We start from the raw sequence: 115,343 nt of genomic DNA, 5'->3' as shown, positions 1-115,343 counted from the left end.
GTTTAATATTTTCGAATGAAGCTTTCAGTATTGCAATATTTATTTAAATATATAAAACACTATAATTGCAAATAGTCTAATTATTGAGGTTCAATCATGAGTTTAAAAGCGCAAATAGATGCCTATAACGTACAAAAAGATGCCAAATTGCCAGCTGACGTTTTGGCACTAATGAACACTACAAACGAAGAGCTAATTGCACAGCATATTAAAGACAATGCATTGCAAATTGGTCAAAAAGTAGAAAACTTTAGCTTAACCAACCATAACGGCGAAAACATTGAGCTTGCAGATTTACTAAAAAAAGGTCCGGTAATTATTAGCTTTTATCGTGGTGGCTGGTGTCCATATTGTAATTTAGAGCTAAAAGCACTTAACAACTACTTACCACAATTTAAAACTCAAAGTGCTCAGTTAGTCGCAATATCACCACAACTTCCTGATGAAACTCTCTCAACTGCACAAAAAAACGGCCTTGAATTTGATGTGCTTTCAGATGTTAGTAATAAAGTAGCTGAGCAATTTGGTCTATTGTTTACACTTGATGAACGTATTCAAGCGTTATACACACAATTTGGTATTGATTTTGAACACTACTACGGCGATAAAAGCTTTAAATTACCGCTACCGGCCACCTATGTGATAAACCAAGAAGGTGTTATTACATACGCATTTTTAAGCGAAGATTACACCCTACGCGCAGAACCTATTGATGTTATGACAGCACTTGAATCGGAGAATAATTAATGTCTATTTTAAAATCGTTAAAAACACTTACTCTTTCACTATTTATGGGCACAAGCCTTGTATCTGGTTATGCAGTCGCTGATGAACCAAAAGAACAAGCAAAACCTAAAGTGCTTATTTTTGATGTAAACGAAACCCTACTTGATTTAACGTCAATGCGTACCTCTATTGGTAAAGCGCTAGGCGGACGTGAAGATTTATTACCACTGTGGTTTTCAACCATGCTGCATCATTCATTAGTAGATACAGTAAGCGGTAGTTATCACGACTTTGGGCAAATCGGTGTGGCGTCACTTCTTATGGTTGCTCAAAACAACAACATTGATATTACAAGTGAACAAGCTAAAACAGCTATTGTTACGCCTCTTTTAACGCTTCCTCCACACAGCGATGTTAAAGAAGGACTGGCAAAACTCAAAGCACAGGGCTATAAGTTAGTAAGCCTTACAAACTCTTCAAACAAAGGTGTAAAGGCACAGTTTGAAAGCGCTGGTTTAATGTCTTACTTTGATGCGCGTTACAGCATTGAAGATATTAAAATTTACAAACCAGACTTACGTGCGTATGAGTGGGTACTTAAAAAGCTAAACGTAGCACCAAATGAAGCTATGATGGTTGCAGCCCATGGTTGGGATGTTGCTGGTGCAAAAGAAGCTGGCTTACAAACCACTTTTATAGCACGCCCAGGTAAAGCACTTTACCCATTAGCTAAAAAACCAGATCACGTTGTGAAAGATTTACATGAATTAGCCGCTCTACTTAAATAAGTACACGCTGATGAATCAATACCCAAGCGGCCAATGTTAGGATGACATTGGCCGCTTTTTTATAACTAACCCTAAATATGTCTTAGTGTATTTATTTTCATAATTAGTATGTTAAAAATTGAATGTAAACAAAGCATTTAGCCCGCTATGCGTTATTTTATCTGCTAGCAATTTAGTACTCACAACGCTACTATTAAATAAATACGTGGTGGAGAACATAATGAATAGTGAAAGATTAGGTGAGTTTGAGCAGTACTTTCAAATTAATGAAAGTATAAGAGTAAATTTATTCCCCGTATCAACCGGACAAGTTCCTAAATCGCAGCTTGAGCTTGAAGACGACATTCCCCCACTATTTAGATTAGCAAATGAAGTAAGTGAGCTTGAGCAAAGCTCGTTACGCCCACTGCGTAACTTAGGCGATATAGCACAAGAGCTAGCTACATTTTTACAAGCGCAGTCACGTAAAATAGATTTAATAATGAGCCATATTTTGGCCTCAGAACAAGCCCAAGATAACGCAATACAATGTGATAGCTACGGCGGTGGCGGTATTCGTTTTACATCACCTGAAGTACACTCAATTGGCCAAGCATTTAGAACCAAACTGTTTTTGCACCACGAGGCCTCTGCGGTTTATTGTTACACCGAAGTTGTAGCAGTAGAAAAACAAGATAGCGAACACTACCAATACACTATGCTCTTTACCGCAATTAGAACTACTGACCAAGAACTTATTGTTAGAGCGAGTTTACATGCTCAAACCCGCCAACTTAAAAAACGTCAAGAACTTGATCAAAACCGAGGCGACCTAAACAGTGATAATTAGCTGACATCTTTATGTAAAATGCTAAACTAGCGCCATCTTAATTAGTATATAAAATTCATGAACTTTAGACTTTTACCAGAATGGGCCGAGCAAGACGCTGTTATGCTTACATGGCCTCACAAAGACACCGATTGGGCCGACAACTTAGCGCGTGTAGAACCTGTATATATTGAACTTGCTAAACACATAACAACGCAGCAACAGCTTGTTATTGTGGCGCATAACAGTGCCTTAAAAGTGCATATTACAGCATTACTAAATAGTGCTAACGTCTCTCTTAATCGTGTTCATTTTGTAGTAACCCCTACTAACGATACATGGGCGCGCGATCATGGTCCGCTTACTTGCGCCGCTATTGATTCAACAGAACAATTAAAAGTATATGATTTTACTTTTAATGGTTGGGGCAATAAGTTTGAAAGCGCATTAGACAATCAAATTAATCGCACTTTGGTAAAAGAGCTAAGTAGTACAAACAACCAATATCAAGCGCTCGATATGGTACTTGAAGGTGGCGGTATTGAAATAAACGAGCACGGTGTGTTGCTAACAACCAGCGAATGTTTGCTTAATAAAAACCGTAACCCTGATTTAAACCCAAATGATATTGAAGCACTTTTAAAAGAGCACTTAGGCGCGACGAGTTTTTTATGGGTTGAACATGGCTATTTAGCGGGCGATGACACCGACAGCCACATTGATACTTTAGTGCGTTTTGCTCCAAATAATACCCTTGTATATGTGCAGTGTGACGATAAAACTGATGAGCACTTTAGCGCACTTGATGCGATGGAAAAACAACTAAAAACCTTTAAAACTGCCGATAACACCCCATATAACTTAATTGAGTTACCGTGGCCAAAAGCCGCTTATGACGATGAGCAAACACGCTTACCGGCTACCTACGCTAACTACTTAATTATTAATAATGCTGTGCTTGTGCCAACGTATAATGATGCCAATGATAAACGTGCTCTTGCACAAGTTCAAAAAGCATACCCACAACACACTATTATTGGCGTAAATTGCCAACCAATTATTGAACAATTTGGCAGCCTGCACTGTATTACAATGCAATTACCTCGTGGATTTTTAGCTGGAGCAGCACAATGACAAGCCCTGTAAAATTAACCGTTGCGTTAGTGCAACAAAGCAATACCGATAACGCAAAGGACAATATGGCAAAATCAATAAGTGCCATTCGTGAAGCCGCTCAAAAAGGTGCAAAACTGGTTGTACTCCAAGAGCTACACCGAAGCCTCTATTTTTGCCAAACCGAAAATGTTGACGTATTTGATTTAGCCGAAACCATTCCAGGCCCTAGCAGTAATGCCTTAGGTGAGCTTGCTAAAGAGCTAAGCATTGTTATTGTCGCGTCTTTATTTGAAAAACGCGCTACGGGCCTTTATCACAATACTGCAGTTGTATTAGAGCAAGACGGCAGTATTGCAGGTAAATACCGCAAAATGCATATTCCTGATGATCCAGGTTTTTACGAAAAATTTTACTTTACCCCAGGTGATATCGGTTTTGAGCCTATTCAAACCTCGGTGGGTAAATTAGGCGTGCTAGTATGTTGGGATCAATGGTTTCCTGAAGCTGCACGTTTGATGGCAATGGCTGGCGCTGAGGTATTAATTTACCCAACCGCTATCGGTTGGGATCCTAACGACGACATTGCTGAGCAAACTCGTCAAAAAGATGCGTGGGTTATTAGCCAGCGTGCCCATGCTGTTGCCAATGGCGTGCCGGTAATTAGCTGTAACCGCGTTGGCCATGAAAGTGACCCTAGTGCGCAAAGCGATGGTATTTCGTTTTGGGGCAATTCGTTTATTGCAGGCCCACAAGGTGAACTATTAGCAGAGGCTAATAATACTGATGAGCAAATTTTAGTAGTAGAAATTGATCAAAGACGCTCAGAAAACGTAAGACGTATTTGGCCTTTCTTACGTGATAGACGAATTGATCACTATAAAGACCTAACAAAAATATACCGAGACTAAGTAACCTTAACTCAAGATGGCTCTTACTTGCTAAGAGCCAACTATAAATGGAGTAATAAATGGCGTTTGAGCAATGGGCAGCCTTGCCTTGGGTAAAATCTCATAAAGATAAAATTCAATGGGGCCAGCTAAGCGGAAGTGGTTTAAGTATTGCTATTGCTGAAGGCGTTAAACAACAAGATAACTTAGTCTTAATTGTTACGCCTGATACACCAAGTGCACTGCGCCTTGAAACAGAATTAGAATATTTATTACCCGATAACCCAGTCATGGTATTTCCTGATTGGGAAACTCTGCCATACGATCATTTTTCTCCCCATCAAGATATTATTTCAGCCCGTTTGGCCACTTTAAACACCTTAAAAAAAGAACAACAAAGTGTGTTAATTGTGCCTGTATCTACTTTAATGTTGCGCACAGCCCCGGCCTCATTTATTTACGGTTCAACAATAAACTTTAAAGTAGGCGACAAACTAGACACTCATAACTTTCGTGACAATTTAGAGCAAGCCGGTTATTTAAATGTTCAACAAGTAATGGAGCACGGCGAATACGCTATACGCGGCTCTATCGTTGACTTATACCCAATGGGTAGCCCACACCCATTTAGACTCGACTTTTTTGATGACGAACTCGATACCATTCGCTTATTTGATGTAGAAACACAGCGCTCTGATGAAAAAGTAGATAAAATTGAGCTACTTCCAGCGCATGAATTTCCTACTAACGACGCTGATATAGAACGCTTTAGAATAAGCTACCGTGAAAAATTTGGCGCAAGCTCGCAGCAAGATTCAGTATACATGCAAGTAAGCAAAGGTAACTGGCCTGCAGGTATTGAATACTACATGCCATTGTTTTTTGAAAAGCTCGCGACTATTTTTGACTACCTGCCAGATACAACAACCGTTATGCAGCTAGGTGATTTAGAGCACGCGGCAGATAACTTTTGGCACGATGTAAATGTACGCTATGAAAACCGCAGAGTTGACCCACTTCGTCCATTACTTGAACCCAATGCGCTTTATCAGCCTATTGAAGAGCTGTTTTCTAATTTAGGCAATTTTGCACGTATTAGATTATCCCTTGCAAAGCTTGGCACTAAAGCGGGTAATAAAAACTTAAGCGTTAGCGAGCTGCCAGCCATTCGAATTGATCATAAACAGCATGAACCTTATGGCGCGTTTATAAATTATGTAGCAGAGCAAAAAAAGAAAAAAGGCCGCATATTACTCAGTGTTGAATCGGACGGTCGTCGCGAATCATTGCTGAGCATTTTAAAACCAAGCGGTTTAAAATTTAAAGAATTTGAAACACTCGAACAATTTATAAAAAGTGCAAGTGACGTAGGCTTAATAGTAAGCCCGCTCGAGCAAAGTGTAGTACTTGGCACTAAACCAAGCCTTTCTATTATTACCGAGCAAGAACTGCTTGGCATAAAAGTATCTCAGCGCAGACGCCGCAAGCACAAGTACGAAGCCAGCCAAGATGCGCTAATTCGTAATTTAGCCGAGCTTAAAGAAGGTCAACCTGTTGTGCATCTTGATCACGGTGTTGGCCGTTATCAGGGGTTGCAAACAATTGATGCTGCAGGTGTAGTTACTGAGTTTGTTACGATTACTTACGCAAGTGAAGCTAAATTGTACGTGCCAGTATCTGCATTGCATATGCTGAGTCGTTACTCTGGCGGTGAAGAAGCCAGCGCCCCACTGCATAAGCTTGGCTCAGATGCATGGGAAAAAGCAAAAAAACGTGCTGCTGAAAAAGTTCGCGATGTAGCCGCAGAATTACTCGACATTTATGCTCAGCGCCAAGCAAAACCTGGTAATAAATTTACTCTAGATGCCCCCGCATATCGACAATTTAGCGATAGCTTTCCGTTTGAAGAAACTGACGATCAGCGCAACGCCATAGAAGCCGTATTAGGTGATATGCAATCAAAACAAGCGATGGATCGTTTAGTGTGTGGTGACGTAGGCTTTGGTAAAACAGAAGTGGCCATGCGCGCTGCTTTTGTAGCAGTTAACGATGATAAGCAGGTAGCCATTTTAGTGCCCACCACCTTGCTGGCTCAGCAGCACTTTGAAAACTTTAAAGACCGTTTTGCTGATTTTCCTATTGAAGTAGGTGTACTTTCGCGCTTTAACTCCACTAAAGAGCAAAAAGACACACTTGAAAAAATGGCCAATGGTAAGCTCGATATAGTTATTGGCACGCATAAACTTATTCAACAAGACATTAAATTTAACGATTTAGGCTTGTTAATTGTTGATGAAGAGCATCGCTTTGGTGTTCGCCAAAAAGAGAAAATTAAAGCACTGCGCGCCGATGTAGACATACTCACACTGACTGCAACGCCAATACCTCGTACACTCAACATGGCCATGAGCGGCATGCGCGATTTATCGATAATCGCAACGCCACCGGCTAAACGTTTAGCGGTAAAAACCTTTGTACGCCAACGCGATGTAGAACTAATACGCGAAGCGGTACTGCGAGAAATTAAACGCGGTGGCCAAGTTTACTTTTTACATAACAACGTAGAAACTATCGAGCGTGTTGCACAAGAAATTAGTGAATGGGTACCTGAAGCCAGTGTGACTACAGCCCATGGCCAAATGCGCGAGCAAGAGCTTGAGCAAATAATGACTGACTTTTACCATCAAAAATACAACGTGCTGGTATGTACCACGATTATCGAAACCGGTATTGATGTGCCTACGGCTAATACCATTATCATGGACAGAGCAGATAAACTCGGCCTTGCCCAGTTACACCAATTACGTGGACGAGTTGGTCGAAGCCACCATCAAGCGTATGCCTACCTACTAACAGGTGACCCTAAAGCCCTTTCTAAAGATGCGAGTAAACGCTTACAAGCAATTGAATCATTAGAGGACTTAGGTGCAGGTTTTGCCCTCGCTACACATGACTTAGAAATTCGTGGTGCGGGTGAGCTACTTGGCGATGATCAATCAGGCCAAATGCAAACCATCGGCTTTAGTTTGTATATGGAAATGCTCGAACAAGCCGTAAATGCGCTGCGCGAAGGTAAAGAGCCAACGCTTGAAAACCTACTTCAAAAACAAACCGAAGTAGATTTAAAGCTGGCTGCATTATTACCTGATGACTACATACACGATGTTAATGCACGCTTGGGTATGTATAAGCGCATTGCAAGTTGTGCTAACCTTGATGATATGGATGAACTTCAGGTAGAACTAATAGACCGCTTTGGTTTACTACCTGATGCTGCTAAAAACCTATTTAGCCTACAATTATTAAAAATGAAAGCTAGTAGTTTAGGTATAACTAAAATTGAGGCAAACCCAAAAGGTGGTTACTTTGAGTTTAGCCAAGATACCAAGGTTAACCCTAGCTTCATCATTGGCTTGATACAAAGTGCACCTAAGGTGTACAAAATGGATGGCGCAAATAAACTGCGCTTTGCAATTAGTGAGGCAAATGCCCGCGAACGCTTAAAAATGGTCACTGCAATGATTGCAGATTTCGAAAAAAAGGTTAGCCATTAATGTTGCTAAAAAAATCGCTTATTGTTTTATGCTGCTTATTTAGCAGCACTGCATTTGCAGAACGCTGGTTTGAGGTTGAGGTGCTTGTATTTAAACAGCGCCCTGCCCCGTATTTACAAGAAGACTTTAGCCTTAAGCACAAAGCTATTGAAGATAAAAATACGCTAGACTTACTGACCCCTCTTTACACTGAACAAGCAATGCAGGCCTGCATAGATGGCGATGAGCGTTTTCAAAAACGCACTTTTACTGATTCATTAGTTAATTCAAACCCGCAATCGGGTGTATGTGACAACAGTATTGACTACCTACAAAGCTACGATGAGCTACCTGTAACGCCTTTAGCACCCGCTAAAGATGATATGCAGCAAACCTATTTATTAGCGCCGCAACAGCTGCAATTTAAAGCGCAATATAGGCAACTGGACCGCAAAGGCTTAACACCTATTCTACATACTGGCTGGCGCTTTGAAGGCGCAAGCAAGTCACGCGCCCCAAGCATGCATTTAATAGCGGGTAAGCATCTTAAAAATGAACCCAATGTAACACCTAGCTATTCAAACCCTGATTTTGTAAGTTTATTAAATTCACAACCGGCGCTATTTAACGACCCAGATCAATCAAAAGCAGAATGGGAACTAGACGGTTTATTTAAAATACATTTACGACATTATTTATACATAACAGCTAATTTTGATATTAGTCAAAAGCTAGAAAACGGCGATATAGAGTCAGCCCGTTTTTCTCAGTTTAGACGTGTAATTAGTGGTGAAGTACATTACTTTGACCATCCACGAATGGGCATGATTGTCCAGATCAGAAAATTCAAACATTAATATTAAGTAGGATATAACAATGAAAAAACTCCTTATCATCGCAGCTACATTAAGCCTTGCGGCTTGTTCTAAGGTAAGTCTTGAAAATTATGAAAAAATTAAAGTAGGCATGGATAAGACTGAAGTTGAAACTATTTTAGGCAGTGCTGATAACTGTGTTGAAAAAACACTACATACTAACTGTGTATGGGGCGATGAAGCAAAAAATATCGAGATCACGCTAGTATCAGACAAAGTAACTTTATATAGCAAACATGGCTTAGCTAATAAATAAACTGACCAAATATTAGGGGCTGATTGTATCAGCCCCTTTTTAAATTAATAAAACTCATTTTTTGGAGTAGATAAGCTCAATATTAACGATTTTACTGCGATTTAACGTTATTTTATAGCGTTGATAGAGTGTTTTATCTTCCTCAGTTAGCACAAGTACCATGTTTAATTGATAACGCCTTTCTACAGCCTGCTTAGAAATTTTATTACTGTCTAAATGATATAGCTTCCCTTCACCACGTTTTAAATAACGTGCAAATGGTGCAAGATTAAATTGTAGCGTGTGCTGTAGTGTATCGTAGCCGGGCAAAAATTCTTTCGCACTAACACGTGTCTCACTTGCAAAGTGTAACCACTGCGCAGCTTGTTTATTTTGTTGACGACGTTTTGAAAAAATAGATTTCACTTCTTTAGGTATTTTTTTAAAGCGCATGTATTCAAGCCAAATTAGCTGACTCGCTACTTTGTCTTTAGTAATACTATTTTTAAAACTAAATCGCCACTTAGGTCGCCCTTGTACAATGGCTCGCCAAATCATACGTGTAATATCTTCTTTAAATATTTCACGCAGCCCGTAAATAACTCCTAAAATTAAAATAAGCGTCGCGGTGACTTCCGTAAACGTTGAGCGGGCATTAAGTATCACAACCATCACAAATGCCATGATAACAGCTGTAACAGTGCCTTTAACTAATCGCTTAAGGTAGCTGTTAAGAAACCGCGTTTGACGCTGTAATATTACGCCGTGCTCAATTAAGCGTTGTAACAAGCGCATTTTATTTGTTATTCGATTTGCGTCTTGCATGGTTGTTTCAGAGTTGTAGCTTTTCTCTGCTCGATACGTATTTTCGCTTTTACAAAACTGCAGTAAATCGTTACGCTCTTTTGCATAATCGCTACTACGTGGGCCTTCATCTAAAAGCTTTAAAAAAGATTGCTCAACATGCCAACTTAAATAGTTATCAGCATTGGTAAAAAATGGCAGTAGTTTTTCGTCATCTGGTGTGTAGCGACGCAGCTTTTTTAAAAGTCCTTCGCTTTGCTCATATACCTCGTTAGCACGTTTATAAAAATCTTCTGCCTCATCAATTTTTAACGCGTCTTTTATATCGGCATCAAGGGCTAAACGTACTTGGTAACAAAATAAATTAAGATTTTGCCGGTAATCTTGTTGCTCACCTTTGTTTTTACTAACAAAACGGCTTCGCACTAAAGGCAAGTGTATATTGTTAGCGTTATACGCTAAGTGCGATTTAAAGTGGTTATTAAAGTAAGATTCTTCGGTAAGTGTTTGCGGATTAATCCCCATTTCATTAGGGATAGAAAAATACAGATCTATGCGCTGTTCAGAACGAGGAGTTAGTTCTGGTTCAATGACAAAAGATAAGTTTTCATCTTGTTTTAACAATCAGTTCTCCTTCTAAAATATCGTTTTAGTGTACTTGTCTCCTTTATTTTGTTCAATAAAAAAGGCTCAGTAAATACTGAGCCTTAATAAGATTAATGTGCTAGTTAAAATTTAACGTTTACACCAGCAAATACACGACGGCCAAGTACATCATATGTGTACGGGTCAGTATTAGAATCGTTGTTACCTGAGTAGTATGGTGGTTGCTTATCGAATAAGTTATTTACACCTGCAGTTAACGAAACCATGTCACTGATAAAGTAAGAACCGCTCACATCATGGTAAACAACAGATGGTGTTGTTGGAGCATAACATGTAGATTCTTTACCTAAACAGCTGTAGCTATCCATTCCTGCAATGTAACGTGCTTTGTAGTTAGCAGACCAAGCATCACCTTTAACATCTAGCTCAAAGTTTGCTTTTACGTCAGCATAACCACCTATACCAGAAGTAATTAAACCAGCGTAATCAATGCTTGATTCAATAACATCAACAGTGTACTCGTCAAGGTAAGTAACATCTAATGACGTATTCCAAGCAAGGCCAGCTAAATCAAATTTGTAATTTAAGTTTAAGTCATAACCTTTTGTTTGCTCATAACCTACGTTTTGTAGTTGGTTATTAAACGCGATACGACCTGTGCTTTGGTTAAAATCGATATTTGCTGAACTACAAAGTGCTGTTGATTGATTCGCTAAAGAGCCATCTGTTGCAAGACATGAATCCACAATGTATTGGTTGTTTACTGTAGCAATAGCGTTTTCGATTTCAATGTCGTAGTAATCTAACGTCATTGAGAAACCTTCAAACCATTCTGGTTCGTAAACTACACCAACGGTAACTGTATCAGCTAATTCAGGTGTTAATTGGTCATTACCACCAACGGTTACTTCAGCCTGATCTTGTGCACCGGTGAAGCTAACTTGCTCATAAGATGGAGAATCACCTGAGTATAGCTCAGCAACTGTAGGAGCACGGAAAGCTGTAGAACGAACACCACGAAGCATTAATTCGTCGTTTACACGCCAAGTTAAACCAAGTTTCCACGTTTCATCAGAACCAAATGTGCTGTAATCAAAAGCACGGATCGCAGCGCTTAATTCTACATTTTGTGCAAGATAAGCATCTGCAACTAAAGGAATAGCCAGCTCAAGGTATGCTTCGTTTACATCAAAACGACCGCTTGTTGCATCAACGCGTGGATCATTTGCAAGACCTTGTGAAGTGATCGAATCTGGTGTGTACCACGCTTTTTCTTCACGGCGTTCAAGACCTGCAGCAAAACCTACAAAGCCCGCAGGTACTTCCATTAACTCACCAGAAAGCGCAGCTGTAATCATAAATAATTGACTGCCGCCTGAGTTTTGCTCAGTGTAAACATAATCACTAAAGCTACTGCTTGACCATGAAGCTTGTGAAAGTGGGTTAAAGTTACCAGCTTCAATTTCGCTTTGAATTGAACCCATATTGTGAAGGTTGCTTAAGCGATCTACTGAGTCATTACGACCAAAAATTACTGATGTATCCCACTCTAAACCGTTATCTAAATAACCTGCAGCACCGATAACAGAACGAACTGTATCAACTACTTGAGATGAATCACGTGTACCAGTGTCAACCATACGACGGCCGTAAGAAACTTCATCACCGTAATTAATATTTTGGTCGATTAAAGAATCACCCATCCACTCAGCGTAGTCAAAGTCGAACCATACTGGTTGAGGTGCTAGTTGCTGCTCTGACCAACGTTTTGAGTATGTAAACTCAGAGTATAAACGCGTGTCATCAGTTAAATCAAAACTACCAATACCTGTAAGGTTTAAACGACGCATTGGCGTGTATAAGTAGCTAGATTGCGAATAGTTGTAAGCATCACTAGTACCAAAGTCGTGCCAACCATTATCAGCTTGACCTTGTAAAGATTCATCACCTGACCAAACATGACCATTAGGAGTATAAGAAGAACCAGAACAGTACGGAGCACTGCCATCGCCATCTTCAGTTAATGGACAATCAGAAAAGCTACGATCAGCCTGAGAAGCATCGCCACGGTCTGTGTACTGCAAACCGATTACAACGTTACCACGACCGAAGTTACCACCCATTGTAATATCAAAAGACGTTTCATCTGCATCACCTTCAGTAGTGATTGCTGATTTAACATTAAGGTCTAAGCCTTCAAAGTTATCTTTTAAGATAATATTTACAACACCCGCAACAGCATCAGTACCATAAACAGCAGATGCGCCATCTTTAAGCACTTCAATATGCTTGATCATAGATACTGGGATAGTATTTAAATCAACTGTAGAAGCTGCGCCTGTACCTGAGTTGATCATACGGCGGCCGTTTACAAGTACTAAAGTACGTTGTGAACCTAAACCACGTAAATCAATTGATGCATTACCACCAGAACCATTATTGATACCTGGGTTTGTCATTGCGCCGCCTGTAGCGGTCATTTTTTGTAGTACAGAATCTACTGATACTGCGCCTGAAGCAGCAATATCGTCAGCACCGATAATAGTAACTGGGCTAGCGGTTTCCATATCTGCGCGCTTAATGCGAGAACCCGTTACTTGAATTTTTTCGATTGCTTGTGCTGAGTCTTCAGCAGCAAGAACTTGCACACTTGAGAACATTGGAAATGCTGCGATTACAGCTAAACCAAGAGTTGATTTTTTCATGAAAGAACCCTACTTGTTGGAAATTTACCTTTATTGGTAATGCTCACTTTTTATTAGAATAGTGAGTCAGGTGGGCAACTTAGGCGCTTTTAACTGAACGAAAACTTAATGGCAGCTCAATTTATATCAAGAAATAAAATGGAATAACCATAGTAGGTACATAGGTTACATTATGTTTCAGTGTTAATTAATAAATACACTTTAAAAACAATACCTTGAAAAGACAAGGAAACATTAGAAACACACCTGAAACCAAAGTGATTCACTTTGTAATCAAATGTAATTAACTGAGCTACGTACCAAAAACAGACAAATTAACAACTTAATCACAGCACATTATTAAAACCGCAAAACTAAATGTTAATTAATAACCATATTTATGCATACTTGATGCTTAAATAGTCTTATTTAGCCTCTTTGGAAGGTTTTTTGATTAGATTTTTTTATTCAGTCGTAATTAAAGTTGAACTTTTTGAGAGCACTTATTCACTATTGAAGTTTTGTCAGTATTAAAACCTAAAAAGGCAATTTTATTGATCTTGTCACTCAAATAATCGTATGTATAAGAAAACGAACTCACATCAAAAATGTAAGCTGTATACAAGAGTTTGTAGTCGCAACTTTAATACGTTACGTAAAAAGAGTAATTGAGTGTTTGTATTACAGAGGTGGCATTATCTTTAACGGTTAGTTCTAAATTCCAAAGCATATTTTGCTCTGAACAAATACCAACCATAGTATTACTTTGCCAAAGATCATTATGTTTTTTAAATTTTTGGGGAATGTAACCCATGTACATAGTGATGCCTTTAAGCTTGGCATCTTCAATTGTAACGTTTGCAGGTAAGTCACTAAAGATAGTAAATGGGGTTTCGGGGGAAAGGGTTTTCTCGCTTAACCATACTTTAACATCATTTGAAAAAGTACAAGGCAAATTGGCTTCGCACTGGGCATTTTTAAGAAATTTTTCATCTGTATTTTTAGAAAAATCACACGCTGTTAATAAAAAAAACACCACAGTGAATAAACTTAACCTATATATAAGCATAACAATTTCGCACTAAAGAAAAGCAAATACTAATAATCGTGACTGTAAATAACAAGTGCGAGTGTTACTATTAGGCCAAATTAGGCACAAACTGTATCAAAAAATAAACAACAAGCTCACAAAGTTTGATTGATGTCATAATTTTATGTAATTGACCTATCTTTTTTAGGCCAAAAAATTTATCATTTCACCCGCAAAAAATAAGGGTTTCTCAAGTTTTTTTTCTGAAGTTTTCATGTATTGAAAGTTTTAGGTAACACGCTTGAGAAAAATAGTAGGCCCCACTTTTAATAGTGGGTAATTCATTTCTAAACGCATTTATTGCAGCGGAAGCCAGAAAATGAGCCAAACAGTAGCATCACAAACTGAGTATAACTATAAGGTTGTACGCCAATTCGCTATTATGACAGTGATTTGGGGCATCGTTGGCATGAGTATTGGGGTTCTGATTGCTGCCCAATTAGCTTGGCCAGCACTTAACTTTGATACACCATGGTTAACTTACTCTCGACTACGTCCGTTACACACGAACGCAGTAATTTTCGCATTTGGTACTAGTGCACTGTTTGCGACGTCTTATTACGTCGTACAACGTACTTGCCAAACGCGTCTTTTCTCAGACAAACTCGCCGCCTTTTCATTTTGGGGCTGGCAGCTAGTTATTGTATTAGCAGTAATTACATTACCACTTGGTATTACTAGCTCAAAAGAATACGCAGAACTTGAATGGCCAATCGATATTTTAATCGCTGTGGTTTGGATTGTTTACGCTATTGTATTCTTTGGTACTTTAATCAAGCGTAAAGTGTCGCACATTTATGTTGCTAACTGGTTCTATGCTGGCTTTATTATTACTGTTGCAGTACTACACATTGTAAACAGCATGGCAGTGCCTGTGTCGTTAACTAAATCATACTCAATCTACGCAGGTGCGGTAGATGCTATGGTTCAGTGGTGGTACGGTCATAACGCTGTAGGTTTCCTATTAACTGCTGGTTTCTTGGGTATGATGTATTACTTTGTACCAAAACAAGCAGGTCGCCCAGTTTACTCATACCGTTTATCGGTAGTTCACTTTTGGGCATTAATTTCATTATACATCTGGGCAGGTCCTCACCACCTTCACTACACTGCGCTTCCTGATTGGACGCAAAGTTTAGGTATGGTTATGTCTATTATCCTATTCGTACCGTCTTGGGGTGGTATGATTAACGGTATTATGACCCTATCAGGCGCATGGCATAAACTGCGTACTGATCCAGTACTACGCTTCCTAGTTGTTTCATTGTCTTTCTACGGTATGTCTACGTTCGAAGGCCCTATGATGGCAATTAAATCTGTAAATGCGTTATCTCACTACACAGATTGGACGATCGGCCACGTACACTCAGGTGCACTAGGTTGGGTTGCTATGATTTCAATTGGTGCTATTTACCACTTAATTCCTGCGTTATTTGCGCAAGGTCGTATGTATAGCGTTAAATTAGTTAACACCCACTTCTGGTTACATACTGTAGGTGTTGTTTTATACATTGTTGCAATGTGGATCTCTGGTGTAATGCAAGGTCTAATGTGGCGTGCGGTAAATGCCGACGGTACATTAATGTACAGCTTTGTGCAGTCTTTAGAAGCGTCGCATCCTTTCTACATTATGCGTTTTGTAGGCGGTGTATTCATCGTAACAGGCATGTTAGTTATGGCTTATAACGTTTTCCGTACAATTTCAGCTGAGAAAGAATCTCTGAAGTTAGACGCGCAAGCACAATTAGCATAACGGAGTGAGATGATGAGCAATAAAAATTCACAAAACAAACATGAAATAGTAGAAAAGAACGTTGGCCTTATGGCTATTCTGACTGTTTTTGCTATCAGCTTTGGTGCATTAGTTGAAATTACTCCGCTAATGTTCCAAGACGACACAACTAAACCAGTAGAAGGCCTACGCCCTCTTAATGCTTTAGAAATGGAAGGCCGTGACATATATGTACGTGAAGGTTGTTATAACTGTCACTCACAAATGATCCGCCCTTTTCGTGATGAAGTTGAGCGTTACGGTCACTACTCTGTAGCAGGCGAGTCAGTATGGGATCACCCTTTCCAATGGGGTTCTAAACGTACTGGCCCTGACCTTGCTCGCGTTGGTAAACGTTACTCGGACGACTGGCATTATGCTCACTTAGTTGACCCACGTGCTGTGGTTCCTGAGTCGAATATGCCGGGCTTTCCTTGGTTAGCAGAGGATAAGGTAGACACAAGCCTGACTCTGAAAAAACTACAAATTTTCCGTGATACTTTTGCTATTAACCCAGAAAACCCTAAACACCCGGGCCTAGGTTATGGCAGCGACGAAGAACTTAAAGCTGATGTTGAAAAAGTTAACGCTATGAATAACGGCGAAGGCGCAACAGAAATCCAAGCTCTAATCGCGTATTTACAGCAACTTGGTACCCACTTGAAGTAAATTATTATGGATTACGGAACATACAGAGGCATTTTGACTCTGGTAATTTTAGTATTGTTTATTGTGATTGTTGTATGGGCATACAGCAAGCGTAGCAAAAATCGTTTTGACAGCGCTGCTAATGCCATTTTTGAAGATGAAAAAAAACATAACAACACACTCTCTAACGAGGAAAAGGAGTCTGAAAAATGACTAGCTTTTGGAGTATTTGGGTTATTGTATTAACCCTTGCATGCTTATGCATCATCTTTGGCCTATTAGTTTGGAACTTAAAAAACTATGCTGGCGTAAAAGAAGGTGAAAGCTGTGGACATGAATTTGACGGCATTGAAGAGCTAAATAATCCACTACCAAAATGGTGGACTTACATGTTTTTCGCAACTTTTATTTGGTCAGTATATTACCTTGCAGCTTTCCCAGGTTTAGGTAACTGGGAAGGTTTAGGTAAATGGACTAGCTCTAATCAAGGTATTACGTCTTTAGCTGAATCTAAAAGAGCAGTTGCAGAGGCCAAAGCAGAAGGTCGTTTTGTTAAACTTGATAAAGAGTATGAAGCTGCAGAAGAACGCTTTGGTCCTATTTTTAATCGACTTGCACAAGTGCCGGTTTTAGATTTAGTTAATTCTAAGTTTGAAGGTGACGCAGCGCAGCAAGTTGCTCTTGAAAATGGTGACAAACATGAACAAACAGATGGTCAATTAGCCATCGAAATTGGTCAGCGTTTATTCTCACAAAACTGTGCGCAATGTCACGGCTCTGATGCACGTGGTGGAACAGGCTTCCCTAACCTAACTGATAAAGATTGGTTATATGGCGGTACACCAGACAAAATTAGAGAAACACTGCTTAATGGTCGTATAGCTGCAATGCCAGCTTGGGGCGATGCTCTTGGTGAGCAAGGCGTTAAAGAAATGACTGCACATGTGCTGAGCCTTTCTGGTCGTACTGTTAACCAAAAAGATGCTGCCGCAGGTAAAGCTAAGTTTGCAATGTGTGCAGCATGTCACGGTGCTGACGGTAAAGGGTCGGTTGCACATAACCTACCATTTGGCGCGCCTAACCTGACTGATAACATTTGGTTATACGGTGGTTCTCAACGTGCTGTTGAAGAAACACTTAACCACGGCCGTGCTGGTGTAATGCCTGCTTGGAAAGACATTTTAGGTGAAGATAAGATTCACTTATTAACAGCCTACGTTTACAGTTTATCGCAAGATAAATAAGCACGTGGTTAATAAAATGTTTATAAATTAATTTATTTAATTCAATAGATTAATCCAGATCAAAAAAGCCTCCAGTCGGAGGCTTTTTTTTAGTCTTTTACGTATAATTCCTATAAAATAACGCTTCCTAAACTAATTTTAGAGACACTATGCAACCTACTCCGTGGTATAAAAATTTTTGGCCTTGGTTTTTAATCTTTTTTCCGTTAGTTGCCATTATTGGCTGTATTAGCTTATTTATTACGGCAATAGGTAACGGCCCAGATATGGTTGTTGACGACTACTACAAAAAAGGTAAAGCAATAAACTTAGAACTGACTAAGTTTGAAAAAGCAAAAGCACTTTACTTACATGGCGAATTAAATGTTACCAACGAGCGTGTAAGCTTTAAGTTTACAAAAGGTGACAGTAGCAACGTACATGTTTTAAAACTTTCGTTTTACCACCGTACTATTAAAGCGCATGACTTTGAGGCCACACTTACACCTAATGCCAATCAAGAATTTACTGCATTACTTGATAAGTATACGCCAGGTGCATATTCTGTATTTATTGAGCCAATTGATGGCAGCTGGAAACTAAAAGAAAACATTGTTCTACCGACGGCTGAAACCGTTTTAGTTACTCCTAACTATAAGTAATCATCACTATGTCTCACTCTTGCTTTCATTGCCTTGAAAGTGTGCCAAACGGATTTAGCGCAAACGTTATAATTGACGATATAGCCCAGCCAATGTGTTGCATTGGCTGCCAAGCAGTTGCGCAAAATATTGTTGATCAAGGTATGACTGATTATTATAAATACCGAACTGTTCGCGCAGGCAAGGTTGAGCAACTGGTACCTGAGCAACTCGCATTTATAAAAAGTTATGACAACGAAGATATTCAAGACGAATTTATAGCTACTAACGACAATATCTCAGAGGTATTGTTGAGTGTTGAAGGTATAACCTGCGCAGCGTGTGCATGGCTTATCGAAAAACAACTCTTAAACTTAAATACTGTAAAACGGGTTGATGTAAATACATCCACCAACCGCGCGATGATCCAATGGGATAAAACCAGCACCCCCTTGAGTGAAATTATTACTTCCTTAGCCAAAATTGGTTATAAAGCCTACCCATTTCAATCAGATATTGAAGCTCAACAAAAGCAACAAACTGCCAAAGCCTATATTCGCCGCTTAGGTGTTGCAGGCTTAATGACCATGCAAGTTATGATGTTTGCGTTTGCCATGTACTTTGGCATGTTTTCAGGGATGGACAGCAATTTTGAGCAGTATTTTAGATGGATCAGCTTAGTACTTGCCTCTCCGGTTATTTTATATAGCGCACTGCCCTTTTTAACCAACGCCATAAATGGCTTAAAAGCAAAACAGCTCAATATGGATTTACCCGTATCGCTGGCTATTTTTGGTGCGTTTGGCGCAAGTTGTTACGCCACATTTATGCAAGTCGGCGAAGTATATTTTGAATCTGTGTGCATGTTTACCTTTTTACTTTTATTAGGTAAGTACCTTGAATTTAGAGCGCGTTTAAAAGCGAGCGAATTTACTGCCAACTTACAAAAATTATTGCCATTAACAGCCCGTACCATTAACGACAGTGGTGAAGAACTTATAATTGCAGCCAAAAAACTAAAACTTAATGACGTAGTACTCATTAAAGCGGGTGAAACAATTCCTGCCGACGGCGAGCTTATAAAGGGTAAAACTACGGTTGATGAATCAATGATGACGGGCGAACACCAACCCGTTACAAAATTTATCGGCCACAATGTTTACGCCGGTTGCGTTAACCATGACGGCGTTATTGAAATAAAAATTAATAAAATTGGCCAAAATACGCTTTTAAATCAAATTATCCGCTTGCAACACAACGCATTAACTAAACGCCCTAAACTGGTTGAAATTACAGATAAAGTTGCGCAATGGTTTATAGCGTGCCTACTTATATTTGCTTCACTTACAGCTATTGGCTGGTACCAAATTGACCCTGAACACGCATTTTGGATCACCATTTCGGTTTTAGTTGCTACCTGCCCATGTGCCCTGAGTTTAGCCATACCAACCGCACTTACATGCGCGGTTGCAACCTTGACCCGTAAAGGCGTATTAATAAAACAAGCGCATGTGCTCGAAACACTCTCACAAATTACGTTATTTGCCTTTGATAAAACAGGCACACTTACTCAAGGTAAATTTAGCCTAGATGAAGTAGATATACTCGATAAGCAATACACAAAAGCGCAAGTGCTAGATATGGCAGCTATGTTAGAGCGTTATTCTGAACACCCTATAGCCAGCGCATTTGATGAAATTACTCCTGCTCACCACAATCTTAATAACGTTGAAGTGCATCCAGGTTTGGGAATTAGCGCACAAGATGCAAACAATCATTATGCAATTGGTAAAAGTGGTTGGTTTGATAGCAAAAAATCAAATGCACAAGCAAGCTTGTATATAAATAAGCAGGTTGTTGCACGTTTTTACTTTATTGATAAAGTAAAAAACGATGCTCAAAAGCTTATAAACTCACTTCAATCGCAAAATTTAACGTGTCATATGTTAACCGGTGACGCATCAGATGCTGGGCAAAAAGTAGCTAAACAACTTAACCTTGAAAGTGTGCAATCTGGGTGTTCGCCACAGGATAAACAAACAGCCGTTGAAAAATGGGCGTCACAAAACGAAGTTGTAGCAATGGTCGGCGATGGCGTAAACGACAGCCCTGTATTTGCCAGTGCGCATTTATCCATTGCAATGGAAACCGGTGCTGACATATCAAAAAATAGCGCCGATGTAGTGCTCCTTAATAGCGATTTAGCTTCGATTGATCATTTACTCAATGTGGCAAAACAAACCAGACGAATTATTAAGCAAAACCTTGCACTGTCTTTATTGTATAATGCATCCATATTACCATTGGCAGCGCTGGGTTTAGTCGCTCCATGGATGGCTGTTATTGGCATGTCTGCCAGCTCAATTATTGTGATTAGTAATTCACTAAGGCTATTAAAGTTATGAGCATAATTTACATTTTGATCCCCATTGCCATTTTGTTTGTCATTATTGCTATAGGCGTTTTCTTTTGGGCCGTAAAGAGTGAGCAGTTTTCTGATTTAAATAAGCAAGGTCATAGTATTTTGTTTGAAGACGACAAAGAGCAACATAACAAAAGTAATGATTGACCCTCTTTACACCAGCGCATTTTTAATGGGGCTAATAGGTAGCGGTCATTGCATTGCCATGTGCGGCGGTATTGCAAGCTCATTACAACTGGCAAGTGATAAACGCAAAGCATTTACCTATTCATTTGCCTATAATACCGGGCGTGCACTGAGCTACATGGCAGCAGGTGCTCTTGTTGCTGGTATTAGCAGCCAATTTGCTAGGCAAAACACATCTTTTTCTTTAGCACTTTCATTAATTGCAGCTATTTTTATGCTCCTAGTCGGCGTGTATATAATGCGCTTAGGCCCTACGTTGCAATGGTTAGAAAAAATTGGTAAAACCTTAGTGTGGCAACACATTGTTAAGCTAAATAAATACTTAATGCCTATTAACTCACCATTTAAAGCCCTAGGTTACGGTGCTTTGTGGGGATGGCTTCCATGTGGACTTGTTTACTCAGCACTTACATGGGCGATGACTAGCCCAAGTGCCCTAGACGGTGCTTTAGTGATGCTTTGTTTTGCTTTGGGTACTTTCCCCGCAATGATCACGTTAGGCGTTACCGCACAAAAACTAAATAGTATTATTAACCACCCTTGGACCCGAATTGTATTGGGCAGTGTTATAATCTGGTATGGTATCTACTTATTGATAATTGCAACTGACAAGCTGATACAATAACCTATTCGCAGTATTAACCTTTTATGGTTATTTTGCAGTCGTGTGTATAAAAATTTAAACGGATTAAATTATGGATTTCTCTCAAAGTCGCGCTAAAGGTAATTGTGCTATTAGCTGTAATAACTGCAGTATTAGTCAATTGTGCTTGCCATTTTCACTCAATGGCCAAGAAATGGATAAGCTAGACGAAATTATTGAGCGAAAAAAACCACTCCATAAAGGCGATTATCTATTTGAATCAGGCGCACCTTTACAGGCGATTTATGCTGTACGCTCTGGCTCATTTAAATCGTACACATTATCAGAGCAAGGTGATGAGCAAATAACCGGGTTTCATTTAGCGGGTGACTTAGTAGGCTTTGACGCGATAAGCAAAATGGCGCACCAGAGTTTTTCACAAGCACTTGAAACGTCAATGGTGTGCGAAATACCATTCGATACCCTTGACGAACTTGCTGGTAAATTACCAAAACTTCGTCAACAAATAATGCGCTTGATGAGCAGCGAAATTACATACGATCAAGAAATGCTGTTATTACTCAATAAAAAATCAGCAGAAGAACGCTTAGCTAGTTTTATTTATAACCTGTCAGAGCGTTTTGGTGAACGTGGTTTTTCACGCAAAGAATTTAGATTTACCATGACTCGCGGTGAAATAGGTAACTACTTAGGCCTTACCGTAGAGACCATTAGCCGTTTATTAAGCCGTTTTCAAAAAGCCGACTTAATTAAAGTAGAAGGTAAATTTATTACAATTTTAGATAATGATGCCTTAGCTAAAACGGCAGCAATCGTTAAGCCTCGCTAAATTAAATAGTTTGATTTAGAACAACAATTTATATGCTACCCCTTTAACTGTTTTATATTTGCGTTACACTAATTGTACACCCGTTAGGCAAATGGAGTAGCATATGAACACTATTAAACGCATTATTGCGGTTATTGACCCTACCAAAGACGATCAACACGGTTTATCACGTTCAATAGACTTAGCCAAAAAATCTGGCGCAAGTATTACCGCCTTTATGACGGTTTACGACTTCTCTTATGAAATGACAACGATGCTATCTGGCGATGAACGCGAAGCAATGCGTGATGCCGTACTAAAAGATCGACAGCTATGGCTTAAAGATTTGGTTTCACCTTACAAAGATATAGATATTGACACCCAAGTGGTTTGGCATAACCGTCCTTATGAAGCCATAATCGATACTGTAATTGATCAAAAGTACGATTTAGTAATTAAAGGCACACATCAACATGGTGCACTTAAATCCGTTATTTTCACCCCTACCGACTGGCATTTAGTACGAAAATGCCCTGCCCCGGTGTTGTTTGTTAAAGAAATGGCATGGCCAGAAAACGGTAATATTTTAGCTGCTGTGAATGCGGTTAGTGAAAACGAAGAACATGTAGCACTTAATAAACGGGTAATTAAAGACGCACAATTTTTATGTGAACTTGCCAACGCAAAACTTAATTTAGTTAATGCTTATCCTGCAACGCCCATAAATATAGCAATCGAAATTCCTGAGTTTAACCCTGGACTTTATAACGAATCAGTTAAAAAACACCACATTGAATCAACCAATGCACTTGCTGCTGAGTTTAATTTAAGCCAAGAGCAATGTTTTATTGAAGAAGGCCTACCAGAGGATGTAATCCCTGATGTAGCTAAGCGGTTAAATAGTGAATTAGTAGTTATAGGTACCGTTGGTCGTACAGGCTTAAGTGCCGCTTTAGTAGGTAATACAGCAGAGCATGTAATTGATAGCCTTGACTGCGATGTACTAGCACTCAAGCCCGATGGTTACGTAAGCCCGATGGCAAAGAAACTAGATTAATTAAAAATTTAGCAAGTAACATCCAGTTTGTTACTTGCTAAAAATACCGTGTTTAATTACATCCTAAACTCGCATATTCAGGTGGTTTGGGTATAATACGCCCCTTTATTTTTAGCAAATAACTTTGCTGTATTGTTTTACTAGGGGGCGTAATTGTCACACTCAGATCAAGCTAAAGCTCAATTTAACTTAAATAAGCTACAAAAGCGTTTACGTCGCCAAACTGGTCAAGCCGTTATGGACTTCAATATGATTGAAGAAGGTGACCGTATAATGGTGTGTTTATCAGGTGGCAAAGACAGCTACACAATGCTTGAAATGCTTCAACATTTAAAACGTGTAGCACCTATAAAGTTTGATCTCGTTGTTGTAAACCTAGATCAAAAACAACCAGGGTTTCCTGAGCACGTTTTACCCCAGTATCTTGATAAATTAAATGTAGAATACAAAATTGTAGAAGAAGATACCTACAGCATTGTTACTGACATTATTCCTGAAGGTAAAACAACCTGTTCACTTTGCTCACGACTGCGTCGTGGTATTTTATACCGCACAGCAAATGAGTTAGGCGCAACTAAAATAGCCCTTGGCCACCATCGTGACGACATGATTGAAACGTTGTTTTTAAATATGTTTTACGGTGGAAAACTAAAAAGTATGCCGGCTAAATTAATGAGTGATAACGGCGAGCATATGGTTATTCGCCCACTTGCATACTGCAAAGAAAGCGATATAAGCCAATACGCATTTGCACAAGGTTATCCAATTATTCCGTGTAACCTATGTGGTTCGCAAGAAAACCTACAGCGTAAACATACAAAAGCAATGCTCGCTAAATGGGATGCTGAGCACCCAGGCCGTATTGAGAGTATTTTTACAGCAATGCAAAACGTCGTGCCTTCACACTTAGCTGATGCTGATTTGTTTGATTTTAAAAACTTACAAACCGGTGAAGTCATTGATGGTGGCGATATAGCTCTTGATAAGCCAGACATTCCTAAAGTGCCTGTTACTAATGAGCTTGATGAACAAGAAGCGCCAAGTGTAGTTACTATAAATCTAAGCTAACATATCTAGGCTAACAAATTTAAGGGGGTTGTATTTATGTACAACCCCCTTAAATTTACCAATTCAGCCTTACGTTGTCTTTTTAACTCTCAGCTAGGCCTTGTAAAAACTCTAAACTTAACTTTTCTTGTGCATTAGTCTGATACGGCAACTGCTGTAAACTGTCGTACGAAAAATCGTTTATCTCAAAATGGCTTATTTCACTATTCCCAAAGCTGTTACGCTCACCTGGGCTTGGCGACATTCTTTCTATTACAAAGTCACTTAAGCGCATATCGGTAACGCCCTTAGGTAATACTGACCAATGAGCTTTTAAGTCTACGGTTTGGCTCCCTTGTGTTAAGCGTTCCTTAGATACCAAATGAGCAAGTGGTGTATCACCACTATATAAATTCGCCCTAACACGATACAAACCACTTTTTATCACCGTTAAATTAGCTGGCATAATCATGTTTTCATTTTGAGCATAAGCAATTTCAAAACCTGTCAAAGTAGCACTTGGCGACATATATTGAATTTGCGCAACTACGGGTACTTTTTTGCCGTCAACATCGCCCTGCACATACACTTGCAAACTACGAGGGTAATCTTCATCTTCTTTAAATGTAATAATTGCCTCACCTTCACGCGCATTGCCCGTATGGGTATTTAATACTTCCTTTGTATCAGTATTTGCAAGTTCAACGACCACTTTACCAAGCCCTTGAGCGCTTACCTTTATTGTTATTTCTTCTGGATATACAAAACGATATTGTTTGAGGCTTACCGTTAAAGCATCGCCGCTTTCACCTATGGGGCTCGACACAGGATAAAACTGATTTGGCTTTAATCGATCTTCATCTAAAGGACTCAAAGGTTGGGAATAAGGAGGAAACTTAAGTGCACTTTCGTATTGCATCACCACTTGCTGCGCTGCTTTTGTTAGGTCTTCATTAAACGCAATTTGCTTTTTTGATTGTGGTTTTTTAGCTTTAGGCACATCTATAGGGATCACTTTTACAGGCGATAAGTCAGGTGCGTTCGCGCTGTGTTTAATCTGTGGTTTTATTGGCTCAGCAACTTTATGAGCATCATTTTTACCAGTAAACCATAGCGAGAATAAAATAGTGCTAATAATTAAAGCAACGACATAAAATTTTTTCATTTTTATATTTCAATCTTTTATAAGGCGTATAGTTTTTAATACCAATCTGCTTATATATGGGTCTATTTAACGTTAAGAAAATTACGCTAGAACTAGGCAAAAATTTTTGTATCTAGTTGTTCTCGGCAATTGCTCCCTGCATTGCTCTACCTCCTGCATCCATGCAGTCGTAAATAAAAAATTTTTAACGACGTTATAGTAGAATTTAATTCGTTAAATTGATCAAAGATTTATGCAGATTGGTATCACTACACGCCTTCTATGTTATGGAATCACATTATAAATAAGTGCTGATGCACTTAAATTATTTGAATCCCTAATATAACGATATTGTTTTTTCCAAAACCAACTACCTGTAGTTTTATCAAACGTATTAAACCCTACGTTATTACCTTCAACATTTACGTTATTCATGGCTATTGTGACATTACCTTTACGCTGCGCGTTATGTATTTCGTTATGGCTATAACTGTCACTCATCATCATTGGATAATGATTTGGCATAAAGCTACTAACAGCATCACCTTGCGATTTTAAATGGCCATCTGTATCAATACTGCTGCTACAACTTCCAAACGAGCCAGCCGAACTTGCACCACATGAAGAGTGCGATGCTACAACCGAATCATCATTACCTTTTAAAAATCCACCTGTTAAACCTAAATACGAATTACCATCTGCCACAAAGCGTAATCTAGGTGTACGTGCATCAGGAAATGGCGATATTTTACGGGCATTATTCACTTTTAAATCGTGTAATACACCAACAGCTTCGGTTACATCGCTCCCTAGCCACCATTTGAGTGCTGCATCGACCGCAAAGTTCCATGATGCGCCAGTTAAAGCACTAACGGCTACATCTGCAAGCTCACTTCCACCACCCGCGCCTGCTAAATCAAACGTCGCAACAATATTAAGCGGCTGTAAGCCTGCGTTTTCTAACCAGTTTTCTTGGTTATCAATAATATGGCGTGCAACTAAGTCGCCTGTTGAATGTGTTACAAATACACAGCCATCACTGCATAAATTAGAGCGTGAAATTTGCTTTAACTTTGGCCACACCCAATCGGTAGCAATTTTACCTTCAATTCGCTCATAAGCAGGCCAATCAATTCGCTCATCTGCACGATTATTCCAGTACGATTGCCAATATGTTTCACCGTCATTAATTACATCACTACCCGACTTATTGGTTATTTGCGAAGTTTGTAACCCGTGAATTAATATAATTTTGTAGTCTTTACTCGCAGCAGAAAAGCTCATTAGCATAGCAAGCCCAGCACCAATTAGGTGACTTGGTTTAATTAATGTGTGTGTGCGCTTAGTGTTGTTCATACAATTCCTTAATGTTGTGTACGTAATATTTTATTATCATTTAAGGTATTCATACTAGGGCTTGTCAGCCTTGGCGTTCATCAGTATTAGGAACAAAGAACAAAAATGCAACAATTTATTATCATTTATAGGGATGAAGAAACTTATTACTTGTTATTTAATGGGTTAATAAAGAATAGTTGTTAAATTTAAAATTATCAGGGATGTTTCGAGAGTAATATTGAGGGGGGTTAGGTTGAGCGGGTACCGGTAAAGGTGCCCGCTTTAGAATAAGGACGTAACTAATCTAGCCGTTAGCTTTGAGTTCACTGGTAAATTGCCCAATCGCATTTACAACTTCTTGTGCGCCTTGCTGAATTTCCTGCATCACATCACCCGACTCTTTAGATAGTGCTAAACCTTGCTCTGCTTTTTCTTTACCTTTTTCTATTACAGCCACCGTATTTTGGGTTTGTGATTGGTTACGCTGTACTACTTCTACAATTTCTTCTGTTGCTTTTGATGTACGCGATGCAAGCAATCGAACCTCGTCTGCAACCACAGCAAAACCTCGACCTTGCTCTCCAGCCCTAGCCGCTTCAATTGCGGCATTTAATGCTAACAAATTGGTTTGCTCTGCAATACTACTAATACTTTGTACAATACTCGATATTTGTTGCGACTGCTGATCAAGCGCTGAAATTTCACTTGCCGCTTGCTCCATGTTAATAGCCAGCTCGGTCATTACTGCAACCGTATCTTGTATAACGCTCGCGCCTTGCTCTGCTTTTTTATCCGTTTGGGTTGAGGTGCTATAAGCAATTTCGGCAGCCTGAGATATCGCAATTTCTTGATTTACTTGCTCTGTAATAACTGTTGCAAACTTCATTACTTTATAAAGCTCATTCGCGTCATTTGAGATTGGGTTATATGACGCTTCTAACCATACAACATTGCCATATTTATCAACACGCTTAAAGCGCTCCGCTATAAACTGTCCTTCTCTTAATTTAGCCCAAAACTGTTGATACTCTTGGGAATTATACTCTGAAGCTTCACAAAATGTGCGATGGTGTTTTCCTATTAATTCACTTTCTTGATAACCCATTGCTGATAAAAACTGCTCATTTGCTTTTAAAACATGGCCTTCTAAATCAAATTCAATTACTGCCATAGAGCGATATATCGCTTTGATAGTGTCGCTTTGCTCGCGGGAAGCCGTAATTGTTTTTGTAAGCACACTCCCGAATATAGAAAAATAGAGCAACTGATCTTGCTCCCCTTTTACAGGATGTACTATTAAACGTAACCATTCAGCTTTACCATCACCGCGCGCAATTTGTAATGCACCGCCCCAATGTCCTTCTTTTTTTATAGCTTGCTGTAGGCTTTTAAATTCTGAAGATTGACGAGATGACTCAGTAATAAAATCATCAAAAGAGTTATTAGTAAGATCGTCTTCGTTGTAGCCTAAGTTTTCTAAAAACCTATCATTGGCGTGCGAAATTCTGCCATCATAGAGAATGTTCAGTACTAACATCTCTCGGTAAAGCCCTTCCCACACTTGTTGTAACGGATAGAGTTCTGCTTTTAAAGAGGCTATTTCATTTTGCTTATTTTTAGAAAAAAACATTAATATCCTTACTAGGGCGTGTTGACCTTTGTGGATTGAAATTTGTTCAATCTAGGGGCGATTAAATCACGGCGCGAGGTTTGTAACCTAGTGGGCTCGATAACTGCTCCTGCGTTATTCTAATGGCTTACATCCATGTAAGAATAAGTAAAAACCGAGCAAAGCTTCCGCGTCCTGCTCACGCCCTTACCTACATCCATGTAGGCAACAAAGAGTTAATCGTCCCTAGAAAGAACCCAAAGGGCAGCGTATGTTTGGTATCTATACTACGTTATCGCCTATTTATGGGGAATACCACACTACATAGGCTCTGCCTTGCCTAAAAACCAAACACACTACTGCAAATTCACCCACCAAAGATCAACACGCCCGAATACATTCAATATAAAATTAACTTTAGTATAGAAGACATTTATAATAACGCGATAAATAACAAGCAGTTTGAAGCTAAATTATTAATAAAAAATTCAAATTAAGCTTAAAATTGTAACCTTTCATATAAACCAGATGCTCTTGATACGCTTTTATTCATTGCTAGTTGCAGTACTTTTTTGTCAGCCACCAGCTCAAACTTATTTTTAGCGCGGGTTATTCCCGTATACACTAATTGCCTGTTAATACCCATGCGCGCTTGTTTTAGCGGTGGCAGTACCATAGCGGTGTAACTAAACTCTGAACCTTGTGATTTATGAATAGTCATTACGTATGCTTTATCGTGTGCAGGGAGTCGTGCTGGCGAAAATGCTCGTTGATTACCTTGCTCGTCAATAAATATGGCTTTGAGCTGATTACTTTCATCGGGCATTAAAATACCAATATCGCCGTTAAATAACTTAAGCTGGTAATCGTTTTGGCTCACCATAATGGGCATGCCTGTATAATGATGAGTATTAGGGCTAACTGTTATTAAACCTTGCTGTTGCAATACGCGCTCTATTCGCTGATTTAAGCTATGCACGCCGTAATCGCCCTCTCGTACCGCAGCTAAAAGCTGATAACTAGCAAAAGCAGCATGCACCTGTGCAACATCTGCACCTTGGGCAATTAAATTAAGGTATTTTGCATAATGACTTGCTGCACTTTTAACAAGCTTTTCAATTGGTTTCGCTACAAAGTCGTAATCTAAAATTACATCGTTAAAACGCCCTTCGGTACTTTCTTGCTCAACGTAATTTAAAATACCGGTGTTATTTGTGTTTACCGCAAGTGCGAGTTGACCAATGCCGCTTTGTGCATCAAATCGATAACTGTGCTGTAAAAAGGCAACGCAATCTGCGAGTTTAAATTCACTCACGCTTTGCGCTACGAGCTTAGGCTCATTATTAAAACATAAGCTATTTAGCTCATCACAACGTGCTTGCGAGTAGCGTGGCGTTTGCCCAAGTGTTAAACCTTGGCATAAATCGCTCATTACGCTGCCAGTATCTACCGAGGCCAGCTGGTCTTTGTCACCTAGGAGTATTAATCTCGCATGCGCAGGCAGTGCTTCTATTAATTTAGCCATCAGCGATAAATCGACCATACTGGCTTCGTCAATAATCAGCACATCTAAATGCAGTGGATTGCTTTTGTTATGTCTGAATTTATTCGTAAACGGTTTTACGCCTAATAAGCGATGAATAGTTTGAGCGTTTTGCGGTATCAGCGTTTTTATATCATCAGGAATCGTTGTGAGCTTATTTTTAGCGCCTAAAATAGACTCACTTAAACGTGCAGCGGCTTTACCTGTCGGTGCCACCAGCTTAATGCTAAGCGGCGCGGTTTTATAAAGTGACTGCAAAATAGCCAACAACTTAGTCACTGTGGTAGTTTTACCGGTACCTGGACCACCCGTGATCACGCTAAAGCCTTTGGTGGCAGCAATCGCACACGCCACTTTTTGCCAATCAGTTTCAATTGCAGAATCAGCAGGAAAATAGGTATTTAAAAGTTCTGCCAATATTTCATTATTAATATTGAGCTTTCGCTCGCTCATGCTTAATAGTCTATCTGCGAGTGTTTGCTCATAACCGGCAAGGCGCGCAAAATAAAGTCGCTCTTTAAACAGTTGCAGTGGTTTACTCTCGCCCACGCTTTCATGGTTTTGTAAATAACTGAGCGCTGTATGTACATTAAAGTCATCAGTAAACGGGCTTAGTGTACTGGGTACATTGCCATCTAGTTTATTAAAGTCACTGTTGCGCAAGTTAAAAGGATTGCTCCAGTCAACCTCATTTAAGGTTAGGCAGCTATGCTGGCTTTGCTGCGATAAGCACAGCAATAAAATAATATAAAACAGTTCATTATGAGGTTGCTCAATGTCATTAGCACACAGTAATTCTGCGAGTTTAACATCAACTACACGTAGTCTATTTTGCGCTAATAAATACTCAAGTAACGGGACTTCGATAATCGTATTATTTAACACAATGTCCTCTAATGAGGCATCTTGTGCTACATTTTTTGAAGTAAGAGGCTCTGCTGCATCATTATCAAGTGTCTCGTCTATATCGTCAAACAAGCTAGGTTGCTCATTTAAATCGCTCATAGCATGGCTCCTTGGCTAAATAAGCCATCTAAAATAATCACTTGTTCTTCAGTTAGCTTTTTAAAGTACACACCTTGCCCTGCCGGCATTCCTCGTAAAAATGTGTAATACACGCCGCCTAAATGAGTTTCTATTGAGTAATCAGCTATACGTTGTTTTAATAAACGATGCAGTGCTACGGTGTAAATTAAATACTGTAAATGATACTGATGACTGCTCATCGCTTGCTCAAGCATGTCGCTCTCGTAATCAGCTGGCGTGCTACCTAAATAATTAGACTTATAATCTAAAATATAATATTTGCCTTGGTAGCAAAATATTAAATCGACAAAGCCTTTTAACAAGCCCTTTACGTGCGAAAATTCAAGCTTACTTTGTGTAAAACCAAAATGTTTAACCAGCATTTCGTTTAGCTTTGGTGCACTTAAGCTCTCAAGAGGTAAATTAAATTCCATTTCGACTAGGCAATCTTTGGGTGTAAGCACACCCAATGAAAGAAGGCTTTTTTCTAAAGAACTGTTATCTAGGGGGCACGCAAGAACATCAAGTACCCACTTTTCAGCCACTTCTCGCCATTGATCACCTATGTGGTACTTTTCAAGGCTGCGCTTAACTACTTCAGATAAGTTTTGCTCGGTATTAGTTGGGTGAACTATTGGGCTAGTAAAATCTATTTGTTCAAATATTTCGTGTAAACAGCTACCAGGCTTTGCCCCTTTAGGAAAACTATAAGGTGATGGTAGTTCGTCCTCTTGCACTGCAAACTCGTCTTTTTCGTGATCTTCATCACTTCGCCCTGGGGCTAATTGGTCGCTGTGCTTTTTAAAGCTCAACGCACTAAAGCTGGTTGCTCGCCAGTTACGTTCAATATTTGCTGTTACTTTATTAACACTTAACGTTTGCTGCGCACTTTCACTGTTATTAAAACAAAGTGTTCCCTGCTCTAATAATGTTTGTGAGGTAAATTGCTGATAGCTCATCGCGCTGTTAGCGTCGCAAAACTCACTTAAATGCGTGCGCCATGTTTGGCTACTGGCAAGTTCAAGCCCTGCAAATAAAACATGCCCAAGTGCACTACTTTGCATAGCCAAGCGGCTACTTTGTCCTTGCCCTATGTTATAAACACCAAGCGCACAAAAATGTACGGCGCGAGTAAGTGCTACATAAAGCAGGCGTAAATCTTCAGCTAGGCGTTCTTGTTCTGCTTTTTGAAGGGCATCTTCGTCTTTACTTAAATCGTAAACTAGCTTGCCATTATTATGATAAAGCGCTTCTTTTGTTTCGCGATAGCCACTGGCAAACGGCATAAATACCAAAGGGTATTCAAGCCCTTTTGAGGCATGCATAGTGACAATTTTAACTAAGTTGGCGTCACTTTCTAGGCGTACCTGTACTGTTTCACCGTCTTGTTGGCTTACCTTTTGTGCAAACCATCGCAGTAAACGCAGCGTGCCTTCAAGCTCTATTTGTTTTTGCTGAAGTATTTCGCCCAAGTGCCTAAAGTCCGTCAGCCAACGCTCAACGTTATATCCTAACCCTTGCCATTTAGCGCTAAGTTGGTTATGGCTCATTAAGCGCTCAAGCATTGCCATAGCGCCTTGCTTGTTCCAAATGTGGCTAAGTTGTGCAAAAAAGTTTAAGTAGTCTTGCCATTTATTTTCATCATCGGCGAGTGCATGTATTTGGTTATAACTTAAACAAAATAGTGGACCAGCTAAAACACCGCGCAGCAATGACTCGTCATATTGACCATGCAGCGCCGTTAAAAAGTTAAGTAGGTGATGGCTAAGCTCTTGGCTAAAAACGCTCTCGCGCGATAAATACACGCTGGAAATTTTGGCATCACCTAGCGCTTTTTTCATTAATTGTGCTTCAACACGGTCGCGCACTAATATACAAATATCGGCAGCGCTTACAGGGGTACTGCCAATACACGCATCCCCTTGTTTTGCTTTTTCTAGCAGGGTGACTATTTTATTAGCAAAGTGAGTGGCTAAATGCGCTTGCCCTATACCTTTATTGGTTGGTTTGTTTTTTTCGTCTGCGGCTTCATCCACAAATACATTAAATTCGAATGCGGTCGTGGGTTTGCCATCAATTAAAAAAGAGTCTTCCGCTTTTTTACCTTTAGCAGCTACTGCGTTAAAGGGGATGGCGTCGTTATAAATAAAGCTGTTAGCGTGTTTGCCAAATAAACTATTAACGCTATTGACTATATCGGTGCTTGAGCGAAAGTTAGTCCCCAGCGTAAATTGCTGATCAGTCTGTACAGCTCCTTTTGCGCCAATATAGGTAAAAATATCTGCGCCCCTAAAGCCATAAATAGCTTGTTTAGGGTCGCCTATCATGGCAAGCGTGGTATTTTGTTGCCCATAAATTTTACTAAAAATACCGTACTGAATCGGATCGGTATCTTGGAATTCATCAATCATGGCAACCGGGAACAACTGCGCAATTTTTTGCGCTAGTACGTCGCCTTGCTCGTTATTAAGCGCACTATGTAAATTGGTCAATAAGTCATCTGGGGTGATAACGCTTTGCTCTTGTTTACGCTTAACTATTGCGGCTTTTACCCAGCGTGCTGCATGTTGTACAACCGCTATTTTTAGCCCTTGGTTTATGGTGTTGTTAAGGCCGGCAAGCTCGTCAAACTGACTCAGTAATGGATGCACAAATAATGGCTGATTTTTTTTATAATTGCTCACATCGCTTAAGTTTTCTGTACTCCACACTTCAAACGAATACTTGCTAGTGCCAAATTCAAAAAACAAATCGCCGCCTAAACAAAATGCTTCAAGCGCACCAAGGCTGCCTTTTCGTGCTGGCGTTTTAGACCCGCTTAAACCCGAGCTTTTAATAGCACCGATAAACTCTTGCTCTAACACCGCTTTTTTAAATGCAGGCACACGGGTTATGTACTCGTCACGGGCTTTCCACACATCGTCTAAATTTATTTGTGGCGTAATGTGCGCATTAGCTTTGTTTAAAATACTCGCCACTTGAGCGAATAAAGACTCTGGTGCGGCAAATACATCTAAAATAGCATCGGTGCGTTCTTTATTAAGTGGGTATACAAACGCACGCCAAAAATCTTTAATAGTTTCAAGTAATATGTCGCGCTCATCTAAAATAAATTCGAGATTAAACGCCACACCCGACTCAAACGCATGTTGTTTTAGCATCCGCTGACAAAAGCCATGAATAGTAAAAATAGCGGCTTCGTCCATTGATTTAGCAGCCGCATCGAGTAAATCAAACGCGCGGTGCTTATCATCAATTTTGGCAATTACGCCTTCAATGAGTTCGTCGTTTGGGTCTTGCCCAAGCAATGCGTCGCGCGCAGCAATAATTCGGCTGCGTACGCGGTCTTTAATTTCTTGGGTGGCGGCGTCGGTAAAGGTTACAACCAAAATTTGCTCAACACTGAGCGGCGTACTTAACTCACCTTCTATTTGCATACCTAGTAAGTAACGTAAATACAGCCCCGTAATTGTATAGGTTTTGCCGGTACCCGCACTGGCTTCTATTAAACTTTGACCAATGAGCGGCATAGTAAGAGGATTAAGTGCTTGCATGATCACTCTCCTTTGCGTGTTCAAATAAAGGCGTGAGCAATTTATCACTCCATTTTATAAATTCTTCTTGGCAGTCATTTAGCGATTGCACCGTTAAGCGAATATACGGATTTTCGCCCTCGCCTCGCCCTATGTATTGCGGGCTAAATTTGCTCATTGCTTTTGTTATATCGCCGCCGCTTTTAACGTATTCATAACCACTTACCGGAAAGAACGGCACAGGCTCCGCGCGCAGCGCTTTGTATAACTCAAACCAATCGGCTAATAGTGCATCAGCATCAGCTTTATTAATTGGCGCAAAGGTAATTTGCTTATCAAGCCCAAGTAACAATGTTTCTACTTGTTGATCCATACTTTGCGCTGCGAGGTGATAAATAAAGCCTTTAATTAAATCTTTCGCTTTAATACTCGCACTGCGGTAAAACACTTGTTTTTGCAAATACACATGATTGAGCCAGCCCTCTATTTTGGTGCCTTCAATGGTAAGCAAAACTTCTATCGGCTCACTTTTTCCGCCTTTAATGTGCTCTTTAACTTGCCCTGCAAGCGCATCAACTCGGTGCTCCATACTCTCAAATATGAGGCTGCCTACATTGGCTTGAGGTAACTCACCCCGCTGCAGTATTTGCTCGGTACTCAGTGGTTGCTCGTTTATATTGGCTTTAAGTATTTCATCAAGGTAAAAATAACGGCGCAGCGCATCTAGGCTAAAGGGTTCTTCGTCTTTTGCTACTTCATTAAATTGTGGCAGGCGTAAGCCCAATGTTTGTTGATAAAAGCTCTCTTGCGCGCTGCACACACTTCTAATAAACACATCGAGATCTAGCTGATCTGGCACAGTCACATCAAGCGCAATAACTGGCTCTGGTTTAATTGACTCACTTGGCAGCCAAATTGGATTGTAACTGTGGTTGCTCAGCACAGTATTTGCTTGCTCATCGGCTAAATAGTAATGGCTATTAAAGGGCTGTAAATGCTGCTGGTTAATTAGACATGCGGGCAGCGTTTTTTCACTCTTTTCGCTTAATACAAAACTACGCCCAATATATTCTAACAGCTCGCTTACAAGCGTTGATGGCATGCGCGGTTGGTTATCAAAACACGAGCGACCAATGTAACTCATGTATAAGTTGTCGCGGGCACTCAGTAGTGCTTCTAAAAATAAGTAGCGGTCATCTAATTTACGTGATCGGTCACCTTTTTGCTTTTTAGAATAAGGCACCAAGTCAAAACCAATGGGTTGTACGTTACGCGGGTAGTCGGCATCGTTTAAGCCCAGCATGCATACCACTTTAAATGGTACGGCGCGCATGGGCATAAGCGTACAAAAGTTTACTTGCCCAACCAAAAACCGCTGCCCTACGCCTTTTTCTTGAATGCCTTGTTTAACTAAGTAACTAACAATACGCTGCGAAACCGCTTTACTGTAATCGCCGTTGTCGTGGTGTTTTTGTAACTCTTCGAGCACGTTTTGAAGTACTAATAAATCCCAGCTGTCGTCGCTTTCACTTTCGTATATAGCGTTTAATAGCTCGCTTAAAATATGCGCTTTATTAGTGAGCGTGTCATCAGGCGTTAGCTGCTCTTTAAAGCTTTGCAGTACATCAATAAAGTGCACGAGCTTGTTGAGTGTATCAAGCGCCATGCCTTCTACTTCATCAGCGCTGTAAATACCGTTAAACGGGCATTGTTCGTCGCGCACGGCTATACCAAGCAGTAAACGGTTGAGCCCATGTTGCCAGGTATTTAAATCGATAGCGGGTAAATCAAAGCTGCTTTTATGCGCTGCGTTTATACCCCATTTTACCCCTACACGTTCAAGCCAATATTGAATTTGCTCGTATTCGTGCGCTTCAAGCCCAAACTTTTCGGCTATTTGCGTTACTTGTAATAAATCGAGAATATCCGACACACCAAAGCGCGAAAACGGTAAGTTAGCTAAACTCGCAAATGAGCTAAGCACGGGCTTTTCTTGCTCTATGGCTAAATCGGCTAATGCGTACGGAATAAAACGGCTGCCTTGTGCCCCGCCAAATACAGCTTCAATATAAGGGCTGTAAGTGCCTACATCGGGCATCATGACAATTATGTCTTTGGGAGTAAGCGTTGGGTTTTGATTAAATAAGTTAAGTAAGTAGTCGTGCAAGCGCTCAACTTCTCTGAGCGGTGTATGGCAATCGCTGAGCGTAATACTGGTGTCGGTTGCGCTGATTGGTAACTTACCTTCGTCGTTTATAAACCACTCTTTGTTATCGGTCAGCGATTCGCCTTTAAACGCAAGCTGATAAATCTCGCTTTGTACTTGCCCTAGTAAGGTGTCGTCAAACACATCAATAAAACCATCAATCCAACGGGCATCTAACTGTACAAGTTGTTCAAAATAGTCGCGGCCTAATTTACCCCACGACGATAACAACGGATTACCAATAAAGTAGTATTCTTCATCTGGATTGGTTTGTTTTTTTTGTTGCGCTTCCACCAGCGGCATTTTGGCGTATTTAGCGCTTATTTTAGCTGCTGTTTTTTCATCTATGATATCGCCCCAGTAGTGCTCACTTGGGTTAAAAAAGAATAATATAACCTCTGTTTTTTTACTCAGTGCTTCAAACACCTCAAGCTGGGAGCTGGCAATCGCCGATATACCAAATAAACTAATGCGTTGTGGCAGTATGCTATTATCCATAGTCTCAAGTGCTGCAAGTAATTGCCATTGCATGTTAGCGCGATGAAATTGGCTTTGCCCAAGTTCTTGGCCTAGCTTTACAATGCGTCGCCATAAATCAGGTTGCCATGGGGCAATGGCTACATCTACGTCATCAAGCTCATCTTTGCCGCTATCCCATGTGGCTATCCAGTGCGGTCGGTACATTAAATATTGGTCGTACACATCGGCTATTTTTTCGCATAGCGCAAAGGTTTTTTGCCCGTCAATATCGCCCTCTAAATAGGTTTTTAGCGGCAAATAAAGCGGTTCATCAATGCAGGTTGGTAAAATTGCAAACAGTTTCCAAGCAAGGTTGGGCTTATTAAATGCCGACTCTTTAGGGACATTTGGCAGTAATTGCTGATACAACTGCCAAATAAAGCTCGACGGCAGCGGAAAATCTACCTGCGCTGCAACCCCTAAGTTTTCGCTCAAACCTATTTTTAACCACTGCGACATACCCGGCGATTGCACTAGCACCACTTCTTTGTCGAACGGGCTTTGCAATGGGTTTATTTTTAACAGCTGGTGGAACTGCGCTTGCAGGGCTTCCATCCGGTTTGATTGAATAATATTTAGCATATAACACTGACCTTGCTTGAGATAAAACCAGTGTAAGATATTTTCAATATTAGGGGTAGCGCAAACAGGTAATTGATATTAATAAATCAGAGAGTTAGCAAGTAATTTAAACGCACAGCATTAATTTTGATCACTGTGCGTTTTTGTTTATAGAGTAATGTTATTTATAAGGGCTAATACTTGATAAACTAAAGTCACTTTGCATTATTACTTGGCCATCAATGCCTTTTAATTTAAGTGAAATAGTGGGATCAGTTTGCTGCCAGTCTATGCTTAAATCACCATAATTTACGCTATGAGTAAAATTCCCTACTCGGTGTTTGTTAGGGCTTACGTCTTTCCATTTTTCAGTTAAGCCAGAGCTGGTCATCTCAATCAATGGGTAATCAAGGTTTTGCTGATACTTTGATATTTCACCCCAGTGAGTATCGCCACTGATGATCACGACCCCATTTACTTTATGCTTTTTAATCAATGCAAATAAACGGTTTCTATCTTCAGGAAAGTTTGCCCATGACTCCCAACCTGTAAAATCGGGTAAAAGCTGTAAGCTTGAGGCAATCAATTTAATTGCAGCAGGCTTTTTAAGCTCTTGTTCAAACCATTGCCACTGGGCTTCACCTAGCATTGATGCGCCCTTCACTTCACTAGGACTATACGGGCCTTGGTTATTTAACTTACGTTTAGTGTAGTATTCAAGCTCACCTACATGGTTTAACGCATCACGGTTCCAACGTAAATCAGGCATTATTACTTGTATGGTTTGCTCATTTTCACCATACATGTACGAGGTATAAATTCCATCAGAGCGAGTGCGACGCGCTGAGTTTGCAGGCTCACCCCAAAAATTAAGCATAATTTGGCGTGATTGCTCTTTATGCGGATACTCTTTACCTGCATCGTTTTGGCCATAATCGTGGTCATCCCACATAGCAATAATAGGCGTTTGCGCTTTTAACGTTTTAAAACCAGGCTTTGCCCCTAAACGTTGGTACTTATCGGCAAGTACATCCATATCGTTGGTATCGCCGTAGATATTGTCACCCAAAAATATAAACAAATCGCCTTTCTCTTTGTTAATTGCATTAAATATGGGTATCTTTTTATCTTGATGCCCACACGAACCAAATAGAATTTTAGATGGCGCGGCAGTAACACCTGTACTAATAACCAAACTCAACACCAAGGCAAATAGGGTTAATGGTTTTAATAGGTTCTTCATTTTAAAATCTCGCTAATAGCAGGCGCCATATTTGAATTTATTTCATTTGGGTTCTGCCCAAGCGCCTTTAAAACGGTCGCCGCTATTTGCGCTTGTTTAAGCTCATTTTTAGTTTTAATTAAGCCACTACCTTTTATTGCGGGGCCAAAGGCCGCAAGCCAAATATGTTCAGAGCCGACAATTCCTTCTGGGTAGGTATTTTCACCTAACTCTAGCTCAGCAAGTGCACGTTTAGAGCTGTGATGTTGCCAATCGTTGGCATTATTGCCACGGCCGTGATCAGTAGTAATAATTAGTGTGGTGTTATTTTTATAACCCGCTGTAGTTTGAATGGTTGCCCATAAGTCTTTTATAAACGCGTCACTTTGCCTTGCCGATTTAAGGTATTGATCGTAATGACCATCATGCGCAAAGTCATCTGTTTCGCCTAAACTTATCACTAACAACTTAGGCTTTTTAGCCAACATATACGCTTTAGCAAAGCGATATGTAAAACTGTCTAGTCGTACGTTATACCAAGGACTGGGGATTTCGTTTTGTAGCGCATTTAACAGTGGCGCATCTGTGAATAAATTCTCTTCAATTGACATAAAACCTGCATTTACATACACGTTACTGCGCTTAGTATTTACAATGTATGGGAATACATCCCAACTACCAAATAAGGCTGTGCTATCTTTAAACTCAGGTAACTTATCTAAACGCTCTAAAATAGTTTTATTTGGGTTGAGCACTTTGTTATTACTATTTATATTTTCGTCAACTTCACCGGTGAGTATTTCGTTATAACCAGGGTATGAAAAATACCACGGGTTACTTACCGACATAGTAGAGCCGTTAGCTCTATCGCCAATTATAATCCCTTTTTTAGCCACTACTTGAGTTAAAAAAGGCATTAGTAATTGCTGGCGCTCATTTGCTGTTTTTGCCCAAAACTGGGTCTTTAATTGCTCTGGCTTTTTAACAAAATCAGTATTATTAATTAAGCTATTATCAGCCCCATAAAATACTTCTTGCCAGCGTACTCCATCAAGCGTTACCAGCACTACATTTTGCGCTGCTGTTGCAAAGTTACTCGCTAATACACTTAAGCTAAATAGTGTTACTTTTATAATTGTTTTCATCGCGTTTTGCGCCCTTTCATATAATAAAGCCCATCAATGATGGGCTTTATTTTAATTCAATTACTAAAACTTAATTAAAAGTCAGCGGTAAATGTAACTGCTGCGGTGCGTGGCGCGCCAATGTAATAAGTAGCGCCGTTACCAGTACCACCTGCTAAGTAGCTTTTGTCAGTAACGTTATAAACAACAAACGATACGTCAATGGCTTTAAACGGACCTGCATCTACGTCAGTTGAATAACCTGCATTAAAATCAAGTACAGTGTAGCCGTCTACTTTATTACGCGTGCGAGTGTCTTCGTCTTGCCATGCACCTAAGCGCTCACCGGTGTATTTAGCCGATAAACCAACACGAAAGCCATCGCTAAAGTAATCGGTAGATACCACAAATAAATCTTCTGATGAATCTATTATGCTGTCGCCTTTTCTAAAGCTCGGTGCTACCTCATTACCACTTTCATCTCTTAATATTACACCCTGTGAATCGTATGCATTTGGATCATCGGATGAATACTCAGAACTGCTATTTGTATACGACGAGTACACGCTCCAGCTTGGTGTTAACATATAGCTTGCTGCAAGCTCGAGCCCATTTGAGTCAATACCCCCTACATTTACGTACGAGCCATTTGTACCAATGGTGTAATCAATGCCGTCTGTGCCACTACCAGGGGCAATAAAGGTAATGCGGTTATCAAACTTAACACTGTAAGCCGTTGCTGTAAGGGTTAATCTGTCGGCTTGGTAACGTACACCAAAGTCTATGTTGTCGGCAGTTTCTGGCTCTATGTTTGTAAGTGTTGAGCTATCTCGCTCAAGCACACCGTCTTTTATTGCTGAAAAATTCTCGCTGTAACTAGCAAATAATTCTGTGCTGTTATTTAGCTGATACAATACACCACCACTAAATAACACGTCTGAGTCGCTATCTACTTTATCTGATCTTTCGTTAGCAAAGTGGTCATACTTTTGTAATTCAACTAAATACTGTTTTGCACCAATATTTAATGTTAAGTCACCAAAATTAATCGAGTCTTGTAAGTACCATTTGAATGTATCGGTATCAAAAGTGTTTTTGTATTGTGTCCAGTAAGGCGTGCTATCAAAGTGATGATAAATACGCGCGTCAATTACTTTGTGCCAATCACGCGACTCGTCACGCTCGCTTTGCTCATACCAAAAGCCCGCTTCGATATCGTGATCACCAAATGTAGCTTGGTAATTTGCCGTTACACCTAAACGATCTTTGTTGTAATGCGTATGGCGGTAAGACATAACCGGCGTTGCTGTTGCATCGTAACACGCAGGATTTAAACCAGGACCCGACTCCCATGGCCAGCTCAAACTTTGCGTACAATCGGCATCTGGTGCAAGCGGGTTGCCTTCACTATCAGCAAAACCATAAGAGCCTGCATTAGTGCCACCCTCGGTTGTTGGGTCACCATTTTCATCAACAGGTGTTGTTAAATAAGGTGGGATCCAATCGCCGCGACCTGAATTTTTATGATAATAAGGGCTAACAGTTAATAATGAAGTTGGTGAAATAGCGTATTCAAATTTTAAATAGCCTAAGGTATTTTCACGAAGCGTTCCCCAACCTTCTGCAAACATTTGGTCAAAATGCGGAACTCCTGTCCAATTCCATGTTAGCTGATCCCAATCGGGTGTTTGTTCAAACTGCTCAAGGCTTACGCTGTTATAGTTTGTCTCGCTTACATCATCGTAAGATAAACGACCAGTGAGTGTTAAATCATCAAAATTAGATACAAACTTAAGCTCTGCGTGTTGGTTGTCTTTGCCCCCATTACTGCCTGAACCAATCCAGCGGCTTGTATCGGTTTGCGAGTAACTTACGTACGCTTGGGTGTTATTAAAAACAGTGCCTGTTTCGTGTTTAATATAATAACGCGTGGCATCGTGACTGCCTGATGTATAAGCAAAGGTAGTGCCTTTTTCAAGGCTTGGGTCTTTACTTACAAAGTTAAATGTCCCGCCTAGTGCTTCAAGTGAAGCCGACTTAATATCAGACGTACCTTGACCTACTTCTACTGTTGCTAAATTTTCGCTCTCCAAGTAACGGTTAGCTTTAGCACCACCGCCGTAATTAGAGCCACCATTGGGAATGCCATCAACGGTCATTCCTAATTGTTGTTGGTTCCCATCAATACTAAAACCACGCATAGTGATTGTAGTAGACCAATCGTCGCCACCAAATGCATCACCTTCGTTTATGCTAATACCTGGTAAGTTATCAATAACCGATAATATGCTCGATACCGAACTTTGCTGCTCAAGCATTGCAGGCTCAATAACATTGTTAGCGTAGCTCGTTGGTTTAGCAACCACGGTTACTTCTTCTATGGTGTTGTCGTTAGCATAAGTAGATGTTGATACAGCCATGGCAATAGCCATGCTCAATAGCGATTTGTTTTTTAAAGCGTACATTGTTGTCCCGTTTAGTTTTAATTATGAAATATGAAAACGCGGACAGTATGAATTTTAAATATGACAACGAGGATGAACTTTATTTACATAAAGGTTAAACAAATATGGAAGATTTATGGCGAGAATATGTACAAAAAAAGACACCCAAAGGTTTAGCTTTGGGTGCCTTAATTATTTTCTAGAACTTATTACAAATAGTAATTTATTTTAATTCAGCTAGCATTTCATCGCTGTAAGGTACTAACTCTTCACCGTTTGCAATTTTGCTAATGTAATCTGGGTTTGCGATAAGTGGGCGACCAATAGCGATTAAATCAAACTTAGCATCGTTAATTGCCTCTTTTGCTGACTCAAAACTATAGCTGCCTACGCCTACTAATGTACCTTTGTAGCCTGCACGTAAAAATTCAGACGTTGTTTTACCTTCAAGCGATTCAAACGTTGTACTGTCGTCAAAAATACCGCCGTGTAAGTATGCTAAATCTCTCTTCTCAAGCTCTGGTAGTAAGTAATCGAATACCGCTTTATCACGGCTATCTTCGCTCATATTAAAATAAGCACCCGGTGTAACACGTAAAGCAGTACGCTCATTACCTACAGCGGCGATAACTGCATCGGTTACTTCTAGTGCAAAACGCGACATATTTTCGGGCGTTTGACCGTATTCGTCGCTGCGTGTATTTGCAGCGTAATGTAAAAACTGGTCAATCAAATACCCGTTAGCACCGTGAATTTCTACCCCGTCAAAACCCGCTTCAATCGCATTTTCTGCCGCCTTTGCGTAATCAGCTACTAGGCCCTTAATGTCATCTATAGTCGCTGCTTTTGGTGTGATGTATGTAAGCTCACGCATACGAGGGACAGAGCCTTCTACGCCAATTGCTGATGGTGCCAGTACATCGCCATCAAAAAAGTGAGGATGTGCAACACGGCCAACATGCCAAAGCTGTGCAAACATTTTGCCGCCATTAGCGTGCACTGCGTCTGTTACTTTTTTCCAACCTTGAATTTGCTCACTGGTAAATAAACCTGGTGTATTTGGGTAACCTTGCGCGTCTGGACGAATAATAGTTGCTTCGCTAATAATTAAACCGGTTTCGGCACGGCGAGCATAATATTCAACCATATCTTGTGTTGGCACTAAGTTATCGTCAGCCATACAACGCGTTAATGGCGCCATAAGTACGCGGTTTTTAAGCTCAATCGTATTATTTAGTTTAAACGGAGCAAGTAAATCAGTAGTCATTTTTCAATCCTTCATTAAGTATATACTTACTACAATGTGGCCTTTTTACAAACATTCAAGCTTATTTTGAATGATCGCTCAAATTAGTTGTGATTTATACTGCTCAATATACAAATTAGATCTGCATTGCTGAAATTAAATAGCAACTTTTCAACACTCTGTCATATAACTCGATATACTTGTGTGCATATAATTGAGATATAGTAATTAAGAGTGAGCTAATTATGACAACGCCAAATTTAAGCGAAGAACAAGCAGTAATTTTAGGGCTTGGGGCAAAAAAACGCCTAGCCTATATGTTCGAAACCGTACAACAATTTAAACAAGTATGGATTTTAAACGACGATGATGGCTGCGTTATGCTTGCCAACGAAGATGACGACTGCGTACCAGTTTGGCCAACTCGCGAATTTGCAGAGGCATGGGCAACTGGCGAATGGGCTGGCTGCAGCGCTAAAGCAATTCCACTTGCTGATTGGTTTAGTCGCTGGACACCAGGCCTTGAAGAGGATGATTTACTTATTGCTGCCTTTCCTACTGAGGAAGACGACGGCACGATATTGTTTTCAGACGAGTTTGAAAAACAATTAAGAGCACCGAAGAAAAAATATTAAGGTTCAAAGCCTAAATACTCAGAGTTATTAATTTATAAACGCGGCACTTAATTTAGTGCCGCGTTTTTATTGGCAATTTCTAAAATCCAAATAAGCCTGCGTAATAGCATCTGGATTTTCTACTTGCGGATAATGCCCAAGCTCTACAAACTCTTGTACGCGCGCATTGGGAATAAGCTTTTTATAATGTTCAATCATGTGCTTACCAGAGATAGGATCTTCTGCGCCTGCTATAAACGTAAGTGGTATATTGCTATTTATGATGGCACCCACCCAGCGTTCTCGGTTTTGCTGCCTCTGCTTTATATAGCTAATGAGTTTAGGCATAACGGCTAAACCATCTTTATAAATTAGCAACTCCCAAAGTGTGTCTACCACTTGTTTTGAGGGCGGTGTACTTTTACTAAAAATAGTCACTAAATTATTGGCAAATTTTTGTTTATTCATTAATTTTGGCACTATCCAACCTAGCTTTGAAAGTAAAAGCTTTTGTATAAATAATGGTTTATGCACCTCAGGAAATAACCCACCATTTAAAAAACACACGCTGTTTATTTTAAAGTCACTTTGGCTAACCACTTGCCTTGCTAATAACTCTTGAGCCACAGTATCGCCATAGTCATGAGCTAAAATATGTACATCATTAATATTTAACGTTTTTAAAAATTGGGTATATAAGTCGGCTTGTTCGGTAATTTTATAAGTAGCGTTTATTGGTTTATCTGACAAACCAAAACCTAGCATATCGAGCGTAATTACAAAATAATGTTCACTAAGCGTTTGCCACATACCTTCCCAATCCCAGCTAGCACTTGGAAAGCCATGTATTAAAAGCAGCGCAGGCTTAGTTATATCACCAGCTATTTTTGTAAATATTTGATGGCCAGAAATATGAGTGAATTGGCCCTGCGATTGCCACTGTTGAAGAGAAAACATATATTAGCTTTATTTTTATTATCTATTTGTTAGTTTTATCATAGTGGTAATTAATAAAGGAAATAAAACCAATGTATAAATTTGCATTGGCTTATTAAACGTTATTTTAAAATTTAATAGTGTAATCTACATAAACTCGGTGGTCGGCTCTGTCGCCTTTTACACCATCAACGCTGCCTGATTTTTCGGTTGTATAATCTACAAATAACCAGCGCAAACTTAAGCCTTTTATTTTCTCAACTTTATAGCGCGTATCTACAGCCCAATATTTTTCATCAGCTGTGCCAGCTAACTTACCCAGCGCAGAGTTTTCCGCATCGCTACCGCTTGTGTAGTAAAACTTTGTTGTTAAACCTGGCGATACTGCTTTTAAATCAATGCCAAAACGTGCCTGCCACGTTGCCTCGTTTTGATTTGTTAAATCGGCACCAATCAATGAGCGAGTTGGAAATGGGTTTGTACCATGATCGCCACTAAAGTTATCTTCAATCCAAGCATCACTTACTTTAGTAAATGCCACACCTGCACTCCAAATATCTTTTTTCCAATCAGCATCTAAGTAATAGGCAAATCCATCGTTTTCACTTTTAGTTAAACCTGTTAATGCGCCAGTTGCATCTTCATCATCTAAATCGCCGCCCTCTGCGCCTGTTACAAATAAATCACCATCATCTTGTGAGGTAAATATGCCAGTTGAAAGGGTTAACTTACTTTGCTCAAGTTTAATGTCGTAACTGATTTTTAATCCCATTTTACTTAGATAATTGTGCGAATTTAAATATTCAGCCTCTAATGTTATGTCGTCTTTTTTATGCGTAGCACCTACGCCCCAAATTACGCTAATGGCGCCAGGTGCCGATTGGTCGGTAGAAAAGTCTTCCCATCTTTCATCATGTCGACGGCTCCATTTGTCGTATACGTAACCATATAATTTAGTGTTGCCGATTTTATAGTCGCCAAAAACACCTCTAAAAGTATTAGGAATAGCACGGCTGCCTGAGCTTTTTAAAAGCATGCTTTTGGTTTTTTGCCCACCTACTTTAACGTGACCGTTTTTGCCCAATTTAAAATCTAAAAAATATTGACCAAATTTAGAAAAGCTATCGTCTACTCCACCACTCTCATTACCTGCTGGTAAAATATTACCTGCGGCTGAACCTGTAGAGTTAATATTCATTACGGTGTAAGTCGATACACCCACATTCAATAAATCATTTATATAACCTGATGTGTAATTGAGCTCTATACCTTGAGCAAAAGTTGAATCGTCACTTGCGTCGTTATCGTAGTCACGGTCGAAATAAATTGATCTAAGTTTTATATTAAATTCATCTTGTTCTGTCAGCCCATTAACAGCAGCATACGAAGGAATAGAAATGCATGTTAATACTGCGCCTGTTGCCGCAAGTAATTTAGATACTCGGTGAGCCATAGTTATCTCCGTTACCTTGTTTTTTAAGTTTTTACTGTGCAGCACATAGGGATGTGTATGCTTTTTGACCTACACGGCAAACATGTCATAAGGTAATTACATTTCAAGTAATTACCTTTCTTTCATGCTAATAAATATAGAACAATATAAATTTATAATGTTTTAATTTTTATATTATAAAATAGTAAGAGTTTGTTTTATTACGGATGAATTGTAAAAACTGGTAAAGATTACCTCTTACTCACTCGTATCTAAGTCGCTAATTTTATTTAAAAAAATCATAATATTAATTTAATTTTACTTGATTTAAACTTACCTAAGTAAAGTTATGAGCTGCTGATTTCTTCTAAAAATCAATAAGCACAAAAACCAGCACCTTTTGCTACTACTTTTGTTGGTATCTATAAAGTGATGCAGAATTTATAAATTATTATATTTATATGCACTTTAGTTTTATCTTGAGGCTTAAAATCAACTTTTTAGACTCCCCCTACTCTAAACCTCTATAAAATATATACATTCCAATTAATAACAAAGTTGTGTCTTGAATAATAGGTGCTATATTTATCACGTTATTAAAATAGAAACACACTTACTGCGACTCATGAAAAAGGATTAATTAATGATTCAAGCACGACCGGTTAATAAAGGGTTATTAATCTCACTGCTTCCTCACGTCATTTTATTAGTTGCGGGCATTATACTTACCTACTTTGCTCATATTAAACACCAAGAAGCCATAAAAAATAAAATAAACAATGCGCTTGATAACCGCCTATCATCGCTTTCTACAGGTATTAACAGTAGGCTCGATTTGTATCAATATGGGCTATTTGGTTTAAAGGGCTTTGTACATGGGATAGGTGCAAATAACTTAAACTATCAAGCCATAACTAACTACTCTGGGAGCCGTAACTACGCTAAAGAATTCCCTGGAGCTAATGGTATTGGCTATATAAAAAAAGTTGGCGTTGAGCAATTAAATAAATTTTTGAATGATGCAAAAAACGATAGACCCGATCAGACATTTAATTTGAATACACTCGTAGCGACTAGTGATGAGCATTTTATAATTCAATATATTTTTCCTGAGCAAAAAAACTTACAAGCAATTGGATTAGATATTGGATCTGAGAGCATGCGCAAACAGGCAGCACTAAATGCTGCCATAAATAATACAACCCAATTAACGGCGCCACTGACTTTAGTACAAGCGAATAAACTCTCACAACAAGGCTTTTTAATATTAGTGCCAATATATAAAACCATTACTATTTCTGATAATAAAAAACAGCGCCTTAATGAGCTTTTAGGTTGGGCATATTCGCCGTTGTTAATTGATAAAATTTTAGACTCACTTTCACACCTTGATGAAAATCAACTAACGATAAGTGATATCAATAACAATACTGAGACTGATTTTTTTAGTTATGGCATAAAAAGCAAAACTAACGATTATCAATTAACTAAAATTATAAAATTAATGGGTAGAACGTGGAAAATTACCATTGATGCCTCAGACGCCTTTATTTATAACCTTCATCTCCCTAGTCGGTATCAAGCCATTGTTAATGGCTCTTTCGCCACTATTGGCTGTATGTTTATAGTTTTTTTAATGCAATTGTTTATTTTTAGAAGAAACCAAAGAATTAAGAGAAAAACACTTCAGGCTAAAAAAAATAAACTCGCATTGCAGCAAGCAAATTTAAAACTAGAAAGCGAAGTTAAACAACGTACGCAAGAAATAGCCGATATGAGCATGCTCCAACAAAGTATTTTAAACAGTGCTAGTTATTCAATTATTGCGACCGACACAAACGGCTTAATCACTCTATTTAATCCCGCCTCAGAAAAGTTATTAGGCTACAAAGCGCAAGATGTTATTGGCATTAAAAACCCTGGCATATTTCATTTAAAAGAAGAAATTATAAAAAAGGCTAAACTACTTAGTGCTGAATTAAATAAACCTGTCACCCCTGGTTTTGAAGTATTTATCTTAAAAGCAACAGCAACAGAGCCAGATATTAATCAATGGACATACATTTCTTCTACAGGCGAGCAAATACAAGTTAATTTAAGTGTCACTTCGTTGTTAAATAACGAAGGAGACACCGTTGGCTACTTAGGTATTGCTTACGATTTAACAGAACAAATTGACCACGAGCAAGCCCTTGGTCACTCAAAAGAACTTGCTGAGCAAGCATCGCAAGCAAAGTCTGAATTTTTAGCAAATATGAGCCACGAAATACGAACCCCAATGAACGGTATACTTGGCACATTACAACTATTACAAGAACAACCGCTTAATGAAAAATCAAAAGAGTATTTAAAAAAATCACTATATTCAACTCGAGCACTCACCACCATTATTAACGATATTCTTGATTTTTCTAAAATAGAGGCCGGCAAGCTCTCATTAGAGAATAAGCCTTTTGACTTTTTTGAACTTATTCATCACTTAGAGTCAGACTTAGGTGTGCAAGCAACAGATAAAAACATTTACCTTAAATTTGTGATTGATATTGAGCACAAGCATTGGGTGGGCGACCCAGTTAGACTCAGACAGGTATTTTTAAACTTAATATCTAACGCGATTAAGTTTACATCTCAAGGTGGCGTTACAGTAACGTTTAGGCTAACCGACGAAAAAAAAATATGTTGTTGTATATCAGACACCGGAATTGGAATCTCTGAGCAAGCAATTGATCGATTGTTTGAGCGCTTTGAACAAGCTGAGCAATCAACCACGCGTGAATATGGTGGTACGGGCCTTGGCTTACCCATCACTAAATCATTAATAGGCCTTATGAATGGCGAAATTAAAGTAACAAGCCAGTTAGGTTCAGGGAGTCAGTTTTATGTGTACTTACCATTAAAACAAGCGCAGGTGGATGACAGCACACTAACAACCAAAAATATTGAGCTTCCTGACCTATCTGGAAAAATTATTTTATTAGCTGAAGATAATAAAATAAATCAGCTTGTTGCAGCTGCGATGCTTGAACCAACTAAAGCCACCATTATTATTGCCAACAATGGTTTAGAAGCGATTTCATTATACGAGTTACACAAACCAGACATTATTTTTATGGACATTCAAATGCCAAAAATGGATGGTCTTCAGGCATGTAAAAAAATTAAGGCGCTTAATAGCGAACAAATTGTTATTGCATTAACTGCTAATGTTTTTACAGAACAAAAAGAAATATACAGGCAGCTATTTGATGGTTACGTTTCAAAACCAATCGAAAAACATGAACTTGTCGGCATGTTATCGACACTTTGCTTAGTAAATAATTAGTCATTCTGAGGGCATTAAAAAACCCAGTTATTGTTACCTTTCGATATTAATAACTGGGCTCTAAGAATAATGGTGGAGGGAGAGGGATTCGAACCCTCGTTAGGGATAAACCTAAACACACTTTCCAGGCGTGCGCCTTCAGCCACTCAGCCATCCCTCCACGGTGCTGCAATTGTGTAATGCAACAGCGCGCTATAGTATGAAATAGACCCTTAAGGTGCAAGGCATTTTTAAATTTGGGCCTTTAAATGCTTACTAATCAAGCAACACTTACCTATAGGCACAAAAAAACGGCTAAATCTAAGACTTAACCGTTTTTAATTTATACTTTAAAATGACTTAACCTAAACTCTGATTAAGAGATTTACTACGTATTGAATATGATGATATTTAAATTTATTTTCTCTAACCAGAGTTTAGGTTACTTAGCCATACTCGCGGTAAATTCAAGCATGCGATTAAGTGACTTAAGTGCGCCTTCGCGTAAATCCATATCAACGAATACTTCTTTGCCTTTAGGACTTATGAGGGCTTCTTCAATCGCTTTTAAGCCATTCATTGCCATCCAAGGGCAATGTGCGCAACTTTTACATGAAGCGCCCTCACCTGCAGTAGGAGCCGCAAAAAACTCTTTATCTGGACATAGTTGCTGCATTTTATAAAAGATGCCGCGATCAGTTGCTACAATAAACTTTTTGTTGTCCATTGTTTGCGCTGCTTTGATCAATTGGCTCGTAGATCCAACCGAATCGGCAAGAGCAACTATTTCTGCTGGTGACTCAGGATGAACTAAAACGCCTGCATCTGGGTGTAGCGCTTTCATGTCTTTGAGTGCTTTTGTTTTAAACTCGTCATGTACAATACATGCGCCATTCCACATAAGCATATCAGCACCGGTATTTTTTTGAATATAACTACCAAGGTGCTTATCTGGGCCCCAAATGATTTTTTCGCCTTGCTCATCGAGGTGCTCTACTATTTCAAGTGCACAGGATGAAGTTACAATCCAATCTGCACGTGCTTTAACAGCCGTAGAGGTGTTTGCATATACAACTACTTTACGATCAGGGTGCTGATCGCAAAACGCAGAGAACTCGTCTATCGGGCAGCCAATATCTAACGAACATGTTGCTTCAAGCGTTGGCATAACAACCGTTTTATTTGGCGTTAAAATTTTGGCTGTTTCGCCCATAAATTTTACGCCCGCAACAATAATCATATCTGCATCGTGACGTGCGCCAAAACGCGCCATTTCTAGCGAGTCGGCAACGCAGCCGCCGGTTTCTTCAGCAAGTGCTTGAATTTCAGGATCGGTATAATAATGGGCAACAAGTACTGCATTTTTATCTTTTAGTAATTGTTTTATACGCGCTTTATATTCGCCTTGCTCGTCTTGTGTTAACGGTGCTGGCTTAGGGGGAAAAATATAACCTTCAGGCATAATAGTTTGAGCTAGACTCATGTTCTCGACCACTTATCTACAGTGCATTAATTAGGGCGAATTATACGAGAATATGAAAGCAAATAACAGCGAACTAGTAAGGCTGTTTATAAAAAATAAAGTGGGAAATTAAAAAAGAATATAAAGGAAAGTATTAGAGAGTGGTGGGTCATGATGGATTTGAACCATCGACCAATTGATTAAAAGTCAACTGCTCTACCAACTGAGCTAATGACCCGCTCTAATATAAATCTGCTTTGTAAAAAGCTGCGTAAATCCGCCGATTAAACTGTCATAGAATGGTGGGTTATGATGGATTTGAACCATCGACCAATTGATTAAAAGTCAACTGCTCTACCAACTGAGCTAATAACCCGCTCTATGCACTTATTCAATTAAGAATGAAGCTTACGTATATCCGCCGACTAATGCCAAACCCTATTCTCAAGGAATAAAGAATGGTGGGTCATGATGGATTTGAACCATCGACCAATTGATTAAAAGTCAACTGCTCTACCAACTGAGCTAATGACCCGCTCTTATATAACTTTTCATAGAATGGTGGGTTATGATGGATTTGAACCATCGACCAATTGATTAAAAGTCAACTGCTCTACCAACTGAGCTAATAACCCGCTCTATGCACTTATTCAATTATGAATGAAGCTTACGTAAATCCGCCGATTAATTCCAAACCGTATTCACAAGGAATAAAGAATGGTGGGTCATGATGGATTTGAACCATCGACCAATTGATTAAAAGTCAACTGCTCTACCAACTGAGCTAATGACCCGCTCTATTGTTGCGTTTAAATGCAACTTACTACTTTGCGTAAATCCGCCGATTGGAACCAATCATTATTCACAAGGAATAAAGAATGGTGGGTTATGATGGATTTGAACCATCGACCAATTGATTAAAAGTCAACTGCTCTACCAACTGAGCTAATAACCCATTCCAGTTGCTAACTTATTACTAAGTTAAAGCTTACGTAAATCCGCCGATTAATGCCAAACCGTATTCACAAGGAATAAAGAATGGTGGGTCATGATGGATTTGAACCATCGACCAATTGATTAAAAGTCAACTGCTCTACCAACTGAGCTAATGACCCGCTCTGACGTTGCGTTTTATAACAACTTAGTATTGTACGTAAATCCGCCGATAAAAGACCATTCAAATAATGGTGGGTTATGATGGATTTGAACCATCGACCAATTGATTAAAAGTCAACTGCTCTACCAACTGAGCTAATAACCCGCTCTTTTTGTCGCATTTCGAGTGGGGTAACCATTCGTTTGCTGCGGGCGCTTATAATACTTATTTATAAAATGAGTGCAACCGAAATTGTCTCTTTTTTTAAGTTTTTATGTCTAGATGCACAAAATTAAACCGTTTGTGCTCAAACTACATGCAAATCCAAGATTCTTCGAGAGTTTCCATGTAGTTTGCTCGCCTAAACTAGAAATTTAATCGCTGGTGAACTTTAGTTTCCCAAACGATCAGTTGCTAGTTTTGCAGCGGTAGTACTTGGGTATTGATTGATAAGATCGCTCAATATTTTTTGTGCTTGCGCCGCTGAACCTTGATCTTGTAAAAGTGTGCCTAACTTTAGCATTGCATCTGGGCGTTTATTAGAATTTGGAAATTCGTTAACAACCACTTTAAAATGCTCCACCGCTTTTACGCCATCATTTTTAATAGTAAGCAACTGCCCTAACCAATAATGCGCGTTAGACGCATATACAGAGTTTGGATAGGTAGTCAAAAACGTTTGAAATTCAGGAATCGCTTGATCATAACGTTTATCTTTCATTATTAACGCAACAGCACGCTCGTACGCTTCATTTTCAGATAAGTCACTGCTGTAGCTCTGTGCATCGTTTGGCTGCGCCTGATCGACTACTGGAGCTGCTGTTGGCTGTGTATAAGCCTGGCTCACGCGGTTTTCAATCTCTTGATACAACTCACGCTGACGCTGCAGTACTTTTTCAAGTTTGTAGCTTTGCTCTTCAGTTACACCGCGAATTTGACTTACTTCGTCTTGTAACAAGTTAAGTTGTTGCTGTAACTCTACTTGTAAAAAATTACGCGACTGCATCATATTCTCAAGCGACGCTAATCGCTTCTCAATACTTGATTGTGAACTTGCAGCTTCTGAAACAGGAGCGGGAGCAGCCATTAACTGGGTGCTCCCGCTCAATATCATGGCTGCCAAAATAATTTTCGGCTTCATAATATCTCTTATCTTAGTAAACTAGTACCGCACGGCGGTTTTTAGCGAAAGCTGATTCAGTGCGAGATTTAACCATTGGCTTCTCTTCACCGTAGCTTACCACTGACATTTGGCTAGCTGAAACACCTAAGCTTAATAGGTATTTTTCAACTGCTTGGCCACGGTGCTCACCTAGTGCAATGTTGTACTCTGGAGTACCGCGCTCATCTGCGTGGCCTTCAATTAGTACTTTAACTGATGGGTTTTGAACTAAAAACTCAGCATGTGCACGAAGTAAATCAGCGTACTTACCTTCAACAGTCGCTTTATCAAAGTCAAAGTAAATTACTTGCTCTTGACGAAGTGCTTCGTACTTTTGACGAAGTTGCTCTTCTGCTTGTTGCTCAGGAGAGATTGTAGCTACTTCAACTGTATCAGTGTTAGTTGATTGCTCAACAACGCCTTGATTTGATTGGTTTGCAGCACCTTCATCAATATCAGAAGATGAGCTACAAGCGGCTAATGTCATTACTGGCACAGCAATTAGCAGGCCTTTAAGTATTTTGTTAAGTTGCATTGAGTAGATTCCTATTTTGAGTAAACCAGTAATATTACTGTAAGTATGGCGACCAAGCTGGTGCCTTTACTTGTCCGTCTAGCACAGGTAACCGTGCTTTAAAGCGGCCGTCCATCGATACTAGCGCAAGTACCTGTTTATTATTATGGAGCGTGCTGTATATAATCATCGAACCATTTGGCGCTATGCTCGGTGATTCATCTAGGCGTGTTCTCGTTAATACTTGAAACGCACCTGTAGCCAGCTCTTTCTTAGCAAGATGGTACTGCCCGTTGGTACGGTTAACCATCACTAATTCTTTTCCATCTGGTGTTATAGAACCAGCAAGGTTCATATCACCATCAAAGGTGAGTCGTTGTGACCTACCTGTTTTTAAATTTAACTTATAAATCTGAGCATTACCACCCCTTTCAGATGTAAACACAATATCTTGGCCATTAGGGTACCAAGATGGCTCAGTATCTATGCTACGATGATTTGTTAAGCGTGTTTCTTTACGTGTAGCAAGGTCAAGCATGTAAACTTCTGTCGCACCAGTCTTATCCTTAGAAAGCACTAATAATAGCTTTTTACCATCTGGCGAAAACTGCGGTGCACCATTAATACCACGGTAGCTTGCTATTATTTCACGCTTACCTGTGTATATATCTTGAATGTAAATTTGGCTTTGACGGTTTTCAAACGTTACATACGCTAGTTTAGTACCATTCGGTGACCATGCTGGCGACATTAATGGTTCTTTTGAACGAAGTAATACCTGTTCGTTAAAACCATCGTAATCAGCAACGACTAGCTGATAAGGTTTAGGCTCGTTATCACGTACTATTACATATGCAATTTTAGTTAAAAACGCGCCCTTTTCACCCGTTAGCTTTTCATAAATTACATCACTAATGCGGTGTGAATAACGACGAAAACCACTCTCGCCAATAACACTTTCACGCGCTTCTAAAATATGATCTTGGCTTTTAACTAACTTACCGTTACTCATCATTTGCGTATTGCCACCAGTAATTTGGCCACGAATCACATCAACTAATTCATAACGGACTAAATAACGCCCATCAGTTTGTTGTTCAACCTCACCAACAAGAACAGCTTCAACACCTTTATTAACCCAAGACGCATAATCAATTTCGCCATCTTTACTTGGCTGTTGCGGCATTTGCGCCACATCAACAGGTTTAAACTTACCACTGCGCATTAAATCGGCAGCAATAACACCACTTAGCTTTTCAGGGATTGGACCAACACCTTGGTATTTAAAAGGTACAATGGCTATAGGCCTTGCACCGTCTACACCTTCTGTTATTACAATTTCAAGCGCTGCATTGGCAACACCCGTAAACCCAAACAGTAAAACTAAACAGGCTATTTTTATTTTGTTGAACATATCATTCCTTTAAAATTCTGGCTTGATTGTTAAATTAATATTCTTAAGTTTTTCGAATACGTCTTTATCTTTAGATACCGGTAATGTGTCAGCCATGCGCACTGCTCTTAATGCAGCTTCACATACTAACTTGTCGCCACCTAATGATTTAACTTGCGTTACTAAACCATTAAAGCCCAAACGAATATTAACTCGGCACTGTTGGTTTTTCATTTTTTCATCAATCAGTAAGTTTTGCTGAATACGCGCCATAATTAATGCACGGTACTTATCAACTTCGCTCACCACTTGTTGCTGACGTATTTTACTACGGGCAGCCTGCTCTTTGGCAAGTTGCTCTTGTAACATTTGCTCTTGCATTGCTTGCTGGCGTTTACGTTCGGCCTCAGCAGCACGCTCTTTTGCTTCCTCTTCACGCTTTTTGCGCTCAGCTTCTGCTTTTTTAAGCGCTTCTTCTTCAGCTTTGCGTTTGTCAGCTGCAGCTTTTGCTGCGTTTTCAGCTTCTTGCTTTTGCTTTTCGGCTTGCTTAGCTTTAGCACGCTCTTTTTGCTCAATGGCACGTGCTTTTTTAGCTTCTGCCTCGGCTTGCGCTTTTTCTTTCTCTTTAGCTTTACGCTCTTGCTCTAGCTTTTTAATATTACGTGCTTCTGATTCGCGTTGCTTGCGTGCATTGGCCGCTCTGCGTTCTAAATCACGGATACGTTTATCTTCAGCACTTTTTTTATCTTTTTCTTTCTTTTGAAGCTCAGCAATTTTTTGCTCAACTTGTTTTTGATCAACTGTAACGGCTGATACCGCTTTATCTGGCGTAGGTATAGCCGAATTAAGCGTTACTTCCATTACTTTAGGTGTTGGCGGATGAATATTTGCAGAAGCATACAAAAATCCACCAATCCCTAAATGAAGTACTATTGATTTTACTACTGAACTATTCATACAGCTACTTCCCCTCAAAGGATTCAGTCATTAATCCTACTGATGGTACGCCTGCATTTTTCAAAAAATCCATTAGTAATAATACTTCTTGATACGACACCTTACCCGAGCCTTTAATCATTACCGGCACGTCAGGGTTTTTTATTAGCTGTAATTTTATAACCGCAGCTACATCAAGTGCTTCCATAGGCTCTTCAGGGTCTGTACCTACACTCACGTAATATTTACCTTGTGCATCTATTGAGGCAATAATAGGCGGAGTATCTTTAGTATCAACTAAATCAGACTCTTCCATTTTAGGTAAATCAACTTTTACACCATGCGTAATAAGCGGTGCTGTAGCCATAAATATTATAAGTAGTACCAACATTACATCAATGTAAGGTACTACATTAATCTCTGCGACCGGACGGCGCTTTTTACGCTGATACATTCGCTTGTGCCTCTATTTGTGTAGCTGCTTGACGGTGTAAAATATTAGCAAACTCTTCCATAAAGTTAATATAGTGAGACTCAAGCTTTTCAACACTGTTTGAAAAACGGTTATAAGCAATAACAGCAGGGATCGCCGCAAATAAACCCATAGCAGTGGCAATAAGTGCCTCTGCAATACCTGGTGCTACCATTTGTAATGTAGCTTGCTTAACTTCACCTAGTGCAATAAAGGCATTCATTATGCCCCACACTGTACCAAACAAACCGATGTACGGACTAATAGAACCTACTGTTGCTAAAAACGATAGACTAGATTCCATTTTTTCAATTTCACGAGAAAGCGCAACACGCATAGAGCGGTGCGTTCCTTCCATAACAATACTCGCACTTTGAAATGTATTCTTTTTATGACGAGCAAACTCTTTAAAGCCCGAAGTAAACAAAGCTTCAATGCCTTGAGACTGACCGCTGCGTGACGATATCTCGTTATATAATTTGCTTAAATCAATACCCGACCAAAACTTTTGCTCAAATTTCTTAGCATTTATTAGCGCATCCGATATTGCTTTTTTACGTTGAAATATAATTGTCCACGACATTACAGACATGGCAACTAGCCCTAACATTACTAATTGAACAAGCAAACTTGCTTCTAAAATTAGATCTAAAAAATTAAGCCCTGATCCCACGTTAAACTCCTAAATAATTTCAAAATACGGCAAATTGGTTAATTTGTGTAAATATGACCGCTTACACGGCCAAAAGTTGCATCTAGTGTATCTAGTCCATTTCAAGCTGACAACGGTATTGCTATGAATAGGCAACAAAAAACGTTAAAAAAACAGCTTTAGCTGGCATTTCCCTTTGCCTCAGTATTTTATTTAAACTTTTAAACAAACTCGCTAACTATAAATATGCGTAAATATATACATGAAACGTCATAAAATGCGCCGTTTATTCAAAATAAGAGCATAAACACTCAAAACCTATAAGCCTCACCTGCACGTAATAGTAAAACTAATACCGAGCTATAACGAAATAAATTACTTAAGTTATAAATTTCATAAACTTATAAATTTAACGATTAATTAACGCACAAGATTCAAACAACAATAAAATTCACTAAATTAGTTTTTCTAATCTGAAAATACAAATTTTCTAGTTTGAACAAAAAAGTAAACTTACGTATTATTCTCCCATACCGAGCTAGCGCACTGAATGAGATAGTTTCATTAAGCCAAGTTCTTAGTAATAGGATATTTTATCGTATTACATTGTTTTACTCTTTCTGGATAAAACCAAATTTAGTAAAACGTAGTTCCCCTGGATTACTTCCTTCAACTTGTTGTTTGCCCGCATTTTTTGCGGGCTTTTTTTTGCCTGCAATTTAGTGCGCTACATATTTTATTTATAAACTAATAATTGCCCTACCTAATTTACAATAAGTAATTCGCTTACTAGTTTGAATGGTACGCAGAATAGCTTCGCGAGTCTTAACGCCCTGTGAATTAACAGTTAACTATAAAGCGTATTTGTATTTTGAAATAACATTTGCAACAGAGTGTTGAGGTTTTGAGTATAATAATTTGAAACAAAGGGATACTGAAACAATTACCTGCTGCGCTATAAACCACAGCAAGTAAAGTATATAGGCTAGTCTTTTTTAGGAAGTAAACCAAAGTGATGGTATGCACTGTCAGACACTATGCGCCCGCGTGGAGTACGCTGAATAAATCCTTGCTGGATTAAAAATGGCTCTATTACATCTTCTATTGTTTCGCGCTCTTCACCAATAGCAGCCGCTACATTGTCAAGCCCTACTGGGCCGCCCATAAATTTTTCAATTATGGCGAGTAAATATTTGCGGTCCATATAATCAAAACCACTTTTATCTACGTCAATCATATCAAGGGCTTGCTTAGCTACATCGGCGTTTACTGTGCCGTCAGATTTTACTTGAGTGTAATCGCGTACACGGCGCAATAAGCGGTTTGCAATACGTGGTGTGCCGCGCGAGCGCTGGGCAATTTCGGTAGCGCCATCGTCACACATTTCTAAACCAAGATAATGTGCAGAGCGCCCTACTATGTGCGATAAATCTTCTACAGAATAAAACTCTAATCGCTGCACAATTCCAAAACGGTCACGCAGTGGCGATGTAAGCGAGCCTGCTCGTGTGGTTGCACCAATGAGTGTAAATGCAGGTAAGTCTAATTTAATAGAACGCGCAGCTGGGCCTTCACCAATCATTATATCAAGCTGGTAGTCTTCCATTGCGGGATACAGTATTTCTTCAACTTGCGGGCTTAGCCTGTGTATTTCATCGATAAACAGTACATCGCCCTCTTCTAAATTAGTAAGTAGAGCAGCTAAATCGCCTGCTTTTTCAAGTACAGGGCCTGATGTTGTTTTAATACTTACGTGTAACTCATTGGCTACAATATTTGCAAGCGTGGTTTTACCAAGCCCAGGTGGTCCAAATATTAATAAATGATCAAGCGCTTCACCACGGGTTCGGGCAGCTTCAATAAAAATTTCCATTTGCTGCTTAACATGAGGCTGGCCTCTGTAGTCGGCTAAAAGTTTTGGTCTTATTGCACGATCTATAGAGTCTTCATTTGTTTTTTCAGTCGCATCAATTAAGCGATCCGCTTCAATCATGGGTTACTCACAACATAGATTTTAAAGATTCTCTAATAAGAACCTCAGTAGACATATCGGGTTTACTTATCGATTTTACTGCTTTTTGAGCTTGTGGCAATTTATAACCTAATGCAAGCAGTGCCGATACGGCATCATCCGCTGCATTATTAGCAATTGTCGCATCGCTCATTGGCTCTATTACTGCGCTGTCACTAAATGGCGTAAATAAATCATTGCCCCAATCTTTTAGTCTGTCTTTCATTTCGAGTACTAAACGCTCGGCTGTTTTTTTACCTACACCGGGTAATTTAACAAGCGATGTTGAGTCTTCGTTATTTACACAACTTACAAATTGTTTTGCCGACATGCCCGATAAAATAGCTAAGCCAAGTTTTGGCCCTACGCCATTTGCTTTTAATAGCTCTCTAAACAAGGCACGTTCAACTTTATTATTAAAACCAAATAATAGTTGAGCATCTTCACGCACTACAAAGTGAGTGTAAACAATCGCATTTTCACCAATTTTTGGTAAATCGTAAAAACAGGTCATCGGCATTTGTACTTCGTAACCTACACCACTTACTTCGAGTAATATTTCTGGTGGCTGTTTTTCGACTAAAATACCATTTAAGCGGCCTATCATAATTATTTCCTTAAACGTCCTCTAACGGTTTTGCTTGCGCTGCCCGCTAGTTTAATTAAATTTTGTTCTGAGTGGGCGTGGCAAATCGCAATAGCGAGTGCATCAGCTGCATCGGCCTGTGGCGTACCGGGTAGTTTTAAAATATTTTTTACCATGTGTTGCACTTGTGTTTTATCTGCGCCACCGTTGCCTACTACTGCTTGCTTAATTTGCCTAGCTGAGTATTCAAATACGGGTAAGTCAGCCATTGCAGCGCCAACAATCGCAGCGCCTCTAGCTTGGCCTAGTTTTAAAGCTGAATCGGGGTTGTGCGCCATAAATACTTTTTCAATGGCAAAGGTTTCTGGCGAAAACTGCTCAATAAGCTGTGTAATGCCTTGGTAGATCATTTTAAGCCTAACCGGAAAAGGATGATCGGCTAACTTAATACAGCCACTGCCTAAGTATGTAAATTTAGAACCTTGATGGGCAACAACACCATATCCGGTCAAACGTGAACCAGGATCGATCCCTAAAATGATGGCCAAACAGCGCTCCATTGTTATTATTTTTAAATTACGTTAATAATGCCAGAGCACTGTATAAATTACCAGTACAAAGAAAAACAAAAATGCCCACGTACTAGGTGGGCATTTACAGAGCATGTTAGTTTAAGCTTACCCTAGGGCACGCACTAATCCTTGGGTGTTTTGTTTAAGTGTTCGGGCAATCATTAAATAACCTAAGCCTGCCACAAATACGCCGCCAGCTACCGGACCTATAATCCATATATGTGGGTGTAACTTACCTGCTAAATCAAACATTTGTTGCTGCACAATCAAAAGCGCTATATCACTAAAAAATGCAGCCACTAAACCAGCTAAACCGCCTAGTAATAAAAACTCATACAGGGTCGCGTTTTTAATTAATCGGCTTTTAGCGCCAAGCGTTCTGAGTATGACAATTTCTTGCATACGCTCACCTAAACTAGCTTGCACTTGCGATATAAGTACAAGCGCGCCACACAGCACAACAATTGCAAGTACGAAGCCAATGGCGAGCGATACTTGCGAAATAGTAGTTTGTATTTGCTTAACAAAGTTATCAATATCAATGGCTGTAATAGTAGGGTAAGTACGTAATAACTGGCTAAAGTCACGTTTTTGATCTGGATTTATACGTACCGACGAAATATACGTCGCCGGAAAATCTGCAAGTACATCAGGGCTTAAAATAATAAAAAAGTTAGGTTTAAGCGTGGCCCAATTTACTTTGCGCACACTGGTGATTTTAGCGTCGAACGACTGCGAACCAATTAAAAATGTAAGCGTATCGCCTATCTCAACATCTAATCGCTCAAGCATCGACTCCTCTACTGAAGCCTCAGCCATCGCATTTTCACCAAACCACGTGCCTTGTGTTACTTCATTTTGGTCAGGCACATCTTTAAGCCATGTAAGGTTTAGCTCACGACCAATACCTGCACGTGCTTCTTCGTCTTTTTTCTCGTTGTCTTGCAGCGATACAGAACGTGCTACCAACTCGCCGTTTACCGCATTTACGCGCCCACGAATAGTGGGATAAAACTCTGATACCTGAATATCTTTTTGAGCTAAATATTCATTAATTGGCTCAAGCTCATTTTGCGTAATATTAACTAAAAACGCATTAGGCGCGTCGCTTGGAAGTTGCGACTGCCAATCAGATATCATGTCGTTTTTAAGTACCACTAAAAACAGCAGTAATTTAATTGCTAACGAAAAACTAATTAACTGTACCGCGTTCACATTTGCACGCTTTTGGATAGATGCAATTGCAAGCGACCAGCTGTTACCTGGCTTTAATCCTAGCTTTCGACCACCACCAAATATTAATTTAGATACTAAAAACAGCACACCAATTAGCGCAAGTGTTGATATAAACAAAATAAGCGTTATTTTTATGTTGTTACTAAATAACCACATTAATAAAAACACAGTTAGCGCACTCATACCTAAATGCACACGGCTCACTGCCAACTTGTCACCTAAGTTACGGCGCAGTACTCTAAGCGGTGGAATATCAAATAAATCAAATAATGGTTTAATAGAAAACATAACGGCACAAATTACGCCAGTGCTTATAGCTACCAGCCAAGGTTTAAAGCCACCTAAAGGCAGCTCTGTGCCCATACTTTTTGATAAGTAACTTGTTGCTATTTCTTGCAAGCCATAACCAATTAACAGCCCAATACTTACCGCCATTGCACATACAAGCAATAAATGGAGCATGTATATTTTGCGGATCATTGAACGGCTACCGCCTAGCGTTTTCATCATCGCTACTGGGTCGTATTGGCGTTCACAATAACGTTTTGCTGAAACAGCTATAGCCACTGCGGCTAAAATAATGCCCAGTAAACCAGCAAGTAATAAAAAGCTCTCAGCGCGGTTTAAGCTGTTTGAAATGGGTGATTGGCGGTCTTTAACGCCATACCATTGTTGGTTTTCTTTCATTTGTGGTTTAAGCCACTCGTAAAAGCTATTTATGTCGGCCTCACTACCTGCATAAAGTTGGCGGTAATAAACACGACTACCCGGCTGCACAACTTCAGTTTTTGCAACATCGTCAATATTAATAAGCACACGACGGCTACTTGAAAATACATTAAATGGCGCGTCTGGCTCTTCTACAATAACTTTTGAAACATTAAATAATGCCGCGCCAAGCTCTACTTGCGCGCCTATATCAATATTTAAACTGTAAAATACCGATTCACTTAGCCACACATTACCCGGCGTTGGCCCGCTATTAGCAACCTTAGTTTCACCGGTTAGGGTGTCTTTAACTTTTAACTGCCCTTTTAGCGGGTACGCATTAGATGCCGCTTTTACTGAGCTAAACTGCATTTCATCATCGGCAAACAACATAGTGTCGAAATACACCATTTGCGCCGTTTTTAAATTTTGGCTCTGTGCTTGAGTAATAAAAGCGGTGTCCAGAACATGGTCGCTTGCAAGTACACGGTCTGCTGCAATAAAAGCACTGCTTTTTTGCGCAATACTTTGCCCTATTCGCTCAGTAACCATAGACAATGTAAGCACGGTTAACACAGCAAGAGCGATAGCTGCGCTTATAACCGTGAGCTCACCACGGCGAAATTCTCGTGAAAATAATTTAAGCGCTAACTTAACCCACATTAGCAACGCCCTCTACTTGGCTTTTTACCAGTAAACCCGCTTCTATTTGAATAATGTGCTCACATTTTTGTGCAAGCCCTTCATCGTGAGTTACCAAAATAAGCGTGGTGCCGTGTTGCGTGTTTAAATCAAATAATAAGGATTCAATCATTTTACCGTTTTTGCTGTCTAAATTAGCCGAAGGCTCATCAGCAAATAGTATTTTAGGTGTACCAATAAATGCTCGCGCAATAGCAACACGTTGCTGTTCACCGCCAGAGAGTTGCGACGGATAATGATCAGTTCGATGGCTCAAGCCTACTTTTTCAAGCAAAGCAATTGCTTGCTCTTTCGCATCACTTTCGCCAGCAAGCTCTGCTGGCAGCATAACGTTTTCTAGTGCAGTTAAGCTTTGTACTAACATAAACGATTGAAACACAAATCCAATTTTAGCGGCGCGCAGTGCAGCACGCTCTTCTTCATCTAAATTGTGTAATGGTTCACCATCTAAAAATATTTCACCGCTGCTGGCGGTATCCAGCCCTGCTAATAAACTGAGTAACGTTGATTTACCAGAGCCCGACGTGCCAACAATAGCAACAGACTCGCCATGCTTGACATTAAAGCTGATGTCGCTGAGGATGGGCAGCTCACCTTCAAAGGTAGAAACTATTTTAGACAAACCATTAACCTGAATTATATTTAATTGAGAAAGCGCTGACATATGACTCATTCAATCCTTCGTTTAGTATTCATTTTATTTTTAGTTATCAAACCGCTGAGCGCAGCAGCCGAAAACACGATTTTAATACTCGGTGACAGTTTAAGCGCAGCCTACGGACTTCAACAAGAAGAAGGCTGGGTAAAATTGTTACAAGATAAATACGATGACGAACACGCCGACATTGAACTTATCAACGCCAGTATTAGTGGCGAAACATCTGGTGGAGCCCTACGCCGTTTAGATGCATTGCTTGAGCAATACGAACCCACTCATGTACTTATTGAGCTAGGTGCTAATGACGGTTTACGTGGTTTTCCAGTCAAAAAAATGCAAACTAACTTAACGTCTCTTATTCAAAAAAGCCAAGCAGCTAATGCGATGACCGCCTTAATGGAGATTTACATTCCCCCTAATTACGGCCCGCGTTACAGTAAAATGTTTACTGACACTTTTTCGCGCGTTAGCGAAGAAACAAATGCGCATTTAATGAACTTTTTTATGCTCGATATTGCCAGCCAACCTGAGCTAATGCAAAACGATAGTTTACACCCTAACAAAAAAGCTCAGCCATTAATACGAGATGAGGTGTATGACTCGATCAAAAAGTGGCTAAATAAAGACTAGCTAATTAATACACCGCAAGGGCGCCTTTTTAGGCCTCTTGCGTAATAAACACCCAAACAAACAATCGCTTATTGATTTTTAAAAAAATACACGTACTATTGCAAACAACGTCGGTATGTAGCGCAGCTTGGTAGCGCACTGTCATGGGGTGGCAGGGGTCGAGAGTTCGAATCTCTCCATACCGACCATTAATACCAATCCGCAATAATACTTAATCATTTTGCGGGGCTAAACGTGTCGCTACCTGTGTTAAAAAATTCTCATTTAGAACAACTAAATAGCGAATTTTTTGCCTAGCTATCAACACGTTTTTCCATCCTAAAAATAGATCACTTAATTAAGCGAATTGGTATAAACTCCTTCTATATCAATAAGTTAAATTTATCTTCAAAATATAGCCAAAATCCATCTGTTTTGATTCTACAATTTATCCGTGGCACTATCTTATTTATCTAAGCGCACTTAATAAAACTGAGTTTAGCTGGCTAGTTTTGTGGTTTTTGAGGGGGTTGTATTTAAATATTATTACCTTGAAGTGGCCTTTATGGGATCTATATAAAGCCATTTAATTTCAATTTATTGAAATTAAAATAAAAAAGCGCTCTAAGCGCTTTTTTATTAAAGTACTAGTGCTTGCGCCCTACACCATTACGTACCATGTCTTGCCCTGTTTGGAATACATCTTCTGTAATACCGCGCGCTAAAAGTAATTTTTGATTATCGTCAAACACGGCTACAAAACGACTACCATCACTATTGTTTGTTGCCATACCAACGCCCGAAACACCCTTAAGGCCAAGACCGCCGTTTTCTACATTTAATAAAAAGCTTTCTAATTCGGCTAGACTAGAAATTACATCATTTTCTTTATTCATTTTAACACTCTTTTAGTAAGGCTTTTAAATCATTATGGTGGCTATTTTATATAGAAGAGCCAAAAACTTAAACCCTTGGCTCAGGTTAGTCACTAAATCGACTTTATAGCTAACTCTAAATTGCTTAGCGCACAACCAAACTCTTTTGCATTTACGCGATGATACTGTGTGTCACTCGTTGCTGTAAGGCTAATTATAAACTCGTCTTGTTGGGCTACCGCACTTTGCTCTTGGCTTAGGCACATCGCTTGAGTAAGTGAACGCAGTTTTGAATTTGTTAAAATTGAGCCAAAACGCTGCACTGGAAGTGGAGGTATTTTTATAGCGGGTAACGCTTCATCTATTGTGCGTGCGCTTAATGTAAACGTATTATTGGTAATTTCAATTACACTGCTTGTAGGCCAGTACGAATAGCTATAGCTCTTACTCCCAGGTTGGGCTTTACCTTGGTTAGCCAAATGCACTACACCACTTTTGCCTATTACGGTTATTAAGCTACCTTCTGGCGATTTAATAACAACTAAGGCTGTATTTTCATCAATACCAAATCCATGTTGAATCTCTGTTTTAGTATTTTTCACTTCGTTTTTATTTAGCGCTGCTGCAAGCCTAAATGTACGGTTTTGTTCGCTAAATTGAGTATCTAGTACACCAAAGTTAAAACTGCCCAGCCCACCAGCATTAGTGTTATTTTCACTTTTACGAAGTGCCTCAAGGCTTGTCGTATTTGTAAGCATGCCCGTCACTTTACTTTGGATTGCAGCACCGGCTCCTTCACCTACAATTACTGGGCGAGTTTGCAATGCTTGCGTCCACGGGTATGGGTTATTGTTTTGATCAAATAATACCTTATGAGTTAATGCTGCATTACCGCTATTAAACATCACACCGGTACTATTTTTAATAAGTGATACAAGTGCATTAGTGCCATTTTTACATAAAGCGTATTCGGCCTTTGTGCGATCGGGATAAATCACTTCACGGTTATACACATTCATTAATGTATTTCTAAGCGCTGGTAATTCATCGCACGAGTTACTCGTAATCGCTTTAGCAAGCGCTGGCGTTAGTGCTAACCATTGAGTGTTTATATTTGATTGTGCCAAAAGACTTTGCGCTACATCTGCCGACTCATAAGGGTCGCGGCTCGAAGCCGTAATAGCAAGCATAGTTGGTTTTGCGTTATTAACTTTTAAACTGCCCGACACAAATTGTAAAATATTATTAGTCGCAACCTCATTATTAAAATCGGTATTTACTTGCTCTTTTAAACGCTCACCGTTTTTATTAAGTAGCGGTACTTCTAGCATATCAAATACAAAGTTGTACTCTTGCTGAGTTAGACTTTCTAATTGCTGATTATTTTTATCGCGCCACTGCCAGAGTAAATCTGTTTTTGATACGCTATTTGACGATTTACTTTGTATGATTTTAAGTGTTTTTAATACAGCCGTTTTTGCCTCAACATTATTATTAGGCCAATGCTGCGCGATGTTTTTTATTTGAGAGCTGCTAAGTGTATATAAATTATGTGACTTACCATCAATAACAGCCTCTTTTTGGCAATTATTAAGCTTGGCGCTAGTACAGGTAGTAAGCTCTGACCCCACTAAAATTAAAGTTTGGCTTTGCTCTTGAGCTACTGCATTTATTGAAAAACCGGCACCGAACAATGCCACTACCATACCCAGTAACTTCGGCTGTTGATCACGTAAAAATGCACATATCATAATGTAAACTCTAATATAAATAATAAAACTAATGTGCTGTAGTTTAACAGCTAGCCACTTGCGCCTAAATATATTTTTATAAATGTTAAATAATTCAAGTCTCTGAAAAACGTTCGGGTTAAGCACTGCATTTAAATACATTGTTTAGTTTGCCCCTCTGTCTTTGTAAATATTATCTAAACAAATTTAAACGGAGCATTTATTGACCAATTTCATTGTTTAAATTACGGTGGTGAATTATTTTATGTAACTGGGATGAAATATGGACTTTTCTAATGAAGAGATAAATTTTTTTGCTGAGTTATTTAAGCCCAATACAAAGTCACATGCTCACAACAGTCACGTTTTAACATTACAAAGTTCAGTACCAGCCAATATTGCTCACTTACTTAGTAGCGCTAATTTAACCCTGCTCGCAGAGGTTGCACACTATCAGTTATGGTTTCCGTTGGACTTGAAAATTGATAGCGCCGGTATAATCAAACCGATTTTAACCGCCCCCGAAGTAATAGACACACAAGGCACACTGCGCAGTTGGCGCTGGAGTGAGCTAAATATTAAAAGCCAAGGGTTTAAAATTGAATCAATATCAAACACGGGGATGTTTTTAAAACCCCTCAGAAAAGGTAACCATTTAAATAAATCACAGCACATGGAATTTATTTTACCTAACAAACAAAGTATTTCGATGGAAATAGAACCCGTAAGGCAAAGCACGCAAGGTATAGCCGCTAAAATAACGCAAATTCATAGCGGTCAAGAGCAACTAAGAGCTTACCTATTTGAAGAACATAAGCGTCAACATGCTAAATTATACGAGAATGGCCAATTAGTTGAGCAGCTAATTTAATAGGTGTTTACCCCGCTATACTTGCATTTAGTTGGCTTTATTTAACCCCCTCTCAATGTTAATCTGTACCCTTATTAATAAATCATAAGGGTATGACAATGCCAGGTGCTTTTGCGCACATCACTGCTGTTAATATTGCAACGCAAACCAAGTCACTCGCTAAAATGGATATGCCTAAAAAAGCAAAGCTTATTTTAAGCCAACGCCAAGCATACCTTGAACTAGGCTGTGTAGCCCCCGATTATCCTTACTTAGCTGTAGCGCAGCCTAGCCAAAATGCGTGGGCCGACCTAATGCACTATGAGCACACAGGCGATTTACTTAAAGCAATGATTGAATACTGTAAAACACTTGAAGGTGAAGCATTTGAAAAGTGTTTTTCCTGGTTATGCGGTTATATGGCCCATGTTGCTGCAGATATAACAGTGCATCCGGTTGTTGAATTAAAAGTAGGCCCTTACGCGCAAAACCAAACGGCGCACCGTACCTGCGAAATGAATCAAGACGCGTTTATTTGGCAACGTTTAAACTTAGGTGAGTTAGGTTATGCTGACCGCGTGCAACAAAATATTGGATCTTGTACTAACAAAGACGATAATTTTGATACCGATATTGCAAAAATTTGGCGACATGCTTTATTAACGGTTCACCCAAGCTACGCAGCACAACACGCTCCTAACTTTAATTCATGGCATAACGGTTTTCAGCTTGTAGTAAATAATGTTGAAGAAAGCTATCGATTATTTGCCTGTGCACGCCATGTTGCTGCTAATTTAGGCTTGTTTTATCCTCGCCCAAACGAAGTAGACCCCACTTTTATTGAACATCTAAAAACGCCGCACGAGCCTATGCATTACAACGATATTTTTGACTTTGCCGTTAGTAACATTCAGCACTACATAACCATTATTGCCAATGCCGTATTTTTAGATACTGATTACAGTGCAATTAAAAATTGGAACCTAGATACAGGCTACGATGAACACAACACGATGACGGTATGGAGCCAATAAAATGAAACACTTACTTTATATAAGCCTCATAGTATTACTTAGCGGTTGCTACACTCCTAAAAAAAACAATCCAGAAGTGATGGCCGACTTAGCCTCACAATTAAAAGATATTGCTACAGCCGTTGATGGCACACTAAAATTTAGTGAAACATCCTATTCAACAACTGATGAGTTATTAAAAGCCGCTGTTAATAACGATTTAAGCAAACTTGCACCTTTTGGGGAATACACGCTTATTGTAAACGTACAAGATGATAACGCAGTGCTACTTTTATGTGATGCCAATACGGCTTTAATTGAAGATGCAGGCTGTACTGCTCAATCAGATATACAGCATTGGGGAGCAGGAGTTATTCATCAGTGCGAAATAACTATAAACGCCCAACAGCTCTGTAACTAGGTAATAAAATACCTGCTATACATTTAAAGTTGAGCCGTCACCTCTTTGGGGTTAAACACTAAGCCATGGCGGCTAACATGCTCTGCAAAATTTTCGGCTGACATTGGTTTCGCAAAGTAAAAGCCCTGAAATTCTTTACACCCCATTTGCGCCATTATTGCTACTTGCTCTTGGGTTTCTACTCCTTCGGCTACACACTTAATATCAAGCTCTTCACACATAACGTGCACCGCTTTAACTAAACTTTTTTGACGCGTAGAGCTTGTTACTTGGCTGATTAATGAGCGATCTAACTTGAGCTTGTTAATAGGGTAATCGGCAAGGCGTGCAATATTAGAATACCCCACTCCAAAATCATCAACCGAAATAGTAAAACCCCACGATTGCAGTGTTTGCATAAGCTTTAGCGAATGCGCTTGGTTTGCCTCAAGAGAGGTTTCAGTCAGTTCTAACTCTATTTGAGGTGGCTTTACGTTGAAGTCGGCAAGGTATTTAACCAGTTTTGACATAAAATCGGTTTGGCTAAAATCAATTAGAGATATATTTATTGCCACCGGCACACTCGGTAAACCCGCCTTAGTCCAATTGGAAATTTGAGCGCAGACTTTTTGAATAATCAGATCGGTTAACCTACTGACCATTCTGTATTCTTCGGCAATAGGAATAAATACCACTGGCGACACATTACCTAGTATAGGACTGTTCCAACGCGCTAAAGCTTCAAGCCCTATACATTTACCCGTTGCATCTACTTTAGGTTGATAGTGTACCGACAAATCGCCCTGCTGAAGCGCTTCATCTAATAACATCGAAATTTCGTATTTTTCGATAAAAGCTTGTGATTGTTTTTCGTTATAACCACTTAGAGGCATATTACAGTTTGCAACTTTAAGTGCTTCGCACGCATTGCTAAGTACTGTTGTGCTGTTTTTTCCGTGATCAGGATACTTTGCAAAACCAAATAAAAATGATTGCTGACACTTAGTGCCAAACACATTATAAGTTTTATCTAATGTATTTTTTATTTGCATTAATAGCTTATCTTCAAGCTCGTTTTGCGAGTTTGCGCCAATTATAAAAGCAAGCTTTCCTACTCCTATATGGGCACACAACAACGGCCCATCTGCCATCGCCTTTAAACGCTTGTACGCGTTAATAAGTAATGCTTGAGAGTCGGCTTTAGTGAGCTTTAAATTTAAGTATTCACTATTTGCACTTTGGGTAACAACGATAAAAAAACCTTTTTGGTATTTGCTTGTTAATCTGTCGCATTGCAGCTCAAACCATTCTCTATTAGGTAGTTTTGTTTGCGAGTCTCTAAAGCGTAAACGTTTATTTTCTTGTTCCATCATCGATAAATTTTGTTTAATGAGCTGTTCTTGCGTGCAATCGTAAAAGTCGTATACACGGTAGTTAGTACTCATTGTTATTTGTTGGTAGCAGGCTTTAAAATAGCTTTTTTTGTACTTCACAATTTTATTTTGAGCATTAGGGGCGTCAAAAACTAAAGTAGGAAATAAATGAGAAAGGTTAACGCATTCTTCTTTTAATTCTTTTTTTATACCAAACATATCAATAGCGTGTTGATTAAAATCAGTAATGACAAGATTTTCGTCAACAATAATTTTGGCTTTATTTGATTCGGTGAACAGACTTCGATAAAGCTCATTTTTATCTTTAAGGTGTGTATTAGCGCTTATCATTGTTTTGTTTAAACGCTTAGCAGCCACAATTGTGCGTGCCACAGCAAGGGGAATACAAATGTTAAAAAATAAGAATATTAGCCCTGTAATGTATAAGCTGGCATCGGGAAGTTGCTGAGCAATGCCAGTTAAGCCCGATACATCAACGTTATTGATGATCATATAAAACGGTACAATATTTAATACGCCATAAGCAAGGGCTGTTCTATAACCAAGTAGCATAAGTGCTATTATTGGGCAGGAATACATATACATAGAGCCCACTTTAGCAAGCTCTAGGTCTGTTAAAAATAAGTTCATTGACACGCTAGCAGCTACAATGGCTACTAAAAGTACATGAGCGCTGAAGTGATAAAAACGCTTACTTGCTATAAGCAAACCGCATACAGTCGCAAAAAAACTGCTTGTTAATACAACAATATAAATTAAGTTAAACTCAATAGCGCTTGCGTACGTGTGGCACACCACAGCAAAACATAACACCATTACTAATGATAGAATAATGCGCAGTGCACTTACTCGCCAATTAGCAACCTGATCAGGGGCTGAATAGTGATCGTTTAATAAAAAGAACCTATTGAAAAAATGCATAATAAACAACAGTTAAAGCTCATTCTTCTATTAGACATTGATAACTTGTTAAAATCAATCAAATGAATATAATTTCTATTTACATTGTTCTATAAAATAGACAGGTGTAAACCTGCTCGTTAGCCATTAAACATTCATTTTTCGAGTGTTTTTACAGTTATCCTCTTTAAGCGCGAAACCACTGCACCCTAAAAATTCACCGTGCTTAGATTTACGTTTACGCATTTCGCGACCACACTTTTCACAAATTGGATGCTGCGTTTTACACTCTGTATTCACACATTGTGAATACGTGCTTTTATCAACTGATGGGCTACTACAGCTTTTACACACTCGTAGTTTAGTTTCGCAAATCTGCGTATTAGTACAGCTATAATAATCACCATACTGACCCGTTTTTGGCACAATTAATCCGTCGCTGCACGTATTACACTCTCTTTGCTTTAGTTGCGACTTGTTAAACAACGTGGAGCCGATTTGAATAGGATAATCGTCATTTACTAGTTCTTTTACAAACGCTGAGCATGCATAAGGGTCTGCAATTAAATACGCTTTATGTTTTGCGCGCGTAATACCTACATAAAGCAAACGCCTTTCTTCTGAGTGAGTGAATTCATCTTGCACTGGTAATAACGACTCCACCAGGACGTTATTTTGATTATCGCTAGGAAACCCTAATTTACCTTGTTCAAAACCAATAATAATACAGTAATCGGCTTCAAGCCCCTTAGCGCTATGCAATGTCCAAAAATAAAGAGGGTTTGTATGCTTTTTATCTTTTAAATGCTGCTGCACGCTATTTAACATGTATCGGTATCGACTAAGTATGGCAATGCTCGCTGATGCATCGTTTTTTTGAATAGTGCTTATGCTCTGCTGTACTTTTATTTCTATCGATTTAGTGCCTTGGTATAAATCGTCTAACAAAATAACTTGTGGTGTGGTTACTTGCGTATGTGTGCTGATCTGCTTTTTATATTGCTCAGGGTTTTGCATTACAAAGCGCCCCGCTACATCACTAATACTATTGTTATATCTAAATGTTTTTTGCAACATAGTAAGTGAGTGGCTGCCCACTAATTCATTAAAGCATGTAGTAAGCGCTAAATTACCACCCGAGAACCGATAAATTGCTTGCCAGTCATCACCTACCGCAGTAAAGCGTATTCCTTTGCCATATTTTAATGTGGCATTTAAAAAAACCATACGCGCACTTGATATATCTTGAAACTCATCAACTAAAATGTGGCTCCATGGAATATTAAAATCTCCGCTTACTATCGCCTTTGTTGCTTGAATAATCATGTCGTCAAAATCAATGGCATTTTGCGTGCTTAGTTCATTTATATAAGCGTCATGAATTTGCACTAACAAGTTTGCATATTGTTGATAGTTTTTAATACCACTTTGCTTGATGCGCTGCGCTATTTGCTTATCACTTAGTTGCTCCACTCGAATAGCTTGTAAGCATTTTATGTACTTATCAATGCCTTGCTGTAACTGTCCTGAGTTATTTAAAGTATGAAATATTTCGTCGTTACTTAAAGGTGTTAATTCAACATTATGCTGCTTTAATTGTTTAGCGAGAGTTTGCTCTAGCTTTCCTTCTACCCAGTTGTAATGAAAGGTTTCGAGTAAAGTGGTGCCATTTTGTTTATGTAACTTACGCTTAAATGCAATTTGCTCGTTATAGTGTTTTTTATCTATATCGGCACGAGTATTCCCTTGCCTATCAATGCCAAAGTGCTCTAAGTAAATATCGTATTGAGGTATATAAAAGTCTGGTTGGTATTGCCCACTTAGCTCTGCGCCTTGATTAAAGTGATAATTCACCTCATAACTGTGCGCCACGCAATTCAAATGTAGCCAGTTTGAAATAAGCACTTCCTGATAACTTTTTACTTTATGACCCGCAAGGCTACGGTATTCGTTATCGCGTACGTACCGCTCGTACTGTGCATTATCTTTAAAGCTAAATATATCAATCGGCTCATGGAGTAAATCTACAAATGCTTTTAAAAACTGTGGCTCGGTTTGTATTTTTTTACTTACCCACCCAGTTAACCAACTATTTAATTGAACTGGGTCGGTTGCAAATTTTGACAATTCGATTGGCTTTTTAGCACTTTGTAATAATTTAAGCCCAAGCGCATGAAACGTTAAAATAGTGGGTGCTTTGGTATGCAATTTTGCATACGTGGCGCGTTTAATAAAGCGCTCTTTAAGCTCATTTGCTGCTGTTTTATTATAGGCCAGCACCAAAATTTGCTCAGGCTTGGCAATATCACACGCTATTAGATCTAACGATTTTGCGACCATCACAGATGTTTTACCTGTGCCTGCTGCCGCTAATACTAGGTTTTTATCGTTATCGCGTATAACCGCTAAGCGCTGCTCTGTTGTTAATGGATTTGACTCTACTTGATTAAAAAAGTCATTTTTAAGAGTTAGCTGTTTTTTTTCATATTTATGGCGCAGCTGTGCGATTGCATCGTGAGTATTGGGTGTGGAGCTCAGTATATTTAAAAATTTAATACTGCTTGGCGATAAGTGTTGTTGCCATGTATTTGTACTTTGAGCGTATTGTTTAGCAAGTAAAAATACTTCGTTATTAAGTATTTTCATGGAACTATCACGTAAAAACTCATCTAAAGCATAACGCTTTAGCAAAGCCTTGGCGTTATTTACTTTTTGCTCAAGCATGGCTGAAAATTGCGTATTAAGGGCGGTATTTAAAGACTTAGCTTGTGCTTTGTTTAAAAAGCTAATTGATGTATTGCTACTATCGCACAAATTAATTTTGGCGCTAAATAAACGATTTTTAAGTATTGAGTAATTATCAAAGTCTTTAATTAAAAATGTCCGTGCGGGAGCACTTCTAAAATGCACAACAAGGCGCTCTTGTTCAATAGTTACGTGTTTAATACGGGTAAAAAAACGGCCTAGCCAACTTGGAGTAGCAATATACTGCGCCATAATACTCAATATGAAGATATGCTTTGGCTTGATTGTAACATACTCTTTTATATTACATTTAACGCTAAATAGTAGTCATTTATCAAGCAACCTCTTAGCAGGCTGACTTTTAAAACTTAATGTTATCATTTTACTCACAACCATTAACAATTTTAAACATTTACAGATAGTGTGTTGTGTAACAATGCACAAATACACTTAATATATTTACCAGGTATATCCGCAATTAAACAATTACTTATAGCTAATTCAGTGGTTAAAAGGAGCTAACATGCTTAAAAAGTGCATTACCACAACTGCTTTAATTTTATTATTATGCGCCTGTACATCAGAAACAGAGTCGAATTTAGTAAAAACAAAAGGAATTTGGGCAGGCTTTGAGCTGGTTTCTGACGGTAACCGCACGCGTGTTAACGCAGAGCTAAATGCGGGAGATGCTAATGGCTCAAACATTATTTTAAGCGATAGCGACTCATTGCAAGCTGTTGTTAATAACACTGCTACTGTACTTACAAAAGATACCGACTTTTTAGACGTTGATTACCAAGCGTATATAAATGCTACTGATGATAACCAACAGTTTGATATAAAACTTAAACGAGACGATGGCATAAATGCGAATTCAGGTGTGGAACTACCTTTAAATTTTATTGTTTTAACCCCGAGTAACAACCAAACTTTTAGTATTAATAATCCCCTTACAGTTCAGTTAGATGGCACTGATCCCAATAGTACTAGTCAAGTAGAACTTAGCAGTAGCTGCACTAACAATAATAATGAAACACTTTTACAATCAATGCTTTTTGCGCTTAGTACTTCGCGCCTTGAAATAGATTTGCAAAGCTTAGATATGTTTAGCAGCTCGCAAGTAGATCAAAGTAAAACGTGTAGTTTAACAGTTAGTGTAAAGCGTGAACGACTAGGTAGTATTTCGGGTGAGTTCGCAAACCAAAGTTATATTAAAGCCCAGCAATCACGCGCTATTAAAAATATGACTTTAACGTTTTAATTTGCACGCTAATTTACTCAGCGTTAAGCTACGCCTTTATTAAGTAATTTTACCAATTGTAATTGCCCTCCTTATTTATAGGAGAACAAATAACAGTTGATATAAAGGTTTATTATGACTAACAGCACATACCCTATTGGCACACCAGGCAAAAAATGGAATAACAGCGATAAAGCCCAGTGGTTAGCACGCCAAAACATTAAACGCAGTTACCAAAACGAAGTCGTAACGCTAATTAATGACCTTAAAAGCACCTTAGATATAGAGCAATACGGCGAGCTTAATTACGCCGCTGGTACTTACCCATTATATATATTAAAAACGCCTAACTTTAATGCCAATAAGCCAACTGTTTTAATCACCGGTGGTGTACATGGCTACGAAACCAGTGGCGTACATGGCGCACTTAGATTTGCTAAAACATCCGCTATGCAACACTCAGAGCAGTTTAATATTGTTGTTGCGCCCTGCATTAGCCCTTGGGGATATGAAACTATAAACCGCTGGAACCCTGATGCTATTGATCCTAACCGCTCATTTTACGAAGGCAGCCCAGCACAAGAGTCAGCAGCTATTATGGCGTTTGTAAAATCACTCAATGTAGACTTAGTTGCTCATATTGATTTACACGAAACAACCGACAGCGATAACAGTGAATTTAGACCCGCACTTGCTGCCCGTGAAGGCACAACAAACACTAATTGGAACATACCTGATGGGTTTTATTTAGTGGCCGATACCAATAAGCCTGAGCCTGAATTTCAAAAAGTAATTATCGAAGATGTAGCAAAGGTCACGCACATTGCACCGAGTGATGAAAATAACCAGCTAATAGGCGTCCCTCAAGAGCAATTTGGCGTTATTAATTACGCAGCACACGATTTAGGTTTGTGTATGGGCTTTACAGATGCACCCTATGTAACCACAACAGAGGTATACCCTGATAGTCCAACAGCCACAGATGAAGAATGTATTTTGGCGCAAGTAGCGGTTATTAAAAGCGCCCTTAACTATATTAAAGCACTTTAATAAGTTTGCAGCCGCTTGTACCCTCTTGGCAGCTAAACTAAATTTAGATAAAAAGCTAATTTAGGAGGTATTAATGGAATACAAAAATGAAAACGGACACGTTAATTTATCGCTTAAAAATAATATAGTTATTGCACAATTTAGCGGAAACCTAGAACTTGAGCTTTTAAGTAATTTTAAAACAGCGCTTTTTGAAACCATTCAATCATTTAAAGGCGAGAAATGGGGTTATATAAGTGACTCATCAAACGTTGTAGCAGCAACCCCACAAGCCGAGCAAGAAATGGTAGCCATAAGCCACAGCATGCAGCAGAATAACTGTTTAATTAGCGCGTTTGTGCTTACATCACCTATTGCTATAAGCCAAATGCAACGAATAATGCAAAACGCCAAAAGAGACGTTTCTTTCAAAGATTGTCTTTTTGATAATCTAGAATCTGCAAAGCATTTTATTTTAAATGAATTAAACAATGACTTGAGCTAGGTAGAGCTCAAGTCGTTGTTTATATAGAGCTTATATACTGTACTAATTTTTATAAAATTGGCTGTCTTTGGTTATAGTAATGCTGGCATCTTCTTGCGCTGTTACTATAAATTGTAACTTACTCACTTTGTGCGCAATATTGTAACCATCGGCTGTTACAGTAACGGGGACTCTTTTCATTGCACCTGGCTGTATAAGTGTAGAACTTGGACTTGAGAGTGTTGCTTCTGGCAAGCCCTCTATGGCAATACTGTAATGCAGTGCTTGCTGCGTTTTATTAATAATAGTAAGTGTATAAGGGTTTTCTACCAAGCCCTCGTAGTTCACTCTATAAAGCGCATTCCTATCGCGTAGTACTGAGGCTTCTATTGGTGTGCGTTGCAGCATCCATGCAAACATAGAAATGATTAACAAAGCCGTTAATGCGCCGTATCCTATTAGTTTTAATCTAAATGGATTGGTTTTTTTGCCTTCCATTTGTTTTTCGCTGGCGTATTTAATTAAGCCTTTTTGATAACCAAATTTCTCCATGGTATCGTCGCAAGCATCAATACATAAGCCACAGTTTATACATTCATATTGTAAGCCATTTCGAATGTCTATACCTGCCGGGCAAACCTCTACACATAAGTTACAGTCTACACAGTCACCTAAGTTAAGCTCTTTTGGATCGGCTTTGCGTTTACGTGGTCCTCGGCTTTCACCGCGCTTGCTATCATAGGTAACAAGCAACGTATCTTTATCAAACATAACAGCCTGAAAACGAGAATACGGGCAAGCAATCGTGCACATTTTTTCGCGTAAAAACCCTGCATTACCGTAAGTACAAAAAGCGAATAAAAACACCCAAAAGCTCGTAATACCTGACCATTCAAATGTAAGCATTTCCATATACAAACTTTTTGCTGGAATAAAATACGCCATAAACGAGGTGGCGGTTAAAACTGAAATAATAATCCACGCACTGTGCTTAGTTATTTTTTTGCGCCAAGTACTTAGCGTCCACTGAGATTTATCTAATTTAATTCGCTGATTTCGCGTGCCTTCTATGCGCTGCTCTACCCACGAAAACATGAGCATCCATATTGTTTGCGGGCACGTGTATCCACACCAAACCCGACCAAGCCAGTTGGTTACAAAAAATAACGCAAAAGCCCCCACCATGAATAGCAGGGCTAAAATCATAAAATCTTGAGGAAGGAGTGTTAAACCAAAAATAGTAAAGGTTTGCGTTGCCACATCAAGCAGCACAGCTTGTTGACCGTTATATTGGATCCACGGTATTGCAATAAAAGTTAGCATTAACAGCCAACCTAAATTACGGCGTATGCGCTGAAAAAATCCTTTTTGCTCGCGGATATAAATTGGCCCTTCGGTGTTATAGGGCTTAATGATCATGTCTTCTTCTTTAATATCAAACTTCATAGTACTTGCTTCATAATGACGGGTATTACGCAAGCATTTGCAACTTTCAGACCAAGCTGAAATTTATTTACATTATTGATATTAAACGGTTTATTTCAAAGCAATAAAATAAAATTCGCGACATTAAACGCACTTCGCGATATATCACGAATCTTTAGCAATCCCTAACTTTCGCATTTTTGAGCGTAGTGTACTCTCAGGTAAGCCCAATTTAACTGCCGCTCCTTTATCACCTGATATTTGCCAGTGCGATAACACAAGAACAGAGGTTATATGCTGCTTTTGCGCTTCATCGAGCGTAAGTGAAGGATTAATAACTACTTCACCACCCGCTTGCAAAGGCTGACTTAGCTGAAGTACCGCTTGATTAGATAAAATAGCTTCGCGTTCAAGTACATTTTGCAGCTCTCTAATATTGCCTGGCCAATCGTAAGCCTGCAGCTGCGTAATTGCTTTTTTACTTAGCCCTTTTAAATTTTTCCCGAGCCGTTTATTTAGCTGCGCAATCAAATTAGCGCATAAATAAGGAATATCTTCTTTTCGATCTTTAAGGGCAGGTACTTTTATAGGAAATACATTGAGCCGATAATACAAATCAATTCTAAACGTGCCTTTTTGTACCATTTCCCACAGGTCGCGATTAGTCGCTGCAATTACTCTAATGTTTACTTTTAGCGTGTTGCTGCCACCCACACGCTCAAACTCTTGTTCTTGCAGGACTCTCAGTAATTTACTTTGCGCCTCAAGTGGAAGCTCTGCTATTTCATCTAAAAACAAGGTGCCTTTATCAGCAAGTTCAAAGCGCCCTTTACGGCGGTCATTGGCACCTGTAAACGCGCCCTTTTCATGGCCAAACAATTCCGACTCTAGCAAGCTCGGTGTAAATGCAGCGCAATTTACTTTTATAAAGGCTTGCTCACTACGTTTGCTTAGCCTATACAAGTTACGGGCTACCAACTCTTTACCCGTGCCATTTTCGCCAAGTATAAGCACTGTGCTGTCGGTTTCACTCACCAGTTTTATTTGATCTAACATGGTTTGAAATATATGGCTTTGTCCAACTAGCCCTGAGTCTTGCCAATCTTCGTTAAGTTCTGCAATTAAGTAGTTATTTTCATCTTTTAGCTGCTCACTTAAATGCTTTACTTGCTCAAGTGCCTCTTGCAGTGCATTTTGTGTTTGCTGTTGCAGTGATATATCGCGAAATACCGCTACAGCACCAATTAACTTATCATTTTGATAAACCGGTGTTGAAGTGTATTGAACTGCAAATGAGCTACCGTCTTTACGCCAAAAAACTTCATTTTTAACTTCACGACGTTTTCCATCAAACATGGTGCAGTAAATTTGGCATTCATCAGCGGGATAAGGTGTGCCATCAGCATGAGTATGGTGATGATATTGGTGTATTTTTTTACCTAATAGTTCCTCAGCGCACCAACCTGTCATGCGCTCAGCGGCAGGATTAACAAATACCGCATTACCCGATAGGTCAAAACCGTATATGCCCTCACCTACTGCGTTTAGCAATAATTTAGGATCGTTTAAAAATTGTTTTATCATAAATACGCCTCGCGAAATATCGCGAGCATTATGGCAATTTTATACGCTAAGTGCACTCATTACTTAAAGTGCACTTACGCGTAAGTTAAAACGCTATAAATAGTGCTTAAATAACGTTTTTACATCTATTTTTACACCTAGCCTTGCGGCTATTAAATAAAGTCCTGCAAGTTTTCGGTGGATAAATAGCGCATCAACGGGCGGTGTATGCCATTGTTGAGATTGCGCACTAAGGGCAAGCCCTGCATTTTTAATTTTGAGCGCGAGTTCGCTATTTTTAAAATCAAATTCCCCTTCTGCTCTTAGCGGCTCGCACGCCATTAAAAATAAATCAATGACGTTGTTTTTATACTCGTCAACTAAGTCATTTTTAAAATAACCTATGTGTGATGCCGCTTTAAGTACACCTTCTCGGTTGTTTTCGCTACCCGCTTTAAATAAGGCTAAGTACGCTAAGCTAAGCTCGGTTGATATTTCTCGCGTTGCACCAAAATCAAATAAAACAATTTTTTGGGTCTCAAGCTGATAATGAAAGTTGGCAAAGTTAGGGTCGGTTTGAATTAATTTAAATTCAAACATTTCTTTAAAAAACAAATCAATAAGTTGCTCTGCAACAAAGCTTTTTTGACTATCTGGTAGCTCTGTAATGCTCTCAATAGGTTCTGCTTTTATATATTCCATAGTTAGCACTTGTTGTGTGCTGTGCTCTGGATATACGTTGGGTACTTTAAAGTGAGGATTAGTTGCTAATGCATTTTTATAACGTATTAAGTACTGAGCCTCACGTTTATAATCAGCCTCAGCTAATAACTGTGCCTTAGCCTCACCAATAAGTAGTTTAATATTAAGATCTTTTGGCAATAAACGAGAAATCGTTAATAAAGAAATAACGTTATCGACATCACTTACTACACTTTTAGCAATACCAGGGTATTGAATTTTAACAGCAAGCTGAACGCCATTTTCTTTATAAGCTAAATGAACTTGCCCTATAGAAGCCGCTGCAAAAGGTCTTAACTCAATATGAGAAAAACGCGCTAGCCACTCATCCCCCCATTGCTCTTTTAACACTTCAACAAGCTGCTTATGAGGCATTGGGTTCGCGTCTGAGCGAAGTAAAGCAAGTAACTGAGCTAATTCAGGACTAAGTAGATCACCCGCATCCATTGAAAGCAATTGCCCTAGTTTCATTGCTGCACCACGTAAATGTGATAGCTGTGTGGCTAGTTTTTCAATGTTTTTAGGTTGTAGCAGTAAGCTTTTATTATCCCAACCTTTACCAGTTAGCGCGCTCTTAGCACCATCAACTAACATGTTGGTAGCAACACCTGTGGCAAGTGAGCCTAATTTTGCAAATCGAGAAAGCCGAGAAGTGGGGACAGTACGAGGAGCCGCCATAATATTAAAACCTAATTAGCCTGAAAGTCAGGCTAATCAATACGTATATTGTAAGTAGGTAGATCTACTTATAGACGAGGTACTAGCTTAATTGCGCCTTCAACCACTTTCATATCAAGTGGAAGTTTACTAAGTAGCATCATTTTAGGGTCATCCATGTTTAGAGTATAAACTGGGTTAACCGCTAAAAAAGCATTAATAACATCCATTGCTTGGCTATCAAGCGCACCTAAATTACCTTTAAAACCGCCGGCATCTACACTCGAATCAAGTAATTTAATATTACGTAAAAACACTGCTTTTTTCTCACTGTCGTAAAATGGGCTACCTTCAATTTGCAGCTTTAAACGCACAGGGTATTTAAGAGCGAATGCATTAATTTCAGCGCTAGAATCGGCACCAAGCACAACAACATCGCGGTTATCAGGTCCAATGTTGACACTTAAGTCGTTTACATCAAACTGAACTGGTAAACCCATTAAGCTTACTTTTTCACTTAACTTTGGTAATTGCTTACCCAGTACAGATTCAACCTCTGAGTTAGTAAATGAATATACTGATATGCCTTGCGTGGTATTACAGGCAGTTAAAAATAACGCTGCAATAATAACTAAAATTCTCATGAGAACCCTTTTGTTTATGAATTAGTGATACATAAAAAAGCCGCTATTAAAGCGGCTTAGTAAAATAGTAACCAGCACATATTATGCTGGTTCTAGGGCGTGTTGACCTTTGTGGATTGAAATTTGTTCAATCTAGGGTCGATTTAATCGCGGCGTGAGGTTTGTAACCTAGCGGGCTAAGTCAAAACCGAGCAACAAAGAGTTAATCGTCCCTAGAAAGAACCCAAAGGGCAGCGCATGTTTGGCATTTATGCTGCGTTATCGCCTATTTATGGGGAATAACCACACTACATAGACTCTACCTTGCCTAAATACCAAACAGTCTGCTGCAAATTCAACCACGAAAGGTCAACACGCCCTAGTGTATTAAGCTGCAAGTGTCGCTTTAAGTCGCGTTAGTGTGTCAGGTTCAACTGAACCGTCACTGAGCGCTAATAACTGTTTTAAATAATAGTTTAAATCAGCATGATCGCCACGATGTTTGTCATCTAGCATGGCTACTTGTTCTGCCATTCTAAGTGACTTATCGGTTGAACTTACGTTCGCTAGTATTTCCATGCGAGTAATAAGTTGCTCTTTACTTAATGTTGTTTTAAGCGGTGCTTGATACTGACTTGGTAACGCTTCATTGTTTTCAAGTGCAGTAATTAATGCATCTAAATTAGCTTGCTCAGATTTACTTGTAAGCAATGCAAGTTTATCTTCAATAGCAGCTAGTAGCTTAGTAACCTTTGGCGCTAACGATCTAAATTGCGTGTACCCTTTCACTTTTGTTTCTAGGTCGTGCAACTGCGCTCTTTGATTAACATCACTAAGTGCTGCTTCAAGCTCAGCAAGTTCTGCAATTGCTTGTTTATCTGACTCGTTTTGCTCGAGTTTTTGCTGCTCAAACTCACTACTACGCTTAGTAAATGTTTCATCGTTATACTGACGAAACTTTTGCCATAACGCATTTTCAGCTTTTAAACCAGCAAAGCCAATGGCTTGCCATTGCTGCTGCATTTGCTTCAACTCTTGGCAAGCAGCGGCTAAATCATCGCTTTGTGATAATTGCTGCGCTTTTTCTACTAACTCATTTTTAAGTGCTGCATTACTTTTATGAAATGCGTTTAATAAAGCCAGTACTTGTTGTTGCTCATTTTTATAACGATCGTTTAGTGTACGGTATGTTTTAGGGTCAACTTTACCCACACTGCGCCACGCTTTATTTAAACGATTGTATTGGCTTTCATATTGTTTCCAATCAAAGTCATCCTCAGCAGTTGGCTGTAAATGGAGCGCATGCATGTCGTTAATAATACTTTCACGTTGTGCTTTTGATGCTTCACGTTGCACTTCTTGCTCTGCGAAGTAACTACGGCAAGGCGCAAATAACAGCTCGATCTGTTCATCAAACTGCACGCCTTGTTGCTTTTCTTCATCTGTATCTAAACGACCTAACTCATTCCAACGTTTACGTAGCGCTTTTACTTGCTCTGCGCGTTGTTGTGGGTCTGTACACTCTTCGCTTACTAATGCACTTACTTCTTCTAATAAAGCTTTACGCTTTGGTGCTGCAGCGTATTTTTGCCAATCTTTCGCATCTGCAAGTTGCGCTTCAAGGTCTGCTTTTATGTTCACAAGTGGCTGCTGATATTGCTCAGTAAGTGTATTAAATAACTCTTCAAAGCCTTTAAATACGCCAAAAGCAACATTAAAACGACCTTCTTCAATTAGGCGCTTAACATCACGAGCTTTGCGCTTTGCTTGGCTTTGGTTTTTTTCAAGTGGCTTAACTAGCTCATTCATTGGTGCTAAAAATTGCTTTTTATGCCCATTTAACTGTGTTTTAAAGGTACTTTGCAGTGGGCCATCTAAAACATTCAAATGATTACGCGCTGCTTTAAAGCCATTATTAAATTCAGTTAGAGTTGCATCGTATTGTGCTAAATCTTCTGCTGGCTTAATTTCGCATAATGCTGCAAAAGCGAGTTTGTACTCTTTAATAGCCGTTGTTAGCTCGGGTAATTTAGCAACTTGAGTAAATAGTTTTTCTAACTTGCTTACAGCGAGTTTTGATTGTGCATTATTAGCAAGTTCTGTTTCGCTAATAGCTTGCTTAGCTTGCGCTACTTTTGCATCAAGCCAATCTTGTTGAATTTGCTCTGGAGTTTCAAGACCAAGCTGTAAGGCATTTTCAATTTCTTCACCCAAAGCTTCAAGTGTTGCAAGTGCTAATAATTGACGCTGTTGTTGCGCTAATTGCTGCTGCTCTTTGTCATGTACTGCTTTTAGCTGTTCAATGTGTGCATCTAACTTAGTAGTAATAGAAATATATTTTTCATCAAGCAGCTTTACACGTTCATCACTTAACCATTTGAGCTCAAGTGCTTGCCACTGGGCCATTAATTCGCCGGCTTGTGAATTTACAACACCAAAATCTGTTTTTTCACGTAAAGCATTTAACTTAGCTAAAATAACACGTGTTGCACTTTCAACCTGAAGTGGCATTTCAATTGCTAAACGCTCATTTTCAATATGCGTTTCAAGTGCTGCTTTTGCATCACCTTTTGCATGTTTTACTAATGGCTTAATTAATTGATGGGTAATAACAAGTTCAACTAACTGAGTTTGTAGCTCTTCGCTACCTTCTTTAAATGCTTTTTCTACTAATTTTGGATTTGCTAAACGTTTTAATAATTTAACGCGTACTTGCAGTTCTTTTTCTGCAAATGCTAACTTTTCGAGTGTTTTAACAGGTGCAAAACGCTCTATGTATTCACTTTTGATTTGCGCTGTTAGTGTACTTTCGCTATTTAAAACAGCATTAGATATTTGCAGCTCTGCTATATCTTTTAATGCTTGATCTTGTTTATACGCTTTCCACCATAGCGGCAAATTGTTTACCTTTTGCAGCGCTTTACGGCGAATTTCAGCTGAGCTATCTTCAAGTGCTAACGTGTTTAATATGGTTGCATCACGTTCAATGTCTAATTTTTCGATAGCATCAAGACGTACTTGTTGCTTTGGGTGTTTCCACTTAGGTGTAAAAAGGTGCTTAAAGATCATGTTCACTAAACCTAGCTATTTCGTTGTCTGATTTGAATTCTTTTTGTAGTTGAGCTTTTGTCTTTTGGATCATTTCACCATTAGCACCAATCGTAAATTGCTCGTTTGATTGAGCCACCTTTGCTTGATACAACATAACCAACTGCACTGTTTGTTGCTTTTGTTCATCTGATAAAACGGTACCGTCTGGCCACTTGCCAGTAGAAGCACCGTATTGTAAGCGTTCGAATAATTCGGGAGTAATATTTTGTACAAGATTGTCGATGTTCATGTCATTTTTTCTTTTTTAGAGTCACTAAAATAATACGATTTACAAGGTACCAAATACAGCCTATGCCTATCGCGGCAGTGTAAGCATACCACTGAAGTGTTTCTTCTTGCGGTTGTAAAAAGTACAAGCAGAAAAAACCACCTAAAAATAAGATAAGCGCCAAAAAGGAGTGATTTATAAACATCTGCTTTTTTTTAATTCGCTGTTCGCGCTGAAGTTGTAAAACTTGCTCGTCGTTTAGCTCTGCAATGTTGCTTTCGCAATGCGGACATTGCTTATGTTTATCTGAAATTGATTTTGCACATTTTGGGCAACGAATAATCGCCATACTTCTCTCCATACTACGCATAAAAAAAGCGCCTTTCGGCGCCTTTATTGTACTTGTTTTATTTCTCGTTGTCTTTTTTGAATTCAAACCAACAACTGATTTAGGGGCTATAATTTTCTAAGTTGCCCACTAAGTTTAATTACTCAGCGTCTTTTGACTGTTTCTCTAGACGCTTTTCCCAAAACGAGGCGTTTTTAATCCCTAATTTAACTGGGTCAAATGTGATTTTTCCGCCTTTTTTCTTCTGATCCTCATAATCGCTCAAACATAACAAAGCTGGCTTAGCTACAAAGAAAATAGCTAAAATACCCAATATGTTAATCCAAGCCATTAAGCCAACGCCAATATCTCCAATAGTCCAAATATAACCTGAATTATTAACCATACCGTATGCAACCATGAACATAATCACAAATTTCACAAGGACAAGCGGGATATTGCCTTTAAAGTAACGATTTAAGTAAGCAATATTTGTCTCTGCAATGAAGTAATAAGCAAGTATTGTGGTAAAGGCAAAGAAGAATAATGCAATACCGACAAATGCTTGTCCAAAGCTGCCAAATACACTAAATAAAGCCATTTGAGTAAAGGCTGCTGAGCCTACTTCAGTCGCTGCATCGACATTTTGTACAATAAACTGTCCTGCTGGTAAATCACCCACAACATTATATTGCTGCGTTATTAAAATCATTAATGCTGTTGCAGTACACACAAAAATGGTATCAACATAAACCGAAAAAGCTTGTACTAAACCCTGTTGAGCTGGGTGATCAACCTCTGCAGCGGCTGCAGCATGAGGCCCACTACCTTGGCCAGCTTCATTAGAATATATACCACGCTTTACGCCCCAACCAATAGCGGCACCAAAACCAGCCTGTGCAGTAAATGCATCACTAATAATTAAATAGAATATATCAGCTACTTTATCTAAATTTAAAAATACCACGATTAATGCCAGTACTATGTAACCCAGTGCCATAAATGGCACTACTACTTGCGTAAAGTTTGCAATACGCTTTATACCGCCAAAAATAATAAACGCTAAAACAATAAGGATGATTGCTAAAGCGACTAACTTAAAGCTACCTACGTCACCAAAGCTAGTAGTAACCATGTTGCCACTGCCAAACACTTGGGTAAACGCATTCCCTACTGCATTTGCTTGTACACCAGGTAGAAAAACACCACAGGCAATAATCGCCGAAACAGCAAATAAAACAGCTAGCCACTTTTGCCCTAAACAACGGTCAAAATAGTACGCTGGGCCACCACGGTATTGCCCATCTTCTTCTGTTTTATAAATTTGGCCTAAAGTAGACTCTGCGTATGCAGTGCTTGCACCTAAAAATGCAACAACCCACATCCAAAAAATTGCGCCTGGCCCACCAAAGCCGATAGCGGCAGCAACGCCAGCGATATTACCAACGCCTACTCGTCCAGACAACGATACTGCAAGGGCTTGAAAAGATGAGATACCTTTATCAGACGTGTTAGGACTAAATAATAACTTACACATTTCTTTAAAATGTCTAACTTGAGCAAATCGAGTTAATACTGAATAAAACAAGCCTGCGCCTAGGCATAAATAGATGAGTGCATTACTCCAAACAACATCATTAACAGCACTTACAAAAGCTTCCATGGATATCCTCTATAGTTATATTTATTATTTTTAATTACGAGACTCTGCTTTAGCTACTACGCTACATAAGCTTTACGAAATAAGGTTTTACCTCTCCCGTCCCGACTCATGATTTAATTAATCTTAACTTAAGTAACCTAACTTTGTTAACACTTAATTTTCAAAATATATAATTACACGCTTGGCGAAAGGCACTACATCTGTAGTATTTAAATGAAAGTAGATTGATTTGTACCGATACGGTGATGATACGCAGCGAAGAAGCGTTGAAAACGTTTTAAGAATAAAGCTGCTATATGATTATTATTTTTTTATACAAGGGGTTTTATTAAAAGCAAAAAGGGTATCAAAACTATTGATACCCTTTTAGATAAACGTTTTATCTTAAATCATCAACAACATTAACAATAGCCGCTAATGTATCTTGACCAAATTGATACGAACGACGATCTGACCAGCCGTAATCTGGATCCGGTAAAGCGTTGTTATCTTTAAATGGCATTTCAATTGTGTACGTTAATGCTTTGAATTCTTCAGCCGTAGCTGATGAACCTACCGTTAGGTTAGCTTGACCTGGCTCATCTTTTGGATAGCCATGCTCATCTTGAAACTCAGGTGTAATAGTTAAAAGCGCAGCTTTAAAGCTATCTTCTAAACCTTTTAAGCGTTCATCGTAACTTGGAATACCTTCACTGCCTGCCACAAAGTTATATGGGATAGCTTCATCGCCGTGTATGTCTAAGTGCATATCTAAGCCAGCTTCGCGCATTTTATTAAGCACTAAGTAAACCTCAGGGCTATTTTCCATGCTTGGTGTTTGCCATTCACGGTTTAAGTTAACACCTTTAGCGTTAGTACGAAGATGTCCGCGTGCGCTACCGTCTGGATTCATATTAGGCACAACGTAAAAAACTGCTTTTGATAGAAGCGCAGCTGCATGTGGGTCTTCGTCATCAAGAAGTTTGTGCAGTAGACCTTCAACATACCACTGCGCCATTGTTTCACCTGGGTGTTGACGTGCTGTGATCCAAATGGTTTTCTTGTCTTCACTTGGCTCACCAATTTTAAGCACACTCATATCGCGGCCATCGAGTGTTTCACCAAGCGTTATTAATTGGCAAGCGCCTTGGCTTTGTGCCCAAGATAATAAATCTAAATGGCGGTCGTAACTGTATGGCGCAAAGTAAGCAAAATATACGCTGCCGCACTCTGGTTCAATTTCAAAGCTTAATGTGCCATTTTCATAGCTTGATGGTACACGAAACCATGTTTGGCGGTCATATGATGCAACGGCTTGGTACCCTTCCCAACCATCTGGGTAAGCTGATTTATCAAGCTCATTAATATTTAACTTATGCAATTGGTAAGGTGTTGTTTCAAGACGAAAGTGAAACCACTGATAAAATTCAGACTGGTGATCTTTATTAATTTCTAATTGAATATTTAAAGGATCGGTGGCTTCAATAACTTTGATATTACCACTGTCGAAATTGCTGCTGATTTTCATGAAAAAACCTTTAGGTTGAATAAGTTTATCTGCTTATTAATTCACAGAACTGACATTATTTTATAAATAGTAAAACGAATGTGCATCTTCTTAATTAAAGCCTATCACAAGGCATACGCTTTAAAAATAATACACGACCAAAAAAGCCAGCAACATGCTGGCTTTTAAGTCACTGCAAATAAATTAGTGAGGTAAGCTTGGGAATGACACTTCGGCCATATCGCGCATACAACGAACTACTTGGCAGCTGTAACCAAACTCATTGTCGTACCATACATATAAAACAATACGGTTATCTTCAACAATTGTTGCTTGTGAATCAACAACACCTGCGTAACGGCTACCTACTAAATCGGTAGATACAATTTCCGTTGATGCAGTGTAATCAATTTGATCACGTAAGTCTGAATGAAGTGCTGTATCGCGTAAAAATGCGTTTAGCTCTTCAACTGATGTGCTTGTTGCTAAGTTAAGATTTAAAATAGCTAGCGACACATTAGGTGTAGGTACGCGGATTGCGTTACCTGTTAACTTGCCTTCAAGCTCTGGTAATGCTTTTGAAACCGCTTTTGCAGCACCTGTTTCAGTAATTACCATATTGAGTGCTGCGGCACGGCCACGGCGCTCTGCTTTGTGGTAGTTATCAATAAGGTTTTGATCGTTCGTGTACGAGTGTACAGTTTCAACATGGCCATTATTGATACCAAACTTATCGTTTAATGCTTTAAGCGTTGGTGTAATTGCATTGGTTGTACAGCTTGCTGCACAAACAATTTTATCTTCAGGTAAAATATCTTTGTTATTAACACCATATACGATGTTTTTGATATTGCCTTTTGCAGGAGCTGTTAATAATACTTTTGCAGCGCCCTTACACTCTAGGTGCTGGCCAAGGCCCGCTTCGTCTTTCCAAATACCGGTGTTATCAACAATTAATGCATTGTCGATACCGTATTGAGTGTAATCAATTTCGCTAGGAGAGTTAGCGTAAATAACTTGAATGTAGCTACCGTTAGCTTTAATTGCATTGCGTTCTTTATCAATCGTGATTGAGCCATTGAATGGACCGTGAATTGAATCACGACGCAGTAAGCTTGCACGCTTTTCAAGATCCCCATCTTTACCACCACGCACAACAATAGCGCGCAAACGTAAATCTGAATATGGACCTGATTTTTCAATTAATAAACGCGCTAATAAACGACCGATACGACCAAAACCATACAATACTACATCGCGTGGCTCTTTCGCTGGTGAGTCTGTTATTTCTGCAAGTTCATCTTTTACAAACTCTTCTACTGAACGACCTTTTGCGGCTTCAGTGAACAAATAACTATATGCAAGCTTACCAATATCAATACGTGCTGAGTTTAATTCCATTTTGCTGATAGCTTCTAAAAATGGGAAGCTTTCGCGCAAACGTAATTTAGTGCCTTCAAACTGAGCAACGGTTTTGTGAGATTTGATAATATCGATAGTACTGGCATTTACGAGAGGACGGCCATATACAGCGATTTCGATACCACGATTACGGTAAAGCTTACCAATAATTGGTTGCATGCTTTCTGCGTAATCTTGGCGCTCTTGCCAACTATTTGTGTATTCTAACTCGTGAGATGAGGTCATTTTATTTACCTAAGTTTATCATTTTGAACGGATAGCCTTTAAAAATGCACTATATTTTGAGAGTAATGCACTTCAGGCAGGGCTATTCTAATTTAAACTGAAGTTATTCTCTACTGTTAGGCGTTAAATGATTGCGTTAGAATAACAAAGTAAATATTCATTTGGGGTTAAGGAATGCTTAAAAAAGCAAGTGTACTATTGGGTTTGCTAACATTGGCAGGGTGTGAAGAGCCGTTAACACTCGCACAAGTGTGCAAAGAAACACCTGGCTTTTGTAGCGACTTAAACAAAGACAGTCACTGCAAGGATGAGCGTTCTGATGTAATTATCAAACGCTACATAGAATACAAAGATCCTACTGATGAAAATAAATACCAATTACTCAAGGACTTTGAATCTTATAACCAATGCATAACTTTGGCCGCTAAAATTGAACATATTAAGTTAAAAGCTAAAAAAACGTCACGTATTGATGGTCAATTAACGAGTATTAAAGAAATGACTCGGTTATATCAAGATACCCAAAATACAAACCACCCAGGTTTGCTCTACTACCAATGGTCACGAAATAACAACCAAAGTGCGTTGACTAAATTATTGGCTATAGAAAATGATAAAAGTGTAACGCAAAGTGCCGAAATGCAATTTTTTTTAGCATCGTACTATATTAAATTTGATGATGAAAAAACCATTGATTTACTTTATAAAACTCTAGAGCTCAATAAAAAAGACAACATACCGAATCCGGAAGTGTATACATCACTTATTAGTCTTTTTTATAAACATGATAAGTTTAAGCACGCATATATATTTTCTAAAGTAGCGCAAATGTCGGGGATTGAAAATATTGATGTATTTGAAATTGAGCAGAAACTAGTCGCAAATGGTAAAAGCTTAGATAGCCTAGATGTACTTGCAGAGCAAACATTTCAGCAAATAATGGCAGGTGATTTTGTATCTCCTCGAGAGTTTTAATTTATAATCGCAAAAATAACCTAATACCAATCTGCTTATGTATGGGGTCTATTTAACGTTAAGGAAATTACGCTAGAACTAGGCAAAAATTTTGTATCTAGTTGTTCTAGATAAAAATATTTTAACGACGTTATAGTGTTATTTAATTCGTTAAATTGATCAAAGATTTATGCAGGTTGGTATAATTTAATAACTAGGTTATTCAGGCAAATAAAAAGGCAGCTTACGCTGCCTTTTTTTATTTTGCTTTGCTTGTGCCCACTTCTACGCGGGTTTTAAGCTTTTGACCTGGTCGAAAAGTCACCACGCGACGTGCCGAAATAGGAATATCTTCGCCTGTTTTCGGGTTGCGGCCTGGTCTTTCTTTTTTGTCTCGAAGATCAAAGTTACCAAATCCAGAGAGCTTAACCTGCTCGCCTTTTTCTAGCGCTGAGCGGATTTCTTCAAAAAACGCTTCAACTAAATCTTTGGCATCTTTTTTATTGATCCCGAGCTTTTCAAATAGGTGTTCAGCTATGTCGGCTTTAGTAAGCGCCATATCTAGTCCCTCAACGATGCATTAAACTGTTCGGCCAATTCGGCCACCACGTTATCAACTACTAGATTGATATCTTTCTCTTCGAGTGTTCTATCAACCGCTTGCAGTGTTAGAGCAATCGCCAAACTCTTATAATTTGGCTCAATACCTTTGCCCTTATACACATCGAATAAGTTTAGGTCAACCAATTGATTTCCGCCAACTTTTTCGATCACGCTTAAAATGTCGCCAGATTTAACGCTGTCTGCCACTAAAATCGCGATGTCGCGGCGATTTGAAGGGAATTTAGACACCCCTTCGGCTTGCGGTAAATTTCTTTTTTCTATTGCTGACATTTCAATTTCAAAAACAAAAGTTGCGTTGTTGATATCTAACGACTTTTGAGCTTGAGGATGTAAAGCACCAAAAAAACCAACCTTTTTACCATCAACATATATTACTGCTGATTGACCAGGGTGAAGTCCATCTGACTGCTCGGCTTTAATTTCAAAGCGAGTAATGTCATTGGTAATTGCAAGTAAGGCTTCAACATCACCTTTTAAATCGTAAAAATCAACATTGCGTTTTTCTTCAACCCAATGTTCACCATTTACAAGACCCGTAATAACACCACCAATAACCGGTACTTGGTAAACACCATTTTCTGCACTTTCGTCGCTTATAAATTTAAGACCATGTTCGAATAAACGAATACGAGGCTGTTGGCGATTTTGGTTATACGCTACAGACGCTAATAAACCCGGCATTAAACTTACACGCATTGCTGACATTTCAATTGAAATAGGATGCGGTAATACCATTGCTTTACACTCTGGGTGTAAAATAGCTTGTGCTTTAGGGTCTACAAAGCTGTACGTAATTGCTTCTTGGTAACCACGAGTCACTAACGTATTGCGGAACTTGCTAAGCGCAATAGTTGCTTCGTTATGTGTCGTCATTTTAAGTTTTGCAGTTGGTGCAACATTTGGAATGCTGTTGTAACCGTAAACACGTGCTACTTCTTCAATTAAATCTTCTTCGATGCGAATATCAAAACGGTAGCTTGGTACGTCCGCACTCCAGCTTTCATTTTCTACTTTAACATCAAGACCTAAACGCGTAAGAATATCTGTTACTTTAGCATCTTCAATATGATGACCAATAACACGGTCTAAACGTGCACGACGAAGACGTACTTCAGTCACTTTTGGTAGTTTATCAGCCGCAACAGCTTCAACTACTGGACCTGCTTGACCACCCACAATTTCAAGAAGAAGTGCTGTTGCACGTTCCATTGCATCGTGTTGTAGAGCAAAATCAACACCGCGCTCATAACGGTGTGAAGCATCAGTGTGTAAACCGTAGCTACGTGCTTGTCCTGCAATTGCTACAGGATTAAAAAATGCGCTTTCAAGTAATATATCAGATGTTTTATCTGTAACACCTGATTGCTCCCCACCAAAAATACCCGCAATTGCAAGTGCTTTATTATGATCGGCTATCACAAGTGTTGTGTCGTTTAATTTAGCGGTATTACCGTCTAATAAAACAAGTTCTTCGCCTGCGTTTGCACTACGAACTTTAATACCACCTTCAATCGCATTTAAATCAAACGCGTGCATTGGGTGACCAAGTTCAAGTAATACATAGTTAGTAACATCAACTACAGGATCGATAGAACGTACGCCACTACGACGTAATTTTTCAACCATCCAAAGTGGTGTTTCAGCATCAAGGTTAATGCCTTTTATCACACGGCCAAGGTAACGAGGACATGCATCTTCGTTAACTAGCTCAATTGATACTTTGTCATCAATTGTTGGCGTAACCGCTGAGATATCTAATACATTTACGTCAATGCTATTTAAAACACCTACTTCACGAGCAAGGCCTTTAATACCTAAACAATCACCACGATTTGGTGTTAAGTCAACATCTATAATATTGTCATCAAGACCTAGGTAGTCACGTAAATCAGTGCCTACTGGTGCATCGCTTGGCAATTCCATAATGCCGTCGCCTTCTTCGCTAATACCTAGCTCAACAAAAGCACATAGCATTCCGTTTGAAGGTTGGCCGCGTAGTTTGGCTTTTTTAATTTTAAAGTCACCAGGAAGTACAGCGCCCACAGTTGCAACAGCAACTTTAATACCTAAACGACAATTTGGTGCACCACACACAATATCAAGTAGCTCATCGCCACCTACGTTAATTTTGGTAACACGAAGTTTATCTGCATCAGGGTGTTGACCACATTCAACAACTTCACCAACAACTACGCCATTAAATTTGGCAGCAGCAGGCTCAACACCATCAACTTCTAGACCAGCCATTGAAAGCTGTTCCGAAAGAGCTTGCGTATCAATAGCAGGATTAACCCACTCTCTTAACCACTTTTCACTAAATTTCATTTTATTGTTTCACTCTTAACGGAACTGGTTCAGGAATTTTAAGTCATTTTCGAAAAATGCACGCAAATCGTTTACGCCATAGCGCAACATAGTTAAACGCTCTACACCCATGCCAAAGGCAAAGCCGGTGTATTTTTCTGGGTCAATGCCCACAGACTTAAGTACATTTGGATGTACCATGCCGCAGCCTAGTACTTCTAACCACTTACCGTCTTTACCCATAACATCTACTTCAGCCGAAGGTTCTGTAAACGGGAAGAATGAAGGACGGAAACGAATTTCCATATCTTCTTCAAAGAAGTTACGTAAAAAATCATGCAAAATACCTTTTAACTCAGTAAAGCTAACATCGGTATCAACCATTAAACCTTCAACCTGGTGGAACATTGGTGTATGTGTTTGGTCGTAATCGTTACGGTATACACGTCCAGGTGAAATAATCCGCAGTGGTGGCTGCTCAGTTTCCATAGTACGAATTTGCACGCCACTAGTTTGTGTGCGTAGTACTAATTTAGGATTGAAATAAAAGGTATCATGATCAGCACGTGCTGGATGGTGCTCAGGGATATTTAGCGCATCAAAGTTATGAAAATCGTCTTCGATTTCTGGACCAGATTTAACTTCAAAACCTAACTCACCAAAAAAGCTTTCTATACGCTCAATAGTACGCGTAACAGGGTGTAAACCGCCGGTAGGCATAACACGCCCTGGTAGAGTTACATCTATAGTTTCAGCAGCTAGCTTTTCTTCAAGTGCTTTACTTGCAAGCAATTCACGCTTTTCGTTAATAGCAGCTTGTACATCCTGTTTGGCTTGGTTTATAACTTGTCCTGCTTCTTTACGTTCTTCAGGTGCTATTTTACCTAACGTTTTAAGTAAGCTAGTGATTTCGCCTTTTTTACCAAGGTAATTAACCCTGATATCTTCTAACTGCGCTATTTCACTGGCACTGGCTACCGCCTCAAGTGCTTGCGCTAATATGTTTTCTAAGTTCATTCGATACCTGATCTTTCACAGAAGGTGATTGCTTAAGAGCGTGTTGGCCTTTCAAGATTGCTTTTCAACTGTGTGGTTGGCTATTAAATAAGGTTAAGCATTGGGCTGTAGTTTCCTACATAAGTCATGCAATAACCCTAAATAAAGACCAAACGCATGTTGTTCGAAGTGTTTATCTTGTGGCTACTCTCTTTGTTGTTCGGGTATTGCATATAAAAACTATGCTAATGTCCTCACGACGCGATTAAAGCACCCTTAAGTTAAACAAATTCCAATCAGGAAAGGTAAACACGCTCTGATAATAGCTTATGATAACTGAAAGCAGGGTCTAGATTCTAGACCTACTACAGCTTTAACGTTGATTTTATAAAAGGAATAGTTAATTTTCGCTGTGCAGCCATAGATGCATGATCTAATTTGTCGAGTACATCTAATAAAGCTCGCATATCACGGCTTAAACGGGTTAATAAAAAGCGTGCACACTCATCACTTAATTCAAGGCCGCGCATGTGAGCGCGCTTAACAAGTGCTTGTGCTTTATCGTCATCACTCATAGAACGAATTTGAAAGGTTGTTCCCCACGTTAAACGAGACTCTAAATCAGGCAGAGATATATTGAGCATGCTAGGAAGTAAATCAGCAGTTACTACTAACATTTTGCCGGGTTCGTTAAACCGGTTAAAAAAGTTAAATAGTGCTTTTTCCCACGCATCATTCCCTGCAACTAAATGCACGTCATCAATACATAGAACATCAAGCGCTTCTAAACCGTCTAATACCATAGGTCCAAAGTCAATTACTTCGCGCATAGACAGTAGCATATTAGATAAGCCACGCTCTTGTGCTTTTATGCAGGTTGCATATAAAAGATGAGACTTGCCCGAATCACCTAAACCACATAGGTATGTATACTGAAACGTTTTTGCTAATTTGGAAAAGCTATCTTTTAGGTGATTAACCTCCAAAGAGTCTTCTCCCCCAAAATACGATGCAAATGTTTCGTCATCCGGTAAAGTAACCGGTAGTGCCATTTGCATCGGCTCAGACATTAGCATTATGGTGTTACCCATTGATACTCTAAGCTATTTTTATCAACAACATGATAAAATGCGCGTGGATCCTCATAATCTTTAAATGAAGAGTCTAGCCCTAACCCTTTTTTAAGATCACTCAAGTTACCAGTATGGTTTAGTTTAAATTCAACAAATTCCGGTGTTTTACGAACAATTTTGACTTGCGTAACAACACTTAGGCTCAATAATCTTCGTTTCGCTAATTCTATATCAACAAAACTTTGTGTACCCTTTAGCGTGAGCGTAGCAGTTGCTTGTTCATAATAAGCATTTGGATCAATTGCATACTCGCTTGCAAGGCCTCGCGCTAAGGTGTCAATCATCTGGCTCACTATTTGCTGTTTTTCACCCGTTAATCGATTTGAATCAAATTGATCATCATTAGTAAAACGCCAATCTAAAATCCAATTTTCGCTATCTGCTTCTTTATACATTCTAGCTGTAATACTTCGCTCAGCGCTGTAGCGTATAGAGGCCTCTTCTACTGGTTCTGAAAAGTTACCCCACACCTCAGGAATACCTACTAGACGTCGATCTTGTAAATCAAGTAATGGAACAACGACAGGTAAACCACGACGCCCTGCTTTGTCATAAATTAACTGCTCTAACTGCGGGTAACTTTCTTGTGTTACCAATTCTCTGCGCCAATTGTCTTCAATACCTAACCATATTGCGACTAATGGACGTTGTACTCCCCATAAAGGTAAGTTTAACTCTTTGATTAGCGCGTTGATCTTTCGAGCTTCAAATTTAACAACGAGTTTCAATTGTCCATTTGCTCTCTCGTCATATTCAAACTTAAGCATATAATCAGAAATATCTTTAGTACGTTGCTGTGCTAATTTATTTTGATCTGCAGTTTCATCACCGCTTACTTTCACTAAAACATTAAGCAAAGCTTTACGACTCGCAGCTAATCGAGTATCTCGTGTTTTGTCATCCACTTTTAAAATATCTTGATATAGATCAGTTACTTCAACTGCCGACACAGAAAAACAAAATAAAATGGATATGGCGCTAATTAATAATCTATACACAGGCTGTTAGTTCTTGGTTTTAAACTGATTTGATCCTAAATCAAAGACAGTAACAAAGCAAAATTAAATTTGTTATCTAAGGAAATGAAAGTAGTTAGCTTTTATAAAAAATAAAAAAATTAAATTAACGCCAGAAGTCGCTAAGCTCACCCGATCTACGTGATGGGTGTTGATGTGAGTGGATGTTAATTACGCGTATTTTACTTTTCTGCAGACATAAAAAAGCCCGACTATTTCTAGTCGGGCTCTCTACAATTTGAGGTCGGTGCGCTACGCAGTAAGATGTCGTAGTGCCCACAGCGGTGGAGAGCCACAGTGAAATGCTGCACTCTCTTTGTGTCAGGGCGGCCTTCAGTGGGTCTCGCCTTCGAGCTGTTTTGTTTCACTGCTGAGTGTGGTTTGGGCTCTTGGCTATTTATTAAATCCCAGACAGCAAAAAACCCGTCACATTGCTGTAACGGGTTTCTTTAATTTGAAGCCTGGCAATGTCCTACTTTCACATAGCAAATGCTACACTATCGTTGGCCGGGGCTCGCCTTCGAGCTGTTTGGTTTCACTACTTAGTTCTGCATGGGCTCTTGGCTATTTACTAAATCCCAGACAGCAAAAAACCCGTCACATTGCTGTAACGGGTCTCTACAATTTGAAGCCTGGTAATGTCCTACTTTCACATAGCAAATGCTACACTATCATCGGCGCTGTTTCGTTTCACTACTGAGTTCGGCATGGAGTCAGGTGGGTCCAAAACGCTATTGTCACCAAGCAAATTAGGGCGTTAATTCGTATCGCTACGCACTAACTGAATTTGGAAAATATCTGATAATATTTTTTAAGTCTTTCTTAAGTAATATCTACTTTAGTTATATTAACTTCTGTCTAAACTGTCGCATAAAACGCGTTTGGCGTTGTATGGTTAAGCCTCACGGGTAATTAGTACAAGTTAGCTTAATGGCTCACACCACTTCCACATCTTGCCTATCAACGTTGTAGTCTTCAACGGCCCTTCAGAGACTTTAAAAGTCTAGTGAGAACTCATCTCGAGGCCTGCTTCGCGCTTAGATGCTTTCAGCGCTTATCAGTTCCGAACGTAGCTACCGGGCAATGCCATTGGCATGACAACCCGAACACCAGCGGTTCGTTCACTCCGGTCCTCTCGTACTAGGAGCAACCCCTCTCAATTCTCAAACGCCCACGGCAGATAGGGACCGAACTGTCTCACGACGTTCTAAACCCAGCTCGCGTACCACTTTAAATGGCGAACAGCCATACCCTTGGGACCGACTTCAGCCCCAGGATGTGATGAGCCGACATCGAGGTGCCAAACACCGCCGTCGATATGAACTCTTGGGCGGTATCAGCCTGTTATCCCCGGAGTACCTTTTATCCGTTGAGCGATGGCCCTTCCATTCAGAACCACCGGATCACTATGACCTACTTTCGTACCTGCTCGACGTGTCTGTCTCGCAGTTAAGCTGGCTTCTACCATTACACTAACCGTACGATGTCCGACCGTACTTAGCCAACCTTCGTGCTCCTCCGTTACTCTTTAGGAGGAGACCGCCCCAGTCAAACTACCCACCAGGCACTGTCCGTAACCCCGATTCAGGGGCCAACGTTAGAACATCAAAACTACAAGGGTGGTATTTCAAGGACGACTCCACAACAACTAGCGTCGCTGCTTCAAAGTCTCCCACCTATCCTACACATGTAGGTTCAATGTTCAGTGCCAAGCTGTAGTAAAGGTTCACGGGGTCTTTCCGTCTAGCCGCGGGTACACAGCATCTTCACTGCGATTTCAATTTCACTGAGTCTCGGGTGGAGACAGCGTGGCCATGGTTACACCATTCGTGCAGGTCGGAACTTACCCGACAAGGAATTTCGCTACCTTAGGACCGTTATAGTTACGGCCGCCGTTTACCGGGGCTTCGATCAAGAGCTTCTCCCTAAGGATAACCCCATCAATTAACCTTCCGGCACCGGGCAGGTGTCACACCGTATACGTCATCTTGCGATTTTGCACAGTGCTGTGTTTTTAATAAACAGTCCCAGCCACCTGGTCACTGCGGCTCCCGTCCGCTTAGAGAGCAAGTCTCATCACAGATAGGAGCGTACCTTCTCCCGAAGTTACGGTACGATTTTGCCTAGTTCCTTCACCCGAGTTCTCTCAAGCGCCTTAGTATTCTCTACCTGACCACCTGTGTCGGTTTGGGGTACGATTCCATATAATCTGAAGCTTAGAGGCTTTTCCTGGAAGTATGGCATCAACAACTTCATCACCGTAGTGACTCGTCTCGTGTCTCAGTCTTAATAGCAACCCGGATTTACCTAAGTCGCCAACCTACTCACTTTCACATGGACTACCAACGCCATGCTTGTTTAGCCTGCTCCGTCCCCCCATCGCAATTATATCGAGTACAGAAATATTAATCTGTTTCCCATCGACTACGCCTTTCGGCCTCGCCTTAGGGGTCGACTTACCCTACCCTGATTAACATGGGATAGGAACCCTTGGTCTTCCGGCGTGGGAGTTTTTCACTCCCATTATCGTTACTCATGTCAGCATTCGCACTTCTGATACGTCCAGCATACCTCCCGGTACACCTTCAACCGCTTACAGAACGCTCCCCTACCACTCAGAATAAATTCTGAATCCGCAGCTTCGGTGCATAGTTTAGCCCCGTTACATCTTCCGCGCAGACCGACTCGACCAGTGAGCTATTACGCTTTCTTTAAAGGATGGCTGCTTCTAAGCCAACCTCCTGGCTGTCTGGGCCTTTCCACATCGTTTCCCACTTAACTATGACTTTGGGACCTTAGCTGGCGGTCTGGGTTGTTTCCCTCTTCACGACGGACGTTAGCACCCGCCGTGTGTCTCCCGGATATTACTTTACGGTATTCGGAGTTTGCAAAGGGTTGGTAAGTCGGGATGACCCCCTAGCCTTAACAGTGCTCTACCCCCGTAAGTATTCGTCCGAGGCTCTACCTAAATAGATTTCGGGGAGAACCAGCTATCTCCCGGTTTGATTAGCCTTTCACTCCTAGCCACAGGTCATCCCCTAACTTTTCAACGTTAGTGGGTTCGGTCCTCCAGTTGATGTTACTCAACCTTCAACCTGCCCATGGCTAGATCACCGGGTTTCGGGTCTATACCTTGCAACTATTCGCCCAGTTAAGACTCGGTTTCCCTACGGCTACCCTATTCGGTTAACCTCGCTACAAAATATAAGTCGCTGACCCATTATACAAAAGGTACGCAGTCACCCAACAAGTGGGCTCCTACTGCTTGTACGTACACGGTTTCAGGTTCTATTTCACTCCCCTCACAGGGGTTCTTTTCGCCTTTCCCTCACGGTACTGGTTCACTATCGGTCAGTTGGGAGTATTTAGCCTTAGATGATGGTCCACCTATATTCAGTCAAAGTTTCACGTGCTCCGACCTACTCGATTTCACTTAAAATGTCTTTTCATGTACGGGACTATCACCCTGTATCGTGGCACTTTCCAGAGCCTTCCATTAACACATAATAAGCTTAAGGGCTGTTCCGATTTCGCTCGCCGCTACTTTCGGAATCTCGGTTGATTTCTTTTCCTACGGGTACTTAGATGTTTCAGTTCTCCGCGTTCGCCTCGTTAACCTATGTATTCAGTTAACGATACCTGCAAGCAGGTGGGTTTCCCCATTCGGAAATCCTAGTCTCAAGCGCTTTTTACTAGCTTGACTAGGCTTATCGCAAGTTAATACGTCCTTCATCGCCTCCAACTGCCAAGGCATCCACCGTGTACGCTTAGTCACTTAACCATACAACCCAAACGGGTCTTTGTTTTGTGACAGCTTAACTTCGCCAGAAGTTAATATTGAATACTAAAGTAGATACCAATCAATCAACGTAAAACGTTAATCAAATGGCACTGAATGGTACTGCTACCATTCTTTTTTACTTTTGAAAACTCTTGATAAATACAATGTATCTATCAGAATTTTATTATCAGCTTTTCCAAATTTTTAAAGAGCATATTAATTAGTTATTCCGAAGAACAAGTACTAATTAACAATCATCTGTGTGGACACTACGAACAAATAAGTTCTAAATCGTATAAGGAGGTGATCCAGCCCCAGGTTCCCCTAGGGCTACCTTGTTACGACTTCACCCCAGTCATGAATCACTCCGTGGTAAACGTCCTCCCGAGGGTTAGACTATCTACTTCTGGAGCAACCCACTCCCATGGTGTGACGGGCGGTGTGTACAAGGCCCGGGAACGTATTCACCGCGTCATTCTGATACGCGATTACTAGCGATTCCGACTTCATGGAGTCGAGTTGCAGACTCCAATCCGGACTACGACGCACTTTAAGTGATTCGCTTACTCTCGCGAGTTCGCAGCACTCTGTATGCGCCATTGTAGCACGTGTGTAGCCCTACACGTAAGGGCCATGATGACTTGACGTCGTCCCCACCTTCCTCCGGTTTATCACCGGCAGTCTCCTTAGAGTTCTCAGCATTACCTGCTAGCAACTAAGGATAGGGGTTGCGCTCGTTGCGGGACTTAACCCAACATCTCACAACACGAGCTGACGACAGCCATGCAGCACCTGTATCAGAGTTCCCGAAGGCACCAAACCATCTCTGGTAAGTTCTCTGTATGTCAAGTGTAGGTAAGGTTCTTCGCGTTGCATCGAATTAAACCACATGCTCCACCGCTTGTGCGGGCCCCCGTCAATTCATTTGAGTTTTAACCTTGCGGCCGTACTCCCCAGGCGGTCTACTTAATGCGTTAGCTTTGAAAAACAGAACCGAGGCTCCGAGCTTCTAGTAGACATCGTTTACGGCGTGGACTACCGGGGTATCTAATCCCGTTTGCTCCCCACGCTTTCGTACATGAGCGTCAGTGTTGACCCAGGTGGCTGCCTTCGCCATCGGTATTCCTTCAGATCTCTACGCATTTCACCGCTACACCTGAAATTCTACCACCCTCTATCACACTCTAGTTTGCCAGTTCGAAATGCAGTTCCCAGGTTGAGCCCGGGGCTTTCACATCTCGCTTAACAAACCGCCTGCGTACGCTTTACGCCCAGTAATTCCGATTAACGCTCGCACCCTCCGTATTACCGCGGCTGCTGGCACGGAGTTAGCCGGTGCTTCTTCTGTCAGTAACGTCACAGCTAGCAGGTATTAACTACTAACCTTTCCTCCTGACTGAAAGTGCTTTACAACCCGAAGGCCTTCTTCACACACGCGGCATGGCTGCATCAGGCTTGCGCCCATTGTGCAATATTCCCCACTGCTGCCTCCCGTAGGAGTCTGGGCCGTGTCTCAGTCCCAGTGTGGCTGATCATCCTCTCAAACCAGCTAGGGATCGTCGCCTTGGTGAGCCATTACCTCACCAACTAGCTAATCCCACTTGGGCCAATCTAAAGGCGAGAGCCGAAGCCCCCTTTGGTCCGTAGACATTATGCGGTATTAGCAGTCGTTTCCAACTGTTGTCCCCCACCTCAAGGCATGTTCCCAAGCATTACTCACCCGTCCGCCGCTCGTCAGCAAAGTAGCAAGCTACTCTCTGTTACCGCTCGACTTGCATGTGTTAGGCCTGCCGCCAGCGTTCAATCTGAGCCATGATCAAACTCTTCAATTAAAAAGTTTTATGTCTTTCGACAGCTCAATGAATTCTGAATTTTTTAATATCTTTCGATATTGAATTGACTGTGCCGAATAATTACCGAAATAACTATTCTGTTGGTCACTCAGTTTCAATTGAGACTCTAATTTGTTTGCCTCGCTACCTAAGTAGGTTGGCTGTTAGAACTCAATCTGTACGAGTGCCCACACAGATGATTGCTTTATATTGTTAAAGAACGTTTTGAGTCGCTTTAGCGTCTCAAGGGATGCGAATAATACACCCTTTATTTTTCGAGTCAACACTTTGTTTTAAACTTTCTTTTTAGAAGATTTAAAACCGAAGTTTTATTTAACTCTCTGAGTAGTTCGTGCCTCGCTATGCGTTGTCCGCTGCGCGTCGCCATATCCCGCCTCATTGGGGTCGCATTATAGGGAGCGGCGGATTTTACGCAAGCGTTATTTGCATAAAATAGTAATTAAAATTAAGCCCCAAGCAAGTGCACACGATAGACACAGGTTACCCACAAAACCCTGTTGATAACTCTGTTTTTGAACTTTAAAACTAAACACTTTTATCCTGATGTGATAAGTTGCGGTCACTTTTTTTAACTCATGTATTTAGGCAGTATCCATGACAGACATAATAAATAGTATAAGTGCCCTTCTATGGGGGCAAGTTCTCGTCTACTTATTAATAGCAGCGGGCCTCTTCTTTACTTTTCGACTAGGCTTTATTCAATTTGTGCAATTCCCACATATGTTCAAAGTTATGTTTGGTTCTCGTAAATGTGCCGATAACGAAATTTCATCCTTTCAGGCTTTTTGTACTTCATTAGCAGCTCGTGTCGGTACTGGCAATATGGCAGGTGTTGCTGTCGCCTTATACCTAGGTGGCCCAGGTGCTATTTTCTGGATGTGGCTTATTGCATTAATAGGTATGGCTACAAGTTTTGCCGAGAGTACTCTAGCTCAGGCTTATAAAACAAAAGATGCAGATGGTAATTTTAGAGGTGGCCCTGCTTATTATATGCAAAACGGTCTAGGCAAACGTTGGATGGGAACTTTATTCTCGTTATGTTTAATTTTAGCCTTTGGTTTAGTATTTAACGCAGTACAGTCAAACTCTATTGCTGCAGCATTTGAAGTAGCGTTTGATGTACCTAAGTATATAGTAGGCATTTGCTTGGTTATTGGTTCTGGCATCATTATTTTTGGTGGCCTAAAAACAATTTCTCGCTTTGCTGAAATGGTTGTGCCATTTATGGCATTAGCTTACCTGCTGGTTGCACTTTATGTATGCGCCATTAACTTTACTGCACTACCAGATGTGCTAGTGCTTATTATAAAAAGTGCTTTTGGTATTGAACAAGCTGGTGCTGGTGCTATTGGTTATGGTGTTACACAAGCGATGATCCAAGGTATAAAGCGTGGTTTATTCTCAAACGAAGCTGGTATGGGTAGTGCAGCTAATGCCGCGGCTACTGCGACACCTTACCCTCCTCACCCAGCATCACAAGGTTATGTGCAAATGTTAGGCGTATTTATTGATACTATTGTTATTTGTACAGCGACTGCTTCTCTTATTTTACTATCGCAGCAATTAGTACCTGAATCTGGTGTTATGGGGATTGAACTTACACAAGCAGCATTACAAGAACATGTCGGCGACTGGGGTACTTACTTTATTGCTATTGCTATATTGTTTTTTGCTTTTACTTCTATTGTGGCTAATTACTCTTACGCTGAAACAAATTTAATGTTTTTAGAGCACAACTCTAATAAAGGTATGTTTATCTTTAGACTTGTTGTTTTAGGTATGGTGATGTTTGGTGCTGTTGGTGAGCTTGGTTTAATTTGGACGCTGGCAGATATATCAATGGGTTTAATGGCCATTGTAAACGTTATAGCGCTATTTATGCTTTCAGGTGTTGTTGTATGGCTTTCAAAAGACTATAACGAACAACGCAAAAAGGGCTTAATACCCACCTTTGACAAAAGTAAGCATCCTAAACTTGCTAAAGAGGTTGACCCAGCGGCCTGGGAATAGAAAATAATCAGCGAGCTACGGCTCGCTTTTTTAGTTCTAAAATAACAAATACTACGCTTAATCATCTCATTGCTTATAAATAAAAGTTATATTAATTTTAAAACTATTTTATATTTAATTACGTAGGATATATGAATTAAGTTATCTATAAAAAGGAGATCCGATGGATGACATGACAAAAAAATACAGTATAGACACTACTGATTACCAAGTTGGGCAAGATAATGTACAAAAGTGGGGATTTGATATCCATAACCCAGTATTTGGTATAAGCGCCTTCTTAGTTGTTTTATTTGTAATACTTACCCTAGTTTTTGACCCTACCGTTACCCGTGATGCACTAACCTCGACTAAAGACGCAATAATTAATCAATTTGATAGTTACTTTATGTTACTAGCCAATGCCTTTGTGATCTTTTGCGTTATTTTAGCATTTTCTCCTTTAGGTAAAATTCGGTTGGGTGGCGTAAAAGCTCGTCCAGAACATGGTTACATGTCATGGCTTTCAATGCTCTTTGCAGCAGGCATGGGGATTGGCTTACTGTTTTGGGGAGTTGCTGAGCCAACTGCATATTATACTGGTTGGTATCATATGCCTATGGGCGTTGAGCCAAATTCACCGCAAGCACACTCATTAGCTTTGGGTGCAACCATGTACCACTGGGGTTTACATGGATGGGCGATTTACGCAGTTGTTGGATTAAGCTTGGCTTTTTTTGCATTTAATAAAGGCCTTCCTTTATCTATACGTTCGGTTTTTTATCCATTATTTGGTGATCGCGCCTGGGGGTGGCTTGGTCATATCATAGATATACTCGCTGTACTGTCTACTTTATTTGGTTTAGCTACATCGCTAGGCCTTGGCGCTCAACAAGCTACCAGCGGGATAAATTACCTGCTAGGCACTGATTACGGGACCGCTTTTCAAATATCTGTTATTGGTTTAGTAACGTGCATTGCAATTTCCTCAGTTATTAGAGGTATTGAGGGGGGTGTTAAAGTACTGAGCAATGTTAATTTAATTTGTGCATTTATTTTATTATTAGCTGTTATTGCCCTTACTTTCTCTGATGCAATTACTGCTATTTGGTTTACCCTTGGGGCGTACGTAGAGCACTTTGTACCTTTGAGTAATCCATTCAATAGACCCGATGAAGATTGGATGCACTCTTGGACTGTGTTTTATTGGGCATGGTGGATATCATGGTCGCCGTTTGTTGGGATGTTTATTGCTCGAGTTTCAAAGGGACGCACTGTACGCGAGTTTTTACTCGTCGTCATTGGCCTACCAACGCTTCTTAGTTTGGTTTGGATGGGCGTGTTCGGAAATATGGCAATTACACAAGTTATAGATAAAGTTGGCCCACTTGGACAAAATGGTTTAACTGATATCTCAGTGACTTTATTTCAAGTATACGAGCAGTTACCTCTTTCTAGTTTTATTTCTATTATTTCTATAGCACTCGTTTTGGTGTTTTTTATAACGTCGTCTGATTCAGGATCGCTTGTAATAGATGGTATAACTGCGGGCGGTAAAATAGATGCACCAGTGCCACAACGTATATTTTGGGCTACAGTCGAAGGCGTGATTGCAGCAGTATTACTCTGGGTTGGTGGCTCGCAAGCATTGCAAGCGCTTCAGTCGGGCGTAGTTACTACAGCTTTACCGTTTTCAATAGTACTTATTTTAATGTGTGTTGCGCTTATCCAAGGCTTGTTGAGCGAGTATCCAATTTACAAAGCTCAGAGTAAACTGCAATAACAATTTATCCTTTATAAGCGATCCTCAAAGGTCGCTTATAAAATCTTCGCAATTGGTATAACTAAGTGCTTAACGCATTCCCTATACTCCCACCTTAAATTTATTTTAGACACCGCACTTCTATTACATTCATTAATGCCACCCCTCGTTAAAACTTAGGTACAGGAGTAATTGCCATGAAAATTAAATAACCAGCGTTCTGATTTTTGCTTTGTTATAAACAGGTGCTCTTATACCAATTCAGTTAATTAACCAGCTGGGATAAAAGTAGTAACTGTTAAATACAAACAGGCAGCTTTATAAATGTATGATGGTGAAACTCTAAGATATTAAAAAGAAATAGATTTTAAAGGTAAGTAGGTATTAAAAATAAGATTAGAGAATTTAAGTAAGAATAATTTTTGAATGTTTTAAAATTAGAAGCAATTTAGAATTTAATCTGAGGATTTGAATAAAGATGGTGCCCGAGGCCGGACTTGAACCGGCACGACTTGTTAGTCGAGGGATTTTAAATCCCTTGTGTCTACCAATTCCACCACTCGGGCATCGAGTTTGCTAATTAAAGCGTGTGGAGTAAATTATATGGAGGCGGAACCCGGAGTCGAACCGGGGTAAACGGATTTGCAATCCGGTGCATGGCCACTCTGCCATTCCGCCTAAATGTTTCCAAATAATTTGGAGCGGTACACGAGGCTCGAACTCGTGACCTCGACCTTGGCAAGGTCGCGCTCTACCAACTGAGCTAGTACCGCAAAATACTATTTTATCAACTTTAAATTATCTTGGTTAAACAATTTAAAGTGGTGCCCGAGGCCGGACTTGAACCGGCACGACTTGTTAGTCGAGGGATTTTAAATCCCTTGTGTCTACCAATTCCACCACTCGGGCATCGAGTTTGCTATTTAAAGCAAGTGGATAAAACTAATATGGAGCGGTACACGAGGCTCGAACTCGTGACCTCGACCTTGGCAAGGTCGCGCTCTACCAACTGAGCTAGTACCGCATCATATTAATTCTAAATTAACCATTTTATAAATTACACTTGGTAATGCAATTAAACCACAAAGTGGTGCCCGAGGCCGGACTTGAACCGGCACGACTTGTTAGTCGAGGGATTTTAAATCCCTTGTGTCTACCAATTCCACCACTCGGGCATCGAGTTTGCTAATTAAAGCGTGTGGAGTGTTGAAATGGAGGCGGAACCCGGAGTCGAACCGAGGTAGACGGATTTGCAATCCGGTGCATGGCCACTCTGCCATTCCGCCCCAGTACGGGGTATTAACCTTAAGATAAACTTGGAGCGGTACACGAGGCTCGAACTCGTGACCTCGACCTTGGCAAGGTCGCGCTCTACCAACTGAGCTAGTACCGCATTTTATTTATCAGTTATTTGAATTAGCACATGATGATTTATGTGAACATTCAGGTAACTGATTAATTACCGTTTCGTTTATCTCGGGGGCTATGCCCTCTCAACACGGACGCATTCTACAGAGATTATTAAACGCGTCAATACAAAAAATGCTAGTTTTGAACTGTTTGCTTGTTTTTTATCTAAAACGGTGCGTTATTATACATTTAGAGTTAATTTTTAGTCAATTCACCCCATGCTGCACGTAAATATTGCATCATAGAACTCAAGGTTAAAAAGGTCGCAATGTACAGTAGTCCAAAACTTAAATAGTTCATCCATGTATCATATTGCCAAATCAAACCAATAATGGCTAACATTTGTGCAGCCGTCTTAATTTTACCCATGTTTGATACTGCGACATTACCACGCTTGCCTTGCTCTGCCATCCATTCACGAAGTGCAGATATGATAATTTCACGGCTTATTATAATAAGAGCAGGTATTGTCATGTACATTGACTGATACTGATCAGATAACGCTACAAGTGCGGCACATACCATTACTTTATCAGCAACAGGATCTAAAAAAGCACCAAAAGGGGTTGATTGCTCAAGCTTTCTTGCTAAATAACCGTCTAGTATATCGGTGATTGATGCAAGCCAAAAAATAAAGGCGGCAGCAAAAAAAGCCCAGCTATAAGGCAAATAAAATATCACCAAAAAAACGGGGATAAGAAAAAGTCTAAATGTTGTGAGTGTGTTTGGAATATTCCACATAACTACTTGGATATGTCTTTTTTGCTATATTCGCATGTAGGGCTAGCCCTTGTCATGCAAATGGTTAAATATCTTCTCAGCCATGTCAGAGCTGATCCCAGGAACTTTCTTTAACTGTTCTATATTAGCAGCTTTTACTCCCTGCATGCCCCCTAAATATTTTAATAATGTTTGCCGACGCTTAGAACCGACTCCATTTATTTCTTCTAGTAGTGATTGCGTACGTTGTTTTTGGCGTTTATTACGATGACCTGCAATTGCAAAACGATGAGATTCATCACGTATATGCTGTATTAAATGTAGCGCAGGTGCATCTGAATCCATAGGAATGGTTTTTCGACCACCGTCAATTAATAGTGTTTCAAGGCCTGGCTTACGGCTAGTACCTTTAGCAACACCTACTAACAAAGGCATTTTTGTATGTGGCCAGTTAGAAAAGTACTGCTCCGCGCGCCCCAGTTGCCCCTTACCACCATCAATAAAGATAACGTCTGGAATTTTGTCTTCATCTACTAATTTGTTGTAACGCTTATTAAGTGCAAACTCCATTGCAGCATAATCATCACCACCGGTTATACCCGTTACATTATAGCGCCTATACTCTTTCGTATTTGGGCCTTGTGAGTCAAATACAACACAACTTGCAACAGTGTTCTCACCCATGGTGTGGCTTATATCAAAACACTCCATTCGGGTAATATCATCAAGTCGCAGTGTTGCTTTTAATTGTGCATAACGTTTATTAATAGAGTCTTGGGTACTTTGCTTAACTGCAATACTGTTTAATGCATTTTTATTGGCCAGTTGTAAGTATTGAGCACGCTCACCACGGGTAACTACTTTGAGTGTTACTTTGCGCTCACTTATTTGTGTGAGTGCTTCACCGAGTGCCCCGCTCTCTTCTATTTCAAACGGTAATATGATTTCTTTTGCAATACGCCCTGTTGCTCCTGGCGCTAAATAGTACTGTCCTAAAAATGAGGTCAATATTTCTTGCTCACTCGAATCTTTAGGTACTTTTGGAAAATACGTTTTACTACCCAATACTTTGTGATCGCGGATCATTAATAAATGAATACCATTTAAACCATTTAAATGGGCAAAACCAACTACGTCCATTTCAGCAAAATTACCTGATATAGACTGTTGCTCTTGCATTTGACGAAGTAGCATTATTTGGTCGCGAACTTTTGCCGCCAGTTCAAAATTTAATTGTAGGCTGGCTGCTTCCATTTTTTTTATTAAATCAGCAATAACTTCGTGAGATTTACCCGTTAAAAACTTACGGACATAGTCAACTTGCTCGCTGTAATCATCATCCGTAACTTTATTCACACACGGAGCTGAGCAACGCTTAAGCTGATATTGCAGACACGGGCGACTTCTTGCGCGGTAATAAGCATCTTCACATTGACGAACAGGAAATATTTTTTGCATTAACCGCAAGCTCTCAGATACAGCTCCCGCGCTCGGAAAAGGTCCAAAGTACTCACCTTTAATTTTACGGCTGCCACGATGAAACGCTAAACGAGGGTGTTTATGGCTAGTTAATAAAATATAGGGATACGACTTATCGTCGCGTAATAATATGTTGTAGCGAGGCTGGTATTTTTTTATTAGATTATTTTCAAGCAGCAGCGCTTCTGTTTCAGTATTAGTGAGTGTGACTTCGATGTCACAAATATTACTCACTAAAACGCGTGTTTTGCTATCGGTAATGTTACTTCTAAAGTAACTGCTCACACGCTTTTTTAAATGCTTAGCTTTACCAACATAAATAACTTGGTTGTCACTATCAAGCATGCGGTATACACCCGGCTCACTTGATAGCGTTTTGAGAAAATGTACGTGATCAAATTCAGACATAAATTATAGTTAGTACGAAACGTCTATATCAATCATTTTATGACGAATTGCTAAATGGGTAAGCTCAACATCACCACCTACATTTAGCTTTTCAAACATACGATAGCGATAGCTATTTACTGTTTTTGAACTTAGGTTTAAACGCTCAGCTATATTTTGTGCTTTTTCACCTTTAGTGATCATAAGCATAATTTGCAGTTCGCGTTCAGATAAGCTCTGAAAAGGATTTTCGTCTGTGCGACCTGTCACTTGCGCAAGTGCTATTTGCTGTGCAATTTCAGGAGCAATATAACGCTGACCGGCATGAACACAACGAATGGCACGCACCATTTCGTCAGAGCCAGCACCTTTAGTTAAAAAGCCATGTGCACCAATTTGCATTACTTTACTCGGAAACGGGTCTTCACAGTTAACGGTAAGCACAATAATTTTTACATCAGGGCAGTAACGACAAATCTTTTTAGTCGCTTCTAATCCGCCCATGCCTGGCATATTCATATCCATTAATACTATGTTTGGCGCATGCTGACGACAAAACTGTACAGCCTCTTCGCCAGTTTTAGCTTCACCAATTACTTTAAACCCTCGTACATCATCAAGAATACGCTTTATTCCTGTTCGTACAAGTTCATGGTCATCAACTAAAAGTACATTAATCAATGGAACATCCTCACTTACCTAACAACATGCAATTTAATTAAATTAATTTGCCACAGTAACATACATAAAGCGAAACAATAACTAATATTATTGCCTCGCCCTGATAGTTTAAGATGACGATTTTTCGCTAAATCTGTCAACCCATAACGCAATGATACCATCACCCGTTACATTACACGCAGTACCAAAGCTATCTTGTGCCAAATAAAGTGCAATCATTAATGCAACCGCGCCTTCATTAAACCCAAGCATGCTTGTTAATAAACCAAGCGCCGACATAACTGCGCCACCTGGAGCACCTGGTGCTGCAATCATTACTACACCTAACATCATAATAAACGGTAGCATACCCATTAATGAAGGGACTTCCATGCTTGGCGATAAAAACATAACAGCCATTGCACAGGTTACTATAGTGATAGTTGAGCCAGATAAGTGAATAGTCGCGCAAAGTGGTACGGTAAAGTTTGCTACATCTTCTTTAACGTTATTTGCTTTACTTGATTGAAGCGATACTGGAATCGTTGCTGCACTTGACATAGTACCTAACGCTGTAAAGTAAGCTGGTAGCATATTTTTAACTAATTCGATTGGATTACGTTTTAATAGTACACCTGTCGCTATATATAAAACGCTTAACCATAACCAGTGCATAACAAGCGCTGCAATTAGTACTACGCCAAATGTTCGCAGTGTATCTACCACAGTACCCGCTACCGTCATTTCGGCAAATACACCTGCAATGTAAAATGGTAAAGCAGGGATAATTACTTTTGATAATAATCCGTCAATCACATCTCGGCCCTGATCAGACACCTTTTTAAGCGTATCAAGCTCTAATTGGCTCATGCCTATACCAAATACAAAAGCAGTTACTAATGCGGTCATTACCCCCATCAAAGGTGGAATTTCTAAATCAATAAAGCTGCCAATTTCTGTAGCAACTTCTGCCTCGAATGTAATACCACCGCTTAAAAAAGGGATAACAGCACTTACTAATAAAAATGCAAGCGTACCTGCAATAATTGTAGAGCTATAAGCAAACCCGACTGTTTTACCAAGTAAGTGACCAGACCCTTTTGGTAGGCCTGCAATACCTGATGCAATAAAAAATAATATAATAAGTGGAATGGTAAAGGAGATAATTTGACCAATCAGCTCTTTTACTGTGAATAAAAGTTCAACACCAGTTATAGGTACATATAGTCCAACTAGGATACCGGCCACAATACCGGCAATTAATTTTAAGATTAATTTCATTGTGATTGCTTAATTGAATTTAGATACATGTTTTTATCATGTTTTAGACGCATTGTGTGATAAAACTATTCAAGTTACATTCATATGCACAAATATTGAACAAACACAGCTTAATTCAATACTCTTTTGAACATTTTTTGACTAAACGAAGTTTTACTCTTTAAATTTTAAATTAAGCCCGCACCTATAATAACTAAAGCACCGCTAATAATTGATTTTTATTTCGACTGGTTATAAGCCCAATAGATATATGTTATAGCCAAACTTTACTTTAGTTTTTTTAAACTCACAGTAAAGTGTGTTTATATAGTTAATAGCAAAGGCTATTAACACGTTGATCAGATTGCATCCAAAGGAACATTATGTCTACTATTTTTGAAGATAACTCACTAAGCATCGGTAATACACCGCTGGTAAAACTTAACCGTGTTACAGGTGGGAATGTATACGCTAAAGTTGAATCTCGTAATCCAAGCTTTAGTATCAAATGCCGCATTGGTGCATCGATGATTTGGGAAGCTGAAAAGTCAGGTCAGCTTGTTGAAGGTAAAGAACTTATTGAACCAACATCTGGGAACACCGGTATTGCACTTGCATTTGTTGCAGCAGCACGTGGTTACAAGTTAACGCTTACTATGCCAAACACCATGAGCCTAGAACGTCGCAAGCTATTAAAAGCATTAGGTGCAAATCTAGTACTTACCGACGGTGCAAAAGGTATGAATGGCGCAATTGAAAAAGCAAAAGAAATTCAAGCAACAGCACCTGATAAGTATATTTTATTACAACAATTCGAAAACCCTGCAAACCCAAAAATTCACTTTGAAACAACAGGCCCTGAAATTTATGATGCGCTTGATGGCAAAGTAGACTTTTTTGTAGCCGGTGTAGGTACTGGTGGTACTATTACAGGTGTTAGCCGTTACCTTAAAACAGAAAAAGGTCTAAACGTTAAGTCTATTGCTGTTGAGCCAACTAACTCTCCAGTTATTAGCCAAACGCTTGCCGGTGAAGAAATTAAACCAGGTCCTCATAAAATCCAAGGTATTGGTGCTGGCTTCATTCCTGGCAACTTAGATATGGACTTAATTGATGGCGCAGAGCTTGTATCTAACGAAGACGCAATTGCAATGGCGCATCAGTTAATGAAAAAAGAAGGTATTTTAGTAGGTATTTCGTCAGGTGCAGCGGTTGTTGCAGCTAAGCGAATTGCTGAAAAGCCTGAAAACGCAGATAAAAATATTGTTGTTATCCTCCCTAGTGCAACTGAGCGCTACTTATCAAGCCCAATGTTTGATGAAGAGTTTAGTGAACAAGAACTAGTACAATAAGTAATTTTAAGATTTTTAGAAGGATGCTTTAGGCATCCTTTTTTATTATTTATTATCCAATTTTCTATTTATTGCCTGCCATACCTTTACATCTGCATAGATAAACCACACACTTTAAAAAAACTAATTAATAATAATTAATATGAAAAAAATCACGAGTTTATTAAGTTTGGTCATCTGTTTATTTTTATCAGCCTGTGGTGACGATACCAAAACACTTGGCGATACTCCAGGCGATACAGCAACCGCTTATTTTGATGCGCTTTATAACCAGCAAGACCTTCAAAAAGCCAGCACCATGGCAACCCCCAACCTTACACGTATAATGAAATCCTACGGCACCGCTAAACAGTTTTCCCGTAACTTAGTTAATATGCAATACGATGAAGTCACCATTGAAGTTGATATGACCAATATGAGCGTCC

83 protein-coding genes, 18 tRNA genes and 3 rRNA genes (1 of these 104 only partly in view) are annotated in these 115,343 nt (G+C 39.7%); 34 read left to right on the top strand and 70 right to left on the bottom strand.

Annotation, left to right across the window (positions count from 1 at the left end; translation table 11 throughout):
• Positions 1–96: 96 nt before the first annotated feature.
• The 8 genes from AC5NT5_RS06820 to AC5NT5_RS06785 all read left to right on the top strand — a co-directional run bounded on the left by AC5NT5_RS06820 (position 97) and on the right by AC5NT5_RS06785 (position 8,989).
• Entirely contained in the window at positions 97–747 is a 651-nt protein-coding gene (locus AC5NT5_RS06820; protein ID WP_494513204.1) for a peroxiredoxin-like family protein, read from the top strand.
• A complete protein-coding gene (locus AC5NT5_RS06815; protein ID WP_494513205.1) occupies positions 747–1,514 on the top strand; it encodes a haloacid dehalogenase type II in 768 nt (255 codons plus the stop codon). The genes AC5NT5_RS06820 and AC5NT5_RS06815 overlap by 1 nt, the downstream gene beginning before the upstream one ends.
• Positions 1,515–1,734: 220 nt before the next feature.
• Positions 1,735–2,343, top strand: a complete 609-nt coding sequence (locus AC5NT5_RS06810; RefSeq protein WP_024597238.1) for a PilZ domain-containing protein — start codon at positions 1,735–1,737, stop codon at positions 2,341–2,343.
• A gap of 57 nt (positions 2,344–2,400) precedes the next feature.
• The gene (locus AC5NT5_RS06805; RefSeq protein ID WP_154903878.1) at positions 2,401–3,456 is read left to right on the top strand and encodes an agmatine deiminase family protein; all 1,056 of its coding nucleotides are present in this window, start codon (positions 2,401–2,403) and stop codon (positions 3,454–3,456) included.
• Positions 3,453–4,346, top strand: a complete 894-nt coding sequence (locus tag AC5NT5_RS06800) for a carbon-nitrogen hydrolase (RefSeq protein ID WP_494513206.1) — start codon at positions 3,453–3,455, stop codon at positions 4,344–4,346. Before AC5NT5_RS06805 ends, AC5NT5_RS06800 begins: the two co-directional genes overlap by 4 nt.
• Before the next feature lie 59 nt (positions 4,347–4,405).
• A complete protein-coding gene (mfd, locus tag AC5NT5_RS06795) occupies positions 4,406–7,879 on the top strand; it encodes a transcription-repair coupling factor (RefSeq protein ID WP_182716158.1) in 3,474 nt (1,157 codons plus the stop codon).
• Positions 7,879–8,715: a peptidoglycan binding protein CsiV gene (locus tag AC5NT5_RS06790; RefSeq protein ID WP_182682647.1), complete on the top strand. Its 837-nt coding sequence runs from the start codon at positions 7,879–7,881 to the stop codon at positions 8,713–8,715. The genes mfd and AC5NT5_RS06790 overlap by 1 nt, the downstream gene beginning before the upstream one ends.
• A 19-nt stretch (positions 8,716–8,734) precedes the next feature.
• Positions 8,735–8,989, top strand: a complete 255-nt coding sequence (locus AC5NT5_RS06785) for a lipoprotein (RefSeq protein WP_024597375.1) — start codon at positions 8,735–8,737, stop codon at positions 8,987–8,989.
• 54 nt (positions 8,990–9,043) lie between these two features.
• Here AC5NT5_RS06785 and AC5NT5_RS06780 read toward each other — a convergent pair whose 3' ends face one another.
• The 3 genes from AC5NT5_RS06780 to AC5NT5_RS06770 form a co-directional block, all read right to left on the bottom strand.
• Complete coding sequence (locus tag AC5NT5_RS06780; RefSeq protein ID WP_024597376.1) at positions 9,044–10,396, bottom strand: hypothetical protein; 1,353 nt, start codon at positions 10,394–10,396, stop codon at positions 9,044–9,046.
• A gap of 104 nt (positions 10,397–10,500) precedes the next feature.
• Entirely contained in the window at positions 10,501–13,083 is a 2,583-nt protein-coding gene (locus tag AC5NT5_RS06775; protein ID WP_182671753.1) for a TonB-dependent receptor, read from the bottom strand.
• Between the two features lie 622 nt (positions 13,084–13,705).
• Positions 13,706–14,131 carry a hypothetical protein gene (locus tag AC5NT5_RS06770; protein ID WP_039490088.1) on the bottom strand — a complete coding sequence of 142 codons (426 nt, stop codon included), beginning with the start codon at positions 14,129–14,131 and terminating at the stop codon, positions 13,706–13,708.
• A 340-nt stretch (positions 14,132–14,471) separates the two neighbouring features.
• Between AC5NT5_RS06770 and ccoN the strand changes: the two genes are divergently transcribed.
• The 11 genes from ccoN (at position 14,472) to ttcA (ending at position 24,580) form a co-directional block, all read left to right on the top strand.
• Positions 14,472–15,905: a cytochrome-c oxidase, cbb3-type subunit I gene (gene ccoN, locus AC5NT5_RS06765; protein ID WP_002961515.1), complete on the top strand. Its 1,434-nt coding sequence runs from the start codon at positions 14,472–14,474 to the stop codon at positions 15,903–15,905.
• Between the two features lie 12 nt (positions 15,906–15,917).
• Positions 15,918–16,592: a cytochrome-c oxidase, cbb3-type subunit II gene (gene ccoO / locus AC5NT5_RS06760; protein WP_024597379.1), complete on the top strand. Its 675-nt coding sequence runs from the start codon at positions 15,918–15,920 to the stop codon at positions 16,590–16,592.
• A gap of 6 nt (positions 16,593–16,598) precedes the next feature.
• On the top strand, positions 16,599–16,784 hold the full coding sequence (locus AC5NT5_RS06755; RefSeq protein WP_024597380.1) for a CcoQ/FixQ family Cbb3-type cytochrome c oxidase assembly chaperone: 186 nt from the start codon (positions 16,599–16,601) through the stop codon (positions 16,782–16,784).
• Positions 16,781–17,815, top strand: coding sequence for a cytochrome-c oxidase, cbb3-type subunit III (gene ccoP / locus AC5NT5_RS06750; RefSeq protein WP_494513207.1), 1,035 nt, complete (start codon positions 16,781–16,783; stop codon positions 17,813–17,815). The genes AC5NT5_RS06755 and ccoP overlap by 4 nt, the downstream gene beginning before the upstream one ends.
• A 149-nt stretch (positions 17,816–17,964) precedes the next feature.
• Positions 17,965–18,456, top strand: a complete 492-nt coding sequence (locus tag AC5NT5_RS06745; protein ID WP_002963075.1) for a FixH family protein — start codon at positions 17,965–17,967, stop codon at positions 18,454–18,456.
• Positions 18,457–18,464: 8 nt separating this feature from the next.
• Positions 18,465–20,840, top strand: a complete 2,376-nt coding sequence (locus tag AC5NT5_RS06740) for a heavy metal translocating P-type ATPase (protein ID WP_494513208.1) — start codon at positions 18,465–18,467, stop codon at positions 20,838–20,840.
• Complete coding sequence (ccoS, locus tag AC5NT5_RS06735) at positions 20,837–21,004, top strand: cbb3-type cytochrome oxidase assembly protein CcoS (protein WP_002963071.1); 168 nt, start codon at positions 20,837–20,839, stop codon at positions 21,002–21,004. The genes AC5NT5_RS06740 and ccoS overlap by 4 nt, the downstream gene beginning before the upstream one ends.
• Positions 20,997–21,668: a sulfite exporter TauE/SafE family protein gene (locus AC5NT5_RS06730; RefSeq protein ID WP_494513209.1), complete on the top strand. Its 672-nt coding sequence runs from the start codon at positions 20,997–20,999 to the stop codon at positions 21,666–21,668. Before ccoS ends, AC5NT5_RS06730 begins: the two co-directional genes overlap by 8 nt.
• Before the next feature lie 70 nt (positions 21,669–21,738).
• Positions 21,739–22,476 carry an FNR family transcription factor gene (locus AC5NT5_RS06725; protein WP_002963069.1) on the top strand — a complete coding sequence of 246 codons (738 nt, stop codon included), beginning with the start codon at positions 21,739–21,741 and terminating at the stop codon, positions 22,474–22,476.
• 103 nt (positions 22,477–22,579) lie between these two features.
• A complete protein-coding gene (gene uspE, locus AC5NT5_RS06720) occupies positions 22,580–23,512 on the top strand; it encodes a universal stress protein UspE (RefSeq protein ID WP_165723936.1) in 933 nt (310 codons plus the stop codon).
• 153 nt (positions 23,513–23,665) lie between these two features.
• Positions 23,666–24,580, top strand: a complete 915-nt coding sequence (ttcA, locus tag AC5NT5_RS06715; protein WP_002963067.1) for a tRNA 2-thiocytidine(32) synthetase TtcA — start codon at positions 23,666–23,668, stop codon at positions 24,578–24,580.
• A gap of 82 nt (positions 24,581–24,662) precedes the next feature.
• On the opposite strand, the gene AC5NT5_RS06710 is transcribed toward ttcA, so the two are convergent.
• The 10 genes from AC5NT5_RS06710 to AC5NT5_RS06665 form a co-directional block, all read right to left on the bottom strand.
• On the bottom strand, positions 24,663–25,724 hold the full coding sequence (locus AC5NT5_RS06710) for a hypothetical protein (RefSeq protein ID WP_494513210.1): 1,062 nt from the start codon (positions 25,722–25,724) through the stop codon (positions 24,663–24,665).
• Between the two features lie 264 nt (positions 25,725–25,988).
• On the bottom strand, positions 25,989–27,059 hold the full coding sequence (locus tag AC5NT5_RS06705; protein ID WP_494513211.1) for a hypothetical protein: 1,071 nt from the start codon (positions 27,057–27,059) through the stop codon (positions 25,989–25,991).
• A 286-nt stretch (positions 27,060–27,345) separates the two neighbouring features.
• Positions 27,346–28,671, bottom strand: coding sequence for a methyl-accepting chemotaxis protein (locus AC5NT5_RS06700; protein WP_182752840.1), 1,326 nt, complete (start codon positions 28,669–28,671; stop codon positions 27,346–27,348).
• Positions 28,672–29,149: 478 nt separating this feature from the next.
• Positions 29,150–31,198, bottom strand: a complete 2,049-nt coding sequence (recD, locus tag AC5NT5_RS06695; protein ID WP_494513212.1) for an exodeoxyribonuclease V subunit alpha — start codon at positions 31,196–31,198, stop codon at positions 29,150–29,152.
• Positions 31,195–34,773: an exodeoxyribonuclease V subunit beta gene (gene recB / locus AC5NT5_RS06690; protein ID WP_494513213.1), complete on the bottom strand. Its 3,579-nt coding sequence runs from the start codon at positions 34,771–34,773 to the stop codon at positions 31,195–31,197. The genes recD and recB overlap by 4 nt, the downstream gene beginning before the upstream one ends.
• Positions 34,760–38,059: an exodeoxyribonuclease V subunit gamma gene (recC, locus tag AC5NT5_RS06685; protein WP_494513214.1), complete on the bottom strand. Its 3,300-nt coding sequence runs from the start codon at positions 38,057–38,059 to the stop codon at positions 34,760–34,762. Before recC ends, recB begins: the two co-directional genes overlap by 14 nt.
• A gap of 160 nt (positions 38,060–38,219) precedes the next feature.
• A complete protein-coding gene (locus AC5NT5_RS06680) occupies positions 38,220–39,281 on the bottom strand; it encodes an alkaline phosphatase D family protein (protein ID WP_494513215.1) in 1,062 nt (353 codons plus the stop codon).
• Positions 39,278–40,405 (bottom strand): alkaline phosphatase family protein, encoded by a 1,128-nt coding sequence (locus AC5NT5_RS06675; protein WP_494513216.1) that lies wholly within the window; start codon positions 40,403–40,405, stop codon positions 39,278–39,280. The genes AC5NT5_RS06680 and AC5NT5_RS06675 overlap by 4 nt, the downstream gene beginning before the upstream one ends.
• 74 nt (positions 40,406–40,479) lie before the next feature.
• Positions 40,480–42,849 (bottom strand): TonB-dependent receptor domain-containing protein, encoded by a 2,370-nt coding sequence (locus tag AC5NT5_RS06670; protein ID WP_182721295.1) that lies wholly within the window; start codon positions 42,847–42,849, stop codon positions 40,480–40,482.
• Between the two features lie 202 nt (positions 42,850–43,051).
• Complete coding sequence (locus AC5NT5_RS06665) at positions 43,052–44,095, bottom strand: alkene reductase (protein ID WP_039490119.1); 1,044 nt, start codon at positions 44,093–44,095, stop codon at positions 43,052–43,054.
• A gap of 224 nt (positions 44,096–44,319) precedes the next feature.
• On the opposite strand from AC5NT5_RS06665, the gene AC5NT5_RS06660 reads away from it, so the two are divergent.
• Complete coding sequence (locus AC5NT5_RS06660) at positions 44,320–44,709, top strand: DUF2750 domain-containing protein (RefSeq protein ID WP_024595957.1); 390 nt, start codon at positions 44,320–44,322, stop codon at positions 44,707–44,709.
• Positions 44,710–44,775: 66 nt separating this feature from the next.
• Here the strand turns inward: AC5NT5_RS06660 and AC5NT5_RS06655 are convergent, their stop codons facing one another.
• Together AC5NT5_RS06655 and AC5NT5_RS06650 are read right to left on the bottom strand one after the other, a co-directional pair.
• On the bottom strand, positions 44,776–45,645 hold the full coding sequence (locus tag AC5NT5_RS06655) for an alpha/beta fold hydrolase (protein ID WP_182694196.1): 870 nt from the start codon (positions 45,643–45,645) through the stop codon (positions 44,776–44,778).
• A 106-nt stretch (positions 45,646–45,751) separates the two neighbouring features.
• Positions 45,752–47,077 (bottom strand): OprD family outer membrane porin, encoded by a 1,326-nt coding sequence (locus AC5NT5_RS06650; protein WP_494513217.1) that lies wholly within the window; start codon positions 47,075–47,077, stop codon positions 45,752–45,754.
• A gap of 622 nt (positions 47,078–47,699) precedes the next feature.
• On the opposite strand from AC5NT5_RS06650, the gene AC5NT5_RS06645 reads away from it, so the two are divergent.
• Positions 47,700–50,378: a CHASE domain-containing protein gene (locus AC5NT5_RS06645; RefSeq protein ID WP_494513218.1), complete on the top strand. Its 2,679-nt coding sequence runs from the start codon at positions 47,700–47,702 to the stop codon at positions 50,376–50,378.
• A gap of 70 nt (positions 50,379–50,448) precedes the next feature.
• Here AC5NT5_RS06645 and AC5NT5_RS06640 read toward each other — a convergent pair.
• From AC5NT5_RS06640 to AC5NT5_RS06540, 21 genes are all read right to left on the bottom strand, one after another.
• Positions 50,449–50,538, bottom strand: a tRNA-Ser gene (locus AC5NT5_RS06640).
• Positions 50,539–50,799: 261 nt separating this feature from the next.
• Positions 50,800–51,840, bottom strand: coding sequence for a quinolinate synthase NadA (gene nadA / locus AC5NT5_RS06635; protein ID WP_002962419.1), 1,041 nt, complete (start codon positions 51,838–51,840; stop codon positions 50,800–50,802).
• A gap of 141 nt (positions 51,841–51,981) precedes the next feature.
• Positions 51,982–52,057: transfer RNA gene (locus AC5NT5_RS06630), tRNA-Lys, on the bottom strand.
• Positions 52,058–52,119: 62 nt separating this feature from the next.
• Positions 52,120–52,195 (bottom strand) — tRNA-Lys (locus AC5NT5_RS06625).
• Positions 52,196–52,278: 83 nt separating this feature from the next.
• Positions 52,279–52,354, bottom strand: a tRNA-Lys gene (locus AC5NT5_RS06620).
• A 24-nt stretch (positions 52,355–52,378) separates the two neighbouring features.
• Positions 52,379–52,454 (bottom strand) — tRNA-Lys (locus tag AC5NT5_RS06615).
• Positions 52,455–52,537: 83 nt separating this feature from the next.
• Positions 52,538–52,613: transfer RNA gene (locus AC5NT5_RS06610), tRNA-Lys, on the bottom strand.
• Between the two features lie 85 nt (positions 52,614–52,698).
• Positions 52,699–52,774, bottom strand: a tRNA-Lys gene (locus AC5NT5_RS06605).
• Between the two features lie 84 nt (positions 52,775–52,858).
• A tRNA-Lys gene (locus AC5NT5_RS06600) sits at positions 52,859–52,934 on the bottom strand.
• Positions 52,935–53,004: 70 nt separating this feature from the next.
• Positions 53,005–53,080, bottom strand: a tRNA-Lys gene (locus tag AC5NT5_RS06595).
• A 226-nt stretch (positions 53,081–53,306) separates the two neighbouring features.
• On the bottom strand, positions 53,307–54,056 hold the full coding sequence (ybgF, locus tag AC5NT5_RS06590) for a tol-pal system protein YbgF (RefSeq protein ID WP_033021320.1): 750 nt from the start codon (positions 54,054–54,056) through the stop codon (positions 53,307–53,309).
• A 13-nt stretch (positions 54,057–54,069) separates the two neighbouring features.
• On the bottom strand, positions 54,070–54,612 hold the full coding sequence (gene pal / locus AC5NT5_RS06585; protein WP_002960636.1) for a peptidoglycan-associated lipoprotein Pal: 543 nt from the start codon (positions 54,610–54,612) through the stop codon (positions 54,070–54,072).
• A 34-nt stretch (positions 54,613–54,646) separates the two neighbouring features.
• Positions 54,647–56,005, bottom strand: a complete 1,359-nt coding sequence (gene tolB / locus AC5NT5_RS06580) for a Tol-Pal system beta propeller repeat protein TolB (RefSeq protein ID WP_138488837.1) — start codon at positions 56,003–56,005, stop codon at positions 54,647–54,649.
• A 9-nt stretch (positions 56,006–56,014) separates the two neighbouring features.
• Positions 56,015–56,941: a cell envelope integrity protein TolA gene (gene tolA / locus AC5NT5_RS06575; RefSeq protein WP_002960639.1), complete on the bottom strand. Its 927-nt coding sequence runs from the start codon at positions 56,939–56,941 to the stop codon at positions 56,015–56,017.
• A gap of 4 nt (positions 56,942–56,945) precedes the next feature.
• Positions 56,946–57,374: a protein TolR gene (tolR, locus tag AC5NT5_RS06570; RefSeq protein WP_494514364.1), complete on the bottom strand. Its 429-nt coding sequence runs from the start codon at positions 57,372–57,374 to the stop codon at positions 56,946–56,948.
• Entirely contained in the window at positions 57,361–58,065 is a 705-nt protein-coding gene (gene tolQ, locus AC5NT5_RS06565) for a protein TolQ (protein WP_002960643.1), read from the bottom strand. The genes tolR and tolQ overlap by 14 nt, the downstream gene beginning before the upstream one ends.
• 964 nt (positions 58,066–59,029) lie before the next feature.
• Positions 59,030–60,037: a Holliday junction branch migration DNA helicase RuvB gene (ruvB, locus tag AC5NT5_RS06560; protein ID WP_002960645.1), complete on the bottom strand. Its 1,008-nt coding sequence runs from the start codon at positions 60,035–60,037 to the stop codon at positions 59,030–59,032.
• 7 nt (positions 60,038–60,044) lie between these two features.
• On the bottom strand, positions 60,045–60,662 hold the full coding sequence (ruvA, locus tag AC5NT5_RS06555) for a Holliday junction branch migration protein RuvA (protein WP_002960647.1): 618 nt from the start codon (positions 60,660–60,662) through the stop codon (positions 60,045–60,047).
• 2 nt (positions 60,663–60,664) lie between these two features.
• Positions 60,665–61,189, bottom strand: coding sequence for a crossover junction endodeoxyribonuclease RuvC (ruvC, locus tag AC5NT5_RS06550; protein WP_002960649.1), 525 nt, complete (start codon positions 61,187–61,189; stop codon positions 60,665–60,667).
• 129 nt (positions 61,190–61,318) lie between these two features.
• Positions 61,319–63,820, bottom strand: a complete 2,502-nt coding sequence (locus AC5NT5_RS06545) for an ABC transporter permease (protein WP_002960651.1) — start codon at positions 63,818–63,820, stop codon at positions 61,319–61,321.
• Positions 63,810–64,523 (bottom strand): ABC transporter ATP-binding protein, encoded by a 714-nt coding sequence (locus tag AC5NT5_RS06540; protein WP_494514365.1) that lies wholly within the window; start codon positions 64,521–64,523, stop codon positions 63,810–63,812. Before AC5NT5_RS06540 ends, AC5NT5_RS06545 begins: the two co-directional genes overlap by 11 nt.
• Between AC5NT5_RS06540 and AC5NT5_RS06535 the strand changes: the two genes are divergently transcribed.
• Together AC5NT5_RS06535 and AC5NT5_RS06530 are read left to right on the top strand one after the other, a co-directional pair.
• The gene (locus AC5NT5_RS06535; RefSeq protein WP_494514363.1) at positions 64,524–65,147 is read left to right on the top strand and encodes an arylesterase; all 624 of its coding nucleotides are present in this window, start codon (positions 64,524–64,526) and stop codon (positions 65,145–65,147) included.
• Between the two features lie 111 nt (positions 65,148–65,258).
• Positions 65,259–65,335 (top strand) — tRNA-Pro (locus AC5NT5_RS06530).
• 438 nt (positions 65,336–65,773) lie between these two features.
• On the opposite strand, the gene AC5NT5_RS06525 is transcribed toward AC5NT5_RS06530, so the two are convergent.
• Positions 65,774–66,022 (bottom strand): hypothetical protein, encoded by a 249-nt coding sequence (locus tag AC5NT5_RS06525; RefSeq protein ID WP_024596835.1) that lies wholly within the window; start codon positions 66,020–66,022, stop codon positions 65,774–65,776.
• A gap of 92 nt (positions 66,023–66,114) precedes the next feature.
• Positions 66,115–67,752 (bottom strand): cyanophycinase, encoded by a 1,638-nt coding sequence (locus AC5NT5_RS06520; RefSeq protein WP_494514362.1) that lies wholly within the window; start codon positions 67,750–67,752, stop codon positions 66,115–66,117.
• Positions 67,753–68,014: 262 nt separating this feature from the next.
• Here AC5NT5_RS06520 and AC5NT5_RS06515 point away from each other — a divergent pair, with 262 nt between their 5' ends.
• The 3 genes from AC5NT5_RS06515 to AC5NT5_RS06505 all read left to right on the top strand — a co-directional run bounded on the left by AC5NT5_RS06515 (position 68,015) and on the right by AC5NT5_RS06505 (position 70,015).
• Complete coding sequence (locus AC5NT5_RS06515; protein WP_024596834.1) at positions 68,015–68,602, top strand: hypothetical protein; 588 nt, start codon at positions 68,015–68,017, stop codon at positions 68,600–68,602.
• 98 nt (positions 68,603–68,700) lie between these two features.
• On the top strand, positions 68,701–69,615 hold the full coding sequence (locus tag AC5NT5_RS06510) for a zinc dependent phospholipase C family protein (protein ID WP_182696233.1): 915 nt from the start codon (positions 68,701–68,703) through the stop codon (positions 69,613–69,615).
• Position 69,616: 1 nt separating this feature from the next.
• Positions 69,617–70,015 (top strand): hypothetical protein, encoded by a 399-nt coding sequence (locus tag AC5NT5_RS06505; protein WP_002960664.1) that lies wholly within the window; start codon positions 69,617–69,619, stop codon positions 70,013–70,015.
• A 23-nt stretch (positions 70,016–70,038) separates the two neighbouring features.
• On the opposite strand, the gene AC5NT5_RS06500 is transcribed toward AC5NT5_RS06505, so the two are convergent.
• Complete coding sequence (locus AC5NT5_RS06500) at positions 70,039–72,309, bottom strand: putative bifunctional diguanylate cyclase/phosphodiesterase (protein ID WP_494514361.1); 2,271 nt, start codon at positions 72,307–72,309, stop codon at positions 70,039–70,041.
• Positions 72,310–72,435: 126 nt separating this feature from the next.
• Positions 72,436–75,285, bottom strand: a complete 2,850-nt coding sequence (locus tag AC5NT5_RS06495; protein WP_494514360.1) for a UvrD-helicase domain-containing protein — start codon at positions 75,283–75,285, stop codon at positions 72,436–72,438.
• Positions 75,286–75,556: 271 nt separating this feature from the next.
• Here AC5NT5_RS06495 and AC5NT5_RS06490 point away from each other — a divergent pair, with 271 nt between their 5' ends.
• The 3 genes from AC5NT5_RS06490 to AC5NT5_RS06480 all read left to right on the top strand — a co-directional run bounded on the left by AC5NT5_RS06490 (position 75,557) and on the right by AC5NT5_RS06480 (position 77,807).
• Positions 75,557–76,294: a hypothetical protein gene (locus AC5NT5_RS06490; protein WP_494514359.1), complete on the top strand. Its 738-nt coding sequence runs from the start codon at positions 75,557–75,559 to the stop codon at positions 76,292–76,294.
• Between the two features lie 114 nt (positions 76,295–76,408).
• The gene (locus tag AC5NT5_RS06485; RefSeq protein ID WP_494514358.1) at positions 76,409–77,323 is read left to right on the top strand and encodes a M14 family metallopeptidase; all 915 of its coding nucleotides are present in this window, start codon (positions 76,409–76,411) and stop codon (positions 77,321–77,323) included.
• Positions 77,324–77,396: 73 nt separating this feature from the next.
• Positions 77,397–77,807, top strand: a complete 411-nt coding sequence (locus AC5NT5_RS06480; RefSeq protein WP_494514357.1) for a hypothetical protein — start codon at positions 77,397–77,399, stop codon at positions 77,805–77,807.
• Positions 77,808–77,849: 42 nt separating this feature from the next.
• On the opposite strand, the gene ccoG is transcribed toward AC5NT5_RS06480, so the two are convergent.
• From ccoG to AC5NT5_RS06430, 10 genes are all read right to left on the bottom strand, one after another.
• Positions 77,850–79,232, bottom strand: a complete 1,383-nt coding sequence (ccoG, locus tag AC5NT5_RS06475; RefSeq protein WP_182712924.1) for a cytochrome c oxidase accessory protein CcoG — start codon at positions 79,230–79,232, stop codon at positions 77,850–77,852.
• 144 nt (positions 79,233–79,376) lie between these two features.
• Positions 79,377–80,795, bottom strand: a complete 1,419-nt coding sequence (locus tag AC5NT5_RS06470; RefSeq protein ID WP_182693059.1) for a sigma-54 interaction domain-containing protein — start codon at positions 80,793–80,795, stop codon at positions 79,377–79,379.
• A 93-nt stretch (positions 80,796–80,888) separates the two neighbouring features.
• Positions 80,889–82,193: an ABC1 kinase family protein gene (locus tag AC5NT5_RS06465; RefSeq protein ID WP_182693060.1), complete on the bottom strand. Its 1,305-nt coding sequence runs from the start codon at positions 82,191–82,193 to the stop codon at positions 80,889–80,891.
• A 68-nt stretch (positions 82,194–82,261) separates the two neighbouring features.
• Positions 82,262–82,816: a YceB family lipoprotein gene (locus AC5NT5_RS06460; RefSeq protein WP_002960677.1), complete on the bottom strand. Its 555-nt coding sequence runs from the start codon at positions 82,814–82,816 to the stop codon at positions 82,262–82,264.
• A 366-nt stretch (positions 82,817–83,182) separates the two neighbouring features.
• Positions 83,183–85,864: a DUF349 domain-containing protein gene (locus tag AC5NT5_RS06455; RefSeq protein WP_182693061.1), complete on the bottom strand. Its 2,682-nt coding sequence runs from the start codon at positions 85,862–85,864 to the stop codon at positions 83,183–83,185.
• On the bottom strand, positions 85,854–86,135 hold the full coding sequence (locus AC5NT5_RS06450) for a YeaC family protein (protein ID WP_007378333.1): 282 nt from the start codon (positions 86,133–86,135) through the stop codon (positions 85,854–85,856). The genes AC5NT5_RS06455 and AC5NT5_RS06450 overlap by 11 nt, the downstream gene beginning before the upstream one ends.
• 1 nt (position 86,136) lies before the next feature.
• Positions 86,137–86,463: a hypothetical protein gene (locus AC5NT5_RS06445; protein WP_024605018.1), complete on the bottom strand. Its 327-nt coding sequence runs from the start codon at positions 86,461–86,463 to the stop codon at positions 86,137–86,139.
• Positions 86,464–86,602: 139 nt separating this feature from the next.
• Positions 86,603–88,105 (bottom strand): alanine/glycine:cation symporter family protein, encoded by a 1,503-nt coding sequence (locus AC5NT5_RS06440; protein WP_002960681.1) that lies wholly within the window; start codon positions 88,103–88,105, stop codon positions 86,603–86,605.
• 379 nt (positions 88,106–88,484) lie between these two features.
• On the bottom strand, positions 88,485–89,612 hold the full coding sequence (locus tag AC5NT5_RS06435) for a M14 family metallopeptidase (RefSeq protein ID WP_182734247.1): 1,128 nt from the start codon (positions 89,610–89,612) through the stop codon (positions 88,485–88,487).
• 183 nt (positions 89,613–89,795) lie between these two features.
• On the bottom strand, positions 89,796–91,238 hold the full coding sequence (locus AC5NT5_RS06430) for a glyceraldehyde-3-phosphate dehydrogenase (protein WP_335676735.1): 1,443 nt from the start codon (positions 91,236–91,238) through the stop codon (positions 89,796–89,798).
• A 174-nt stretch (positions 91,239–91,412) separates the two neighbouring features.
• On the opposite strand from AC5NT5_RS06430, the gene AC5NT5_RS06425 reads away from it, so the two are divergent.
• A complete protein-coding gene (locus AC5NT5_RS06425) occupies positions 91,413–92,213 on the top strand; it encodes a DUF2989 domain-containing protein (protein ID WP_024596170.1) in 801 nt (266 codons plus the stop codon).
• 238 nt (positions 92,214–92,451) lie between these two features.
• On the opposite strand, the gene ihfA is transcribed toward AC5NT5_RS06425, so the two are convergent.
• The 8 genes from ihfA to AC5NT5_RS06385 all read right to left on the bottom strand — a co-directional run bounded on the left by ihfA (position 92,452) and on the right by AC5NT5_RS06385 (position 103,878).
• The gene (ihfA, locus tag AC5NT5_RS06420; protein WP_002960690.1) at positions 92,452–92,751 is read right to left on the bottom strand and encodes an integration host factor subunit alpha; all 300 of its coding nucleotides are present in this window, start codon (positions 92,749–92,751) and stop codon (positions 92,452–92,454) included.
• Between the two features lie 2 nt (positions 92,752–92,753).
• Positions 92,754–95,141, bottom strand: a complete 2,388-nt coding sequence (pheT, locus tag AC5NT5_RS06415; protein ID WP_494514356.1) for a phenylalanine--tRNA ligase subunit beta — start codon at positions 95,139–95,141, stop codon at positions 92,754–92,756.
• A gap of 15 nt (positions 95,142–95,156) precedes the next feature.
• Positions 95,157–96,137 carry a phenylalanine--tRNA ligase subunit alpha gene (pheS, locus tag AC5NT5_RS06410; RefSeq protein ID WP_002960692.1) on the bottom strand — a complete coding sequence of 327 codons (981 nt, stop codon included), beginning with the start codon at positions 96,135–96,137 and terminating at the stop codon, positions 95,157–95,159.
• Positions 96,138–96,481: 344 nt separating this feature from the next.
• The gene (gene hda, locus AC5NT5_RS06405; RefSeq protein ID WP_002960693.1) at positions 96,482–97,192 is read right to left on the bottom strand and encodes a DnaA regulatory inactivator Hda; all 711 of its coding nucleotides are present in this window, start codon (positions 97,190–97,192) and stop codon (positions 96,482–96,484) included.
• A complete protein-coding gene (locus AC5NT5_RS06400; RefSeq protein WP_494514355.1) occupies positions 97,192–98,247 on the bottom strand; it encodes a DUF8605 domain-containing protein in 1,056 nt (351 codons plus the stop codon). The genes hda and AC5NT5_RS06400 overlap by 1 nt, the downstream gene beginning before the upstream one ends.
• Before the next feature lie 648 nt (positions 98,248–98,895).
• Positions 98,896–99,010, bottom strand: a 5S ribosomal RNA gene (gene rrf, locus AC5NT5_RS06395).
• 146 nt (positions 99,011–99,156) lie between these two features.
• Positions 99,157–102,046: ribosomal RNA gene (locus tag AC5NT5_RS06390) — 23S ribosomal RNA — on the bottom strand.
• A gap of 296 nt (positions 102,047–102,342) precedes the next feature.
• Positions 102,343–103,878 (bottom strand): 16S ribosomal RNA (locus AC5NT5_RS06385).
• The 16S, 23S and 5S rRNA genes sit together here, the layout of an rRNA operon.
• 615 nt (positions 103,879–104,493) lie before the next feature.
• On the opposite strand from AC5NT5_RS06385, the gene AC5NT5_RS06380 reads away from it, so the two are divergent.
• Positions 104,494–105,909, top strand: a complete 1,416-nt coding sequence (locus tag AC5NT5_RS06380; RefSeq protein ID WP_039488519.1) for an alanine/glycine:cation symporter family protein — start codon at positions 104,494–104,496, stop codon at positions 105,907–105,909.
• A 163-nt stretch (positions 105,910–106,072) separates the two neighbouring features.
• Complete coding sequence (locus tag AC5NT5_RS06375; protein ID WP_335676844.1) at positions 106,073–107,671, top strand: BCCT family transporter; 1,599 nt, start codon at positions 106,073–106,075, stop codon at positions 107,669–107,671.
• 458 nt (positions 107,672–108,129) lie between these two features.
• Here the strand turns inward: AC5NT5_RS06375 and AC5NT5_RS06370 are convergent.
• From AC5NT5_RS06370 to AC5NT5_RS06315, 12 genes are all read right to left on the bottom strand, one after another.
• Positions 108,130–108,216 (bottom strand) — tRNA-Leu (locus AC5NT5_RS06370).
• 38 nt (positions 108,217–108,254) lie between these two features.
• Positions 108,255–108,328: transfer RNA gene (locus AC5NT5_RS06365), tRNA-Cys, on the bottom strand.
• A 19-nt stretch (positions 108,329–108,347) separates the two neighbouring features.
• Positions 108,348–108,423: transfer RNA gene (locus tag AC5NT5_RS06360), tRNA-Gly, on the bottom strand.
• Positions 108,424–108,472: 49 nt separating this feature from the next.
• A tRNA-Leu gene (locus AC5NT5_RS06355) sits at positions 108,473–108,559 on the bottom strand.
• Between the two features lie 39 nt (positions 108,560–108,598).
• Positions 108,599–108,674: transfer RNA gene (locus AC5NT5_RS06350), tRNA-Gly, on the bottom strand.
• Positions 108,675–108,738: 64 nt separating this feature from the next.
• Positions 108,739–108,825, bottom strand: a tRNA-Leu gene (locus AC5NT5_RS06345).
• Positions 108,826–108,862: 37 nt separating this feature from the next.
• Positions 108,863–108,936 (bottom strand) — tRNA-Cys (locus AC5NT5_RS06340).
• Positions 108,937–108,967: 31 nt separating this feature from the next.
• Positions 108,968–109,043, bottom strand: a tRNA-Gly gene (locus AC5NT5_RS06335).
• 212 nt (positions 109,044–109,255) lie between these two features.
• The gene (gene pgsA, locus AC5NT5_RS06330) at positions 109,256–109,801 is read right to left on the bottom strand and encodes a CDP-diacylglycerol--glycerol-3-phosphate 3-phosphatidyltransferase (RefSeq protein WP_032827134.1); all 546 of its coding nucleotides are present in this window, start codon (positions 109,799–109,801) and stop codon (positions 109,256–109,258) included.
• A 42-nt stretch (positions 109,802–109,843) separates the two neighbouring features.
• Positions 109,844–111,667: an excinuclease ABC subunit UvrC gene (gene uvrC / locus AC5NT5_RS06325; protein ID WP_335676630.1), complete on the bottom strand. Its 1,824-nt coding sequence runs from the start codon at positions 111,665–111,667 to the stop codon at positions 109,844–109,846.
• Between the two features lie 9 nt (positions 111,668–111,676).
• On the bottom strand, positions 111,677–112,327 hold the full coding sequence (uvrY, locus tag AC5NT5_RS06320; RefSeq protein ID WP_002963136.1) for a UvrY/SirA/GacA family response regulator transcription factor: 651 nt from the start codon (positions 112,325–112,327) through the stop codon (positions 111,677–111,679).
• A 108-nt stretch (positions 112,328–112,435) separates the two neighbouring features.
• Positions 112,436–113,587 carry a dicarboxylate/amino acid:cation symporter gene (locus AC5NT5_RS06315; RefSeq protein WP_182696260.1) on the bottom strand — a complete coding sequence of 384 codons (1,152 nt, stop codon included), beginning with the start codon at positions 113,585–113,587 and terminating at the stop codon, positions 112,436–112,438.
• 362 nt (positions 113,588–113,949) lie between these two features.
• On the opposite strand from AC5NT5_RS06315, the gene cysK reads away from it, so the two are divergent.
• Both cysK and AC5NT5_RS06305 read left to right on the top strand, forming a co-directional pair.
• A complete protein-coding gene (gene cysK, locus AC5NT5_RS06310; protein WP_002963138.1) occupies positions 113,950–114,918 on the top strand; it encodes a cysteine synthase A in 969 nt (322 codons plus the stop codon).
• Between the two features lie 142 nt (positions 114,919–115,060).
• Positions 115,061–115,343, top strand: the 5' portion of a protein-coding gene (locus tag AC5NT5_RS06305; protein ID WP_002963139.1) for a hypothetical protein. 152 nt of this gene lie beyond the right edge of the window; 283 of the gene's 435 nt are visible here — the first part of the coding sequence; the start codon lies at positions 115,061–115,063; its stop codon lies beyond the right edge, outside the window.

It is taken from the genome of Pseudoalteromonas sp. J2K-J599 (genome assembly GCF_059295115.2).
Note: the sequence above shows the minus strand (reverse complement) of the source record. Positions and strands in the feature narration are given on the sequence as shown.

Bases quoted from the DNA above. Each gene is read 5' to 3' on its own strand.
- AC5NT5_RS06820 (WP_494513204.1), top strand. From the start codon at position 97: ATGAGTTTAAAAGCGCAAATAGATGCCTATAACGTACAAAAAGATGCC.
- AC5NT5_RS06815 (WP_494513205.1), top strand. From the start codon at position 747: ATGTCTATTTTAAAATCGTTAAAAACACTTACTCTTTCACTATTTATG.
- AC5NT5_RS06810 (WP_024597238.1), top strand. From the start codon at position 1,735: ATGAATAGTGAAAGATTAGGTGAGTTTGAGCAGTACTTTCAAATTAAT.
- AC5NT5_RS06805 (WP_154903878.1), top strand. From the start codon at position 2,401: ATGAACTTTAGACTTTTACCAGAATGGGCCGAGCAAGACGCTGTTATG.
- AC5NT5_RS06800 (WP_494513206.1), top strand. From the start codon at position 3,453: ATGACAAGCCCTGTAAAATTAACCGTTGCGTTAGTGCAACAAAGCAAT.
- mfd (WP_182716158.1), top strand. From the start codon at position 4,406: ATGGCGTTTGAGCAATGGGCAGCCTTGCCTTGGGTAAAATCTCATAAA.
- AC5NT5_RS06790 (WP_182682647.1), top strand. From the start codon at position 7,879: ATGTTGCTAAAAAAATCGCTTATTGTTTTATGCTGCTTATTTAGCAGC.
- AC5NT5_RS06785 (WP_024597375.1), top strand. From the start codon at position 8,735: ATGAAAAAACTCCTTATCATCGCAGCTACATTAAGCCTTGCGGCTTGT.
- AC5NT5_RS06775 (WP_182671753.1), bottom strand. From the start codon at position 13,083: ATGAAAAAATCAACTCTTGGTTTAGCTGTAATCGCAGCATTTCCAATG.
- AC5NT5_RS06770 (WP_039490088.1), bottom strand. From the start codon at position 14,131: ATGCTTATATATAGGTTAAGTTTATTCACTGTGGTGTTTTTTTTATTA.
- ccoN (WP_002961515.1), top strand. From the start codon at position 14,472: ATGAGCCAAACAGTAGCATCACAAACTGAGTATAACTATAAGGTTGTA.
- ccoO (WP_024597379.1), top strand. From the start codon at position 15,918: ATGAGCAATAAAAATTCACAAAACAAACATGAAATAGTAGAAAAGAAC.
- AC5NT5_RS06755 (WP_024597380.1), top strand. From the start codon at position 16,599: ATGGATTACGGAACATACAGAGGCATTTTGACTCTGGTAATTTTAGTA.
- ccoP (WP_494513207.1), top strand. From the start codon at position 16,781: ATGACTAGCTTTTGGAGTATTTGGGTTATTGTATTAACCCTTGCATGC.
- AC5NT5_RS06745 (WP_002963075.1), top strand. From the start codon at position 17,965: ATGCAACCTACTCCGTGGTATAAAAATTTTTGGCCTTGGTTTTTAATC.
- AC5NT5_RS06740 (WP_494513208.1), top strand. From the start codon at position 18,465: ATGTCTCACTCTTGCTTTCATTGCCTTGAAAGTGTGCCAAACGGATTT.
- ccoS (WP_002963071.1), top strand. From the start codon at position 20,837: ATGAGCATAATTTACATTTTGATCCCCATTGCCATTTTGTTTGTCATT.
- AC5NT5_RS06730 (WP_494513209.1), top strand. From the start codon at position 20,997: ATGATTGACCCTCTTTACACCAGCGCATTTTTAATGGGGCTAATAGGT.
- AC5NT5_RS06725 (WP_002963069.1), top strand. From the start codon at position 21,739: ATGGATTTCTCTCAAAGTCGCGCTAAAGGTAATTGTGCTATTAGCTGT.
- uspE (WP_165723936.1), top strand. From the start codon at position 22,580: ATGAACACTATTAAACGCATTATTGCGGTTATTGACCCTACCAAAGAC.
- AC5NT5_RS06710 (WP_494513210.1), bottom strand. From the start codon at position 25,724: ATGAAAAAATTTTATGTCGTTGCTTTAATTATTAGCACTATTTTATTC.
- AC5NT5_RS06705 (WP_494513211.1), bottom strand. From the start codon at position 27,059: ATGAACAACACTAAGCGCACACACACATTAATTAAACCAAGTCACCTA.
- AC5NT5_RS06700 (WP_182752840.1), bottom strand. From the start codon at position 28,671: ATGTTTTTTTCTAAAAATAAGCAAAATGAAATAGCCTCTTTAAAAGCA.
- recD (WP_494513212.1), bottom strand. From the start codon at position 31,198: ATGAGCGATTTAAATGAGCAACCTAGCTTGTTTGACGATATAGACGAG.
- recB (WP_494513213.1), bottom strand. From the start codon at position 34,773: ATGCAAGCACTTAATCCTCTTACTATGCCGCTCATTGGTCAAAGTTTA.
- recC (WP_494513214.1), bottom strand. From the start codon at position 38,059: ATGCTAAATATTATTCAATCAAACCGGATGGAAGCCCTGCAAGCGCAG.
- AC5NT5_RS06680 (WP_494513215.1), bottom strand. From the start codon at position 39,281: ATGAAGAACCTATTAAAACCATTAACCCTATTTGCCTTGGTGTTGAGT.
- AC5NT5_RS06675 (WP_494513216.1), bottom strand. From the start codon at position 40,405: ATGAAAACAATTATAAAAGTAACACTATTTAGCTTAAGTGTATTAGCG.
- AC5NT5_RS06670 (WP_182721295.1), bottom strand. From the start codon at position 42,849: ATGTACGCTTTAAAAAACAAATCGCTATTGAGCATGGCTATTGCCATG.
- AC5NT5_RS06665 (WP_039490119.1), bottom strand. From the start codon at position 44,095: ATGACTACTGATTTACTTGCTCCGTTTAAACTAAATAATACGATTGAG.
- AC5NT5_RS06660 (WP_024595957.1), top strand. From the start codon at position 44,320: ATGACAACGCCAAATTTAAGCGAAGAACAAGCAGTAATTTTAGGGCTT.
- AC5NT5_RS06655 (WP_182694196.1), bottom strand. From the start codon at position 45,645: ATGTTTTCTCTTCAACAGTGGCAATCGCAGGGCCAATTCACTCATATT.
- AC5NT5_RS06650 (WP_494513217.1), bottom strand. From the start codon at position 47,077: ATGGCTCACCGAGTATCTAAATTACTTGCGGCAACAGGCGCAGTATTA.
- AC5NT5_RS06645 (WP_494513218.1), top strand. From the start codon at position 47,700: ATGATTCAAGCACGACCGGTTAATAAAGGGTTATTAATCTCACTGCTT.
- nadA (WP_002962419.1), bottom strand. From the start codon at position 51,840: ATGAGTCTAGCTCAAACTATTATGCCTGAAGGTTATATTTTTCCCCCT.
- ybgF (WP_033021320.1), bottom strand. From the start codon at position 54,056: ATGAAGCCGAAAATTATTTTGGCAGCCATGATATTGAGCGGGAGCACC.
- pal (WP_002960636.1), bottom strand. From the start codon at position 54,612: ATGCAACTTAACAAAATACTTAAAGGCCTGCTAATTGCTGTGCCAGTA.
- tolB (WP_138488837.1), bottom strand. From the start codon at position 56,005: ATGTTCAACAAAATAAAAATAGCCTGTTTAGTTTTACTGTTTGGGTTT.
- tolA (WP_002960639.1), bottom strand. From the start codon at position 56,941: ATGAATAGTTCAGTAGTAAAATCAATAGTACTTCATTTAGGGATTGGT.
- tolR (WP_494514364.1), bottom strand. From the start codon at position 57,374: ATGTATCAGCGTAAAAAGCGCCGTCCGGTCGCAGAGATTAATGTAGTA.
- ruvB (WP_002960645.1), bottom strand. From the start codon at position 60,037: ATGATTGAAGCGGATCGCTTAATTGATGCGACTGAAAAAACAAATGAA.
- ruvA (WP_002960647.1), bottom strand. From the start codon at position 60,662: ATGATAGGCCGCTTAAATGGTATTTTAGTCGAAAAACAGCCACCAGAA.
- AC5NT5_RS06545 (WP_002960651.1), bottom strand. From the start codon at position 63,820: ATGTGGGTTAAGTTAGCGCTTAAATTATTTTCACGAGAATTTCGCCGT.
- AC5NT5_RS06540 (WP_494514365.1), bottom strand. From the start codon at position 64,523: ATGTCAGCGCTTTCTCAATTAAATATAATTCAGGTTAATGGTTTGTCT.
- AC5NT5_RS06535 (WP_494514363.1), top strand. From the start codon at position 64,524: ATGACTCATTCAATCCTTCGTTTAGTATTCATTTTATTTTTAGTTATC.
- AC5NT5_RS06525 (WP_024596835.1), bottom strand. From the start codon at position 66,022: ATGAATAAAGAAAATGATGTAATTTCTAGTCTAGCCGAATTAGAAAGC.
- AC5NT5_RS06520 (WP_494514362.1), bottom strand. From the start codon at position 67,752: ATGATATGTGCATTTTTACGTGATCAACAGCCGAAGTTACTGGGTATG.
- AC5NT5_RS06515 (WP_024596834.1), top strand. From the start codon at position 68,015: ATGGACTTTTCTAATGAAGAGATAAATTTTTTTGCTGAGTTATTTAAG.
- AC5NT5_RS06510 (WP_182696233.1), top strand. From the start codon at position 68,701: ATGCCAGGTGCTTTTGCGCACATCACTGCTGTTAATATTGCAACGCAA.
- AC5NT5_RS06505 (WP_002960664.1), top strand. From the start codon at position 69,617: ATGAAACACTTACTTTATATAAGCCTCATAGTATTACTTAGCGGTTGC.
- AC5NT5_RS06500 (WP_494514361.1), bottom strand. From the start codon at position 72,309: ATGCATTTTTTCAATAGGTTCTTTTTATTAAACGATCACTATTCAGCC.
- AC5NT5_RS06495 (WP_494514360.1), bottom strand. From the start codon at position 75,285: ATGGCGCAGTATATTGCTACTCCAAGTTGGCTAGGCCGTTTTTTTACC.
- AC5NT5_RS06490 (WP_494514359.1), top strand. From the start codon at position 75,557: ATGCTTAAAAAGTGCATTACCACAACTGCTTTAATTTTATTATTATGC.
- AC5NT5_RS06485 (WP_494514358.1), top strand. From the start codon at position 76,409: ATGACTAACAGCACATACCCTATTGGCACACCAGGCAAAAAATGGAAT.
- AC5NT5_RS06480 (WP_494514357.1), top strand. From the start codon at position 77,397: ATGGAATACAAAAATGAAAACGGACACGTTAATTTATCGCTTAAAAAT.
- ccoG (WP_182712924.1), bottom strand. From the start codon at position 79,232: ATGAAGTTTGATATTAAAGAAGAAGACATGATCATTAAGCCCTATAAC.
- AC5NT5_RS06470 (WP_182693059.1), bottom strand. From the start codon at position 80,795: ATGATAAAACAATTTTTAAACGATCCTAAATTATTGCTAAACGCAGTA.
- AC5NT5_RS06465 (WP_182693060.1), bottom strand. From the start codon at position 82,193: ATGGCGGCTCCTCGTACTGTCCCCACTTCTCGGCTTTCTCGATTTGCA.
- AC5NT5_RS06460 (WP_002960677.1), bottom strand. From the start codon at position 82,816: ATGAGAATTTTAGTTATTATTGCAGCGTTATTTTTAACTGCCTGTAAT.
- AC5NT5_RS06455 (WP_182693061.1), bottom strand. From the start codon at position 85,864: ATGATCTTTAAGCACCTTTTTACACCTAAGTGGAAACACCCAAAGCAA.
- AC5NT5_RS06450 (WP_007378333.1), bottom strand. From the start codon at position 86,135: ATGAACATCGACAATCTTGTACAAAATATTACTCCCGAATTATTCGAA.
- AC5NT5_RS06445 (WP_024605018.1), bottom strand. From the start codon at position 86,463: ATGGCGATTATTCGTTGCCCAAAATGTGCAAAATCAATTTCAGATAAA.
- AC5NT5_RS06440 (WP_002960681.1), bottom strand. From the start codon at position 88,105: ATGGAAGCTTTTGTAAGTGCTGTTAATGATGTTGTTTGGAGTAATGCA.
- AC5NT5_RS06435 (WP_182734247.1), bottom strand. From the start codon at position 89,612: ATGAAAATCAGCAGCAATTTCGACAGTGGTAATATCAAAGTTATTGAA.
- AC5NT5_RS06430 (WP_335676735.1), bottom strand. From the start codon at position 91,238: ATGACCTCATCTCACGAGTTAGAATACACAAATAGTTGGCAAGAGCGC.
- AC5NT5_RS06425 (WP_024596170.1), top strand. From the start codon at position 91,413: ATGCTTAAAAAAGCAAGTGTACTATTGGGTTTGCTAACATTGGCAGGG.
- ihfA (WP_002960690.1), bottom strand. From the start codon at position 92,751: ATGGCGCTTACTAAAGCCGACATAGCTGAACACCTATTTGAAAAGCTC.
- pheT (WP_494514356.1), bottom strand. From the start codon at position 95,141: ATGAAATTTAGTGAAAAGTGGTTAAGAGAGTGGGTTAATCCTGCTATT.
- pheS (WP_002960692.1), bottom strand. From the start codon at position 96,137: ATGAACTTAGAAAACATATTAGCGCAAGCACTTGAGGCGGTAGCCAGT.
- hda (WP_002960693.1), bottom strand. From the start codon at position 97,192: ATGCTAATGTCTGAGCCGATGCAAATGGCACTACCGGTTACTTTACCG.
- AC5NT5_RS06380 (WP_039488519.1), top strand. From the start codon at position 104,494: ATGACAGACATAATAAATAGTATAAGTGCCCTTCTATGGGGGCAAGTT.
- AC5NT5_RS06375 (WP_335676844.1), top strand. From the start codon at position 106,073: ATGGATGACATGACAAAAAAATACAGTATAGACACTACTGATTACCAA.
- pgsA (WP_032827134.1), bottom strand. From the start codon at position 109,801: ATGTGGAATATTCCAAACACACTCACAACATTTAGACTTTTTCTTATC.
- uvrC (WP_335676630.1), bottom strand. From the start codon at position 111,667: ATGTCTGAATTTGATCACGTACATTTTCTCAAAACGCTATCAAGTGAG.
- AC5NT5_RS06315 (WP_182696260.1), bottom strand. From the start codon at position 113,587: ATGAAATTAATCTTAAAATTAATTGCCGGTATTGTGGCCGGTATCCTA.
- cysK (WP_002963138.1), top strand. From the start codon at position 113,950: ATGTCTACTATTTTTGAAGATAACTCACTAAGCATCGGTAATACACCG.